This is a genomic window from Hydrogenophaga sp. ZJX-1, from assembly GCF_048590325.1.
Taxonomy (GTDB): Bacteria; Pseudomonadota; Gammaproteobacteria; order Burkholderiales; family Burkholderiaceae_C; genus Hydrogenophaga.
In genome coordinates, this window is the sequence record NZ_JBMBRA010000002.1 from 171,885 (window position 1) to 284,831 (window position 112,947).

97 protein-coding genes and 1 pseudogene (2 of these 98 running past the window's edge) are annotated in these 112,947 nt (G+C 67.7%); 51 read left to right on the top strand and 47 right to left on the bottom strand.

Features of this window, described 5'->3' with window-relative positions; genetic code table 11:
• Positions 1–363: the 5' portion of a DUF2917 domain-containing protein gene (locus ACN5W5_RS05605; RefSeq protein WP_420047576.1), read on the bottom strand. The gene continues 117 nt to the left of window position 1, outside the view; the window shows 363 of its 480 coding nt (coding positions 1–363); the start codon lies at positions 361–363; its stop codon lies off the left edge, out of view.
• 115 nt (positions 364–478) lie between these two features.
• Between ACN5W5_RS05605 and ACN5W5_RS05610 the strand changes: the two genes are divergently transcribed.
• Together ACN5W5_RS05610 and ACN5W5_RS05615 are read left to right on the top strand one after the other, a co-directional pair.
• A complete protein-coding gene (locus ACN5W5_RS05610; RefSeq protein ID WP_420047577.1) occupies positions 479–1,522 on the top strand; it encodes a LysR substrate-binding domain-containing protein in 1,044 nt (347 codons plus the stop codon).
• A gap of 165 nt (positions 1,523–1,687) precedes the next feature.
• On the top strand, positions 1,688–2,605 hold the full coding sequence (locus ACN5W5_RS05615) for a DMT family transporter (protein ID WP_420047578.1): 918 nt from the start codon (positions 1,688–1,690) through the stop codon (positions 2,603–2,605).
• Positions 2,606–2,808: 203 nt separating this feature from the next.
• On the opposite strand, the gene ACN5W5_RS05620 is transcribed toward ACN5W5_RS05615, so the two are convergent.
• Complete coding sequence (locus tag ACN5W5_RS05620; protein WP_420047579.1) at positions 2,809–3,447, bottom strand: 5-formyltetrahydrofolate cyclo-ligase; 639 nt, start codon at positions 3,445–3,447, stop codon at positions 2,809–2,811.
• Between the two features lie 24 nt (positions 3,448–3,471).
• On the opposite strand from ACN5W5_RS05620, the gene ACN5W5_RS05625 reads away from it, so the two are divergent.
• The gene (locus tag ACN5W5_RS05625; RefSeq protein WP_420047580.1) at positions 3,472–5,445 is read left to right on the top strand and encodes a transglycosylase SLT domain-containing protein; all 1,974 of its coding nucleotides are present in this window, start codon (positions 3,472–3,474) and stop codon (positions 5,443–5,445) included.
• Between the two features lie 20 nt (positions 5,446–5,465).
• Positions 5,466–6,410, top strand: a complete 945-nt coding sequence (locus ACN5W5_RS05630) for a complex I NDUFA9 subunit family protein (RefSeq protein WP_420047581.1) — start codon at positions 5,466–5,468, stop codon at positions 6,408–6,410.
• 81 nt (positions 6,411–6,491) lie between these two features.
• Here ACN5W5_RS05630 and ACN5W5_RS05635 read toward each other — a convergent pair whose 3' ends face one another.
• Positions 6,492–7,745: an OmpP1/FadL family transporter gene (locus tag ACN5W5_RS05635; protein WP_420047582.1), complete on the bottom strand. Its 1,254-nt coding sequence runs from the start codon at positions 7,743–7,745 to the stop codon at positions 6,492–6,494.
• A 49-nt stretch (positions 7,746–7,794) separates the two neighbouring features.
• On the bottom strand, positions 7,795–8,373 hold the full coding sequence (locus ACN5W5_RS05640; protein WP_420047583.1) for a DUF302 domain-containing protein: 579 nt from the start codon (positions 8,371–8,373) through the stop codon (positions 7,795–7,797).
• A gap of 218 nt (positions 8,374–8,591) precedes the next feature.
• Between ACN5W5_RS05640 and ACN5W5_RS05645 the strand changes: the two genes are divergently transcribed.
• From ACN5W5_RS05645 to ACN5W5_RS05685, 9 genes are all read left to right on the top strand, one after another.
• Entirely contained in the window at positions 8,592–8,918 is a 327-nt protein-coding gene (locus tag ACN5W5_RS05645; RefSeq protein WP_420047584.1) for a metal-sensitive transcriptional regulator, read from the top strand.
• A 117-nt stretch (positions 8,919–9,035) separates the two neighbouring features.
• The gene (locus ACN5W5_RS05650) at positions 9,036–9,743 is read left to right on the top strand and encodes a glutathione S-transferase family protein (protein WP_420047585.1); all 708 of its coding nucleotides are present in this window, start codon (positions 9,036–9,038) and stop codon (positions 9,741–9,743) included.
• Between the two features lie 23 nt (positions 9,744–9,766).
• Positions 9,767–11,056 (top strand): multifunctional CCA addition/repair protein, encoded by a 1,290-nt coding sequence (locus ACN5W5_RS05655; RefSeq protein WP_420047586.1) that lies wholly within the window; start codon positions 9,767–9,769, stop codon positions 11,054–11,056.
• A gap of 107 nt (positions 11,057–11,163) precedes the next feature.
• Positions 11,164–11,907, top strand: coding sequence for a trehalose-phosphatase (gene otsB / locus ACN5W5_RS05660; protein WP_420047587.1), 744 nt, complete (start codon positions 11,164–11,166; stop codon positions 11,905–11,907).
• Positions 11,901–13,742: a glycoside hydrolase family 15 protein gene (locus tag ACN5W5_RS05665; protein ID WP_420047588.1), complete on the top strand. Its 1,842-nt coding sequence runs from the start codon at positions 11,901–11,903 to the stop codon at positions 13,740–13,742. Before otsB ends, ACN5W5_RS05665 begins: the two co-directional genes overlap by 7 nt.
• On the top strand, positions 13,743–15,125 hold the full coding sequence (gene otsA, locus ACN5W5_RS05670) for an alpha,alpha-trehalose-phosphate synthase (UDP-forming) (protein ID WP_420047589.1): 1,383 nt from the start codon (positions 13,743–13,745) through the stop codon (positions 15,123–15,125).
• Positions 15,126–15,199: 74 nt separating this feature from the next.
• Positions 15,200–16,105 carry a mechanosensitive ion channel family protein gene (locus tag ACN5W5_RS05675; protein ID WP_420047590.1) on the top strand — a complete coding sequence of 302 codons (906 nt, stop codon included), beginning with the start codon at positions 15,200–15,202 and terminating at the stop codon, positions 16,103–16,105.
• A 37-nt stretch (positions 16,106–16,142) separates the two neighbouring features.
• Positions 16,143–16,853: a response regulator transcription factor gene (locus ACN5W5_RS05680; RefSeq protein ID WP_420047591.1), complete on the top strand. Its 711-nt coding sequence runs from the start codon at positions 16,143–16,145 to the stop codon at positions 16,851–16,853.
• Positions 16,850–18,214 carry a sensor histidine kinase gene (locus ACN5W5_RS05685; protein ID WP_420047592.1) on the top strand — a complete coding sequence of 455 codons (1,365 nt, stop codon included), beginning with the start codon at positions 16,850–16,852 and terminating at the stop codon, positions 18,212–18,214. The genes ACN5W5_RS05680 and ACN5W5_RS05685 overlap by 4 nt, the downstream gene beginning before the upstream one ends.
• A gap of 220 nt (positions 18,215–18,434) precedes the next feature.
• On the opposite strand, the gene ACN5W5_RS05690 is transcribed toward ACN5W5_RS05685, so the two are convergent.
• The 8 genes from ACN5W5_RS05690 to ACN5W5_RS05725 form a co-directional block, all read right to left on the bottom strand.
• The gene (locus ACN5W5_RS05690; protein WP_420047593.1) at positions 18,435–19,529 is read right to left on the bottom strand and encodes an ABC transporter ATP-binding protein; all 1,095 of its coding nucleotides are present in this window, start codon (positions 19,527–19,529) and stop codon (positions 18,435–18,437) included.
• A gap of 5 nt (positions 19,530–19,534) precedes the next feature.
• A complete protein-coding gene (locus ACN5W5_RS05695) occupies positions 19,535–20,395 on the bottom strand; it encodes a carbohydrate ABC transporter permease (RefSeq protein WP_420047594.1) in 861 nt (286 codons plus the stop codon).
• Complete coding sequence (locus tag ACN5W5_RS05700) at positions 20,385–21,272, bottom strand: carbohydrate ABC transporter permease (protein WP_420047595.1); 888 nt, start codon at positions 21,270–21,272, stop codon at positions 20,385–20,387. Before ACN5W5_RS05700 ends, ACN5W5_RS05695 begins: the two co-directional genes overlap by 11 nt.
• Before the next feature lie 56 nt (positions 21,273–21,328).
• A complete protein-coding gene (locus ACN5W5_RS05705) occupies positions 21,329–22,642 on the bottom strand; it encodes an ABC transporter substrate-binding protein (RefSeq protein WP_420047596.1) in 1,314 nt (437 codons plus the stop codon).
• 124 nt (positions 22,643–22,766) lie between these two features.
• Entirely contained in the window at positions 22,767–23,750 is a 984-nt protein-coding gene (locus ACN5W5_RS05710) for a glucokinase (protein ID WP_420047597.1), read from the bottom strand.
• A 147-nt stretch (positions 23,751–23,897) separates the two neighbouring features.
• The gene (trxC, locus tag ACN5W5_RS05715) at positions 23,898–24,338 is read right to left on the bottom strand and encodes a thioredoxin TrxC (protein WP_420047598.1); all 441 of its coding nucleotides are present in this window, start codon (positions 24,336–24,338) and stop codon (positions 23,898–23,900) included.
• An 84-nt stretch (positions 24,339–24,422) separates the two neighbouring features.
• Positions 24,423–24,617 (bottom strand): DUF2905 domain-containing protein, encoded by a 195-nt coding sequence (locus tag ACN5W5_RS05720; RefSeq protein ID WP_210823258.1) that lies wholly within the window; start codon positions 24,615–24,617, stop codon positions 24,423–24,425.
• Positions 24,618–24,630: 13 nt separating this feature from the next.
• Entirely contained in the window at positions 24,631–25,800 is a 1,170-nt protein-coding gene (locus ACN5W5_RS05725; RefSeq protein WP_420047599.1) for a class I SAM-dependent methyltransferase, read from the bottom strand.
• Between ACN5W5_RS05725 and ACN5W5_RS05730 the strand changes: the two genes are divergently transcribed.
• Together ACN5W5_RS05730 and ACN5W5_RS05735 are read left to right on the top strand one after the other, a co-directional pair.
• Entirely contained in the window at positions 25,799–26,590 is a 792-nt protein-coding gene (locus ACN5W5_RS05730; RefSeq protein ID WP_420047600.1) for an SDR family oxidoreductase, read from the top strand. The genes ACN5W5_RS05725 and ACN5W5_RS05730 overlap by 2 nt on opposite strands.
• Positions 26,591–26,613: 23 nt before the next feature.
• Positions 26,614–26,997, top strand: coding sequence for a dihydroneopterin aldolase (locus ACN5W5_RS05735; RefSeq protein ID WP_420047601.1), 384 nt, complete (start codon positions 26,614–26,616; stop codon positions 26,995–26,997).
• A gap of 48 nt (positions 26,998–27,045) precedes the next feature.
• On the opposite strand, the gene ACN5W5_RS05740 is transcribed toward ACN5W5_RS05735, so the two are convergent.
• Both ACN5W5_RS05740 and ACN5W5_RS05745 read right to left on the bottom strand, forming a co-directional pair.
• Positions 27,046–30,735 (bottom strand): hypothetical protein, encoded by a 3,690-nt coding sequence (locus ACN5W5_RS05740; RefSeq protein WP_420047602.1) that lies wholly within the window; start codon positions 30,733–30,735, stop codon positions 27,046–27,048.
• Between the two features lie 38 nt (positions 30,736–30,773).
• Positions 30,774–37,436, bottom strand: coding sequence for a beta strand repeat-containing protein (locus ACN5W5_RS05745; RefSeq protein WP_420047603.1), 6,663 nt, complete (start codon positions 37,434–37,436; stop codon positions 30,774–30,776).
• Between the two features lie 639 nt (positions 37,437–38,075).
• Between ACN5W5_RS05745 and ACN5W5_RS05750 the strand changes: the two genes are divergently transcribed.
• Genes ACN5W5_RS05750 through ACN5W5_RS05765 form a run of 4 tightly spaced genes read left to right on the top strand, consistent with a single transcriptional unit; the run spans position 38,076 to position 40,316 of the window.
• Entirely contained in the window at positions 38,076–38,594 is a 519-nt protein-coding gene (locus tag ACN5W5_RS05750; RefSeq protein WP_420048163.1) for a phage tail protein, read from the top strand.
• Positions 38,595–38,640: 46 nt separating this feature from the next.
• Positions 38,641–39,171 (top strand): phage tail protein, encoded by a 531-nt coding sequence (locus tag ACN5W5_RS05755; RefSeq protein ID WP_420047604.1) that lies wholly within the window; start codon positions 38,641–38,643, stop codon positions 39,169–39,171.
• A gap of 31 nt (positions 39,172–39,202) precedes the next feature.
• Entirely contained in the window at positions 39,203–39,742 is a 540-nt protein-coding gene (locus tag ACN5W5_RS05760) for a phage tail protein (RefSeq protein ID WP_420047605.1), read from the top strand.
• Between the two features lies 1 nt (position 39,743).
• The gene (locus ACN5W5_RS05765) at positions 39,744–40,316 is read left to right on the top strand and encodes a GNAT family N-acetyltransferase (RefSeq protein ID WP_420047606.1); all 573 of its coding nucleotides are present in this window, start codon (positions 39,744–39,746) and stop codon (positions 40,314–40,316) included.
• Here ACN5W5_RS05765 and ACN5W5_RS05770 read toward each other — a convergent pair.
• Positions 40,309–40,599, bottom strand: a complete 291-nt coding sequence (locus ACN5W5_RS05770) for a DUF6916 family protein (protein WP_420047607.1) — start codon at positions 40,597–40,599, stop codon at positions 40,309–40,311. The two genes, ACN5W5_RS05765 and ACN5W5_RS05770, sit on opposite strands and share 8 nt — an antisense overlap.
• Before the next feature lie 422 nt (positions 40,600–41,021).
• Here ACN5W5_RS05770 and ttcA point away from each other — a divergent pair, with 422 nt between their 5' ends.
• Both ttcA and ACN5W5_RS05780 read left to right on the top strand, forming a co-directional pair.
• The gene (ttcA, locus tag ACN5W5_RS05775; protein WP_420048164.1) at positions 41,022–41,963 is read left to right on the top strand and encodes a tRNA 2-thiocytidine(32) synthetase TtcA; all 942 of its coding nucleotides are present in this window, start codon (positions 41,022–41,024) and stop codon (positions 41,961–41,963) included.
• A gap of 58 nt (positions 41,964–42,021) precedes the next feature.
• Positions 42,022–42,711 carry a DUF4136 domain-containing protein gene (locus ACN5W5_RS05780; RefSeq protein ID WP_420047608.1) on the top strand — a complete coding sequence of 230 codons (690 nt, stop codon included), beginning with the start codon at positions 42,022–42,024 and terminating at the stop codon, positions 42,709–42,711.
• Positions 42,712–42,821: 110 nt separating this feature from the next.
• On the opposite strand, the gene ACN5W5_RS05785 is transcribed toward ACN5W5_RS05780, so the two are convergent.
• Positions 42,822–45,176, bottom strand: coding sequence for a PAS domain-containing protein (locus ACN5W5_RS05785; RefSeq protein WP_420047609.1), 2,355 nt, complete (start codon positions 45,174–45,176; stop codon positions 42,822–42,824).
• Between the two features lie 110 nt (positions 45,177–45,286).
• Between ACN5W5_RS05785 and ACN5W5_RS05790 the strand changes: the two genes are divergently transcribed.
• The 3 genes from ACN5W5_RS05790 to ACN5W5_RS05800 are packed head-to-tail and all read left to right on the top strand — an operon-like array spanning position 45,287 to position 48,871.
• A complete protein-coding gene (locus tag ACN5W5_RS05790) occupies positions 45,287–45,931 on the top strand; it encodes a histidine phosphatase family protein (protein WP_420047610.1) in 645 nt (214 codons plus the stop codon).
• Positions 45,915–47,072, top strand: coding sequence for a DSD1 family PLP-dependent enzyme (locus tag ACN5W5_RS05795; protein WP_420047611.1), 1,158 nt, complete (start codon positions 45,915–45,917; stop codon positions 47,070–47,072). Before ACN5W5_RS05790 ends, ACN5W5_RS05795 begins: the two co-directional genes overlap by 17 nt.
• Positions 47,073–47,092: 20 nt before the next feature.
• Complete coding sequence (locus tag ACN5W5_RS05800; protein ID WP_420047612.1) at positions 47,093–48,871, top strand: lysoplasmalogenase family protein; 1,779 nt, start codon at positions 47,093–47,095, stop codon at positions 48,869–48,871.
• A gap of 95 nt (positions 48,872–48,966) precedes the next feature.
• Here the strand turns inward: ACN5W5_RS05800 and ACN5W5_RS05805 are convergent, their stop codons facing one another.
• Both ACN5W5_RS05805 and ruvB read right to left on the bottom strand, forming a co-directional pair.
• The gene (locus ACN5W5_RS05805; RefSeq protein WP_420047613.1) at positions 48,967–49,947 is read right to left on the bottom strand and encodes an SPOR domain-containing protein; all 981 of its coding nucleotides are present in this window, start codon (positions 49,945–49,947) and stop codon (positions 48,967–48,969) included.
• A gap of 31 nt (positions 49,948–49,978) precedes the next feature.
• A complete protein-coding gene (gene ruvB / locus ACN5W5_RS05810; RefSeq protein ID WP_420047614.1) occupies positions 49,979–51,037 on the bottom strand; it encodes a Holliday junction branch migration DNA helicase RuvB in 1,059 nt (352 codons plus the stop codon).
• A 141-nt stretch (positions 51,038–51,178) separates the two neighbouring features.
• Between ruvB and ACN5W5_RS05815 the strand changes: the two genes are divergently transcribed.
• Positions 51,179–52,222 (top strand): carbonic anhydrase, encoded by a 1,044-nt coding sequence (locus ACN5W5_RS05815; protein WP_420047615.1) that lies wholly within the window; start codon positions 51,179–51,181, stop codon positions 52,220–52,222.
• A gap of 165 nt (positions 52,223–52,387) precedes the next feature.
• Here the strand turns inward: ACN5W5_RS05815 and ACN5W5_RS05820 are convergent, their stop codons facing one another.
• Positions 52,388–54,019 (bottom strand): ArnT family glycosyltransferase, encoded by a 1,632-nt coding sequence (locus ACN5W5_RS05820; protein WP_420047616.1) that lies wholly within the window; start codon positions 54,017–54,019, stop codon positions 52,388–52,390.
• A gap of 244 nt (positions 54,020–54,263) precedes the next feature.
• Positions 54,264–54,842 (bottom strand): Holliday junction branch migration protein RuvA, encoded by a 579-nt coding sequence (ruvA, locus tag ACN5W5_RS05825; RefSeq protein WP_420047617.1) that lies wholly within the window; start codon positions 54,840–54,842, stop codon positions 54,264–54,266.
• Positions 54,843–54,955: 113 nt separating this feature from the next.
• On the opposite strand from ruvA, the gene ACN5W5_RS05830 reads away from it, so the two are divergent.
• Together ACN5W5_RS05830 and ybeY are read left to right on the top strand one after the other, a co-directional pair.
• Positions 54,956–55,942, top strand: a complete 987-nt coding sequence (locus tag ACN5W5_RS05830) for a PhoH family protein (RefSeq protein ID WP_177137460.1) — start codon at positions 54,956–54,958, stop codon at positions 55,940–55,942.
• A 7-nt stretch (positions 55,943–55,949) separates the two neighbouring features.
• Positions 55,950–56,408: an rRNA maturation RNase YbeY gene (ybeY, locus tag ACN5W5_RS05835; RefSeq protein ID WP_420047618.1), complete on the top strand. Its 459-nt coding sequence runs from the start codon at positions 55,950–55,952 to the stop codon at positions 56,406–56,408.
• Here the strand turns inward: ybeY and ACN5W5_RS05840 are convergent.
• Genes ACN5W5_RS05840 through ACN5W5_RS05850 form a run of 3 tightly spaced genes read right to left on the bottom strand, consistent with a single transcriptional unit; the run spans position 56,396 to position 58,745 of the window.
• Positions 56,396–57,376, bottom strand: a complete 981-nt coding sequence (locus tag ACN5W5_RS05840) for a hypothetical protein (protein ID WP_420047619.1) — start codon at positions 57,374–57,376, stop codon at positions 56,396–56,398. The two genes, ybeY and ACN5W5_RS05840, sit on opposite strands and share 13 nt — an antisense overlap.
• 5 nt (positions 57,377–57,381) lie before the next feature.
• Positions 57,382–57,822 (bottom strand): D-aminoacyl-tRNA deacylase, encoded by a 441-nt coding sequence (dtd, locus tag ACN5W5_RS05845; protein WP_420047620.1) that lies wholly within the window; start codon positions 57,820–57,822, stop codon positions 57,382–57,384.
• On the bottom strand, positions 57,819–58,745 hold the full coding sequence (locus tag ACN5W5_RS05850) for a cation diffusion facilitator family transporter (protein WP_420047621.1): 927 nt from the start codon (positions 58,743–58,745) through the stop codon (positions 57,819–57,821). The genes dtd and ACN5W5_RS05850 overlap by 4 nt, the downstream gene beginning before the upstream one ends.
• Positions 58,746–58,865: 120 nt before the next feature.
• On the opposite strand from ACN5W5_RS05850, the gene glgB reads away from it, so the two are divergent.
• From glgB to ACN5W5_RS05900, 10 genes are all read left to right on the top strand, one after another.
• Positions 58,866–60,785 (top strand): 1,4-alpha-glucan branching protein GlgB, encoded by a 1,920-nt coding sequence (gene glgB / locus ACN5W5_RS05855; RefSeq protein ID WP_420047622.1) that lies wholly within the window; start codon positions 58,866–58,868, stop codon positions 60,783–60,785.
• A complete protein-coding gene (gene glgX / locus ACN5W5_RS05860; protein WP_420047623.1) occupies positions 60,782–62,947 on the top strand; it encodes a glycogen debranching protein GlgX in 2,166 nt (721 codons plus the stop codon). Before glgB ends, glgX begins: the two co-directional genes overlap by 4 nt.
• A gap of 20 nt (positions 62,948–62,967) precedes the next feature.
• A complete protein-coding gene (gene malQ, locus ACN5W5_RS05865) occupies positions 62,968–64,479 on the top strand; it encodes a 4-alpha-glucanotransferase (RefSeq protein WP_420047624.1) in 1,512 nt (503 codons plus the stop codon).
• 184 nt (positions 64,480–64,663) lie between these two features.
• Positions 64,664–65,923, top strand: a complete 1,260-nt coding sequence (gene glgC / locus ACN5W5_RS05870; protein WP_420047625.1) for a glucose-1-phosphate adenylyltransferase — start codon at positions 64,664–64,666, stop codon at positions 65,921–65,923.
• Positions 65,920–67,455, top strand: a complete 1,536-nt coding sequence (glgA, locus tag ACN5W5_RS05875; RefSeq protein ID WP_420047626.1) for a glycogen synthase GlgA — start codon at positions 65,920–65,922, stop codon at positions 67,453–67,455. Before glgC ends, glgA begins: the two co-directional genes overlap by 4 nt.
• Positions 67,456–67,506: 51 nt before the next feature.
• Positions 67,507–69,987 (top strand): glycogen/starch/alpha-glucan phosphorylase, encoded by a 2,481-nt coding sequence (locus ACN5W5_RS05880; RefSeq protein ID WP_420047627.1) that lies wholly within the window; start codon positions 67,507–67,509, stop codon positions 69,985–69,987.
• 82 nt (positions 69,988–70,069) lie between these two features.
• Positions 70,070–71,560: a sensor histidine kinase gene (locus ACN5W5_RS05885; RefSeq protein ID WP_420047628.1), complete on the top strand. Its 1,491-nt coding sequence runs from the start codon at positions 70,070–70,072 to the stop codon at positions 71,558–71,560.
• Entirely contained in the window at positions 71,557–72,186 is a 630-nt protein-coding gene (locus ACN5W5_RS05890; RefSeq protein ID WP_420047629.1) for a response regulator transcription factor, read from the top strand. The genes ACN5W5_RS05885 and ACN5W5_RS05890 overlap by 4 nt, the downstream gene beginning before the upstream one ends.
• A 105-nt stretch (positions 72,187–72,291) precedes the next feature.
• On the top strand, positions 72,292–72,783 hold the full coding sequence (locus ACN5W5_RS05895; RefSeq protein ID WP_420047630.1) for a GlcG/HbpS family heme-binding protein: 492 nt from the start codon (positions 72,292–72,294) through the stop codon (positions 72,781–72,783).
• Entirely contained in the window at positions 72,780–73,460 is a 681-nt protein-coding gene (locus ACN5W5_RS05900; RefSeq protein ID WP_420047631.1) for an ankyrin repeat domain-containing protein, read from the top strand. The genes ACN5W5_RS05895 and ACN5W5_RS05900 overlap by 4 nt, the downstream gene beginning before the upstream one ends.
• A 108-nt stretch (positions 73,461–73,568) precedes the next feature.
• On the opposite strand, the gene tyrS is transcribed toward ACN5W5_RS05900, so the two are convergent.
• On the bottom strand, positions 73,569–74,831 hold the full coding sequence (tyrS, locus tag ACN5W5_RS05905) for a tyrosine--tRNA ligase (protein WP_420047632.1): 1,263 nt from the start codon (positions 74,829–74,831) through the stop codon (positions 73,569–73,571).
• A gap of 198 nt (positions 74,832–75,029) precedes the next feature.
• On the opposite strand from tyrS, the gene ACN5W5_RS05910 reads away from it, so the two are divergent.
• A complete protein-coding gene (locus ACN5W5_RS05910; RefSeq protein WP_420047633.1) occupies positions 75,030–76,403 on the top strand; it encodes a M23 family metallopeptidase in 1,374 nt (457 codons plus the stop codon).
• 111 nt (positions 76,404–76,514) lie between these two features.
• Here the strand turns inward: ACN5W5_RS05910 and htpX are convergent, their stop codons facing one another.
• The 5 genes from htpX to ACN5W5_RS05935 form a co-directional block, all read right to left on the bottom strand.
• Positions 76,515–77,384, bottom strand: coding sequence for a protease HtpX (htpX, locus tag ACN5W5_RS05915; RefSeq protein ID WP_420047634.1), 870 nt, complete (start codon positions 77,382–77,384; stop codon positions 76,515–76,517).
• Positions 77,385–77,466: 82 nt separating this feature from the next.
• A complete protein-coding gene (locus ACN5W5_RS05920) occupies positions 77,467–78,852 on the bottom strand; it encodes a glutamine synthetase family protein (RefSeq protein ID WP_420047635.1) in 1,386 nt (461 codons plus the stop codon).
• A 53-nt stretch (positions 78,853–78,905) separates the two neighbouring features.
• On the bottom strand, positions 78,906–79,682 hold the full coding sequence (locus tag ACN5W5_RS05925) for a DUF3025 domain-containing protein (protein WP_420047636.1): 777 nt from the start codon (positions 79,680–79,682) through the stop codon (positions 78,906–78,908).
• Between the two features lie 6 nt (positions 79,683–79,688).
• On the bottom strand, positions 79,689–80,732 hold the full coding sequence (gene pyrC, locus ACN5W5_RS05930) for a dihydroorotase (protein ID WP_420047637.1): 1,044 nt from the start codon (positions 80,730–80,732) through the stop codon (positions 79,689–79,691).
• Between the two features lie 123 nt (positions 80,733–80,855).
• Positions 80,856–81,782 (bottom strand): LysR substrate-binding domain-containing protein, encoded by a 927-nt coding sequence (locus tag ACN5W5_RS05935; protein WP_420047638.1) that lies wholly within the window; start codon positions 81,780–81,782, stop codon positions 80,856–80,858.
• Positions 81,783–81,890: 108 nt separating this feature from the next.
• On the opposite strand from ACN5W5_RS05935, the gene ACN5W5_RS05940 reads away from it, so the two are divergent.
• The gene (locus ACN5W5_RS05940; RefSeq protein WP_420047639.1) at positions 81,891–83,441 is read left to right on the top strand and encodes an acetyl-CoA hydrolase/transferase family protein; all 1,551 of its coding nucleotides are present in this window, start codon (positions 81,891–81,893) and stop codon (positions 83,439–83,441) included.
• A 141-nt stretch (positions 83,442–83,582) separates the two neighbouring features.
• On the opposite strand, the gene ACN5W5_RS05945 is transcribed toward ACN5W5_RS05940, so the two are convergent.
• On the bottom strand, positions 83,583–85,415 hold the full coding sequence (locus ACN5W5_RS05945; protein WP_420047640.1) for an ABCB family ABC transporter ATP-binding protein/permease: 1,833 nt from the start codon (positions 85,413–85,415) through the stop codon (positions 83,583–83,585).
• A gap of 67 nt (positions 85,416–85,482) precedes the next feature.
• Between ACN5W5_RS05945 and ACN5W5_RS05950 the strand changes: the two genes are divergently transcribed.
• Complete coding sequence (locus ACN5W5_RS05950; RefSeq protein WP_420047641.1) at positions 85,483–85,926, top strand: acyl-CoA thioesterase; 444 nt, start codon at positions 85,483–85,485, stop codon at positions 85,924–85,926.
• 6 nt (positions 85,927–85,932) lie between these two features.
• On the opposite strand, the gene ACN5W5_RS05955 is transcribed toward ACN5W5_RS05950, so the two are convergent.
• The 3 genes from ACN5W5_RS05955 to ACN5W5_RS05965 form a co-directional block, all read right to left on the bottom strand.
• Positions 85,933–86,670 (bottom strand): type 1 glutamine amidotransferase, encoded by a 738-nt coding sequence (locus tag ACN5W5_RS05955; RefSeq protein ID WP_420047642.1) that lies wholly within the window; start codon positions 86,668–86,670, stop codon positions 85,933–85,935.
• 82 nt (positions 86,671–86,752) lie between these two features.
• Positions 86,753–87,553: a crotonase/enoyl-CoA hydratase family protein gene (locus tag ACN5W5_RS05960; protein ID WP_420047643.1), complete on the bottom strand. Its 801-nt coding sequence runs from the start codon at positions 87,551–87,553 to the stop codon at positions 86,753–86,755.
• The gene (locus ACN5W5_RS05965; protein ID WP_420047644.1) at positions 87,550–88,503 is read right to left on the bottom strand and encodes an AtuA-related protein; all 954 of its coding nucleotides are present in this window, start codon (positions 88,501–88,503) and stop codon (positions 87,550–87,552) included. The genes ACN5W5_RS05960 and ACN5W5_RS05965 overlap by 4 nt, the downstream gene beginning before the upstream one ends.
• 244 nt (positions 88,504–88,747) lie before the next feature.
• On the opposite strand from ACN5W5_RS05965, the gene ACN5W5_RS05970 reads away from it, so the two are divergent.
• The 7 genes from ACN5W5_RS05970 (at position 88,748) to ACN5W5_RS06000 (ending at position 95,916) form a co-directional block, all read left to right on the top strand.
• Complete coding sequence (locus tag ACN5W5_RS05970; RefSeq protein ID WP_420047645.1) at positions 88,748–89,623, top strand: branched-chain amino acid ABC transporter permease; 876 nt, start codon at positions 88,748–88,750, stop codon at positions 89,621–89,623.
• Between the two features lie 4 nt (positions 89,624–89,627).
• A complete protein-coding gene (locus ACN5W5_RS05975) occupies positions 89,628–90,704 on the top strand; it encodes a branched-chain amino acid ABC transporter permease (RefSeq protein WP_420047646.1) in 1,077 nt (358 codons plus the stop codon).
• A complete protein-coding gene (locus ACN5W5_RS05980; RefSeq protein WP_420047647.1) occupies positions 90,701–91,531 on the top strand; it encodes an ABC transporter ATP-binding protein in 831 nt (276 codons plus the stop codon). The genes ACN5W5_RS05975 and ACN5W5_RS05980 overlap by 4 nt, the downstream gene beginning before the upstream one ends.
• Positions 91,528–92,316, top strand: coding sequence for an ABC transporter ATP-binding protein (locus tag ACN5W5_RS05985; protein ID WP_420047648.1), 789 nt, complete (start codon positions 91,528–91,530; stop codon positions 92,314–92,316). Before ACN5W5_RS05980 ends, ACN5W5_RS05985 begins: the two co-directional genes overlap by 4 nt.
• 4 nt (positions 92,317–92,320) lie before the next feature.
• Positions 92,321–94,177 (top strand): AMP-dependent synthetase/ligase, encoded by a 1,857-nt coding sequence (locus ACN5W5_RS05990; RefSeq protein WP_420047649.1) that lies wholly within the window; start codon positions 92,321–92,323, stop codon positions 94,175–94,177.
• A gap of 55 nt (positions 94,178–94,232) precedes the next feature.
• Positions 94,233–95,402, top strand: a complete 1,170-nt coding sequence (locus ACN5W5_RS05995) for an ABC transporter substrate-binding protein (protein WP_420047650.1) — start codon at positions 94,233–94,235, stop codon at positions 95,400–95,402.
• Between the two features lie 103 nt (positions 95,403–95,505).
• Complete coding sequence (locus ACN5W5_RS06000; RefSeq protein ID WP_420047651.1) at positions 95,506–95,916, top strand: DUF2784 domain-containing protein; 411 nt, start codon at positions 95,506–95,508, stop codon at positions 95,914–95,916.
• Between the two features lie 359 nt (positions 95,917–96,275).
• Here the strand turns inward: ACN5W5_RS06000 and ACN5W5_RS06005 are convergent, their stop codons facing one another.
• From ACN5W5_RS06005 to ACN5W5_RS06025, 5 genes are all read right to left on the bottom strand, one after another.
• Positions 96,276–97,118, bottom strand: a complete 843-nt coding sequence (locus ACN5W5_RS06005; protein WP_420047652.1) for a c-type cytochrome — start codon at positions 97,116–97,118, stop codon at positions 96,276–96,278.
• 385 nt (positions 97,119–97,503) lie between these two features.
• Complete coding sequence (locus tag ACN5W5_RS06010) at positions 97,504–97,896, bottom strand: signal peptide prediction (protein WP_420047653.1); 393 nt, start codon at positions 97,894–97,896, stop codon at positions 97,504–97,506.
• Between the two features lie 4 nt (positions 97,897–97,900).
• Positions 97,901–98,383: a thioesterase family protein gene (locus tag ACN5W5_RS06015; RefSeq protein WP_420047654.1), complete on the bottom strand. Its 483-nt coding sequence runs from the start codon at positions 98,381–98,383 to the stop codon at positions 97,901–97,903.
• 110 nt (positions 98,384–98,493) lie between these two features.
• Positions 98,494–99,900, bottom strand: coding sequence for a heavy metal sensor histidine kinase (locus ACN5W5_RS06020; protein WP_420047655.1), 1,407 nt, complete (start codon positions 99,898–99,900; stop codon positions 98,494–98,496).
• Positions 99,897–100,583 carry a heavy metal response regulator transcription factor gene (locus ACN5W5_RS06025; RefSeq protein WP_420047656.1) on the bottom strand — a complete coding sequence of 229 codons (687 nt, stop codon included), beginning with the start codon at positions 100,581–100,583 and terminating at the stop codon, positions 99,897–99,899. The genes ACN5W5_RS06020 and ACN5W5_RS06025 overlap by 4 nt, the downstream gene beginning before the upstream one ends.
• Positions 100,584–100,790: 207 nt before the next feature.
• Here ACN5W5_RS06025 and ACN5W5_RS06030 point away from each other — a divergent pair, with 207 nt between their 5' ends.
• Positions 100,791–101,174: a DUF4148 domain-containing protein gene (locus ACN5W5_RS06030; RefSeq protein ID WP_420047657.1), complete on the top strand. Its 384-nt coding sequence runs from the start codon at positions 100,791–100,793 to the stop codon at positions 101,172–101,174.
• 60 nt (positions 101,175–101,234) lie between these two features.
• Here ACN5W5_RS06030 and ACN5W5_RS06035 read toward each other — a convergent pair.
• The 5 genes and pseudogenes from ACN5W5_RS06035 to ACN5W5_RS06055 form a co-directional block, all read right to left on the bottom strand.
• A pseudogene (locus tag ACN5W5_RS06035) lies at positions 101,235–101,372 on the bottom strand (acyl-CoA dehydrogenase family protein); the annotation flags it as partial.
• A gap of 153 nt (positions 101,373–101,525) precedes the next feature.
• On the bottom strand, positions 101,526–102,341 hold the full coding sequence (locus ACN5W5_RS06040) for an enoyl-CoA hydratase/isomerase family protein (RefSeq protein ID WP_420047658.1): 816 nt from the start codon (positions 102,339–102,341) through the stop codon (positions 101,526–101,528).
• Positions 102,342–102,446: 105 nt separating this feature from the next.
• A complete protein-coding gene (locus tag ACN5W5_RS06045; RefSeq protein ID WP_420047659.1) occupies positions 102,447–103,622 on the bottom strand; it encodes an acyl-CoA dehydrogenase family protein in 1,176 nt (391 codons plus the stop codon).
• Positions 103,623–103,644: 22 nt separating this feature from the next.
• Positions 103,645–103,788, bottom strand: a complete 144-nt coding sequence (locus tag ACN5W5_RS06050; RefSeq protein ID WP_420047660.1) for a hypothetical protein — start codon at positions 103,786–103,788, stop codon at positions 103,645–103,647.
• Complete coding sequence (locus tag ACN5W5_RS06055; protein WP_420047661.1) at positions 103,785–104,465, bottom strand: TetR/AcrR family transcriptional regulator; 681 nt, start codon at positions 104,463–104,465, stop codon at positions 103,785–103,787. Before ACN5W5_RS06055 ends, ACN5W5_RS06050 begins: the two co-directional genes overlap by 4 nt.
• 193 nt (positions 104,466–104,658) lie before the next feature.
• On the opposite strand from ACN5W5_RS06055, the gene ACN5W5_RS06060 reads away from it, so the two are divergent.
• A complete protein-coding gene (locus tag ACN5W5_RS06060) occupies positions 104,659–106,026 on the top strand; it encodes a DASS family sodium-coupled anion symporter (protein ID WP_420047662.1) in 1,368 nt (455 codons plus the stop codon).
• A 61-nt stretch (positions 106,027–106,087) separates the two neighbouring features.
• Entirely contained in the window at positions 106,088–107,677 is a 1,590-nt protein-coding gene (locus tag ACN5W5_RS06065; RefSeq protein WP_420047663.1) for a Na/Pi cotransporter family protein, read from the top strand.
• 38 nt (positions 107,678–107,715) lie between these two features.
• Here ACN5W5_RS06065 and ACN5W5_RS06070 read toward each other — a convergent pair whose 3' ends face one another.
• Positions 107,716–109,062: a PQQ-dependent sugar dehydrogenase gene (locus ACN5W5_RS06070; protein WP_420047664.1), complete on the bottom strand. Its 1,347-nt coding sequence runs from the start codon at positions 109,060–109,062 to the stop codon at positions 107,716–107,718.
• A 202-nt stretch (positions 109,063–109,264) separates the two neighbouring features.
• On the opposite strand from ACN5W5_RS06070, the gene ACN5W5_RS06075 reads away from it, so the two are divergent.
• The gene (locus tag ACN5W5_RS06075; protein WP_420047665.1) at positions 109,265–110,092 is read left to right on the top strand and encodes an alpha/beta fold hydrolase; all 828 of its coding nucleotides are present in this window, start codon (positions 109,265–109,267) and stop codon (positions 110,090–110,092) included.
• A gap of 103 nt (positions 110,093–110,195) precedes the next feature.
• Here ACN5W5_RS06075 and ACN5W5_RS06080 read toward each other — a convergent pair whose 3' ends face one another.
• The 3 genes from ACN5W5_RS06080 to ACN5W5_RS06090 form a co-directional block, all read right to left on the bottom strand.
• Positions 110,196–110,612 carry a PRC-barrel domain-containing protein gene (locus ACN5W5_RS06080; protein WP_420047666.1) on the bottom strand — a complete coding sequence of 139 codons (417 nt, stop codon included), beginning with the start codon at positions 110,610–110,612 and terminating at the stop codon, positions 110,196–110,198.
• A 125-nt stretch (positions 110,613–110,737) separates the two neighbouring features.
• Positions 110,738–111,784, bottom strand: coding sequence for an AI-2E family transporter (locus tag ACN5W5_RS06085; protein WP_420047667.1), 1,047 nt, complete (start codon positions 111,782–111,784; stop codon positions 110,738–110,740).
• Positions 111,785–111,889: 105 nt separating this feature from the next.
• Positions 111,890–112,947, bottom strand: the 3' portion of a protein-coding gene (locus ACN5W5_RS06090; protein ID WP_420047668.1) for an Hsp70 family protein. It continues 199 nt past the right edge of the window; 1,058 of the gene's 1,257 nt are visible here — the last part of the coding sequence; its start codon lies off the right edge, out of view; its stop codon occupies positions 111,890–111,892.

Consider the following 112,947-nt stretch of genomic DNA (forward strand, 5'->3'; position numbering starts at 1 on the left):
TGCCGTACCCAGCTCGCGCGTGGGCGACACCACCTCGCGGGCGAAGCGGCTGGGGGCCGCCGACGCCGCGGCGTCGGACCAGTCGAAATGCACCGGCCCGGTGTCGCCGGGGGTCGCAACCGGCTCCATGACCAAACGTGCACCGGCCGGCACGGCCAGCACGTCGCCGGGACCGAGGAAACGGTCGCCCAGCTCGTTCGGGGCGCCCTGGTAGGGGCCACCCAGGGTCACCCAGACCTGACCGCAGAAGATGCGCAACACGGCGGTTTTCTTCGGGCGCAGGCTCATGGCGTGGCCGGGGTGCAACCGCCAGCTGCCGATGGCGGCGCAGCGGGCGGAAAGAGAAGCAGCGGGGTGTGACATACGGTTCTCCAGTGGCATCAACACGGGTGCCATCTTCCCGCCGCGGCGTCCAGCCGTCCAATGAAATGGGGGTAAGCTATTGATTCGATTACCGCATCAATCCAGAGGACCGGTCATGTCGCTTCCCGCCAGCCATCCCCGCACCCGCCCGATCTCGGCCGGCCACCTGCGCGCCTTTGACGCCGTGGCGCGGCACCTGAACTTCCGCGCCGCCGCCGAGGAACTCTCCCTCACGCAGAGCGCCGTCAGCCGGCAGATCCAGGCGCTGGAAGACGAGGTCGGCACCGCGCTCTTCCTGCGCCACACGCGTGCGGTGGAACTCACCAGCGCGGGCTCGCAACTGTTGCGTGCAGCGGGCATGGCGCTGGAGCGCATTGATGCGGCGGTGAGGCAGATCCGCCAGAGCGCCGGACGCAAGAGCGTGGCCATCACCACCTGGGCTTCGTTCGCTTCGATGTGGCTGATCCCGCGGCTCGAGGCCTTCCAGCGCGAGCACCCGGACATCGACATCCGCATCGACGCGTCCGACGTGGCGGTGGACCTCAGCACCGCCGATGTGGACCTGGCGTTGCGCTATGCGGTGCCGCAGGCCATGCCGGCTGGAGCGATCCGCCTGTTTGGCGAGCAGCTCACGCCCGTGGCCAGCCCCTGGCTGCTGAAGGAACACCGCATCAAACGACTGGAGGATCTGGCCCAGGTCACGCTGATCGAAGCCGGGGACGCGCACCGCACGCGCCATCTGGAATGGCTGACCTGGCAGCGCTGGCTGGACACCTTTGCCGGCGCCACAGCGCCCACCGTGGCGGGCAAGGGCAAGCCAAGTGGCCCGCCCCGCGCGGTCAAGAGCAAGCTCACGCCGCAGCGCTGGCTCTACTTCAACTACGCGCACCAGATCGTGCAGGCCGCGCTCACCGGTCAGGGCGTGGCGCTGGCGCGGCTGCCGCTGGTGGCCGAGAGCCTGGCCAGCGGCGACCTGGTGGAGCCGCTGCCGCAGATGCGCATGGACTCACCCCTGGTCTACTGGCTGGTGGTGGCGCCACGCAGCGTGGTGCGCCCGGAGGTGAAGGCCTTCTGCGACTGGCTGCAGGCGCAGGCTGCAGAGACGCGCCAGGCCATCGGCGACGTGCCGGACCCCGATACCGTGGACCATATAGATTGATCCTCCCTGCGCCGCTGCGCGGCTTCCCCCCGGGGGACCACGCCCTTGGACCGGCGGAGCCGGATCTTCGGCGTGTGCTGGTAGCGGCCCCCTCGCCTGCACCGTTTGTGGTGCCATGAGGCCCTCTCTCTTTCAGGCAGACTTCGTGCCTTTTTCTTCATCTTCATGAGCACGCCCTCCCAACACGCCGCCGGCAACCTGCGCAGCATCGTCAACATGCTGCTGGCGGTGATGTTTTTTGCGCTCATGGACGCGGTGCTCAAGACGCTCTCGGGCCACTACCCGCCGCTGCAGATCGCCTGCCTGCGCGGGGCGACCGCGCTGCCGCTGGTGATGGCCTGGATCCAGTGGCGCCGCGGCTGGCACACGCTGCGTCAATTGCGCTGGTCGCTGCACATCCTGCGCGGCTGCCTCGGCATCACCATGCTGGCGCTGTTCACCCGCGGCGTGCGCGAACTGCCGCTGTCGGCCACCTACACGCTGTTCTTCATCGCGCCGATGCTGATCACCGCGCTGTCGGTGCCGGTGCTGAAGGAGCGCGTGCCCAGGGCGCACTGGTGGGCGATCGCCGCCGGCTTCGGCGGCGTGCTGGTCGCCCTGCGGCCCAGCGGTGAAGACCTGCAGGCGGGTTTTGTGACCGTGGGGGGCCTGGCCGTGCTCGCCGCCGCGCTGTGTTACGCCGTGGCGGCGGTGGCGGGCCGGCTGGTGAGCCGCACCGACAGCAGCGAAAGCATGATCCTCACCATGATGGTGTTCATGACCGTGGGCGGTGGCCTGCTCGCAGCGCCGCACTGGGTGCCGGTGTCGATCGAACACGCCGGCCTGCTGCTGGCGCTGGCGGTCACCGGCTTCCTGGGCCAGTTGACCATCAACGAGGCCTTCCGCCACGGCCAGGCTTCGGCCGTGGCACCGTTCGAATACACCGCCCTGGCCTGGGGCGTGGGGCTGGACTGGCTGGTGTGGCAGACGCTGCCGGCCTCGCACACCTGGCTGGGCGCGGCCATCATCGTGGGTAGCGGCCTGTATCTGGTGCGGCGAGAAAAGCGCATCAGCGAAGTGCACGCCAACGCCGAGCACCCGTAGAGCCCATCGATCGTAGGGTCTGAACCAGCACGCCAGAGGGTGCACCCTCAGCCGACGAGGCGCCGGAGCTGCGATACAGGGAAAGGTCCAGCAAGGACAGCGCCGAAGCGAAGTGCCTTACCCAGAACGCGGCGGAACCGGCTTTGCCGGGCCGCATCGCGTGGCCCCCTTGAGGGGGTCGCGCGCAGCGCGGCGGGTGTGTTTCATCTCTCAGGCCACATCACGCCGGTATCGGACAAGATGGCGTCCAGCGGCACGTCGTGGATCTCCGGCATCAGGTCGGGCACGTAGGCGAAGTCGTAACCCAGACCGACGGTGAAGGGTTTGGGCTGCAGGCTGGCGAGCGTGCGGTCGTAGAAACCACCACCGTAGCCGAGCCGGTAACCGCCCGGTCCGTAACCCACACAGGGCACGAAGATCAGCGTGGGGACCACGATCTCGGTGTCTTTCGGCTTCGGAATGCCGTAGGCGTCTTCTTCCATCGGGCAGCCCGGGTACCAGGTGTAGAAGGTGAGCGTCTTGTCCACCTTGTTCACCACCGGCAGGCCGATGCGGCGGTGTTTCTGGGCGCCCTGCGCGTCTTCCTCCAGACCCGCTTCCTGCCAGCGGAACAGCGCGGGCAGCGGATCGAACTCCCCCTTGATCGGCCAGTAGGCGCCGATGATGGCGTCGGGCCGCTCGATCAACCAGACGCGCATGACCCGCTGCAGCAGGTCGTTGCGCCAGGCGCGATCGGCCAGATTCTGCCGTTTGTCGATCAGGCGTTTTCGCCAGGCGGCTTTGCTGCCCTCCACAGGCTGGACAAGGTTTTCTGAGGCACTCGGAAGTTCTTTGTTGTCCATAATCGACGCATGAAACTGGGAAGCATGAAACAGGGTCTTGTGATCATTATGGCCGCGCTGCTGCTGCAGGGTGCGGCCTGGGCACAAGGCAGCGCCGATGCGACCCTGCTGGCCATGCGCGACGCCTTCCGGCGCAACAACACCAGCGAGCTCGACGCGCTGCTGCCGGCGGTCCGTGGCCATGCGCTGGAACCGCTGGCCCGCTACTGGACCATCAAGTCCCGCCTGGAGACCAGCGCCCCGCAAGACATCCGCAACGCCCTGGCGCAGATGGCCGGCACCTACTGGGAAGACCGCCTGCGCAACGACTGGCTGCTGCATCTCGGCAAAACCCGCGACTGGGCGAACTTCGAAGCCGAGCTGCCGCACTACCGCATGAACGACGACCCGCAGGTCCAGTGTTATGCGCTCATGCTCGATGCCGCGGCCCGGCGCCGACCCGCCGATGAGGCGGCGCGCCAGACCGCACAGCGCTGGCATGCCCAGCCCGACGCCGACGACGGCTGTGCCATTGCGGCCCAGGCCTTTCTGAACAGCGGTCACCTCGCACCCGAAGTGGCCTGGCAGCGTGCCCGCCTGGCGCTCGACGCCAACAAGCCGCGCGCGGCGGTCCAGGCGGTCGCCCTGCTCGATCCGGAGTGGGTGCCCATCCTGGAGTCCATCATCCGGGACCCGGCCGCCTACCTCGACGACAAATTCACCGCCATCCGGCCGCGCACCAAGGAACTGGTGACCCTCGCCGCGATCCGGCTGGCGGCCAGCGACCCCGCCGCGGCCGCGGAGGCGATGCACCTCAAACGCTGGGTGGCCCAGCTCAACCAGGAGGAGCGAAGCTGGGCCTGGGGTGTGATCGGCCGGCGAGCGGCCCGAAAGCTGCAGCCCGAAGCGCTGGCGTATTTTGTGAACGGGCAAGACCAGCACATGCACGACGAGCACCTGGCCTGGAAAGCGCGAGCGGGCCTGCGCGCGGGCGCCTGGGGCCATGTGCGCGACGCCATCGCGGCCATGAGCGAGCCCCGGCGCCAGCAACCGGTCTGGGTGTACTGGCGGGCCCGGGCGATCCTGGCGCTGCGCGAGCCCGACGCCATCGCCGCCACGGCGCAGGCCCGTGAACTGCTGGGCAGCATCGCTTCGACGCAAGGCTTTCACGAACAGCTGGCGCTCGAAGCGCTGGGCCGCTCCGTGGTGGTGCCCCCGCCCCCGGCGCCCGTGACCGATCTGGAAATGGCCGCAGCGATGCAAAACCCCGGCCTGCAGCGTGCGCTCACCGCCATGCGGCTGGGCCTGCGCAGCGAAGGCGTGCGCGAGTGGAACTACAGCGTGGGCCTGCACACGCCGGGCGGCATGGGCGAACGCGAGTTGCTGGCCGCGGCCCGCCTCGCCTGCCAGAACGGCGTCTGGGACCGCTGCATCAACACCAGCCTGCGCACCGCCCTGGCCGAAGACCATGCCCAGCGCTTTCCCATGCCGTTCCAGCGCGAGGTGGTGCAGCGGGCCACCAGCATCGGACTGGACCCGGCCTACGTCTACGGCCTGATCCGGCAGGAGAGCCGCTTCGTGACCGACGCGCGTTCCGGTGTCGGTGCCTCGGGTCTGATGCAGGTGATGCCCGCCACGGCGCGCTGGACCGCCCGCAAGATCGGCCTGACCGATTTCCGACCGCACCACATCACCGACCGCGACACCAACATCGCCATCGGAACGGCCTACCTGAAGTTTGCGCTCGATGACTTTGAAGGCTCGCTGCCCCTGGCCGCCGCGGCCTACAACGCCGGGCCCGGCCGCTCGCGCACCTGGCGCGAAGGTCCGGTGCTCGACGGCGACATCTGGACCGAGAACATCCCGTTCGACGAGACGCGCGACTACGTGCAGAAGGTGCTCGCCAACACCACGAACTACGCCGCGATCCTCACCGGTCAACCCCAATCGCTGCGCTCGCGCCTGGGGACCGTCGGTCCGCGCGCGACCGCCGCCCCTGTCAACACCGACCTGCCCTGAACCGACCGAGATCCCATCCTTTGAATAACGCCCTCATCCTTGGAGGCACCGGCTTTGTCGGTCGTCACGTCTGCGAAAAACTGCAGCGCGAGGGCTGGCACATCACGGTGCCCACGCGGCGTGCGATCAACGCCAGCGCCGTCCAGCACCTGCCGGGCCTGACCGTGATCGAAGCGGATGTACACGACGAGGCGGCACTGACACGCCTGCTGCCCGGCCACGACGTGGTGATCAACCTCGTGGCCATCCTGCATGGGAGCGAAGCCGCCTTCGAACGCACCCACGTCGAGCTGCCCGCCAAGCTCGCCCGGGCCTGCGTTGCCCGCGGCGTGCGCCGCGTGGTGCATGTGAGCGCCCTGGGCGTGAGCGCGGAAAGCCCTTCGCGTTACCAGCGCAGCAAAGCCCGCGGCGAAGCCTTGCTGCGCGCCGCCGAGCTCGACCTGAGCGTCCTGCGCCCGAGCGTGATCTTCGGTTCGGGCGACCGCTTCCTCAACCTGTTTGCGCAGTTGCAGGCGGTGTTTCCCGTGATTCCGCTGGCGGGTGCCAAAGCCCGCTTCCAGCCCGTGTGGGTGGAAGACGTGGCCAGCGCCGTGGTCGCCTGCGCAAAAGACAGCGGCCTGCCCCGCAGCAGCGTGGGCCAGATCTACGAGTGCGCCGGGCCCGACGTGCTCACGCTGGCCGATCTGGTCCACCTGGCGGGCCGTTTCGGCAGCCGCCAGCGCCCCATCCTCCCGCTGCCCATGGCGATCGGCCGGCTGCAGGCGCTGATGATGGAACTGGCCCCGGGCGAACCGCTGATGAGCCGCGACAACCTGGACGCCATGTCGGTCGACAACGTGGCCAGCGGCCAGTTCCCCGGCCTGGTGGACTTGGGCATCCGGCCCGCCGCCGTGGCGGCGGTGGCGCCCACCTACCTGGGCGGTCACAACAGCCGCAGCCGGCTGCTGGCCCTGCGCCGCCGCTGAAGCAGCCCGGTTTTCCTGCCAAAAAAAACCGCAGGGGTCTTGCAACCCCTGCGGTCGATCGACGGGCCTCTCAAACTCGGATCAAAACTTGGTGCCCCACTGGATGGCGATGGCGTTCTGGCGCATGCTGACGGTTTCCGTGCCCGCCAGCAGCGAAGGACCGCTGACGCTCACGCGCGGCGCGTGCATGAACGACCAGGTGAGTTCCGAGGTGGGCGAGAGCGCGTAGGTGGCGCCCAGCGTGTAGTGCGACTTCATCACCCCCGGCGCCAGGATGTTGGGCGTGATGTTGGCCGAGGTGACCGGGTTTTCGCTGTGGGTGTAGCCCGCGCGCAGCACCACCTTGGGGTTCATCTGCCATTGCACGCCGAGCTTGAACACGTCGATGTTCTTCCAGCCGAAACCGCCGCCCGGATTACCGCCCAGGGGACCTGCGGTCGCGGCATTGCCGATGGCCGGCACGTCGCCGTAGCCGATGGTCTGGTAATCGGCGGCGAACAGCAGGTCGGGCGTGGCCTGCACGGCAATCCCCAGGCTGGCGTTTTCCGGGATGTCGAATTCGCCGCTGTTGGCAAACAGGCCCGCGTATTCCTTGAAGCGGCTCATGTTGGTCTTGGGTGAATACGAAGCGCCGATGCTCACCCGGTCCGACAGCTTGCCCATGTAACCCAGGCGCACGCCCAGGCCGCTGCTGTTCGAGTAGCCGCTGCCGCTGAGCCTGGCCGGGTCGACCGACATCTGCGAGAAGCCCTGCAGGCCATAGGCCTTGAACATCTGGAACACCAGCAAAGGCGAGACGCCCACGCTGTGGTTGGCGTTGATCTTGTAGGCCACGGTAGGCGCCACGACCAGCTGGATCAGGTCCACGCCGAGCTGGCCGGAACCGCACAAGGCGTTGGCCGGGCCCTGACCGCAGTTGAGCTGGCCACCGGGGTAGGTGGTGTTCATGCCGCCGTTGCCATACACCGTGACGCCGGCCGAGAACTCGTTGGACAGGGTCTTGTTGTAGCCAAACTCGGGAATCAGGAATTCGCGCTTGCTGCTGCGCACCGAGGTGTCGAGCATGCCGCCAGTGCCGGTGCGCGACATCTCGCGATCGGGCATGAACAGGTCAACACCCAACTCCATTCGGTTGCCGGCGAACGCCGCCGCCGCCGGGTTGTTGGCGCCGGCAAAGGTGTCCTGCGCCACAGCGGTGGCGGCGCCACCCATGCCTTTGGCCTTGATGCCATAGCCGTGCGAAAAGTAGCCCTCGGTGGCGTACGCGGCGGGCAACAGCGCGCCACTCAGGGCGACCAGGGCGGCGCTGCGCAAGGCGGTCTTCTTGAACTTCATCGTGGTGTCTCCTCGGGTGGCTTTGATGTTTTTGTGAAGCGGCGGCGCGTCAGAACTCGCCTTTGGAGGCGCGCTGCATCATTTCCCAGATGGTGTCGCGCACGGCCTTGGCTTCTTCCTTCAGTGGCGAGGGCAGCTTGCGGCCCATCTTGACCATCATGTCCATGTTCAGGGTGTAGAGCCAGAGGCTGCCGTCGTCGTGTTCGACCACGCTGACGCGGCAAGGCAGGTAGGCCGACATGTGCGGGCTGAAGTCCACCATCTTGCGGGCGGTGGCCGGGCTGCAGTACGAATACACCGTCAGCAGCTTCTCCTTCTTGCCGGAACGGGCTTCCAGCTCCTTGGACAACGGCAGCACGCCCACATCGCGCATGTTGCGTTCCACGGCCACGATCTTCAGGATTTCCTCGACGTCTTTTGCGCTCACGCCGGCCTTGACCTTCGCTTCCCAGGTCGTGGCCACGGCAATGTCGCCGTCGCCTTCGACCCAGCGGTCCCACATGCGCGAAGCCTCGGAGCCGGCGCCGTCTTCGAGTTTCCCCAGAGTGGAGATGGTGCCGCAGCCGGTGGTTGCGAGCAGGGTGACGCCCATGGCCAAGGCGATGGAAATGCGCTTCCAGATTTGCATGTGAGGATCCTCTTGTGTTGAAGGGTGTAGGACAGGTGCTTGACATTCATCAACACACCACGGAACGAAAGTTAGCTGGCCGGGCCCATTTCGTCATCGGTGACTACCCTAGGGGGTAGGGTAATAATGCAGATAACCAAGGCATCAGGAATGATCGGCGGTCCCGGTGTGTGTTTTTTTGGCAAACTCTCACCAACGCCACACTCCGAGGAAACACCATGGCAACTGCCAAATCGAAGCCCGCAACCAGCAGCACCCCCGCGACCTCGTCCGCCTCGGTCTACCGGTCTGAGCACCAGCGTGACGTGATCAACCGCCTCAAACGCATCGAGGGCCAGGTGCGCGGTCTGATCGACATGGTGGAGAAAGGCCGCCCTTGTGAAGACGTGGCACAGCAGATGTCCGCTGCGCGCAAGGCCATGGACAAAGCCTTCTACCGCATGATGGCCTGCTCGGTCATGGAGGCGGTGTCCGTCTCCGACTCCGAGGACGCCACCATGCGCGAGGTCGAGCGCTCGACCCGCATCCTGGAAAAGTACGCCTGATTTCCACCCGGAATCCACCGATCTCTCCAGGGCCGTCCGAATCAATCGGACGGCCTTTTTTCATCAATGTGCCTCGCGGGCCGGCTTTACCATGGCTGCCCATTGACGGAGAACTTCATGGCACTGCAGCTGTACATCGGCAACAAGAACTACTCGTCCTGGTCCATGCGCCCCTGGGTGCTGATGACGCAGGCGGGCATCCCGTTCGAGGAGATCATGGTCCGGTTCGACTCGTTCGAGTCCGACTCGGCCTTCAAAAAATCCCTGCGCGGCCTCAACCCCGTGGGCAAGGTGCCCGTGCTGGTGGACGAGGGCTTCGCGGTCTGGGACACGCTGGCGATCGCCGAATACCTGGCCGAGCGCTTCCCCGACAAACCACTCTGGCCCGCCAATCCGAAGGAACGTGCCCGCGCGCGCAGCGTCTGCGCCGAGATGCACAGCGGCTTTGGCGCACTGCGCAGCCATTGCCCCATGAACATCGAGGCCTCGCTGCCCGACACCGGCCGCCTGATCTGGCGCGACCAGGCGGCGGTGCGCGCCGACATGGCACGGCTGTGCGGCCTGTGGAGCGAGCTGCTGGCGGCCCAGCCCGAAAAAATGCCCGATGGCAGCGCGCCCCTGCTGTTCGGCCATTTCAGCATCGCCGACGCCTACTTCGCCCCGGTGTGCATGCGCATCAGGACCTATGGCCTGCCCCTGCCCGCCGACCTGCAGGCCTACGTGGAACGTGTGGCCGCCCTGCCCGGTGTGAAGGCCTGGATCGACGGTGCGCTGGCGGAACACGACTTCCTCGATTTCGAAGAACCCTACCGCCTGGGGCGCTGAGCGCTTCCCCCTAAACTCCGCCCATGGACATTTACCTCGTGGGCGGTGCGGTGCGTGACGCCCTGATGGCGCGCGACGCTGACGCAGCCGCTTCGTCGCATGTCGACCGCGACTGGGTGGTCGTCGGCGCCACACCCGAAGCCATGGCCGCGCAGGGTTTCCTGCCCGTCGGGCGTGACTTCCCGGTGTTCCTGCACCCGCAGACGCGCGAGGAATACGCGCTCGCCCGCACCGAGCGCAAAACCGCGCCGGGTTACCACGGCTTTCATTTCCACACCGATCCGGGCGTCACGCTCGAAGACGACCTGGCCCGGCGCGACCTCACCATCAACGCCATGGCCATCGCGGCCGCCGATGCCGAAGACCCCGCCAGCGCCCGGCTGATCGACCCCCATGGCGGCCAGCGCGACCTGCGCGAGCGTGTGCTGCGCCACGTCACCGGGGCCTTCGGCGAAGACCCGGTGCGCATCCTGCGGCTTGCGCGCTTCGCGGCCCGTTTCCCCGACTTTTCGGTGGCCCCCGAAACCCGGGCGCTGATGTGCCAGATGGTGGAGCACGGCGAAGTGGACCACCTGGTGGCCGAGCGCGTCTGGCAGGAACTCTCACGCGGCCTCATGGAGCAGCGGCCGAGTCGCATGTTCGAGGTGCTGCGCGACTGCGGCGCGCTGGTGCGCCTGCTGCCCGAGGTGGACCAGCTCTGGGGCGTGCCGCAGCGCGCCGACCACCACCCCGAGATCGACACCGGCGTGCACCTGATGATGGTGCTCGACATGAGCGCGTCGCTCGGTGCCTCGCTGCCGGTGCGCTTTGCCTGCCTGTGCCACGACCTCGGCAAGGGCACAACGCCCGCCGACGTGCTGCCGCGCCACATCGGCCACGAGGAGCGCAGTGCGCGGCTGCTGCGCGGCGTGTGCGAGCGCTGGCGCGTGCCCGTGGAATGCCGCAAGCTCGCCGACGTGGTCGCGCGCGAACACGGCAACCTCCACCGCAGCGCCGGCCTCGGCGCGGCGGCCATGGTCCGCCTGCTCGAACGCTGCGATGCCTTCCGAAAACCGGTCCGCTTTCTCGACATCGTGCTGGCCTGCGAATGCGATGCGCGGGGCCGGCTCGGCCACGCCGGCGATGCCTACCTGCAACGTGAACGCCTGCTCCCGGCGCTGCAGGCGGCCCGCTCGGTGGTCACGGCGGACATCGCCGCGCAGGCCCAGGCCAGGGGCTTGAAGGGCCCGGACGTGGGCGCCCTGATCCACCGCGCCCGCGTCACCGAAGTCGCGAAAGCCCTCGGCGAAAGCACCCTGAAGAGCGCTTCCTGAAAAGGTCCAGCCGGTGTGTCAAGGCGGCTGGAAGTCCCGCACCCGGCGGGTCGGGCAAATACCCGCCGTGTGACAAGCGGCACCGGGTCTGTTACGGTCAACGGTTGATGAGCACATTACCAAGCCTGCTGGCGGGGCCATGCGCCCTGTTTCTTGATTTCGATGGCACGCTGGCCGAACTGGCACCCCGACCCGACGAGGTGGTGGTTCCGCGCGAACTCGTGACGCTGCTGGAACAGCTGCACACCCAGCTGGACGGTGCGCTGGCGCTGGTCACCGGCCGCGCGCAGGCGGACATCGACCCCTATCTCGCCCCCCTGCTGCTGCCGGCGGCTTTCGAACACGGTGCCGTGCGCCGGTCGCGCCTGGGCACCACGTCCACCGACCAACGCCCCGATCTCGGCCCCGTGCTGGCCGCCGCGCAGGCGCTGGCGGCCCACCATCCCGGTCTGCTCGTGGAACACAAGAAGACCGCCGTCGCCCTGCACTTCCGGCTCGCCCCCGAGCTGGATGCCGAATGCACCGCGGTCATGACGGCCGCCATCCGGCACAACCCCGATCTGCAGCTGCTGCGCGGCAAGGCCGTGGTCGAAGTCAAGTCCGCCCATGTGGGCAAGGGCTTGGCGATTGCCGCCTTCATGGCCGAGCCCCCCTTCAAAGGGCGCCAGCCGCTGTTTGCCGGCGATGACGTGACCGACGAGTCCGGCTTTGACGTGGTTCAGCGACTCGGCGGATCGGGCATCAAGGTGGGCGAGGGCCCGAGTTGCGCCAGCCACCGCATCGCCCACCCGCAGGCGCTGCACCAGTGGCTGCGGGACGCCATCCAACAAGCCCCCGACACCCCATGGTGATGAACCCGCCGGCCACCGCCGAACGCCCCGTCCACACCGGTTTTGCCGCACCTGCGCCCCCGTCCCTGTCACTCGGTGTGGTGGGCAATTGCGCCTTCAGTGCCCTGATCGATCCACACGGGCGCGTGGTCTGGAGCTGCCTGCCCCGGTTTGATGGCGATCCGGTGTTTCATGCGCTGCTCGGCGGCGAAGACGGTGCCGGCGCGTTTGCCATTGAAATCGAACACCTGGACAAAGCCCGGCAGTACTACGACCCCAACACCGCCGTGCTGCACACCGAGCTCTGGGACACCAAGGGACAGGGCCTGCTCATCACCGACTTTGCGCCCCGATTCCCCTCGCGCGGCCGCTTCTTCCGCCCCACCATGCTGGTGCGCCGGGTACGTCCGCTCCAGGGATCGCCCCGGGTCCGCGTGTTGCTCACGCCCCGCTTCGGCTGGGGCGCCGAAACGCCCACCATCACCTCGGGCAGCAACCACATCCGCTTCGTGGGCGAGCAGCAGACCCTGCGGCTGCACACCGATGCTTCGGTGTCCCATGTGCTGAGCCACCAGCCATTCCTGCTCACGCGCGAACTCAACTTCCTGCTGGGCCCCGACGAAACCCTGGAGGGCGGCATTGGCGACACGGCGCGGCATTTCGAACAGGAGACCCTGACCTACTGGCGTGGCTGGAGCCAGCGCCTGGCGCTGCCGCTGGAGTGGCAGGACGCGGTGATCCGCGCGGCCATCACGCTCAAGCTATCGATGTTCGAGGACACCGGCGCCATCGTCGCGGCCATGACCACCAGCATCCCCGAAGCACCGGGCACGCAGCGCAACTGGGACTACCGCTATTGCTGGCTGCGCGACGCCTTCTTCGTCGTGCGTGCGCTCAACAGCCTGGCCGAAGTCGGCACCATGGAGGACTACCTGCGCTGGCTCGCCAACGCCGTGGTCGGCTCCAACGGCGGCCACGTGCAGCCGCTGTTCGGCATCGGTCTGGAGCGCGATCTGCCCGAGCGCACCTGCAAGCACCTGCCGGGCTACCGCGGCATGGGACCGGTGCGCGTGGGCAACCAGGCCCACGAACATTTCCAGCACGACGTCTACGGCAACATCGTGCTCGGCGCGGCCCAGGCGTTTCACGACCGGCGCCTGCTCAACCCGGCGGGGCTGGCGGAGTTCAAGCAGCTCGAAGCCGTGGGCGAAAAGGCCGTGCTCATCTTCGACCAGCCCGATGCCGGCATGTGGGAGTTGCGCACCCGCGCCCGCGTGCACACCTCTTCGACCCTGATGTGCTGGGCCGCCTGCGACCGGCTGGCCAAGATCGGCCTCACCCTGCAACAGGGCGAACGGGCCGCCTACTGGCAACAACACGCCCGCGCCATGCGCGAGCGCATTCTGCGCGAGTCCTGGTCTGAAGAGCGCCAGGCGTTCGCCGCGGCCTTTGGCAGCCACGACCTCGACGCCAGTGTGCTGCTGATGGCCGAGGTGGGTTTCATCGACCCGATGGACCCGCGCTTCATCGCCACCCTGGATGCCCTGGAGAAACACCTGTGCGACGGCCCCTACATGCGCCGCTACGAAGCCGCCGACGACTTCGGCACACCCGAGGTGGCCTTCAACATCTGCACCTTCTGGCGCATCGACGCCCTGGCGCGCGTCGGCCGTGTCGACGAAGCCCGGGCCATCTTCGAAACCATGCTCCGTGCACGCAACCCGCTGGGCATGCTGTCGGAGGACACACATGCCACCACCGGCGAGATGTGGGGCAACTACCCCCAGACCTATTCGATGGTGGGCATCATCAACGCGGCCGTTCGCCTCTCGGCGGCCTGGGACACGGTGATTTAAATGGGCAGACTTGTCGTCGTTTCCAACCGGGTCGCCGACCCGCGCAAGACCGCCTCGGGCGGGCTGGCCGTGGCGCTCGGCCAGGCGCTGCAGGCCTCGGGCGGACTCTGGTTCGGCTGGAGCGGCAAGGTGGTGGAAGGCGGAACACCCGGCGAGGGCGATGTGCACCTGCAGACCGCCGGCCCGGTGCAGCTGGCCACGGTGGACCTGAGCCGCGAAGACCACGACAGCTACTACCTGGGCTACAGCAACGGCGTGCTCTGGCCGGTGTTCCATTACCGGCTCGACCTGGCCGATTTCGACGCCGGCTTCATCGGCGGCTACCGGCGGGTTAACCAGATGTTCGCGCACAAGCTGGCGGCGATGCTGCGGCCCGACGACGTGATCTGGGTGCACGACTACCACCTGATCCCGCTGGCCGCCGAGCTGCGCAACATGGGCTGCCAGCAGCGCATGGGGTTTTTCCTGCACATTCCCCTGCCGCCGCCCCTGATCCTGGCCGCCGTTCCGGAACACGAGTGGCTGATGCGCTCGCTGTTCGCCTACGACCTGGTGGGCTTCCAGTGCGAGGCCGACGTGGCCCATTTTTCCCGCTATGTGGGCACCGAGACCTCGGCCGACATCCTGGGCGAACACGAGTTCCGGGCCTTTGGCAAGACCCTGCAGGTGCAGGCCTTCCCGATCGGCATCGACGTGGACGAGTTCGCGGCGCTGGGTCGGGGCCGGGACGCCATCGACATGTACGAGCAGATGCGCGACGAATACTCGCGCCGCCGCCTGTTGCTGGGCGTGGAGCGCATGGACTACTCCAAGGGCCTGCCGCAGCGCATCAAGGCCTTCCGCCAGTTGCTGCAGAACTACCCGGAAAACCTGGGCAGCGCCACGCTGATCCAGATCGCGGCGCCCAGCCGCGAGTCGGTCGACGCCTACGCCGCGCTGCGCCATGAGCTGGAGAGCCTGTGTGGTTCGGTCAATGGCGACTTCGGCGAACTCGACTGGATGCCCGTGCGCTACATCCACCGCAGCGTGGCGCGCAAGCGCCTGCCCGGCCTGTACCGCGCGGCCTGCGTGGCGCTGGTGACGCCACTGCGCGACGGCATGAACCTGGTGGCCAAGGAGTTCATCGCCGCGCAGGACCCCGAAGACCCTGGCGTGCTGGTGCTGTCGCGCTTCGCCGGGGCGGCAGAGCAGATGCGGGACGCCCTGCTGGTGAACCCCTACGACACCACCCGCACGGCCGAGACCATGCAGCGCGCGCTGCAGATGCCGCTGGAAGAACGCCAGCGGCGCCACCAGGCTTTGCTGCAGCAGGTCCGCGAGCAGGACGTGCACTGGTGGCGCCAGCGTTTCCTGAACGCACTCAACGCCGTTTCGGCATCTTGATCCGATCCAGGGCGGTGCCTGCCAGCCGGCGGGCGCCGCCCTGACTTTTTCCCGCCCCTTCTGGAGGAACGCCCATGAACGGCAACATCCTGGACCTCGCCACCCGCTGGTGGATCGGCCTCGGCAGCGCCGCCACCACGCTGCTGCGCGTGACCCTCATCCTCATCGCCGCCTGGCTGCTGATCGCCGTCCTGCAGCGCGGCATACGGACGCTGCGCGAACGCATCGCCAGCCGCATGGACGACCGCGAGTCCACCAAACGCGCCGAAACCCTGGGCCGCGTTTTCCGCTACCTGGTCGGGGTGGTGGTGAGCCTGATCGCCGGCATGCTGGTGCTTTCCGAAGTGGGGGTGTCGGTCGCGCCCATCCTGGGTGCGGCGGGCGTGGTCGGTCTGGCGGTGGGCTTTGGCGCCCAGAGTCTGGTCAAGGACTTCTTCACCGGCTTCTTCATCCTGCTGGAAAACCAGATCCGGCAAGGCGACGTGGTCAAGCTGGGTGAACACGCCGGCATGGTGGAAGAGGTCACGCTGCGCTACGTGCAACTGCGCGACTACGACGGCAACGTGCACTACGTGCCCAACGGCCACATCAGCACCGTGATCAACATGACGCGCGGCTTCAGCAACGCGGTGATGGACATCGGCGTGGCCTACCGCGAGAACATCGACGAGGTGATGCGGGTCATGGCCGACGTGGCCCGGGCCATGCGCACCGATCCGATCCTCGGCGCCAGCATCACCGCCGATCTGGAGATCGCCGGGGTCGAGTCCTGGGCCGACTCGGCGGTGATCATCCGCTGCCGCTTCCGCTGCCTGCCGCTGGAACAGTGGAACGTGAAGCGCGAATACCTGCGCCGCCTGAAGGCGGCCTTCGATGCCGCCGGCATCGAGATCCCCTACCCGCACCTCACCGTGTACGCGGGCCAGGACCAGAACGGCAAGGCGCCCGCGTTTCAGGTGCGTCCGCTCGAAGCGGTCTGAGCGTCCGCGCGCCAGGCGGGGCGGCTAAACTGACCGGATGGCCCACCTGCTGATTGTTGAAGACGACGAACTGCTGCGCGATGCGCTGGGCGCCCAGCTCGCGCAGGCGGGACACCGCATCACCACCGCGGCCGACGGCGCCGAGGCCCTGGAGCTGCTGGCCCTGCAGGGTTTCGACGGCGTGGTGCTCGACCTCGGTCTGCCGCTGGTGGATGGCCTGACCGTGCTGCGCCGCCTGCGCCAGCGCCTGCCCGCCCTGCCGGTGCTGATCCTCACCGCGCGCGACGGTGTCGAAGACCGCGTCGAGGGCCTGAACGCGGGCGCCGACGACTACCTCACCAAACCCTTCAACCGCGACGAACTGCTGGCCCGCCTGCAGGCCCTGCTGCGCCGCGCCAGCCTGCCCGCGTTCGGCGCCCAACCCGCTCCCGCGCCGTCCGCTCCCGCCGCCGGCAACCTGCGGCTGGACCCGCAGTTGCCGCGCGCCTGGCTGGGCAACGAAGCCATCGACCTGACGCAGCGCGAATGGGTGCTGCTCGACCTGCTGGTGCGCCACAGCGGCCAGGTGGTGAGCCGCGAAGACGTGCTCGCCGCCTGGCAGTCCGAACCGGCCGAGACGGGCGGCGTGGCCTCGAACGCGCTGGAGGTCTATGTGCACCGCCTGCGCCGCAAGCTCAGCGGCTCGACGCTGAACATCCGCAATATCCGCGGGCTGGGCTACCTGCTGGAGTCGGCCGGCGCGCCATGATCGCCCCGTCGCGCCTGTCCCTGCGCCGCCAGTTGCTGCTGTGGCTGCTGCTGCCGCAGCTGGTGCTCTGGGCTGGCGGCGGTTTGCTGGCCTACCGCTTCGCCCTGTCTTACGTCGAGAAGGGCATCGACCAATCACTCACGCAATCGGTGCGGGCGCTGGCGCGCCAGGTCAAACCCGTCGGTTCGGGCCTGCTGATCGACTTTCCCAAGGCCGCGCAAGACGTGCTGGAGCAGGACCCCGACGACCGCATCAGCTACATGGTGTCGTCGCCGCCGGGCCAGTTCCTGCTCGGCAACCAGCGCCTGCCGCCGCCACCCCACCCGCCGCTGGTGGCCGGCGACCCGGTGTTCTACGGCAGCGTGCTCGACGGCCGGCCGCTGCGCATCGTGGCGCTGGACGTGAGCTACGGCGAAGCCAGCGCACCGCAGATCCTGCGCGTGCAGGTCGGCAAGGGACTGGCGGTGCAGCAGCGCATCGCGCGCGAGCTCGTGGCCGACATGCTCGTGCCGCTGCTGGCGCTGGGCGTGTTGCTGAGCCTGCTGGTGTATGGCGGCATCCGGCGCGGCCTGGCCCCGCTGACGCGCCTGACGGCACAACTGGAGAACCGCTCGGTCAACGCGCTCTCGCCCATCGGCATGACGCAGGCACCGAGCGAGGTGCACGCGCTGGTGCTGGCCATCAACGGCTTGCTGGGCGAGGTGGCGCGCAGTGTGCAGCAGGAGAAACGGTTCATCAACGACGCCGCCCACCAGCTGCGCACGCCGCTGGCCGGGCTGATCAGCCAGGTGGAACTGGCGCAGCGCCAGACCAGCGAGGCGGGCGTGGCCGAGCGCCTGTCCAAGGTGCGCACCGGCGCCGAGCGCAGCGCCCACCTGGTGCACCAGCTGCTGACCCTGGCCCGCACCGAAACCCAGGCCCGCCGCGAGCCGCTGGACCTGGCCACGCTGGCGCGCGAAGTGGCGCGCGAATGGACGCCACGCGCGCTCGCCGCCGGCATGGACCTGGGCTACGAGGGCGAAGACCACCTGACCATACAGGGCGATGCCCTGCAACTGCGCGAAGCCCTGAGCAACCTGATCGACAACGCGTTGCGGTACACCCCGCGCGGCACCAGCATCACCCTGCGCGTGAGCCAGGGCAGCGACGGCGCGCACCTCGCGGTGGACGACAACGGACCGGGCCTGAACCCCGACGACATGGCGCACGTGTTCCAGCGCTTCTGGCGCGGCAGCCAGCAACCCGGCGGCTGCGGCCTGGGCCTGGCCATCGTGCAAGAGATCGCCCGCCGCCACGGCGGTGAAGCCACGGTGACGCCATTGCAGCCACAGGGGCTGAGGATTCTGTTGCGGCTGGTGTGAGCGGCTGAGAACGGCACTGGGAGGAGAGGGGGAGTCCGCTCCCGATTTCGCTTCCGCCCCCAATGCCGTGTGGCCGAGCAGCGCAAGGAAGCCCGCAGGGCCCCGGACTTCGGCTCGCCTTTTCTTTGCTTACTTTCTTTTGGCGAAGCAAAAGAAAGTGAGTCGGCCGCCGGGCCGAGACCCGGCTCGCCACAGGAGCAACAAAGCTCCAACAAAGAAATCAGGCCAAGTGATGCCCATCCATCTCCTTCAACCTCACCCCGGAAGCCTGGTCAAACCAGTTGTTGTGCCGCCCGCTCACCGTCATGCCCGCCATGTCACCCACCTGGATTCTGGTGTTCGCCGGCGCCCGCACCGTCATCAGCCCCACGGCGGTCTTCACCACCACGTAGGTGTCGGCACCGGTCGGCTCCACCAGCACCACCTGGCCGCGCCAGGGCGCGTCGTCGCTCAGGTGGATGTGCTCGGGCCGCTGGCCCAGCGTCACCTGCTGCACGTCCGGGCAAGGCAGATCCAGCGAGCCGCCTTCGAACACGAACTTGCCACTGTCCCCCGAGCGCTCCACCTGGCCAGGAATGAAGTTCATGGTGGGCGAGCCGATGAAGCCCGCCACGTAGGTGTTGCTCGGGCGTCGGTAGATTTCGTCGGGCGTGTCGATCTGCTGCAGGATGCCGTCCTTCATCACCGCGATGCGGCTGCCCAGCGTCATGGCCTCGATCTGGTCGTGTGTCACGTACACCGTGGTGATGCCGCTCAAGTGGTGCAGGCGCTTGATCTCGGCGCGCATTTCCACGCGCAGCTTGGCGTCCAGGTTGGACAGCGGCTCGTCGAACAGGAACAGCTGCGGATCGCGCGCCAGGGCCCGGCCCATGGCCACGCGCTGGCGCTGGCCGCCCGAGAGCTGGGCCGGCCGGCGGTCCAGCAGGTGCTGTATCTGCAACATGCCCGCCACCTCGTGGATGCGCTTGTCGCGATCGGCCTTGGGCACCTTGCGCATCTCCAGCGCGAAGCCGATGTTGTCGGCCACGGTCATGGTCGGGTAGAGCGCGTAGCTCTGGAACACCATGGCGATGTCGCGCTGCGCGGGCGCCATGCCGATCACGTTCTTGCCGGCGATGTGCAGCTCGCCTTCGGTCGGCTCTTCGAGCCCGGCAATGATGTTGAGCAGGGTGGACTTGCCGCAGCCCGAGGGGCCGACCAGGATCAGGAACTCGCCCGGCTCGACGTCGATGTCGATGCGCTTGAGCACCTCGACCGCCTTGTCGCCCTTGCCGAAGGCCTTGCGGATGCCCTTGATGTGCAGAGAAGAAGCCATTGTTTTTATCCTTTCACGGCGCCAGCCGTGAGGCCTTTGAGGAAGTACTGACCGGCCAGCACGTAGACCAGCATGGTGGGCAGGCCGGCGATGATGGCCGCGGCCATGTCCACGTTGTAGTTCTTGACGCTGCTGGTGGTGTTGGCCATGTTGTTCAGGCCGACGGTGATGGGTTTGCTGTCGGCGCCGCTGAAGGCCACGCCGAACAGGAAGTCGTTCCAGATGTTGGTGAACTGCCAGATGAGCGTGACCATCATGATGGGCGTGGACATGGGCAGCACGATGCGCCAGAAGATGCGCCAGAAGCCCGCACCGTCGATGCGCGCGGCGTTCACCAGCTCGCGCGGCACGGCGGTGTAGTAGTTGCGGAAGAACAGCGTGGTCCCGGCCATGCCGGCCAGGCAGTGCACCAGCACCAGCCCGCTGATGGAGCTGGACAGGCCCAGATACCCCAGCACCTGGCTCATGGGCAGCAGCACCACCTGGAACGGCATGAACACACCGAACAGCAGGAAGCCGAACAGCACTTCAGAACCGCGGAATTTCCACATGCTCAGCACGTAGCCGTTGACCGCGCCCCAGGCGGTGGAGATCAGCACCGCGGGCACGGCCATGAACACCGAGTTCCAGAAATACGGCTGCAATCCCCGGCAGTCGACACCGGTGCAGGCACTGTTCCAGGCCAGGAGCCAGGCATCCGGGTTCAGGCTCTGCGGCAGGCTCAGCAGGTTGCCGCTGCGGATCTCGGTGGCGTCCTTGAACGAGGTGACGAGCATCACGTACATCGGCGCGAGGAACAACAACGCCGCCACCAGCAGCACGCCGTAGACGATGATCCGGCCGAAAGAGAACGGTTTAGCGGTCATGGGGTTTGCTCCGCAGTTCGCTGTAGAGATACGGAACAACAATCGCAGCCACGGTGGCCAGCATCATGGTCGCGCTGGCCGCCCCCAGGCCGATCTGGCCGCGCGTGAAGCTCATGGTGTACATGAAGGTGGCGGGCACGTCGGTGGCGAAACCGGGGCCACCGGCGGTGAGCGCCATCACCAGGTCGAAGCTCTTGATCGACAGGTGCGAGAGCACCAGGATGGTGGAAAACACCACCGGGCGCAGGATGGGCAGGATGATGCGCCAGTAGATCAGCGGCAGCGCGGCGCCGTCGATCTGCGCGGCCTTGATGATGCTGTCGTCGATGCCACGCAGGCCGGCGAGGAACAGCGCCATCGCAAACCCGGCCGACTGCCAGATGCCCGCGATCACCACGCAGTAGATCGCAAAGTCGGACTGCACCAGCCAGTCGAAACTGAAGCTGGCCCAGCCCAGGTCGCGCATGAGTTTTTCCAGCCCGAGGCTGGGGTTGAGAATCCATTTCCAGGCGGTGCCGGTCACGATGAACGACAAGGCCATGGGGTAGAGGAACACGGTGCGCAACACGCCTTCGGCACGCACTTTCTGGTCCAGAAAGATGGCCAGCACCATGCCCAGCGCCATCGAGCCGCCCACGTACAGCAGGCTGAAGATGCCCAGGTTCTTCAAGGCCACGTACCAGCGGTCCATGTCCCAGAGTTGCCGGTACTGCGCGAGTCCCACGAATTCGTCGTAGTTGGGCAGCATGCGCGAGCCGGTGACGGACAACACGCCGTTCCAGATCATGAAGCCGTAGATGAACGCAAAACCGAACACGAAGGCCGGTGCGATCACCAGCTTGGGCAGCAGGTTTTCAAAAGATTTCATGGGGTGCATTCAAAGACAACCCCATCCACCGGGGATGGGGTTGTGGGCACGCGGCGGGTGAACGCTTATTTGGTCGCAGCGGCTTTGGCGATGTTCTTCACACCGTCGGCCACCGAGATCTTGTCGTCGTTCCAGAACTGGCTGACGGCGTCCTTGATGGCGCCTTCAGCAGCGGGGCTGACGGCCATGCCGTGCGCCACCGAAGGCACCAGACCACCGGCCTTGGCGGTGGCCACGAAGTCCGCGGCCGAGAGCTTGGCGCAATCGTCGAACTTGCTCATGTCGTGGCCCAGACGCACCGGGATGGAACCCTTGTTCTGGTTGAACACTTCCTGGAACTCGGGGCTCAGGATGGCGGAAGCCAGGTCGGCCTGGCCCTTCTGCGCGGCCTCGTCCTTCAGCTTGAACATGATGAAGGAGTCCACATTGAAGGTGTAGGCGTTGGCGGTGCCCGGTGCAGCCGCGCACAGGAAGCCCTCGCCCGGCTTCTGGCCCGCGGCGGTGAACTCGCCCTTGGCCCAGTCGCCCATGAACTGGAAGCCGGCCTTGCCCTGGATCACCATGGCGGTGGTCATGTTCCAGTCGCGGCCCGAGGAGGCGTCGTCCACATAGCCCTTGAGCTTGCGGAAGGTCGTCACGGCCTTGGTCATGGTCGGGCTGGTGAGCGCGGCCGGGTCGAGCTTGACCAGGGCCTTGTCGTAGAACTCGGCACCGCCCACGCCCAGCACCACCGACTCGAACACGGTGAAGTCCTGCCAGTTCTGGCCACCGTGGGCCAGCGCGATGTTGCCGGACTTCTTGATCTTGTCGGCCGCGACGAAGAATTCGTCCCAGGTCTTGGGCATGCCCGCGACGCCAGCCTTCTTCAGCACTTCGGGGTTGGCCCACATCCAGTTGACGCGGTGCACGTTGACCGGTGCGGCCACGTAGTGACCATCGGCCTTCATCACATCGGCCACCACCTTGGGCAGCAGCTCGTCCCACTTCTCGGCGCCGGCCACGTTGTCGATGTTGGCCAGCATGCCTTCCTTGGCCCATTCCTGGATCGCCGGACCCTTGACCTGCGCAGCCGTGGGCGGGTTGCCCGAGACGGCGCGGCTCTTGAGCACGGTCATGGCGTTTTCACCGCCACCACCGGCCACGGCGAAATCCTTCCACTCGTAGCCCTTGGCTTCGAGCATGCCCTTGAGCTCGGCGGCCGACTTGGCCTCGCCGCCCGAGGTCCAGTAGTGCAGCACTTCCACCGCGGTCTTGGCCGGTGCGGGCGCAGCAGCGGGCGCCGGCGTGGCGGCGACTGGGGCAGCCTCTTCTTTTTTGCCGCAGGCGGTGGCGAGCAGGGCAGCGACCAGCGCGGCACCAAAGGTGTAGGTGAACTTCATGGGTTGTCTCCGTTGGATGGCCTGCGGCCCGGTTGTGGTTGGCCCGGCGCGGGCTGCACCGAGGACGTTAATTTTTCATTAATTAATTAACGCCAGCCATCCGTGGAAACCCCTAGGATTGTGCTCAGTGGCTGTCCAGTGCACGCGCCGCACCCAGCAAGGCGGGCGATTGTTTCGAAGTGATCACCCACACGGGGATGTCGGCCAGCAGACCGTGGAACCGGCCCTTGGACTCGAATCGCGTCCGGAACGGTGAACTGCCGAACCAGGCGCCCAGCCGCGGCACGATGCCGCCGCCGATGTAGACCCCGCCGCGCGCGCCGAGCGTGAGCGCCAGGTTGCCGGCCACCGAGCCCAGCATGGCGCAAAAGAGGTTCAGTGCTTCCAGCGCCTGCGGGTTTCCGGCGTTCAGGGCCGCCTCGCTCACGTCGGCCGCACTGGCCGCGCCACCCGCCACCGCGCCGTCGGCCTCGCAGAGCAGGCGGTAGGTGTCCAGGATGCCCTGGCCGCTGCACACGCGCTCGGCCGAACAACGGCCGTAGCGGCGCGCCAGGCCGTCCATCACCAGGCGTTCGCGCGCCGTCACGGCCGGCAGCGTGACATGGCCGCCCTCGCCTTCCAGCGGCACCCAGCCCGCCAGGCCGTTGGGCAGCAGGCCCGACACCCCCAGCCCCGTGCCGGCGCCGACCAGGCCGATGGCGGCACCGGGCATGGCCGCGCCACCGCCGACCTGGCGCAGTTCCTGCGCCGGCAGATCCGGCAGCGCCAGCGCCAGCGCGGTGAAGTCGTTGAGCAGGCGCAGGGTGTTGAAGCCGAACTCAGCCTTCACCGCCGACTGCGAAAACGACCAGTGGTGGTTGGTCATGCGGATCTGGTCGCCGGTGATCGGGTTGGCGATGGCGATCGCCACCGCATCCGGCGTACCGTGGCCGAGGTCGTTCAGGTAGACGCGGATCGCGTCCTGCAGGGTGGCGTATTCGGCGCAGGGCAATACGCGCACGTCGGTGATCGGTTCACCGGGGCCGTATTGCCAGGCGAAGCGGGCGTTGGTGCCGCCCACGTCGGCGAGCAGTCGGGCGCGGAGGAGTCCGCTGGTCGGGTTTGGCATGTGATCGGTTCCACAAAGTCGGCCCGGAACAGTACCCCATGACGGCCCCGGTGCGAAGTGGTCCGGATTATGCCGGACATGTAACTCAGTTACATGAATGTCAGAGCGGGTGGAACGGCTTTGCCGCCACGGCCGTCGCGCCAGCGTTCAGACGCGCTGCGAACGCGCCCAGCGCACGATGTCGGCAGCCCCCATGGCGCCGGGCTGGCGCGCGACCTCGCGGCCGTTCACGAACAGCGCCAGCGTCGGGATGCTGCGGATGTTGAAGCGTGCGGCGAGGGCCTGCGCCTCTTCGGTGTTGACCTTGGCCAGGCGCATGCCCGGCTCCAGCTGCTGCGCGGCCTGCTCGAATGCCGGCGCCATCGCGCGGCAGGGGCCGCACCAGGGGGCCCAGAAATCGACCAGCACCGGCACCTGGGAGCGCGCAATGTGTTTTTCAAACGCCGCTTCGTCCAGCGGCACCGGGTGGCCGGTGAACAGGGGCTGGTGGCATTTGCCGCAGTCGGGCGCCGCCGAGAGGTCGGCGCTGGCGATGCGGTTGGTGGTGTGGCAGTGGGGGCAGACGATGTGCAGGGATTCGGTGGACATGCGAAGGGCTCCAGTCGGTCGGGTTGCCTGACAGATGGATGCGGCCGCGCCCATTTCAAGACACCCCAAGGGGTATGCCGTCGCTCAGATGATCTGGCCGATCAGGCTGGCCACGAAGCTCAGCAGGATGGTGGTGGTGATCGGCAGGAACCACTCGCGGCCAAAAGCCCGGAAATGCAGGTCACCCGGCAGCTTGCCGAAACCCAGCTTCTGCAGCAGCGGCGTGAACCAGCTGATCAGCAGCAGCGCCAGAAAGATGACGATCATCCAGCGGATCATGGCGACGTCCTGTTCATAAACGGTGTGTGCGGTCACCCGCACTGAAACCGAGCGGTTGCCAACCCTCCGCGCTGGCGGCGGGCGCCAGCGCGATCACCTTGAACAGCTCGCCCATCTCGTGTTCGTTCACCAGCTTGCCGAGCATCGCGTTTTCGCGCGGACCGGCGTCTTTCGCCACGTCCAGCAGGCCCGCGTTGATCAGGAAGCGGCCTTGCGAGGTGTAGCCCAGCACGCTCATGCCGGCGTCCTGCGCGGCGAGCGCGATGCCGGTGAAGTTGACGTGCGCGGTGATGTCCTTTTCACCCACGTCGGCCAGCGGGTTGTCGTCGCTCTGGTGCGCGCGGTGGCAGATCAGCGTGCCCATGTGGCGCTGCGGGTGGTAGTACTCGGTCTCCGGGAAGCCGTAATCGATGAAAAACGCCGCGCCGCGCTGCAGCCGGTCGGCCAGCGTGCGGATGAACGCCTCGGCCTGCGGGTGGATCTCGGTCAGGTAATTGTGCGGACCTTCGATGGCCAGCGGCGGACGCAGGTCGGTGGGCCGCTCGGCCCAGGCCAGCGCGCCGTCTTCGGTCAGCACCACACCACGCTCGTGCCAGCGGCCGTCGGCGTTCCCGCCGATGCGCACCAGCAGCTGCACCGGCATCGCGTCGAGCACCTCGTTGCCCAGCACCACGCCTTCAAACTGCTCGGGAAGTTGATCGATCCACCGCACACGGTCCGCATGCTTCGCCAGTGTGGCGCGCTGCCGCTCGCGCAGGCTGCCCGACAGGTCCACGATGGTGTAGCACCTCGGCGGCCGGCCCAGGGCCGCCAGCGCGTCGAGCACCTGCAGCGCCAGCGCACCGGTGCCGGCGCCGAATTCCCACACCTCGTCGGTGCCGGTGGCGGCCAACGCCTGCGCCACCTGGCGCGCCAGCGTGTGGCCGAACAAGGGCGAGAGTTCGGGCGCGGTCACGAAGTCGCTGCCCTGTCCCGCCACGCCTTCGGGCATCTGGCCGAACTTGGGATTCTGGTTGGCGTAATAGCCCAGTCCCGGCTCGTACAGCGCCATGGCCATGAAACGGTCGAACGGCAGCCAGCCGCCCGACGCCTGGATGGCCTCGCGCAGGCGCGCCAGCAGGGCGCTCGTTAAACTTGACGGTTCGCTCACAGATTCGGTTTTCACCCCGCCATTGTCCGCCATGCCCAGCGCCACGCCCTCTTCGCCACCCACCCCTCGCACCGTGCTGATCACGGGCGCGGGCAAGCGCCTGGGTCGCGAGATCGCGCTCACGCTGGCACGCAGTGGCTGGAACGTGGCGGTCCACCACCGCCAGTCGGCGGCCGAAGCGCAGCAGACCGCAGGCGACTGCGACGCGCTCACCGGTCGCACCGGCAGCGCCGCGCCTTTCTACGCCGACCTCGGTGACGAAACCAGCGTGCGCTCGCTGCTGCCCGCCGTGGTGGCGCACTTCGGCCAGGTCGATGCGGTGGTCAACAACGCCTCGCTGTTTGAACACGACAGTGCGCAAAGCTTTGGCTTCGCGGCGATGGACCAGCACCTGCACACCAACACCGGCGCCGCCATCCTGCTTGCTCAAGGGTTGCATGCGCACCTGCAGGACAGCGGGCGCGATGGCGCGGTGGTCAACCTGCTGGACCAGAAGCTCTGGAACCAGAACCCCGATTTTTTCAGCTACACGCTGTCCAAGGCCGCGCTCGAAGCCGCCAACACCATGCTGGCGCTGGCGCTGGCGCCGCGCGTGCGCGTGGTCGGCGTGGCGCCCGGGCTCACGCTCACCAGCCATCTCTTGAGCGACGAGAAGTTCCAGGCGCTGCACCGGCAGTCGCCGCTGGGCCGCTCGTCCACCCCCGAAGACGTGGCCGCGACCGTGGCCTTTGCGCTGGCCAACCGTTCCATCACCGGCACCACGCTGCTGGTCGACGGCGGCCAGCACCTGATGCGCTTCGAACGCGATTTTTCGCTGATGTAAACCGGCCGCCCTGGCCCAGACCCATGACCACACCCTACGCGCCGCAGGCCGGCACCCAGATCCTGGCCCTCACCGGTCTGTGCTTCGACGCCAACCTCGGCATCCTGGACCACGAGAAGACCAGCCCGCAACCGATCCAGGTGGACGCCGAACTCAACCAGGGGACCCAGCCGCTGCTGCCGCACGACGACGACATCAACCACGTGCTCGACTACCGCAAGGTGCGCCAGATCATCATCGACGAGTGCACCGCCGAACACGTGAACCTGCTGGAAAGCCTGATCGGCAAGCTCACGCGCCGGCTCATGCAGCTGCCGGGCGTGATCGGCGTGCGCGTGAAGATCGCCAAGCTCGAAATTTTTGAAGACTGCGAAGTGGCGATCCGCATGGAAAGCGGGCAATGGTGAACAAGTGCCAGGCGCGATCCTGAACCCACCTTCACACCCGCCCACGCCTCAATAGACGCCCACGGCGTTGAGGTACCAGCCCTTGAATCGGTAGTCGGTGTGGCGCAGGTCGTCGCTGAAGCTGGTGAAGTTGTAGCCCATGCCCAGGCGGAAGTAGGGGGTGATCTGCTTGTCCACGCCCACCAGCCAGCCCGAACGCGTGTTCTTGTCCTCCACCGTCTGCAGCCAGCGGTGCTCAACCAGGGCGTCCCAGGACTGGAGCATGTGCATGCGCACCTGGGCGGCGGCGAAGTGCCGGGTGTTCTTGTACCAGGCCCCGGTGTTGCGGCCCTCGCGCAACTCGCCATGGCGATAGGCGTATTTGCCGCCCACCTCCCACAGCGGGTTGATGCGGTAGAGCAGTTCGTTCGCCAGGATGTGCGCGCGCTGGTCCACCTCGTTGTTGGCCACGCCCAAGGTGGGTGACACCTGCGTCAGCGCGCCCAGGTCGTACACATAGGTGTATTTGCCCAGCCAGGCCCAGCGGTTGTTGCCCGTGGGGCGGTAGGCCAATCCGAAGTTGGCTTCGGTGAAGCGCGCTTCGTCCACGCTGGAGAGCTTGTCCTGGGTGAGCGAGGTCCTGAGGCGGACCGCGGTACGCCAGTCTTCGCTGAACTTGTGCTTCAGGCCCACGCTGAGCAGGTACTGGTCGCGCGACTGCGCGCCCCGGTCGCGCCGGACCTCCAAGCGCGGCGTGAAGCTGGTGCGGTTGTCGTTGTAGCTGGCCAGCACGGTGCTGCTGCGGCGCGTGGTTTCGCCACCCGCGGCGTGCTCGATCCGGCTCTGCGCATGGCGAAAGCCCAGTTGCCAGTGCCGCGCGACGTTGTAGTCCAGCCCGAGGTTCTGGCCCCGCCCGTCTTCATCGGCCCGGTGGCTCAACTGCGCTTCCTGGAACAGACTCAGGCCGCCGCCCGCGTTCCAGCGCTGCCCCACCGAGAAGGTGCGACCGGCCCCGTCCTCCAGGAACTCGCTGCCGAAGATGTCACCGGGCTGGTGGGCGTACGCGTAGCGCGAGTACAGGTTGTAGTCGGGCGTGAGGTAGTAGCTGCCTTCGAGCTTTCCGGCCAGCCCCAGCGTGCCGTTGGAAACCTCACCGGTGGCGGAGGAGCGCTCACCGAAACGACGGGTCGCCCCCACGCCGTAGCGGTCGTTCTTCAGCCCTTCGTCGCTTTGCAGCGTGCTCTGCACAAAACCATACGCCTCGGTGCGGCCGCTGAGCTTGCGCTTGTAGCGCAGGCCCGCGTAGGTCGCGGTGCCCACGCCGGCGCCGTTGCTGCCGGCCAGCGCATCGGGATCGATGAACTCGCCGCTGGCCTCGGCGCTGCGAACCTGGCGCAACTCCAGCCCCAGGCTCTGCTTCTCGTCCAGGTACCAGTTGCTCACCAGCTGGACCTGGTCGATCCGGTTCTGCCCCTCGACTTCGCGGCGGCTCAGGCGCGCCCCGACGTCCAGATCGGTGCCCACCTCGACCATCGTCTCGACCCCGGACTCGCGGCTGCGCAGCCCCCCGGTTTCGGCCCGCGCCGTGGAGTAACCGGCTTCGCGGTCCTTGTACCAGGCCCCGGCGTTCACGTTCTCCCGCGTCCAGCCCAGCTCGTTGAGGTTGACCCTGGCCTCGACCCCCACGGCCCGGCCGGAGCGGGACCCGGTCTCCACCTCGGCGGTCCGGTCGGTGTAGGTCAGGCCCCCGTTGTCGGAATAGTGCACGCCGGCCTGGGTCGATTCGCTCTGCGCCACCTCGGCCTTGAGGTAGGTGCCGCGCCCGGCGCGCAAGGTGAGGTCCACGCCATGGAGCTGGTAGTCGTCGCCGGCGCGCTCTTCCGTCACGTAGGTGCCGCCCACGGCCACGTGGTCGCCCGCCCAGACCTGGCCCCGCCCGCCCGCGACCAGGTTTTCCGTGCCCTCGGGCACGTACTCGTAGTCCACCAGCAGGTGGTTTTCGTAGTCACCGTCGGCGCTCAGGCGCACGATGCCGAAGCCGCTGTCGAGCTCGCTGCGCCCCAGTGGCCGGCTCAGGATGATGCGGCCCTGGATGTAGTCGATTTCGTAGTCGGTGCCGTAGGCCAGGCGGCCGCGCTGCACGACCTGGCCGGTGACGGTGTCGCGCACCTCGATGCGCAGTTGTTCGGAGCCGCGCAGGATGTCGGTGTGCTTGAGGTAGTACAGGCTGCCCCCGGTGCCCAGCAGCTCGCTGTAGCCCTTGGCGGTCTGGGACTCGGAGGCAAAGACGCTGAGCTGCGACCTGGGGTCGTCGTACGGCGTGGTCTCGTTGCTGCGCCACTTGAGCGCGCCGCCATAGAGGGTGCGGTTGTACTGGTTGAACTCGCCGCCGCTGATGCCGGTGTTGAAGTTGCCCCACACCGCCTGGTTCTTGTCCCAGTCCAGGCGCAGGTAGAGCTTGCCCTCGCTGTTGGCGTCGCGGTAGCTGGAGGAGTCGTCGCCATACACCGGGTAATACTGATCGGGATCGAGGCGGCGGAAGATGTCCTGCGGCGTGGCCTTGAAGAAGTCGTGGAACAGGTTGTTCAGTTCCTGGTCTTCGGTGTCGGCCTGCGCCGTGAAGAGGTACTTGCCCCGGATCTTGCCCTTGAGGTAGAAGGCCAGGCGCCCTTCCTTGAGCAGATCCTGGTCGAAGCCATCTTCCGCGGCCGCGGGCTCGATGTTGCCCGTGACCTGGGACTTGGAGAGGTAGAAGTCGGCCATGCCGACCATGAAGAAGTACTCGCCACTGATGTTCACGTCGAGCTGTCGCGTGAAGACCGGCTGGCCCGGCAGGCCGCTGACGTCGATCGTCAGCGCATGCGCCCCGACCGGGAGCAGAAACTCGGAGACAAAGCGCTGGTTGACGTCGATGGCCGCGCTCTTGCCGTTGATCCGGATGCTGGCCTGGTCGGGCATGTCCTGGCCGAAGATGCGCACGATCGATCCTGACAGCGGGATGTTCTGCTTCACCAGGCCGTTGACCAGCTGCGCCTCGCGCGCCAGGCGCTGGTCCAGCGTGAAGCCATCGGCCAGCTCGTTGCTCTGGCTGATCAGTTGCTCCTTGCCGCTGCGCCACTCTTCCTCGGTGTACAGGCGCACCGTGCGTGCCTGGGTTTCGTCGGCCTGCCCGCCCCGGCCATAGGCCCGCACCAGGTAGACCAGGGTGTCACCCGGGCGCAGCCGGTGGCCCGCGGGCAACTGACCGTCCCACTGGACCACCCCTTCACCGCTCACCGGCACAGGCAGTCTCACCAGCGGCTTGACCAGATCGGTGTCGCGCCCGCTGTAGATGAGCAGCTCCATGCGTTCGATGAAACTGGCGTAGTTGTTGCTGATGTTGAAACTCAGCCCTTCGACCAGCCGGTCGTCGCGCAGCCCTGCGATGCCCTGGGCCGAGACGTTCATCTGCGGACTGAGGTTGGCCGGGTCTTCGGTCGCCCACACCCGGCCTCCGCCGGGCAGGGACAGGACCTGCCCGGGCCTCACCACCGGCTTGGTCGTCGCGGCCGCGTCCTGCGGCTGCCCCGCCGCGGGCGCTCCGGCCGCCTGCGCCAGGGGCGCACGCTCCACCGCTTGGGCACTCGCGGCCAGCGGCGTCAACGCGAAGAGCGCGCCCAGTGGAACCAGGGCGATGCCACGGAGCCAGCCCGTGCCCGCATTCGCTTGGCGGCGTGCGCGCAGCAGACGTTCGATGTGATTGGTATGGGTGTTCATCATGCGGTCATCCGTACTGGGGGCTGCGGGTTTCGGCGCCATCACTTGGCTGCGGGGGCGGCGGCAGGCGTCTGCCTGCCGAACCCGACGCCAAAGTCGAAGCGCACCATCAGGCCCCCCGTGAGGCGGCGCACCAGGGGATTCGCCGTGGTCACCCGGGCGCCCGGCGGCAGGCTGACCGGATCGACCTTGAGCACGAAGTTGCGTCCGCGGGCGCGTGCCCCGGTATCAATGCCTTCCAGGTGGAAGCGTCCGTAGCTGTCGGTCTGCACCACCAGGCCTTCGGGGCTGGCCAGACGCACACCGGGAATGCCCACTTCGGAGACCCCGTGGTTGGTGATGACGTAGTCGACACGGTGTTTGCCCTCCAGCGGCGTGACCGTGCGCTGCACGCGCAGGTCCTGGTGGTTCAGGCCGGCGGCCACATCGCCCGAGTGTTCGTAACGCACTTCACCGCTGGGCTTCACGACGATTCGGGCCCCTTCTCCACTGGTGATCACGCTGTCGCCGCTGAACACCGGTTCCGTCACCCACTGGCTGATCACCACCCGGGGCAGGGGCACCGTCTCGTCGTCGCCCTCGCGCCCACGGACCGTGCCGATGCGGATGCCGCGCAACAGCGGAACGCTCGCGTCCGGCTCGGGCTGCGCGCCCTGTCCGCGGTCCACCGTGGTGGAGCCGGCCACGTACACCGCCGGATCGATGCCGCCCTGGATGCGCACGTCCTGCGCGTCGGCACTGTCCTGCCAGCCGTCGCCGTCCTGGTCGATGAACACCTTGCCGATGATGGAGGTCTCATCGGCGTCGGCGTCGGCGATCACCACCACCACGGCCTTGGCCGTGTTGCCGACTTTCCCGCCCTCGTTGAACGAATCGGCCGTGCTGCCGGCCTTCCCGACCACGAGGAACGGATCGGCCGTGTTGACGGCATTGCCCCGGCGCGCGTTGGCGCCCACCCGCATCACGTAGCTGATGTACGCCCGGCCGTTGCTCGCCAGGTCGATCTGGCCCAGTGTGATCGGGCCGATCCCGTCGACCGAACCGCGCGTGTCCTCGTCCTGGAAGCGCACGCTGCCCGGCACCAGGCTGAAGCCCGGCGGCGGCGTGTCCACGATCAGCAGGCCGTCCACCTCGCCGTCGTTCTCCGTGAGGTTGTCCACCTGCAAGGTGTAGGACACGAAGTCGCCCACGCGGACCTGCTTCGTCTGCGCGGTCTTGATCACCCGGACCTGCACCTGGCACTGCTTGACCGTCACCACGATCCGGGCGCTGTCGCAGTTGTTCGACACACTGCGCTGGCAGATCCGGTACCCGATGACGTATGTACCCTTTGGCGTATCGCCCGGCACCTTCACGTCACCCGTGGCCGTGTTGAGCTCGGGCACGGGCTTGCCCGGTTTGGCGGGCTTGGCCGCAGAGGTCACCGTGCCCAACACGTCGGCTGCACGGATGGCGCGGCCGTTCAGGGTGTCGTTCCTGTAGGCGTTGCCCACCACCACGTCCGATTTCGGGCACGTGACCTCGCCGAAGTCATCGTCCTTGGCCCGTATTGCGGCGGGAACCACATCCGTCGTCAGCGTGACGCGGCACTGGGCCTCCTGGCTGCCAGAGGCGCACATGTTGTCCGTGACCGTGGCCACGTTCACCACCCGGCGCGCCCGCACGTCGGCCGCGGTGACCGTGTAGGTGCCCAGGAGCACGCAGGTCTGGCCCGGCAGCACGCTGGCACAGACCACATTGCCGGGGTTGATCAACGCATCGCTGATCACCACATCGGTGAGAGGCACAAAGCCCGTGTTGCTCACCGTGATGCGGTAGGTCAGGGTGTCGTTCAGCGACACCCGGCCGTTGCCGTCCTGGTCCGCATTGCTCACCAGTTCTTTCACCAGGGTCTGGCTCGGGTCCGCCGTGACCGACATGGCAAAGCTGCGGCTCGACACCTGGCTGTTGGCGTCGGTGGCGGCCACGGTGAAGTTGAAAGCCCCCACCTGCGTGGCGGTGCCCGACAGCAAACCGGCGGTGCTCAGGGTAAGGCCTGAAGGCAACGCGCCCGAGGTCAGCGCGAAGCTGTAGGGCGCCACACCGCCGGTGGCCGTGATGAGTTGGCTGTAGGCCTCACCGGCCACCGGCTCGGGCAGCGTGGCCGGCGCCATCACGATGGTCGGCGCGGCCACCTCCACCACGTAGTTCTGGGCGACCGCGAACGGCGACCCCGTGCCGGTCAGCACGCTGTCGGTCGCCGTGACCGTGACCGGATAACTCCCCGGCGCGGTCGGCGTACCCGACAACGTGCTGCCGCTGAAGCTCAACCCCGTTGGCAGGGCGCCGGTGAGCGCGTAGGTGTGCGGGCCCGGGCTGCCGCTGGTGTTGAAGCTCTGCGTGTAGGCGCTGCCATAGGGGGCCGTCAGCGTGCCGGCGGCCGGCGTCATGGTCAGCGTCGGTGCGCCGATGACCAGGGTGTAGGCGCGGCTGCCGGCCTGGCTGAAGCTGTCGGTCGCGGTGACCGTGAAGTTGAAGCTGCCGACCTCGGTCGGCGTGCCCGTGAGCGCACCACCGGTGCCCAATGTGAGACCCGCGGGCAGGCTGCCGCTGGACAGGGCGAAGCTGTAGGGCGCAATGCCCCCACTGGCCGTGAGCGTCTGGCTGTAGGCCACACCAGGGGTGGGGTTCGGCAGCGTCGCCGGACTGACCACGACGGTCGGCGCGGCCACCTCGATGGTGTAGTTCTGCGTGATCGAGAACGGCGCACCGGTACCCGTCAGGCCAGCGTCCACCATCGTGACGGCGATGTTGAAGCTGCCCAGCTGCGTCGGCGTGCCCGATATCGTGTGGCCACTGATCGTCAGGCCGGTCGGCAGCGCGCCGACCACCACCTGGTTGTATGGACCCGGGCTACCGGTGGTGACGAAGGTCTGGCTGAAGGGCACGCCATAGGGCGCGTTGAGGGTGCCCGGGGGCGGTGTCATGGTCAGCGTGGGCGCGCCCACCACCAGGGTGTAGGCGCGGCTGCCGGTCTGGCTGTTGGCGTCGGTCGCGGTCACGGTGAAGTTGAAGCTGCCGGCCTCGGTCGGCGTGCCGCTCAGCGCGCCCCCCGTGGTCAAGGTCAGGCCGGTGGGCAGACTGCCGGCACTCACGGAGAAGCCGTAGGTGGCCACGCCACCGCTCGCGCTGAGGGTCTGGCTGTAGGCCGTGCCGGCTGTGGCGCCCGGCAGGGTCGCCGGACTCACCACGATGGCCGCGGCGGCGACGGTCAGCGTGTAGTTCTGCGCGATCGAGAACGGCGCACCGGCGCCGGTGGAGCCGGTGTCGGTGGCCGTGATGGTGAAGTTGGCACTGCCCGGCACCGTGGGTGTCCCCGAGATGGTGTTGCCCGAGAACGTCACCCCGGTCGGCAGGGGGCCCCCTGTCAACGCGTAGCTGTACGGACCGGTGCCGCCGCTGGCCGTGAAGCTCTGGCTGTAGGGCGCGGCATAGGGCGTGTTGAAGGTGGTGGCGGCCGGGGTCAGCGCCAAGCCCGGCGCGGCCACGCTCAGCACAAAGGCCTGGCCCACCGTGTAAGGGCCATTGCCGGTGCTGCTGTCGGTGGCGGAGACGTTGAGCGTGAAGCTGCCGGCCTGGGTCGGGGTGCCGGACACGGTGACACTGTTGGCCGTGGTGCCGGTGATCGACAGACCGGCGGGCAGGTTGGTCACCTGGAAACCGCTCCAGGGCTGCGCCCCACCATTCCAGGTGAAGGTCTGGGTATACGGTGTGCCGACGGTGGCCGCGAAACCACCGCTGGCGGTGATGGTGATGACCGGATCGTTCACCGTAACCGTGACCGTGGCCGGCGCCGAGGTGCCACCGCTGTTGGTCGCCGTGTAGGTGAAGCTGTCGGGGCCGGCGTAGCCGGTGGTCGGCTGGTAGGTGATGCTGGTGCCGCTGGCGATGGCCGTGCCATGGCTCGCGGCGGTGCCGACAGCCACCGAGGTCGCAGCCCCACCGGTGATGTTGAGCGTGACCGGCGTGGCGGCCGCGTTGTACGCCACCGTGAGCGACACGGCGTTGGCCACCGGCGGAATGTCGATCACGGTGATGGCATACGACTGGGTCGCGGTGTACGGGCCGGTGCCGGTGCTGCTGTCGGTCGCGGTGATGCTGAAGTTGAAGGTGCCCGGCGCGCTGGGGGTGCCGGTGATGGCGCCGCTCGCGGCGTTGAGGGTGAGGCCGCCCGGCAGTGCTCCGGCGGTGACCGCGTAGCTGTAGGGCGCCGTGCCGCCCGAGGCCGCCGTGATGCCGTCGGCGTAGGCCGTGCCAACCGTGCCACCCGCCAGGCTGGTCGCCGGCAGGACGATGGTGGGCGGGGTCACGACGAGCGTGTAGGCGCGACTGCCTGCGAACGGACCCGGGAACGGGCTGCTGTCGGTGGCGGTGGCGGTGAAGTTGAACGTGCCGCCGGCCGTCGGCGTGCCGCTGAGCACGCCCCCCGAAGACAGGTTCAGGCCCGCGGGCAAGGCGCCGGCCGTCACCGCGAAGCTGTAGGGCGACACGCCACCACTGGCGGTGAGGGTCTGGCTGTAGACCGCGGTGACCGCGCCGTCGGGCAGCGTGGCCGGGCTGACACTCACTGGCACGTCGTCGTTGGTGATGGTGCCCACGCCCTGGTTGTCGGCGATGGTGGCGTTGGTCGCGCCACTGAGGTTGACGAAGAAGGTTTCGCCGGCCTCGGGCACGGTTTCGCCCGCCACCAGCACCGTGATGGTCTGCGTGGTCTGGCCCGGGGTGAAGGTCAGCGTGCCGCTGGTGCTGGTGTAGTCGGCCGGCGCCGTGGCGGTGCCGTCGGCGGTGGCGTAGTTGACGCTGACGGTCTGACCGCTGGCCGCGCTCAGGGTGACGGTGAAGACGGCATTGGTGGTGCCACTGTTGCCCTCGACCACGGTGACGTCGTTGATGGACAGGCTCGGCTGCGGATCGTCGTTGACGATGGTGCCCAGGCCCTGGGCGTCCGCGACGACCGCGTTGACCACGTTGGTGACGTTGACGAAGAAGGTTTCGCTGGGCTCGTTGAGTGCATCGCCGTTGATCAACACGGTGAAGGTGTACGTGCTGCTGCCCGAAGGGATGGTCTGGCCGGTGAGGCTGTTGGCGACATAGTCCACGCCCGCCGTGGCGGTGCCGTTGGCGGTGGCGATGTCGAAGGTCACGCCGCCCGGACCGGCCGGCTCGCTGAGGCTCACCGTGAAGGTGAAGTTGGTGGTGCCGGCATTGCCTTCGCTGGCGGTCACGTCGTTGATGGTCAGCGTCGGCAGGTCGTCGTTGAGGATGGTGCCGGTGGCGCTGGTCGGCACGCCCACCGTGTAGCCCGTGCCGGCCGCGAGGGTGAGGCTCACCGTCTCGTCGGCCTCGATGGTCGCGTCGGCGGTCGGGTTGACCGTGATGGTGCCGGTGGTGTTGCCGGCCGGGATGACCAGCGGCGAGGTCACGGCCGCGTAGTCGGTGCCGGAGGTGGCGGTGCCGCCCACGGTGTAATTGATCGACAGGGAGGAGGCGGAGGCCTGGTCCAGGGTCACGGTATAGACCAGGTTGCTCGCGCCGTCTTCGGCCACGCTGGCCGGCGACACCGCGATCGAAGCCGTGGGCACGTCATCGTTGAGGAGGGTGCCGGTGGCGCTGGAGGGCGCGCCCACGGTATAGCCGGTTCCGGATGCGACGGTGAGGGTGACGGTTTCATCGGGCTCGACCGTTCCGTCCACCGTGGGATCGATGGTGATGGTCGCCGTGGTCGCGCCGCCAGGGATGCTGACGGTCGCGACGCCGCCGGTGTAGTCCACCCCCGAGGTGGCGGTGCCACTGGTGGTGATGTTGACCAACGTCGCCGAGGCCAGGTTCAGGCTGCGGGTGACGGTGTAGACCAGATTGGTCGCGCCATCCTCGCTCACACTGGCCGGAGACACCGCGATCGACACCGATGGTGGCGGGCTGACGTTGAGCGTGAAGGGTTCGAGTTCGAAATAGCTGCCGGGGCCGGTGCTGGCATCGGTGACACGCAGCGTGACCGGGTAGGCGCCCGTCGCAGCGGCCGTGGTGCCGCTGATCACACCGGCGCTGGAGATCAAGATGCCGCTCGGGAAGGGGCCGGTTTCGAGCAGGTAGGAATGGGGTGCGACGCCACCGATGGCGGTCAGGGTCTGGGAGAACGGCACGCCCTGGATGGCGGTGGCGCTGGTTGGCGTGATGGACAGCGTCGGGTTGTTCACCGTGCCGGAATAGCCCTTGTCCACGAACTGGGCGGTTGGTGTCGTCGAATCGGTCGAGCGGACGGTGAAGGCGTAGCCACCGCGCTGGGTCGGTGTGCCGCTGAGCACCCCGGCGCTGGAGAGGCTGAGGCCTATGGGCAAGGTACCGCTTTGCAGCGTGTAGGTGTAAGGCGCGGTGCCTCCGGTGGAGGTCAGGGTCTGCGAGAAGGCAGTACCGGCGGTCAGGATGGGCAGGGTGCCCGGACTGACGGTGATGGGCGAGGCGGACGGGGTGATAGTGACATTGACCCGGACAACACCGGTGCCTGAGAAACTGGCGTCCGAAAACTCAAAGGCATCACTGGTGGCGGTATCGCCGTTGTGGCTATAGGTGACGAGCCACGGCGTCGAAGTGCTCGGATTCCCGAAACTGAGAATGGCAGAACCATGGCTTGGGGACAGCACGTCCACCGAGCCGACCCCCGCCAAGCCGGGAATCTCCTGGCAGGCACTGACATCGATTGTGACGCTGGCCCCCTGGGACACCGTTGCAGAGAATGCGACACTGCATCCTGGCAACGTCGACGTGTGCGCCGCATGGGCCAGACCCGGCAGGCACAACGCAATGGACAACCAGATCCATCGCGTCATTGACATCCGACAAGTGCGCAAGACACGCACCCACGCAACAACCAGATTCAGAAATCCTGACGGCATTCTTGCACCCCCCTCAAGGTCGATTCGACTTCTTCTATTGACTGGAACGGCACACGGAATGCCCCGTCAGAGTGGTCAGTATAGTTACAGAGAGCTACATAAAAAGTAGCGAATTTACAACGTTAGACCTTTATTTTTCGGTTTTTTTAGATGATTTCCGTGCGGATTTTTACGAAAAAACGCCCACCCCGTCCGTTGACCGTCGCCCCTTGTCAGGCGCCTTCCCCGGCAGGATCCTGGCCGGTCCGCGGCCCCGGCAAGCGCTGAGACCACACGCGGTCCGAGCCGCCGACGCGGTCTTGCATCGACCGGTTGATGCACACAGAATGCACCGAGCCGGAACGGCAGCTGTGCCGGCCAACCATCATTCAAGGAGGGACTGAAGTGAGCGATTTCTTCATTGGCCAGGTCATGATGACCGGCTTCAACTTCGCGCCGAAATTCTGGGCACAGTGCAACGGCCAGTTGCTGCCGATCAACCAGAACCAGGCGCTGTTCTCACTGCTGGGAACGCAGTTCGGCGGCAACGGCACCACCAACTTCGCCCTGCCCGACCTGCGCGGACGCTCACCCGTGGGTTATGCCAGCTCGGTGGACCCCGCCTGGCAGCCGCCCGGGGTGCAGATGGGCCAGGCGGGCGGCGCCGAAAACGTCACGCTGCTGTCGAGCAACCTGCCGGCGCACACCCACACCATGGCGGCGTCGACCGCAGCGGGCGACAACCGCATCCCCACCAACCGCCTGCTGGCCACCAGCACCAATTCCTCGACGGCGGCCAACCTGTACGCGCCCGCGAACGGTGCGCTGGTGGCGATGAACCCCCAGTCGGTGGCCACGGCCGGTGGCAACCAGCCGCACCCGAACCTCCAGCCCTACACCGCGATCAATTTCTGCATCGCGCTCAGCGGCATTTTCCCCTCGCGCAACTGACGGCCCGCCCCCAGGGCACCAGACTGATCATTCGGAGCACCGTTTCATGTCCACACCTTATATCGGCGAGATTCGCATGTTCGGCTTCGGCCGCACCCCCATCGGCTGGCAGGCCTGCAACGGCAGCCTGCTGCCGATCTCCCAGTACGACGCCCTGTTCGCGCTCATCGGCACCACCTATGGCGGCGACGGCCAGAGCACTTTTGCCGTCCCCGACCTGCGTGGCCGCCTGCCCATCCACCAGGGCCAGGGCCCGGGGCTGAGCAACTACGTCATGGGCCAGATGGCCGGTACCGAAAACGTGACGCTGCTGACGACCCAGATGCCCATGCACACGCACACCATGGTCGCGACCACGGGCGCTGCGACCTCACTGACACCGGGCAGCAACCTGCTGCCCGGCTCGGTCAGCGGCGACGTCTTCTACGCCACCGATGTCACCGGTGCCACGGCCGCCCCGATGTCCGCGCAGTCCACCACCATCGGTGGCGGCTCGCAACCGCACGAAAACACCATGCCCACGCTGACGGTGCAGTACTGCATCGCCACCCAAGGCATCTTCCCGCAACAGGCCTGACCGCAGAACAAACCCACAAAGGAATCAGATCATGAGCGAACCCTTTATCGGCGAAATCCAGATGTTCGGCTTCAACTTCAACCCGCGCAACTGGGCGTACTGCAACGGCGCCACGCTGCCGATCCAGCAGAACACCGCGCTGTTTGCCCTCATCGGCACCACCTACGGTGGCAACGGACAAACCACGTTCCAGTTGCCCAATTTCACGGCCCGCGCCGGTTGTGAACAAGGCCAGAGCCCGGGGCTCAGCGGGCGGGTACTGGGCGAAATCTTCGGCGTCAACACCGTCACCCTCACCAGCACCGAAATCCCGGCGCACAACCACGGCATCAACGCGTTCATCCAGCCTGACAGCGCCAAAAAGAGCGGCTCGCCGAGCAACAACAGCGCGCTCTCCATGCTGGGCAGCAACACCGCGAAACCGTTCAACGCCGCGTCCCCCGACACCACCTTGGCCCTGAACATGATCTCGCCGAACCAGGGCGGGGGTTTCCCGCACGAAAACCAGCAACCGTATCTCGGCGTGAATTTCTGCATCGCGCTGCAGGGCGTCTTCCCCTCCTTCCCCTGACGTGGCAACCGCCACCCTGCAAGGTCTGGCGCCATTCCCACCGGAACACGCCGGGCACCTGCCTGAACCCGCGCTCTTCACCGAGCGCGGGTTTTCTTTGCGCGCGCTGCGAGACGCGGACCTGCCCTGGCTATGCGATCTCTATGCCAGCACGCGCAGCGACGAGATGGCCCTGGTGCCGTGGCCAGACCCGGTCAAACGCCAGTTCATCGAACAGCAATTCACGCTGCAGCACCGGCACTATCTGGCGCACTACCCCGAGGCCTGTTTCTGGGCCATCGAGCACCGGCACAGCGGTGCGGTGGGCAACTGCTACCTGCTGCGCACGCCACCCGAGCACCTGATCATCCACATCAGCCTGTTTCCAGACCTGCGCAAGGGCGGTCTGGGTTCGGCGCTGATCCGGCAATGCCAGGCCGATGCGGCCGCTGCGGGGTGCGGTGTGCACCTGCACGTGCTGCAGACCAACACCGGCGCCCGCCAGCTCTACGAACGCCTGGGGTTTGTCGCCGAAGCGGGCGAGGGCTCGCACCTGTTGATGCGCTGGACGCCCCGCGAGACGCCGCTCAGTTGAACACCGCCTGGTACAGGAAGCCGGCCTTCTCGTACGCGATGGGCACCAGAAAGATGCCCACCTCGCCGACCCGCGGGTGGTGCATCGGGTAGATTTTCTGCGGGAACACCACGGCGGCGGTGTTGCGGAACAGCAGGGAGAACGGCTGGCGCACCGGGTGGGGCGCACCGCTCCCCAGGGGCCGGGCTTCGACCAGCACGAACTCCAGGCTCACGTCGTCCAGCCGGGTGGCGAAAGGCTCGTTCACGCAGCCCGAAAAGTGTTCCAGCGTCAGCAGTTCCATGAAGTGAGGCTCCCTGCCCCACACGCAGAGCAGCCTTGCATTATCGCTGCGGAACCCGTGTCATGAGCAACGCAGCGCTCGCAAAGTACGCCCCCGGGCCCCTGCAACACCTGGCCGGTACCCAACCGCTGATACCGCACGACGAGGGCACCGGCCAGGGTGGGACCGTCGGGGCGGTCACGATCGCGAACGACTTCGAAAACGCTCCCGGTGCACGGCTTTCGCGGGAACTCGGGCGGAGCCCGCACGGCCCCGCCCGCAACCGGTACGATTCGCGGTGACACATTCGCCAGGAGCGGGTGCCGGCCGCTCCGGCCTGCCCACACCAGCCCCCCGTTTATTCCGCCAGCCCCAGAGCTGGCCACCACACCATGAACCACACGCTCCTCCCCGACGCCTGGGTCGAACCCCTTGTCGACGACATGCCCCCGGCGACCCCACACGGCGCCGCCAGCAAACAGCACCGCGAGAACCACAAGCTGGAAAAGCGCCTGTGCCGCGAGGTCGGCCGTGCCATCGTGGACTTCAACATGATCGAAGAGGGCGACCGCGTGATGGTCTGCGTCTCGGGGGGCAAGGACAGCTATGGCCTGCTCGACATCCTGCTGAAGCTGCAGGCGCGCGCGCCCATCAACTTTGAAATCATCGCCGTCAACCTGGACCAGAAGCAGCCCGGGTTCCCCGACCACATCCTGCCCGAGTACCTGGCCAAACTCGGCGTGAAGCACCACATCGAGACCCAGGACACGTACTCCATCGTCAAGAAGGTGATCCCCGAAGGCAAGACCATGTGCAGCCTGTGCAGCCGGCTGCGCCGCGGCATCCTGTACCGCGTGGCCAAGGAGCTGGGCGCGACCAAGATCGCGCTCGGCCACCACCGCGACGACATGCTGCAGACGCTGTTGCTCAACATGTTCTTCGGCGGCAAGCTCAAGGGCATGCCGGCCAAGCTGGTGAGCGACAACGGCGAGTTCATGGTGATCCGCCCGCTGGCCTACGTGACCGAGAAGGACCTGATCCGCTGGGCCGAGGTCAAGCAGTTCCCCATCATTCCCTGCACGCTCTGCGGCAGCCAGGAAAACCTGCAGCGCAAGCAGGTGGGCAACATGCTGCGCGACTGGGACAAGCGGTTTCCCGGCCGGCTGGAGAACATGCTCACCGCGCTGCAGAACGTGGTGCCCAGCCATTTGATGGACCGCAAGCTGTTCCCCTTCGAAAGCATCGAAGTCACCGGCGAGGCCAGCGAAGACGGCGACAGGGCGTTTGACGAAGAGCCCTTGCCGGACCCCGTTCCGCCCATGCCCGACGAAGAAACCGGGAACGAAGTGCCGGCCCGCGCGGTCATACCCATCGCCAGGCACTGAAACTGCAGGCTTGGCCCCGCGCGGACGCGGCGCAACCCACAGCACAGGAGACGTGCCCATGCACCTCACCCACCTCCCCGTCCCACAGCGCATTGCGTTGCACTGGCGCGGCCTGCTGGCCGCCCTGAGCGTGCTCGCGCTCGGCGGCTGTGCCAGCGTCTACCGGGTGGACAACGCGGTGGAGAGTTTCCCCCGCTGGAGCGAAGCCACCGTCACCGGCCAGGCGCCGGCTGCGGTGCCCACAGCGCCCCAGAGCTACCGCTTCGACCGCCTGCCCTCCCAGACGCGGGGCCAGGCCGCTGCAGACCAGGACCAGCTGGAGCAACTCGCGCGCGCGGCCCTGGGCCAGGTCGGCTGGCAGCTGGCCGAACCCGGCGCACCAGCCCGCTGGACGGTGCAGGTCGGTGCCGCCACGCTGCGACTGCCGTACGCGCCCTGGGAGTCCCCGTGGGACCGCCGCTGGGGCGGCTTCGGCCTGATGGGGCGGGACTACGTGGTCACCGGCAGCGGCCACGTGATCTGGACACCGATGTTCATGCCCATGGACTGGCCCTACTACCAGCGCAAGGTGTCGCTGCTGATCCGCCAGGCCGGCAGCGGCGAGGTGGTCTACGAAACCCATGCCGCGCACGACGGCCGCTGGAACAGTTCACCCGAACTCTGGCGCGCCATGCTCGACGCGGCCTTGCAGGGCTTTCCCACGCCACCCGCCGGAACCCGGCAGGTGAACGTCGACCTGCCGCGCTGAAGAACGATGTCCCCTTGCGGATTCACCCTGCGGGGTGAATCCGGGGCTCCACCGTTACGCGGGCCGCGGCCCGGCACTTACTTGAATCCCTGGTGGGGTGGTGTTGCGCTCTAGCGCGATTCCAGCAACTGACGGATGGCCGCGCCCAGCGCTTCCATGCTGTCCTGTTTGCCCAGCACGTCGTTCACGCCCGCCGCGGCGGCCTCGACCAGCAGTTCGTCGCTGACATGCCCCGAGACGATGGCGATGCGCTGGTCCGGGCGCAGGCGACGGATGGCCCGCGCCACCTCCACGCCCGACAGGCCGGGCATGTTCTGATCGGTCACCACGAGGTCGAGCGGGTCCTCGTGCGTGCGCAGCCAGTCCAGTGCCGCCTCGCCCGACTCAAAGGTGCTGACACGGAACCCCTGCTTGCGCAACAACCGCCCGACCAGAAACACCATGGCCTCGTAGTCGTCGATGTAGACCACATGGCGCCCGCAGGCGTCGGACACCGGCGCCTCTGGCACCGGCAACCGTTCAGGCGGCGGCGTCCCGGTCTCCCCGGCCAGCGGCAGGTAGATGTCAAAGCGCGTGTCGGCGCCAGGCCGACTGTGCACCGCGATCGCGCCCCGGTGCGCCTTGACGATCCCGTGCACCACCGCCAGGCCCAGCCCCGTGCCGGCCCCCGGCGGCTTGGTGGTGAAAAAGGGTTCGAACAGGCGTCGCCGGGTCTCGGCGCTCATGCCCGGGCCGTTGTCCGTGACGCTCAGACACGCATAGGCTCCCGGCGGCAGATCACCCAGCAGCAGCGCCTGCGCCGCGTCCACCTGTCGGACTTCCAGCGCCACGAAGATGTCGCCGGGGCGTCCTTCGAGCGCCTGCCAGGCGTTGGTGCAGAGGTTGATCAGCACCTGTTGCACCTGCGTGGCATCCGCCAGCACCATGAGCGATGCCTCGGGCAGCCGCGTGTCCATGCGCACGCCGGCGGGCAGCAGTGAGCGCAGCAGGCCCAGCGCTTCCTGCAACAGCGGTGTGAGCGGTTGCATCTGCATGGCCTGCGTCTGGCGCCGGCTGAAGGCGAGGATCTGCTGCACCAGCTGGCGCGCACGGATCGCGGCACGGCTGATTTCGGTCAGGCTTTCCTGCGCCAGGTGGTCCGGCCCCACGTCTTCGCGTGCGAGCGACAAATTGCCCAGGATGGCGGCCAGCAGGTTGTTGAAATCGTGCGCCACTCCGCCGGCCAGCGTGCCGATGGCTTCCATCTTCTGCGATTCGCGCAGCTGCGTTTCCAGCGCACGCTGATGGGCCTCGGCGGCCTTGAGCTCGGAGATGTCGGTGTGCGTGCCCACCATGCGCAGCGGCCGACCCTGGTCGTCGCGGGCGATCACCATGCCGCGCGAGAGCACCCACTTCCAGCTGCCGTCCTTGCAGCGGATCCGGTGTTCGTTGCGGTAGACCGGCATGCGCCCGTCGAAGTGGGCGGCACGGTCGGCCAGCATATGCGGCACGTCTTCCGGGTGGGTGCGTTCATCCAGCTCGTGTGCCCCGCGGAGCAGCTCGTCGTCCGCGTACCCGTACATGGCCTTGATGCGCGGCGACACGTACTCCTCTCCGGTGACGATGTTCCAGTCCCACACGCCATCGCCCGCGCTGTCCAGCGCGAGCTTCCACAGCGCCTCGCTTTCGTACAGTGCGATCTCGGCCTGCTTGCGGTCGGTGATGTCGAGCAGCAGCCCCACCCGCACCTGCCCCCCTTCTTCGTGCGCCACCGTGTCCGAGCGCCGGTACAGCCAGCGAACGATGCCACCGGGCAGGACGATGCGGTACTCGAACCCGATGTCCGGCAGCCCGGCGTGGATGCGGCGGATGTGTTCGGCAAACCGGGCGGCGTCGTCGGGGTGGCGGTAGCGCGAGAGCACGTTTGGATCGCGAAGCACCTCCTCGGGCGTGAGGCCGTAGATCTGCTGCACCCCGGCGCTGACGAAACGGTACGCAGGTTCGCCCTCGTCGGGCACTTGCACCACGAACACCATGCCGGGAATCTGGGTGGTCAGCAGGCGAAGGCGTTCTTCGCTGCGGGCCAGTGCCTCCTGCGCCCGCACCCCTTCGGTGATGTCCTCCACGGTGCCTTCGTAGTAGAGCACCGCGCCCGCCGCATCACGCACGGCGTGGGCGTTTTCATTGATCCACAGGCGCTCCCCGTCAGTGTGGCGCACCACCTCCGAGACCAGGCCGCGCACGTACCCGTCGCGCGCCAGCAGCGCTTGAAAATGTGCACGCTGCCCCGGCCTCACATACCAGTCGCTGTGGGCCCGGTTCACATCGATCAGCATGGTGCTTTCTTCTTCATAGCCGTTGATGCGCACCAGCGCCGGGTTGGCCCGCAGCATCTCGCCCGCCGCCGAACTTCGGTAGGCACCGATGGGCAGGAACTGGAACAGCGAAAAGAAATCCGGTGTCGGTGCCGGCGCGGAGGAGAACATGTCCGTATTCTGGGCGAAACATCCCGCCAGCGCTCGCGCTGCCGGGTGGTCAGATCCCGGGTGAACAGCTAAAGTGCAGGCCAATTCCGCTGCTTTTGACAGGTTCTCCCTTGCAAGTCACCCGCATCCTCGCCGTGCGCCACGGCGAAACCGAATGGAACCGCGACACCCGCATCCAGGGCCACACCGACATCGACCTCAACGAACACGGTCGCTGGCAGGCGGCCCAGCTCGCGCAGGCGCTGGCCGACGAACCCATTGACGCGTTCTACGCCAGCGATCTCAGCCGGGCGCTGGAAACCGCGCAGGCCGTCGCGCGCCGGCACGACAAGCCGGTGCACACGCACGCCGGTCTGCGCGAGCGCTGCTTCGGCCGCTTCGAGGGCCACACCTGGGCCGAGCTCGAAGCGCGCTACCCGGAAGAATCCACCGCCTGGCGCAAGCGCGTGCCCGACTTCGCGCCGCCCGGCGGCGAGTCGCTGCTGCAGCTGCAGGACCGCGTGGTGCGCGCGGTGAACGAGCTGGCCGCGCGCCACCCCGGCGAGCAGATCCTCGTGGCGGTGCACGGCGGCGTGCTCGACATCCTCTACCGCGCCGCCACCCGGCTGGAACTGCAGGCACCGCGCAGCTGGGAACTGACCAACACCGCCATCAACCGGCTGCTCTGGACCCCCGAGGGCCTGGGCCTGGTGGGCTGGGCCGACACCGGGCACCTGAACACCGGCAACGGCGCGCTCGATGAACAGACGGCTTGAGCAGGCCCAGGCCAGCGTGGGCCAGGGCGTGGCGGCCATCGACACGCCAGCGCTGGTGATCGACCTTGATGCCATGGAGCGCAACCTGGCGCGCATGGCGGCCTTCGCGTCCGGGCATGGTCTGCGCCTGCGGCCGCACGCCAAGATGCACAAGAGCGCCGAACTGGCGAAGCGGCAGGTGGCGCACGGCGCCGTCGGCGTGTGCGTGCAGAAGACCGACGAGGCGCTGGCCCTGGCCCATGCCGGCGTGCACGACATCTTCATCAGCAACGAGGTGATCGCGCCAGCCAAGCTGGCGCGGCTGGCGGTGGCGCTGCGCGACCTGCCCACGCGCTTCGCCATCGCGGTGGACAGCGCCCTGGGCCTCACGCGCCTGGCGCAGGCGCTGGATGCAGCGGGTGTGCATGCGCCGAACGCCATCGACGTGTTCATCGAAATCGACGTCGGCCAGGGCCGCTGTGGCGTGACACCGGGCGAGGCCGCGGTGGCGCTGGCGCGGCAGATCGCGCAGCACCCCACCCTGCGTTTCGCCGGTCTGCAGGCCTACCACGGCAGCGCCCAGCACCAGCGCACGCCGGCCGAACGCCGCGTCGCCATCGAGGGCGCCACGCAGGCGGTGGTCCGCACCCGCGATGCACTGGCCGCGGCGGGTTTCAGCGTGCCGCTGGTCACGGGCGCGGGCACCGGCAGCTTCGTGCTGGAGGCCGCCAGCGGCGTCTGGGGCGAGCTGCAGGCCGGGTCCTACCTGTTCATGGACGCCGACTACGCGGGCAACCAGGCCGACCCCGAGGCCCCGGCGTTCGAGCACGCGCTGTACGTCAAGAGCCAGATCATGAGCCGCAGCGAAGACCACGCGGTCTGCGACGCCGGCCACAAGAGCCACGCCATCGACAGCGGCCTGCCGACGGTGGCCTGGCCCAGCGGCCTGGTGTTCGCCAACGGCGGCGACGAACACGGCATCCTGCGCGCCGCCGCGCCCGGCACGGCCCTGCCCGCACTGGGCGAAACCGTGTGGCTGATCCCGGGCCACTGCGACCCCACGGTGAACCTGCACGACTTCGCCTTCGGTGTGGTCGGCGGTCTGGCGGCCGGACGGGTGGAACGCCTGATCAGGGTTGATGCCAGAGCAGCCCTGGGCTGAACCCCACCAGAATGGCGGGCATGTCGCCCAGCCAGATCATCGTCCTCGCCACCCCGGTCTTTCTGGCCCTCATCGCCATCGAATTCGTCGTCGGCCTGCGCCGGGGCCGCAACACCTACCGCTTCGACGACGCCCTGAGCAGCATCTCGCTGGGCATGCTGAGCCAGGCCAGCGTGGTGTTTGTGCCGCTGCTGAAGATCGGCATCTACACGGCGGTGTTCAGCCAGCTCTCGCTGCTGCCCGACACCGGTTTCTGGACCACCGTGCCGGGCTGGCTGCTGGCGCTGCTGTTCTACGACTTCCTCTACTACTGGAACCACCGCCTCGGCCACACGGTGGGCCTCTTCTGGGCCGCGCACGTGGTCCACCACCAGAGCCAGGACTACAACCTCTCCACCGCGCTGCGCCAGCCGAGCAGCTACCCGCTGCTGGGCTGGGTGTTCTACCTGCCGATGGCGCTGGCGGGTGTGCCACCCCTGGTGTTCGCCGTGGTCGCACTGATCGACCTGCTCTACCAGTTCTGGATCCACACCGAACAGATCGGAAGCCTGGGCCGCTTCGACCGCTGGTTCGCCTCGCCGTCCAACCACCGCGTGCACCACGCGGTGAACGACCGCTACGTGGACAAGAACTACGGCGGCATCCTGATGCTCTGGGACCACCTGTTCGGCAGCTTCGAGCCCGAGGACCCGCGCGAGCCCTGCGTCTACGGCACGCGCAGTCCGCTCAACAGCTGGGACCCGCTGTGGGCCAACGCCGAGGTGTACTGGGCGCTGGCGCGCGACAGCTGGCGAGCGGAGAACTGGGCCGACAAGCTGCGCGTGTGGTTCAAGCCGCCGGGCTGGCGGCCGGCCGACGTGGCGGCGGCGTTCCCGAAGCCGCCTTTCGACATCACCACACAGCGAACCTACGCACCACCCGTCGCGCGCACGGTGATGTGGTTCGCCGCGCTGCAGTTCGTGCTGCTGCTGGGCGGCGTGGTGGCCTTTCTCTGGCGCGCCGACACCGCCGCGCTGTCGCACAACCTCGCGTGGTTCACCGCCTTGTTGGCTGGCCTGTGGGCCGTGGGCGCCCTGCTGCAGGGCCGCATCACCCGGGGCGAGGTGCTGCTGATCGAATGCGCCGCGCTGTCGATGGCCAGCGCCACCACCGGCTGGACGGCGGCGCACCTCGTCTTCAAGCCGCTGACCATGGTCGTGGCCCTGGCGGTGGTGTTTGCAGCGAAACGCTCCTGCGCCGACGGCCTGCGCGGCGCGCCCTGGTTGCTCGCGGCCCTCGCCGCCTCGCTCGCGGGCGATGTGTTCCTGATGCTCGACGGCCTGTTCATCCCCGGGTTGGCGGCCTTCCTGCTGGCGCACATCGCCTACATCGCGCTGTTCCGCCAGGGCGTGCCCTGGCTGGCGAACCGGTCGGCCGCATGGGGCGTGGCGGCGGTCGGACTGGGCATGTACGCCGTGCTCTGGTCCGGTGGCCTGCCGCCCGGTCTGCGCGGGCCCGTGGCGGCTTATGTGCTGGCGATCGGCCTGATGGCGGCACAGGCCCTGGGCCGCGCCAGCGTGCAGCGCGACGGCCCGTCCATGGTGGTGGCCGCGGGCGCCGCCTGTTTCATGCTCAGCGACGCGCTGCTGGCGATCAACCGCTTCGTGAGCCCGCTACCGATGTCGGCCTTCTGGGTGCTGGGCAGCTACTACGCGGCGCAGTGCCTGATGGTGATGGGGGTGCTGCGCGGCGCCGCCATCGCTTTGAAGGCCCATCGCTATCCGCGACTCAGGGCACAGGAGCGACACTCCGACGCTTGAAACGGTGCAGCCCAGTGCACCGCCGGGCCGGCTTTGCCGGACGGCCAGCGCCGCCCCCTTGAAGGGGTCGCGCAAAGCGCTGCGGGTGCTTCAATTCAGGGGGCGTAGACCCGGGCCTCCAAGCCCAGCGCCCGCACCTTCTGCGCAGCCGCCTCGGCCTGCTCGCGACGTTCGAACGGCCCCACACGAACGCGGGTGAGAGGCCCGCGTGCCGACTCGACCAGGTCGTCCAGCACCGGCAGGCCCGCTTCGGACAGCCGTGCCTTCGCCCGTTCGGCGTTGGCCACCACGGAAAACAGGCCGACGCTGACCCCGAAACCCTTTACACGGAGGCGAACGCCCGACAGATCGGGATCGGGCAAAACCCGCTCCGCAGCCGGCTCGGTCGCAGGGCTTTCGATCACGGGCACGCGCTTGTCCACCACCGGCGACGCGGCGGTCTGCTCGGGCGCTGGCGCTGGCGCTGGCGTGGGCGTGGGCGTGGGCGTGGCGACCGGGCTGATGGACGGCGGCGGTGTCCGCCGAAGCAACGCTGCGCTGGCTGGCTCACCGGACTCCGCCGTCCCGCGCCACAGCTGCCCGGCCCCCCAGACCAGCAGCACCACCGAGAGTGCCGCCAGCGCTGAGAGCAGATATCCCCTGGGACGCCACACAAACACCGAACGCTCCAGGTGTTCCAGGGCCTCCTTGAAAGTACCGGCCTCCTCCACGGCGACCACCGTGCGCTGGCGCAAGCCACCATGCAGCCAGGCCACACCCCACAGTCCCGGCACGGCGAACCACAGCACACCAACCGCCACAGCCATCCCGAACCGCACGCCCATCGGCACACCGTCCGCACGCGCCCAGAGCCCGCCCAGCGCACCCGCCCCGGCGACCGTCAGGATGGACTGGACCAGCACGGCGTCCCACAGGCGCCAGTACACCAGCCAGGCCAGGTTGCCCAGCGCCGCGCGCGGGCTCCAGACCAGCCCCGAGCGCCCCCGTTCTTCGAATCGCGCCAGGATGGGCAGGTAGACACGGGCGGCAGACGGACCCAGCGCGGCGCGGAACAGCGCTTCGGTGCCGGACGGCATCCCGTTGGCGTGGTCCACACCGGCTGGCACGTCAGCTCGCGTCCGGGAACAGGAGATCGCCCGACTGCGGTGGCGCCACACCCAGGTGCCGGTAGGCCGCCAGCGTGGCGATGCGCCCGCGCGGCGTGCGCTGCAGGAAACCCTGCTGGATCAGGTAGGGCTCGATCACGTCTTCGATGGTGTCGCGCTCCTCGCCGATGCTGGCGGCGATGTTGTCCAGCCCCACCGGCCCGCCGTCAAAGCGGTGGATCACGGCTTCGAGCAGCTTGCGGTCCATCAGGTCAAAGCCTTCCGGGTCCACATCGAGCATGGCCAGCGCGCGGTTGGCGATGTCGGTGGTGATGCGGCCCGTGCCCTTCACCTCGGCGTAGTCGCGCACGCGGCGCAGCAGCCGGTTGGCGATGCGCGGCGTGCCGCGCGAGCGGCGCGCGATCTCGAAGCCGCCCTCGGGGTCCATCGGCGCGTTCAGCAAGCCCGCACTGCGTTTGACGATGCGCCCCAGTTCCTCGGCGGTGTAGAACTCCAGCCGCGCCACGATGCCGAAGCGGTCGCGCAGCGGGTTGGTCAGCATGCCCGCGCGCGTGGTGGCACCGACAAGCGTGAACGGTTGCAGGTCCAGCTTGATGCTGCGCGCGGCGGGGCCTTCGCCGATCATGATGTCGATCTGGTAGTCCTCCAGCGCCGGGTAGAGGATTTCTTCGACGACCGGGCTGAGCCGGTGGATCTCGTCGATGAACAACACGTCGTTGGCTTCGAGGTTGGTCAGCAGCGCCGCCAGATCCTTGGGCTTTTCCAGCACCGGCCCGCTGGTCTGGCGCAGGTTCACGCCGAGCTCCTGCGCGATGATGTGGCTGAGCGTCGTCTTGCCCAGCCCCGGCGGGCCAAACAGCAACACGTGGTCCAGCGCCTCGTTGCGTTTCCTGGCCGCGCCGATGAAGATTTCCAGCTGTTCGCGCACCTTCTGCTGGCCCACGTATTCGTCCAGCAACTTGGGCCGCAGCGCGCGCTCGATCGCCTCTTCCTTCGGCGAAACCGGAGCAGCGGAGACCACGCGCGGCGTGGGAGCGAAATCGTCGGTCTGGATGGTCACGGCGGGGCGGCGATGGGATGGCGGGACAACGGCCACTGACTATACAGGCCAGCCCGTTGACTCAAGTCGGGCCGCGGCGCGGCCGATACAGCAGGGAACGCTCCCAACGCCTGCGGCCCGGTCACCCCGGTCCACCCTGCCATGCCCCACCGTCCCGCACCCGCCACCGCCTTGCGCGCCCTGCTCGCCGCCCTCTGCGCCTGCGGCGCTGCAACCGCGATGGCCACCGATCCGGCCCCGTCGCACCCCCCCGCCAGCACCCCACCGGTGGCACCGGCCCACGCGGCTCCGCCGGCATCCGGCAACCCCCAGGCGGTGATCGACCGGATCAAGGCCGCCATCGAAAGCCGGCAAGGCCCGAACAAGGTGCACCTCATCGTCGGCGATTCCAAGGGTCCTGCACCACAGACCGCCGCGGCAAACAGCGCAACAGCCCATGCAAAGCCCCGCAAGCACAAGGCGCCAGCGCCATCGGCCCATGCGCCCGCCGCGGGCGGACACGAGGCCCACTGGAGCTACGCGGGCCCACAAGGCCCCGAACACTGGGCCGAGATGAAACCCGAATTCGGCGCCTGCGCCACGGGCCAGCGCCAGTCACCGGTGCACATCGACGAAGCCGGCGCCCTGCAAGGCCCCGCCGAACCACTGGTCTTCAACCACCAGCCCAGCGGCGGCAGCGTGGTCCACAACGGCCACACCATCCAGGTCGACCTGGATGGTGGCAACACGCTGACCGTGCGCGGCTCCACCTACCAGCTGCTGCAGTTCCACTTCCACCACCCGGCGGAGGAAAAGGTGAACTACAAGGGTTTTGCCATGGTCGCGCACCTGGTGCACAAGAACGACCAGGGCCAGCTCGCCGTGGTGGCGGTGCTGATCGACCCGGGCGCCGCCAACGATCTGGTGCACAAGGTCTGGACCCACATGCCGCTGGATACCGGCGACCGCGTGCCCCTGCCCCCCGGCCTGATCGACATGAAGGAACTGCTGCCGCAGGACCAGCGTTACTACCAGTTCATGGGTTCACTCACCACACCGCCCTGCACCGAAGGCGTGTTGTGGATGGTGCTCAAACAGCCCATGACCGTGAGCCGCGATCAATTGAAACTGTTTGCCCGGCTGTTCCCGATGAACGCCCGGCCGGTACAGGCGCTCAACGGGCGGGTGGTGCGGGACGCTCAGTAAAGTTATTCCCCCCACGCTCCACCGCTGCGCGGGTCGCTGCCCCCAAGGGGGCTGATCCGCCTTGGGGCGGCCCGGCGGCGGATCTGAACTGGTCCCCCAGCGTCCCTCGCCTTGCCGCCGAGGACCAGGGCGCTGCGGCTGTGCGGGCCTGCTTCACCAGCGGCGTCAGCGCATCAACGCATGCCGCTGCCCACCCTCGGCGCCGAGCAGTGTGGCAGCCTCTTGCGCCGACACCAAAGCAACGGCACCGCCCCGGTAGATCTGCTGGTGCAGCGCTGGAATCGTGTTCAGGACATGCGCGTCGCGGAAATACACGACCACGTACGCATCGGGATGCCCCTTCAGCCAGGCCAGTTGCTGCGCCGGGTTGTCACCCAGCTCGACCAAGGGCGCCTCCAGACGACCCAGGAACTGGTATTGCGCGTGGTAGCCCTGCAGATTCACCACCGTTGCGCCCTGTTGCTGGACCTTGCGAATCGCCTGCGCCATGGGCTTGATGTCGTACAGCGGTTCGATGGCGGGCTGTGCCGAGATCAGCGTGAGGGAAAGCGCAAGGGCGCTCAGGAGCGCGAGCGCAACGGTTGGCTGACATCCGCGCCGCACCGCCTGCCAGGCGACCAGCGCAGCCACACCGATCAGCACCCCCGGCCAGACCAGCGGCAGAGCCGCCAACCCGTCCAACCGTGCCCTGAAAACGCCGGCGCCGGCCAGCGCCAGCAGCACGCCCAGGAGCGCGACCAACAGCACAGGCAGCACCACCCGGCGCGCTGGTCGCGCGACCAGACCCCGCGCGGCCAGCATGGCGAACGCCGGAAACAGCGGAATCAGGTAATGCTGCTGCTTGCCACTGACGAGGGAAAAGGCGATGAGCACCGGCAGCAGCCAGGCCAGGCAAAAACGTGCGCCGCGGTCCAGCCCTTCGCGCTTCAGCCCGGCCAGCGCGCGCCACAGGTCGGGCCAGACGAACCAGGGGAACAGCAGCAGCGGCAACATCGGCAGGTACCACCAGATGGGCTGCTTGTGCGCGAAAGACGCGACCATGCGGTTGGCGGTCTGGCCCCAGAAAATGGCGTTGCGGTAGGCCTCCCCGCCCGACAGGCCCGCCGGAATGGCCCAAGCCAGTGCGATGACCACACCCAACAGCAGCGCCAGCACCACACCACCGAACCAGCGCCGCCGGGGCAGACCGGGGTTCCACCACGGCGCCAACAGCGTGATGGGCAAGAGGTGCAGCAGGATCACCGGCCCCTTGGTCAGCGCCCCCATCCCGATCGCCACCCCCAGCCCGGCAAAGCCCCAGCGCCGGCCATCGGCCGCCGCCAGCACGCCGTGCATGCCCACCAGCACCCAGAACGCCAGCAGCACATCGAACATGGTGGTGGTGGAGAACAGCATCCACCACAAGCTGGTGGTCAGCATCAGTGCAGACAAGCCGGCTGTGGCGGGCTGCTGTGGCCACAGCCGGCGCGCCAGCAGGAACACCAGACCCGATGCCCCGGCCGAGAACAGGGGAGCCACCAGGCGTGGCCACCATTCGTTGACGCCAAACAACGCCCAGCCGACGTGGAACATCCAGAAGAAGAACGGGGGTTTGTGGCTGTAAGGCTCGCCATTCTTGAACGGCACCAGGAAATCGCCGCGCAGCCACATCTCCCACGCCGCACCCACGTAGCGCGTCTCATCAATCGGGGTCAGGGTCCTCGTCAACAGGACCATGGCAGCGAGCACCGCCAGCACCAGCCAGCTCAGCCACAGCAGACGCCGGCCGGACGCCTCAGAATCCCAGAACAGGTTCATGAGGTTCCGTTTCGTTCTCGCCCAACAGCGCCAACGAATCGGTGTTGGCCTGTTCATTTTTGGTGCAAACCACCAAAGACAGTCTGCAGTGGAACGCGCAGTTGGGCATGAATCCAGTCTACTGATTCAAGCTTAAACAACCTTAAGGCGAGGCCGAACAAACCAACGAATTGCGCCGACGGCCCACCGGGCATCGCGGCGGTTTTTTATCCCGCCTGTTGCACCGGAGGTATGAAACCGTCCCTCACTTCGCCAGTGCCTTCAGCGCCAGCTTGATGCCTTCGCTCACCCCCACATCCGCCGGCAGGGCTTTCAGCGCGGCCGCCGCGTCCTTCTCGTTGTAGCCCAGCGCCATCAGCGCCTGCTGGATGTCGCTCTGCGCGTCGCTGTGCGCCAGGCCGGCGCCGGGCAGGTTGAGATCGGCGCCGAGCTTGCCCTTGAGTTCGAGCAGCAGGCGCTCGGCGGTCTTCTTGCCGATGCCCGGCACCTTGACGATGCGCCCCGGTTCCTGGGCAGTCACGGCCTGCGCCAGTTCGGCCACCGAGAGACCCGAGAGCACCGAGAGCGCCGTGCGCGGGCCGATGCCGCTGATCTTGACCAGCTGGCGGAACGCCTCGCGCTCCGCAGCGCTGCCAAAGCCGTAGAGCAGTTGTGCGTCTTCGCGCACCACGAAGTGCGTGAGCAGCGCCACTTTTTCACCCAGCGCGGGCAGGTTGTAGAAGGTGCTCATCGGCACGTCCACCTCGTAACCGACGCCGTGGCAGTCGATCAGGATCTGGGGCGGATTTTTCTCCAGCAGCGTGCCGGTCAATTTGCCTATCATTGGGGTCTCTTTCCACAGATGGTCGTTCGCCGGGCCGCCCCAAGAACGACCGCCCCCCTCGGGGGGCCTGGCGCAGCCAAGTCAGGGGGCTCACATTATTCTGGATTATCGGTTTGATCCTCCGCCACACCTTCTCCCCGCCCGACAACCTGCGCATGGGTCACCTCTGCGGGCCCATGGACAGCCACATCCGCAGCATCGAGGCGGGCCTGCAGGTCAAGGTGGCGCACCGCTTCGAGCAGTTCCGCATCGAAGGCCCCAAGGCCAAGGCCAACCAGGCGCTGGAGACCCTGCAGGCGCTGTACGAGATGGCGAAGAAGCCGATCCCGGCCGAAACCGTGCAGCTGATGCTGAGCGGCGACACGGCGCTGGCCGAGCCGGGCGACGGTGCGCTGGCGATGCAGACGCGGCGCGGCGAGGTGCGCGGACGCACGCCGGCCCAGACGCGCTACCTGGAGAACATGGCCACGCACGACATCACCTTCGGCATCGGCCCGGCCGGCACCGGCAAGACCTACCTGGCCGTGGCCTGCGCCGTGGACGCGCTGGAGCGCAGCGCGGTGCAGCGCATCGTGCTCACCCGCCCGGCGGTGGAAGCGGGCGAAAAGCTCGGCTTCCTGCCCGGCGATCTGGGCCAGAAGGTGGACCCGTACCTGCGCCCGCTGTACGACGCGCTGCACGACCTGATGGGCTTCGACAAGGTGCAGAAGGCGTTCGAACGCCAGCAGATCGAGATCGCGCCGCTGGCCTTCATGCGCGGGCGCACGCTCAACCACGCCTTCGTGATCCTCGATGAGGCGCAGAACACCACGGTCGAGCAGATGAAGATGTTCCTCACCCGCATCGGTTTCGGCAGCAAGGCCGTGGTCACCGGCGACGTGAGCCAGATCGACCTGCCGCGCACCGAGCTCAGCGGCCTGATTGACGCCGAACGCGTGCTCAAGCGCGTGCAAGGCATTGCCATCACGCGCCTGAGCAGCGCCGACGTGGTGCGCCACCCGCTGGTCGCGCGCATCGTGGACGCCTACGACGCGCGCAGCAGCGAAGCCGACGATCGGCTGCCACCTCTGCCCAAGCGCGTGCGCCGCAAAGCCACCTGATCACACCATGGCCCTGCCCTCATTGAGTCTTTCCCTGCAGTTCGGCGCGCTGGCCGATGCCGCCCTCCACCGCGCCGCGCTGCCGCGCCACACCGTCGCCCGCTGCATCCGGCACGCGCTGGAGGCCGACGCCGAGATCACCGTGCGCATCGTGGATGCCGAAGAAGGCCAGGCCCTGAACCGCGACTACCGCGGCAAGGACTACGCCACCAACGTGCTGACCTTCGACTACGCAACCGACCCCCTGGTGATGGCCGATCTGGTGCTCTGCGCGCCGGTGGTGGCGCGCGAGGCGAAAGAGCTGAAGAAACCGCTCGCCGAACACTACGCCCACCTGCTGGTGCACGGCACCCTGCACGCGCAGGGCTGGGACCACGAGACCAGCGAGGCCGACGCCGAAGCGATGGAAGCGCGCGAGACGGCGATCCTGGCCGGGCTGGGGCAGCCCGACCCTTACGCGACCTGAGTGGCGCGCAGCCCCTGGGCCTCGATCTCCACCAGCAACTCGCTGCGGCAGACGTCGGCCTGCAGGTACAGGGTTTCGGCACCGGCCACGCGCCCGGCCATCACGGCCCTCACCGCGCCCAGGTCGGCCGCGTGGCGGATGTAGACCCGGTAGCTCAGGTCGGCGAGCGCAAAAGCCCCCTGGGGGCTGAGGCGCCGCGCCTCGGCCAGCACGGCCTCGATGTTGTCCAGGCTCTCGCGGGTCTGCGCCACCACGTCGCCCAGGTGCACGCTCTGGTGCCCGACGATGCTCGCCGTGCCGGAAATGAACAGCAGTTCCTGTCCCGGCGGATAGACCAGGGCCGCGCGTGAAAAAGTCGGGCTGCGCGGCCCGTACTCGCCGGGATAGAGAAAGGCGCTGACCTGGCGCGGGTTCTCCACCGGCACGGCCGGCGTGGACCCGGCCAGAAAGGCCACCGACAACGGGCCCGAGCGCACCCCCAGGGCACAGGCGGCCGGCACCCGGCCCACCACGCAACGCGACGCGCCCTCGAACGCCTGGGCGCGGCCCTGGTTGAACTGCCGGTAACGCTCCAGGCCCTGTTGGTCCTGGTTGATGTCGGCCATGTAGTTCCAGAGCCGCCACAGGTGCGGCAGGCCCTGCGCGTCGAGCAGGCGAAAGAGGCGCGCATACGCGGCTTCGCTGGCGGCCTGCAGGCCGACGTCGAGGCTTTCGTCGATCTCGATCACGCCAAACAGCTGATCGCCCTGGCGCCGCCAGCGGATGCCCTCGCTCTCGCCCGCCAGGGGCGGACTGTCCACCAGCCAGGCCTCGTGCCACGGTGTGCTGCCCGCGCCCAGCAGGGGCGCGCGCAGCGGCTGCAGGGGCCAGTCCGGCCTTGCTCCGCTCCAGGGCTCCCCCACCAGGCTAGCGCCCAGCACATGGCCGGCAGCGACGGGGTTCGCGGAAGAATGAAAAATCAGGGGCATGCCATTCAGTTCATGTTCAAGGGAATCGTCACCGGGCCATCGTTGACCAGGTGCACCTGCATGTCGGCGCCAAACCGCCCGGTCTGCACCACCGGGTGCTGCGCCCGAGCCGCTTCGACAAAGCGGTCGTACAGCGCCTCGCCCAGGGCTGGCGGCGCGGCGGCGGAGAAACCGGGCCGGTTGCCACTCTTGGTGTCGGCCGCCAGGGTGAACTGGCTCACGATCAGCAGGCCACCACCCACGTCCTGCAGGCTGCGGTTCATCTTGCCCTGATCGTCGGAAAAAATGCGCAGCTTCAGGATCTTGGCCAGCAGTTTGTCACCCACGGCCGGGGTGTCGTCCGGCTCGGCGCACACCAGCACCAGCAGTCCGGCGCCGATCTGGCCCACCGTTTCACCCACGATCACCACGCGGGCTTCGCTCACGCGTTGCAACAGGGCGATCAAATCAAATCCTTGGGGTCGTCGAAGTGGGCTTCCACATCGCTGGGCAACAACTGGATCGACGCGCGCAAGCCGGGCACGGCGCTCATCAGCGCTTGTTCGACGCTGGCGCGAACGGCCGCGGACCGCCCCAGCGACCAGCTCGCGGGCATGTGCATGTGCATGTCCACAAAGCGGCGCTGGCCGGCCTTGCGGGTACTGACATGGTCAAAACGGATGATGGACGCTTCGTCGCGCTGGCTCGCGAAACCATCGAGCGTCTGCTGAATGGTGGCCATGACCTCGGGCTCCACCGCTTCGTCCATCAGCCCCTGCGACGAACGCCACATCAGATGAAAACCCTCCTTCAGGATGTTCAGCGCCACGCCGATGGCGACCACCGGATCGAGCCAGAGCCAGCCGGTGAAGTGCACCAGCGCGATGCCGACCACCACGCCGGCCGAGGTCCAGACGTCGGTGATCAGGTGTTTGGCATCGGCTTCCAGTGCGATGGACCGGTGCTGTTTCGCCGCACGGAACATCACCCAGGCCAGCAGCCCGTTGAGCGCCGAACTGGCCACCGACAGCGCCAGACCCCAGCCCACCTGCTCGATGGGTTGCGGGTCGAGCAATCGGTGCACCGCCGTCCAGACGATGCCCAGCGCCGCCACAATGATCAGGATGCCCTCGAAGCCGGACGAAAAATACTCGGCCTTGTGGTGACCATAAGGGTGGTCTTCGTCGGCCGGGCGGGCGGCGATGGTCACCATCACGAGGCCGAACATGGCGCTGGCCAGGTTGACCAGCGACTCCATCGCGTCCGAGAGCAGCCCCACCGAATCGGTGACCACCCAGGCCAGGGTCTTGAGCGTGATGGTGATGAGCGCCACCACCACGGACGCCATGAGCAGGCGCCGGGGCGTGAGAAATCGGGAGTCCAGAATCATCCGGACATTGTCGCCGAGGCGCACGGGCGTTCCGAGCCGCCCAAGAGCAGGCCCCGATGGCCTCAGGCTGTAACCAGCGGGTTCCCTTTCGGTGCCAGAATGACTCAACAGCGTGCCCCCATGAACCCACCAGCCACCTCCCCCACCCCTCCCGACGCGCCCGCCAGCTTCTGGATCGGCGAGACCGACGCCTGGCTGCTGGCCGAGGGCAAACACCTGCGGCCCTGGCAGAAACTGGGCGCCCACACCACCGAGATGGACGGCGTGGCGGGTGCCGCGTTCGCGGTCTGGGCGCCCCATGCGCGCCATGTGGGCCTGACCGGTGACTTCAACGGCTGGCAGCCCCAGCCGATGCGGTTTCGCCCCGAGTGCGGCGTCTGGGAGCTGTTCGTGCCCGGCGCCGGCGTGGGCGCCTGGTACAAGTTCGATGTGCAGGGCGCCGACGGCCGGCATGTGATGAAGACCGACCCCTACGCGCGTGAAACCGAGCTCCCCCCGGGCAACGCCGCGCGCGTGTGCGAACCGCTGCGGGCCGCACCGGCGCCGGCCGCGACCCACACCCGCCCCGCCGTGCCCATGGCCATCTACGAAGTGCACCCCGGTTCGTGGAAGCGCCCCGAGGGGCCGCACACCCTGCCGACCTGGGACGACCTCGCCACCCACCTCGTGCCCTACGCCGCCGGCCTGGGCTTCACCCACCTGGAACTGCTGCCCGTCAGCGAACACCCGTTCTACGCCTCCTGGGGCTACCAGCCCACCGGCCTGTACTCGCCCACCGCGCGCCACGGCTCGCCCGAGGCGTTCCGCCGCTTTGTTGACACCGCACACGCCGCCGGCCTGAAGATCATCCTGGACTGGGTGCCCGCCCACTTCCCCACCGACGAACACGCGCTGGCCCGCTTCGACGGCACGGCGCTGTACGAACACGCTGACCCGCGAGAAGGTTTCCACCGCGACTGGAACACGCTGATCTACAACTTCGGCCGCTTCGAGGTGCGCAACTTCCTGGTCGGCAACGCGCTGTTCTGGGTCGAGCAGTACGGCATCGACGGCCTGCGCGTGGATGCGGTCGCCTCCATGCTCTACCGCGACTACAGCCGCCCGGCCGGCGAGTGGGTGCCCAACCGCGACGGCGGACGCGAGAACTACGAGGCCATCGCCTTCCTGCGCGAGGTGCACGAGGTGCTGCAGCGCGAAGCCCCCCAGGCCACCACCATCGCCGAAGAATCCACCGCCTTCCCGCGCGTGACCGGCGCCGTGGCCGAAGGCGGCCTGGGCTTCGACCACAAATGGAACATGGGCTGGATGCACGACACCCTGGCCTATTTTTCGATGAACCCGGTGCACCGCCGCTGGCACCACAACAAGCTCACCTTCGCGATGATGTACGCCTGGAGCGAAGACTATTGCCTGCCACTCTCACACGATGAAGTGGTGCACGGCAAGGGTTCGCTGCTCGGCAAGATGGCCGGCGACCGCTGGCAGCAGCTCGCCAACCTGCGCGCGCTCTACGCCTGGATGTACGCGCACCCCGGCAAGAAGCTGCTCTTCATGGGCGCCGAACTGGCCCAGCCCACCGAGTGGGACCACGACAGCGAACTGCCCTGGCACCTGCTGGGCGACCCGGCCCACGCCGGCGTGCAGCGCCTGGTGGGCGACCTCAACCAGGCTTACCGCACACAACCGGCGCTGCACGCGCGCGACACCGACCCGCACAGCTTCCAGTGGCTGGTGGTGGACGATGCCGAACACTCGGTGCTCGCCTTCGCGCGCTATGGCATGCAGCTCGAAGACACCGTGGTGGTGATCGCCAACCTCACGCCCATGGTGCGCCACGGCTACCGCGTGGGCCTGCCCCACGCCGGCCGCTGGCAAGAGCAGCTCAACACCGATTCGACCCACTACGGTGGCAGCAACGTGGGCAACCACGGCAACGTGCTGGCCGAAGACGTGCCCATGCACGGCCAGCACTGGTCGGCGGCGTTCACGCTGCCGCCACTGGCGGTGTTGTGGCTGAAGCCTGAGTCCACGAGAACATGAACCCGACCCAACTCGCCCCGGCATGGGGTGCGCACCTGCACGAGCAAAACGGGCACAGCGGCGTGCGCTTCGCGGTCTGGGCACCGCAGGCCGAAGGCCTTGAGGTGTGCCTGTTTGATACCGCAACCGGCCCGGAGACACAGCGCATCGTGCTGGCCAATGCCGGCAACGGCGTCTGGCAGGCCTTCGTGCCGGGCCTGAGCGCCGGCCAGCTGTATGGCCTGCGTGCGCACGGCCCCTGGGCGCCGGAAGCCGGCCACCGCTTCAACCCGGCGCGGCTGCTGCTCGATCCCTGGGCCCTGGCCCTGGTGGGCCGTACCGAACGGCTGGCGCTGCAGGCCGGCCACACGGTGGCCGACCCGCTGAAACCCGACCAGCCCTGGGCTGAGCACCAGCCCGACCCGCAGGACAATGCCGCGGCCATGCCGAAATGCGTGGTGCTGGATGTCCAGGCCGAACTCGACGCCGGACACGCCATCGCGCCGCGCCCGGTGATCGCCGGCGAGCGGGTGTTCATCTACGAAGCCCACGTGAAGGCGCTGACCCGGCGGCACCCCGAGGTGCCCGAAGCGCAGCGCGGCAGCTACGCCGCACTCGCCCACCCGGCCGTGACCGCCCACCTGCAGCGCCTGGGCATCACCACCGTCTGCCTGCTGCCGGTGCACCAGCACATCAGCGAGCGCCACCTGCTGGCGCGCGGTCTGGTCAACCACTGGGGTTACAACACGCTCAACGCCTTTGCGCCCGAACCCGGCTACGCGGCCGCCACCGGCGGTAACGATCCGGCCAACGCCGATCAGGCCACGGCGTTGCGCGCCGAGTTCCGCCAGATGGTGGACGCGCTGCACCGCGCCGGCATCGAGGTCGTGCTCGACGTGGTGTTCAACCACACCGCCGAGAGCGACCTCGACGGCCCCACGCTCAGCTGGCGCGGCCTCGGCCAGAACGCCTGGTATGCGATGGGCGAACACGGCGTGCCGCACAATTTCAGCGGCTGCGGCAACAGCCTCAGCGTGAGCGAGCCGCGCGTGGCCCAGTGGGTCATGGACAGCCTGCGCTGGTGGGTTCAGGCCTACGGTGTGGACGGGTTCCGCTTCGACCTCGCCGTGTCGCTCGGTCGCGTCGCCGCGCTCGGTCACGCCTTCCACCCGCACGCACCGCTGCTCACTGCCATGCAGCAAGACCCGGTGCTGCGCAGCGTGCGCCTGATCGCCGAGCCCTGGGACATCGGCCCCAACGGCTACCACTGCGGCGGCTTTGCGCCCGGCTGGCTGGAGTGGAACGACCGCTTCCGCGACGGCGTGCGCGCCTTCTGGCTCGGCCACCACGCCTCCCTGGGCGAGTTCGCCAGCCGCATCTGCGCCAGCAGCGACACGTTCAACCACCAGGGCCGACGGCCCGAAGCCAGCGTCAACCTGCTCACCGCGCACGACGGCTTCACCCTGGCCGACCTCACCGCCTACACGCACAAACACAATGCCCTCAACGGGGAAGACAACCGCGACGGCCACAACCACAACCTCAGCGCCAACGCTGGCGTCGAAGGCGCCAGCGACGACCCGCGGGTGCAGCGCCGGCGCGGTCTCTGGCGCCGCGCCCTGCTCGCCACGCTCCTCTGCGCCCAGGGCACACCGCAGCTGCTGGCCGGCGACGAACTCGGCCACAGCCAGCAGGGCAACAACAACAGCTACAGCCAGGACAACCCGCTCACCTGGCTCGATTGGCCGCAGGCCGACCGCGAGCTCACCGACTTCGTGTCGGGCCTCGCCGCGCTGCGCCGACAGCACCCTGGCCTGCGCCATGCGCAATGGTTCAAGGGTCAGCCGCTCACAGTCGGTGGGCCGGCCGATATCACCTGGCTGCACGGCGATGGCGCAACGATGCGCAACGACGCCTGGCACACCAGCCAGCACTGCACCCTCGGCGCGATGATCACCGTGGGCGAAGACGGCCAGCCACCCGCAGAACGCCTGCTGCTGCTCTGGCACGCAGGCCGTGGCCGCACCACCATGGCCCTGCCCCCCGGCGACTGGTCGCTGCGGCTGGACAGCGCCCGCGCCTTCGTGGCCCTCAACAGGGCCGCCGGCGAGCCCGTCAGCGGCCCGCTGCACTGTGCCGAGCCCCGGGTCTGCGTGCTGGTCCAGAGTTTGCAAGGCGGATGACAGCTCCACCGCATCACGCCATGAACCACCACCCCAGCGACCTCCTCGCGCGCCGCAGCTGCGGCGTGCTGCTGCACATCACCAGTCTGCCCGGCCCCCACGGCTCGGGCGACCTGGGCACTGCCGCGCGCCACTTTGTCGACTGGCTGGCCTCGGCCGGTCAGTCGCTCTGGCAGATCCTGCCGCTTTCGCCGGCCGGCCCGGGCAACTCGCCCTACCAGAGCGTTTCGGCCTTCGCCGGCAGTCCGCTGATGGTGGACCTGGACGACCTCGTGCACCTGGGCTGGTTGCCCTGGATGGCGCGCAAGGGCTTTGACCACCACCATTGCGATTTCGAACGCGTCGCGCCCTACCGCATGGCCTGCCTGCGCAAGGCCTGGGACGGCTTCAGCCAGCGCGCCACCGATGTCTGCCGCGAGGCCCTGGCCGCGTTCTGCGCCGAACAGGCCCATTGGCTCGACGACTACGCCCTCTTCATGGTGCTCGACGAACGCCATGGCGGCCCCTGGTCGCTCTGGCCGGAGCCGCTGGCCCGGCGCGAGCCCAGCGCGCTGGACCTGGTGCGTGAGCAGTCGGTGCACGCACTGGGTTTCTGGCGCTTCGTGCAGTGGCGCTTCTGGGTCCAGTGGCAGAACCTGCGCAGCTATGCGCGCGAACGCGGTGTGCAGATGGTGGGCGACGCGCCGATCTTCGTCGCGCACCACAGCGCCGACGTCTGGGCCCACGCCGACCAGTTCCTGCTCGACGAGCAGATGGAGCCCGCCGTGGTGGCCGGCGTGCCACCCGACTATTTCAGCGCCACCGGCCAGCGCTGGGGCAACCCGCTCTACAACTGGGAAGCCATGGCACACCGCGGTTACCGCTGGTGGAAAGAGCGGCTGGCCCACCTGCTTCAGCAGGTCGACGTGGTGCGGCTGGACCACTTCCGCGGCTTCGAGGCGCACTGGGAAATCCCGGCCAGCGAACCCACCGCCGTGGCCGGCCAGTGGCAACCCGGCCCCGGGCTGGCGTTCTTCAGGGCCATCGAGGACGAGCTGGGTCAGCTGCCCATCATTGCCGAAGATCTGGGCCTGATCACGCCCGAAGTGACCGCGCTGCGCGAGGCCTGCGGCTTCCCGGGCATGCGCATCCTGCAGTTCGCCTTTGGCAGCGGCCCGGCCAACCCCTACCTGCCGCACAACCTGGAACGCCACACCGTGGCCTACACCGGCACGCACGACAACGAAACCACCGTGGGCTGGTGGAACAGCGCGATGGCCGGCGAAAAGACCTCAGCCCGCGCCTACCTGGGCCACTGCGTGGACACCGAGCCCAACTGGACCCTGATCAACGCCTTGTCCATGTCGGTCGCCAACACCCTGGTGATACCGTTCCAGGACGTTCTGGGCCTGGGCACCCGGCACCGCATGAACACGCCCGGCCTCGCCACCGGCTGCTGGGAGTGGCGCTTCGACTGGAGCCAGGTGAACCACGAACCCGCCGAGCGGCTGGCCGCCATGACCCGCGCCCACGGCCGCTGGAGGCTGGAATGACCCCCCCTGCGCCGCTGCGCGGCTTCCCCCCAGGGGGACGCACCCTTTGGCCCGGCGAAGCCGGTTCTTCGGGTGCCTTGGGTGGGACACGCTCGCCGGAGAGGCGCTGGCTTGCCCTCACAACGCGCCTGGCGCACTGTATTGACCTGAACTTCCCCGCCTTTCAACACCACAGGAGACACGCATGGAAAAGCCCAACCCCCAGCAACTGGCCAAACGCACCATCGCCCTCGTGCTCGCTGGCGGGCGCGGCTCGCGCCTGCATGCCCTGACCGATCGCCGGGCCAAGCCGGCGGTCTATTTCGGCGGCAAGTTCCGCATCATCGACTTCGCCCTCTCCAACTGCCTGAACTCCGGCGTGCGGCGCATCGGCGTGCTCACGCAGTACAAGTCGCACAGCCTGTTGCGCCACCTGCAGCGCGGCTGGAGCTTCCTGCGCAACGAGTTCAACGAATTCATCGACCTGCTGCCGGCCCAGCAGCGCATGGGCGACGAGAGCTGGTACCTCGGCACGGCCGATGCGGTCTACCAGAACCTGGACATCCTCCGGGCCCACAAGCCGGAATACATCCTGGTGCTCGCGGGCGACCACATCTACAAGATGGACTACGCCGAGCTGATCGCCGACCACGTGGCGCAGGGCCGGAAGTGCACGGTGGGCTGCATCGAGGTGCCGGTGGCCGAAGCGAGCGCCTTTGGCGTGATGGCCATCGACGACCAGCGCCGCATCGTCGAATTCCTCGAAAAACCGGCGCAGCCGCCGTCGATGCCCGGCAAGCCCGGGGTGGCCCTGGCCAGCATGGGCATCTATGTGTTCAACGCGGACCACCTCTTCGAAGCCCTCAAGACCGACGCCGAGACGGCGGGCTCCAGCCGCGACTTCGGCAAGGACCTGATCCCCGCCATGGTGGCCGCCGGGGAGGCGGTGGCGCACCCGTTCGGCATGTCCTGCGTGAAAAGCGCACCCGAGGCACCCGCCTACTGGCGCGACGTCGGCACGGTGGACGCCTACTGGGCCGCCAACCTCGACCTCACCAACATGATCCCCGAGCTCGACATGTACGACCGCGAGTGGCCGATCTGGACCTACCAGGAACAGCTGGCGCCGGCCAAGTTCGTCTTCGACGACGAGGGCCGCCGCGGCATGGCGGTGGACTCGCTGGTCTCGGGCGGTTGCATCATCTCGGGCGCCCACGTGCGGCGCTCGGTGCTGTTCTCCAAGGTCCGCCTGCACTCCTACGCCAGCGTCGAGGAGGCGGTGCTGCTGCCCGAAGTCGACGTGGGCCGCAACTGCCAGCTGCGCAAGGTGGTGATCGACAACGGCTGCGTCATCCCCGACAGCATGCAGATCGGCTTCGATGCCGCGGAGGACGCGCGCCGTTTCTTCCGCACCGACAGCGGCGTGGTGCTCGTCACCAGGGACATGCTCGAAAAACTGGCATGAAGTCACCCAAAGTTCTCTACGTCTGCTCCGAGGTCTACCCGCTGCTCAAGACCGGCGGGCTGGCCGATGTGAGTGCGGGTCTGCCGCCGGCACTGGCGGCCGCGGGTGCCGACGTGCGCCTGTTGCTGCCCGCCTTCCCGTCCATCGTGGCGGGTGTGACGCCGGAAGGCCCGGCGCTGCTGGTGCCCGCGGGCGGCGCGCCCGGCCTGCCCGGGGATCTGGGTCCTCGGCCCGACACCGCGGCCGGCCCCGCGCCCTGGCTGCAGGCCGGGCGCATGGGCGCGAATGGCCAGCCGGTGCTGCTGCTGCACGCGCCCGGCCTGTTCGACCGTGGCGGCAACCCCTACCTCGACGCCAGCGGCCAGCCCTGGCCCGACAGCGCGCAGCAGTTCGCCTGGCTGGGCTGGGCCGCGGCCCTGCTCGGCACCGGTCTGGACCCCACCTGGTGCCCCGACGTGGTGCATGGCCACGACTGGCACACCGGCCTGGCCTTCGCCTACCTGCACCAGCTTCCCCCTTCCGGGCAGCGCCGGCCGGCCACGGTTTTCACCATCCACAACCTGGCCTACCAGGGCGTGTTCGACGCTGCCCTGCGCGGCCCCCTGGGCCTGCCCGACGCGCTGTTCCACCTCGACGGGCTCGAATTCCACGGCCACCTGTCCTTCATGAAGGCCGGGCTGCAGTACAGCGACGCCATCACAACGGTCAGCCCCACCTACGCCCGCGAGATCACCGGTCCCGAACAGGGTTGCGGGCTCGACGGGGTGCTGCGCGCGCGCCAGGCGGTGCTGAGCGGCATCCTCAACGGCGTGGACGACGCGGTCTGGAACCCGGAAGCGGACCCGCTGGTCAAGCCCGGCTTCAGCGCCACGCGCCTGGCTGGCAAAGCCAAAGCCAAGGCCCGGTTGCAAAAGAGCCTCGGCCTGGAGAAACGGCCGGACGCCCTGCTGTTCGCCGTTGTCAGCCGCCTCACCGAACAGAAGGGCCTGCACCTGTTGCCCGCCGTGGTCGACGAACTGGTGCAGCGCGGTGGCCAGCTCGCCGTGCTGGGCGCGGGCGATGCCGCCATCGAAGCCGCACTGCAGGACTGCGTGGCGCGCCACCCGGGCCAGGTCGCCCTGCGCGTGGGCTACGACGAAGCGCTGGCGCACGGCATCATCGCCGGCGCCGACGTGATCCTGCTGCCCTCGCGCTTCGAACCCTGCGGCCTGACCCAGCTCTACGGTCTGCGCTACGGCACGCTGCCGCTGGTGCGCGCCGTGGGCGGCCTGGCCGACACGGTGACCGACTGCAGCCTCGAAAACCTGGACGACGGCAGCGCCAGCGGCTTCGTGTTCCACGAGCTGACCGTGACCGATCTGTCGTCCGCGCTGCGGCGCGCCTTTGCCCTGCAGCGCCGCCCGGCCGACTGGCTGGCCGTGCAGCGCCACGCCATGGCGCTGCGCTTCGACTGGGCCCGCGCCGCCAGCGACTACCTGCGGGTCTACGAAACCGCTCTGGGCCCCACCACCGATGGCACGCGTTCTGCTTGAACCCGAAACGCCGCCCCTCCCGCTCGCTCACGACCTGCCGACACCACCGCCATGCCCAACGCCCTGCTCACACCCCCCAGCGGCATCACCACCGCGCCGTTCGAATACGACCACCTGGACAACACCGTCGACGCGCTGCGCAAGTCGATCGCCAACCGGCTGGTCTACGCGGTCGGCAAAGACCTGCGCTCGGCCACCCGGCGCGACTGGCTGTTTGCCCTGTTCCACGCCGTGCGCGACCGCACCATGGACCGCTGGCGCGAAACCCTGGCCACGGCGCAGGACAGCGACGCCAAGCGCGTGTATTACCTCTCGCTGGAGTTCCTGACCGGCCGTGCGCTGACCAACGCCTTGTTGTCGGTGGGCATCTACGACGCCGCCAAGGAAGCCTGCACCCAGCTCGGTGCCGACTTTGATGCGCTCATCGACCTCGAAACCGACGCCGGCCTGGGCAACGGCGGCCTGGGCCGGCTCGCGGCCTGTTTCCTCGACTCCATGGCCACCGTGGGCCTGCCCGGCATGGGCTACGGCATCCGCTACGACTTCGGCATGTTCGCGCAGCGCATCGTCGACGGCCGCCAGGTCGAAGAGCCCGACTACTGGCTGGTCAACGGCAACCCCTGGGAGTTCATGCGACCCGAGTTCAGCTACCCCGTCCAGTTCGGCGGCCGTCTGGTGCAGGAAGGTGACCACGTGCGCTGGGTCGACACCGACGACGTGATCGCCACCGCCTACGACAGCGGCGTGCCCGGTCACGAGCTCAGCAGCGTGTCGACCCTGCGCCTGTGGACCGCGCGCGCCACCAGCGGCATCAACCTCGACGCCTTCAACAAGGGCGACTACATGCGCGCCGTCGAGGCCAAGAACGAGTCGGAAAACGTCTCGCGCGTGCTCTACCCCGACGACAGCACCGAACACGGCAAGGAACTGCGCCTGCGCCAGGAGTACTTCTTCGTCAGCGCCTCGCTGCAGGACATCGTGCGCCGCTACCTGAAGGATCATGGCAGCTTCGACCAACTGGCCGACAAGGTGGCGATCCACCTGAACGACACCCACCCCGCTCTGGCCGTGCCCGAGCTGATGCGCATCCTGGTGGACGAGCACCGGCTCGACTGGGACAGCGCCTGGGACCTGTGCCAGCGCATCTTCAGCTACACCAACCACACGCTGATGCAGGAGGCGCTGGAGACCTGGCCGGTGGACCTGATGGGCCGCTTGCTGCCGCGCCACGTGCGCATCATCTACGACCTGAACGCGCGTTTCCTGGCCGAAGTGCACGACCGCTTCCCTGGCGACAACGAGCTGCTGCGCCGCGTTTCGCTGATCGACGAACGCGGCCAGCGCCGCGTGCGCATGGCTTCGCTCTCGGTGCTGGCCAGCCACAAGGTCAACGGCGTGTCGGCCCTGCACAGCAACCTGATGGTGGAGACCATCTTCGCCGACTTCGCCAAGATCTGGCCCGAACGCTTCTGCAACAAGACCAACGGCATCACGCCGCGGCGCTGGCTCTCGCAGGCCAACCGGCCGCTGTCGGCCCTGATCGATGCGCGCATCGGCGGCACCTGGCGCAGAAACCTCGATGAGCTCGCGAAGCTGCGCGAGTTCGCCAGCGACCCCGAATTCCAGAGCGCCTTCCGCCTCGCCAAGGCGCAGAACAAGAAGCGCCTGGCCGAACGCATCGCGCAGGAAACCGGCGTGATCGTCAGTCCCGAGAGCCTGTTCGACGTGCAGATCAAGCGCATGCACGAGTACAAGCGCCAGTTGCTCAACGTGCTGCACGTGGTCACGCGATACCAGCAGATCCTCGCCCACCCCAACGCCAACTGGGTGCCGCGCACCGTGATCTTCGGTGGCAAGGCGGCCTCGGCCTACTACATGGCCAAGCTGGTGATCAAGCTGATCAACGACGTGGCACGCACGGTCAACAACGACAAGCGCATCGGCGACAAGCTCAAGGTGGTGTTCATGCCGAACTACCGCGTGTCGCTGGCCGAGGTCATCATCCCCGCGGCCGACCTGTCGGAGCAGATCTCCACCGCCGGCACCGAGGCCTCGGGCACCGGCAACATGAAGTTCGCGCTCAACGGCGCGCTCACCATCGGCACCTGGGACGGCGCCAACATCGAGATCGCCGAGAACGTCGGCCTCGATCACATCTTCATCTTCGGTCTGCGCACCGAGCAGGTGGCGGCCTTGCGCGCCAGCGGCTACAACCCGCGCCGCTACTACGACCACAACTACGACCTGAAGACCGCCATCGACCGCATCGCCGAAGGCGCCTTCAGCCCGGAAGAGCCCGGCCGTTTCCACGACATCACGCGCACGCTGCTTGAATCCGACTACTACCTGCTGCTGGCCGACTACGGCGACTACCTGGCGGCGCAGGGCAAGGTGGACGAACTCTACCGCCGCCCCACCGAGTGGACGCGCCACGCCATCATGAACGTGGCCGGCATGGGCACCTTCTCGTCGGACCGCACGATCCGCGAGTACGCCGACCAGATCTGGAACGTGAAGCCGCTGTTTGAGTAGATCGCCTTGCGGTCCGCGCCCAGGTCGGCACGGATCGGGGCTGCGCCGCTGCGGGGGCGGTGCGCGTGCCAGAATCTGCCGCATGGGTGAATCGTGGCGTGGTAGGCGGTGGTGGTGGCTGGGCGGCACGCTGTTGGCAGCGGCCGGCGCGGTGCTGATCGCGCGCCAGTCCATCGACACGCAACGTGCCCTGTTCGAAACAGACGCCCGCATCGTTCACCGGCTGCTGAGCCAGCAGGCGGTCCAGCACGACGCCATCCTCGACACCCTGGCCCTGCTGCAACCCGGTCCATCGGCGCCGGGCACAACAGCCAACGAGCAGCGCCTGCCCGCACTCTATCCACACATCCTCGCGGTGCAGCGCCGCGACCGTGACCAGGCCTGGCCCGACGGCGCACTGACCGCTGCGGAAACCACCTCGCGGCGCGACCGTCGGGCCGTGATCGCGGCGGCCAGCGATGGGGACCCCGACCGCTACCGGCTGGTATTGGCGGCCGAACCCACCAGCTATGCGTTGACCCTCTCGGTGCGTGGCATGGTGCCCTGGACCGAATGGCCCATGCAACCCGACAACAGCCCGGTGCGGATCTCGCTCGCGCTGGGGGAACAGCGCGTGGACCTGCAGACCGGGGACACCGCCGCGCTCGACGCGGGACAAGGCTGGCGTTTCAGCTTCCACAAGCCACTGGCCGCGGCGAGCCAGCCGTTCGAGGTCGTGGCCGAACGGCAACTGGGCTGGTCGCAACTGCCCTGGGTCCGCATGGCGGGCTGGACCGCCGCGGTGGCCGCCGTGCTCGCCCTGGTGGCCCAGGTGCAGGGCCTGCGCACCGCGCGCCGCCGCGCCGAGGCGTTGCTGCGCCTGGGCCAGGTTGCGCGCCTCAACACCCTGGGCGAACTCGCCGCCGGCATGGCGCACGAACTCAATCAGCCGCTCACCGCAGTGCTGGCCAACACGCAGGCCGCACAGCGCCTGCTGGCCGACGATCCACCCGAACTGGACACCGCGCGCGGCGCGATGGCGCAGGCCGCCGCGCAGGCCCGGCGCGCCGCCGATGTGGTGGGGCGACTGCGCGCAGCGGTGGCGCAGCCCCAACGCCCGGATGCAACGATCACGGACCACGAGGTGGATCTGGCCGATGCACTGCGGCGCGCGCTGCACCTGCTGGAACCCGAATGCCGACGCCGCGGCGTGGTGACCGAGTTGCATGCGCCCGATGCGGTTCGCGTGAACGCCGACCCTGTGGCCGTGGACCAGATCGTGCACAACCTGCTGACGAACGCGCTGCAGGCAATGGACGCTGTGGACCCGGCACAACGCACACTACGCCTGACCGTGCAGCGCCTGGATGACGCGGGCGAACTCCGGGTCGCTGACCAAGGGACAGGCATTGCGCCCGAGTTGCTGCCACGCCTGTTCGAACCCTTCTTCTCCACGCGCGAGGGCGGGCTGGGCCTGGGTCTGTCGCTGTGCGAAACGCTGGCTCAGGGCATGGGCGGCACCCTGTCCGCTGCGAACCGGCCAGGCGGCGGTGCGGTCTTCACGCTGCGCTTGCCCTTGCAGGAGCCCACATGAACACCCTCTCGCCGACGGTCCACCTGATCGACGACGACGCGGCCGTGCGCGAGAGCCTGGCGCTGCTGATCGGCACCGTAGGCCTGCGCGTCATCCCCTGGGCCGACCCGCAGGCTTTTCTGAGCGCCTTCGACCGCGAGGTGATCGGCGCCATCGTGCTGGATGTGCGCATGCCTGGCATCAGTGGTCTGGCGGTGCTCGACACCCTGGTCGCGCAGGGCGTGGACCAGCCGGTGATCATGCTCACCGGCCACGGCACGGTGGACATGTGCCGCCGCGCCTTCAAGGCGGGCGCGGCCGAGTTTCTGGAGAAGCCGGTCAACGACGAGTTGCTGATCGAAGCGCTGCAGAACGCGGTGCGCCAGCATGTGCGTTCGCGCGAGCACCACCAGGCCGACCGCGAAGCGCGCGAACGTTACGCGCAGCTCTCCGAACGCGAACGCGAGGTGCTGGGCCTGATCGTGGCGGGCCTGACCAACAAGGAGATCGGCCGCGCGCTCGATCTCTCGCCTCGCACGGTAGAAACGCACCGCGCCAACCTGTTTGCCAAGCTGCAGGCCGAATCGCTGGCGCAGTTGATCCGCCGCTTCGCCGCGCTGGTGGACGCGGACAACGCCGCTCCGTAGTTTTACGGAGCCTCACGCGTAGGGGCCCGAATGGCGGCAGCGGCGACGAATTTCTACAGTTCTCCCACGGTTGATCGAACCGTTCAACACCCCAAGGAGAACCCCATGAAAGCCGTCGTTTCCGCCTTTGCCATCGCCCTGCCCCTCATCGCCAGCACCGCCAGCGCCCAGGCCGTGCGCACCGAAAAGAACATGTCGCTCGAACTGGCCAGCCAGATCGCCGCCGCCACCGTCGCGTCGTGCAGTGCCAGCGGCTACAACGTGACCGCCGCCGTGGTCGACCGCGCCGGCACCCTGCGCGCCCTGCAGCGCGCCGACAACGCCGGCCCGCACACCGTGGGCGCCGCGCAGGCCAAGGCCTACACCTCGGCCTCGGCCCGCAACGCCACGGCCGCGATGCTGGAGAACGTGCAGAAGAACCCCGGCGCCGCGACGCTGGTGGACATCCCGGGCTTCCTGGTGCTGGGCGGTGGCGTGCCGGTGAAGGTGGGCAACGAAGTCATCGGTGCGGTCGGCGTAGGCGGTGCGCCCGGCGGCCATCTGGACGAGCAATGCGCGAACGCGGGCATCGCCAAAGTGGCCGAGCTGTTGAAATGAAAACGCTGTTACTGGCCTTTTCGCTGGCTCTGGCTGGCGTGGCAGTCCAGGCCCAGGTCGCGCCCAGCGCGGTCGAAGCAGCGGCCTACACGGGTCTGCACATGGCTGCGCACAAAGGGGACGTGGCCAAGATCCAGCGTCTGCTTGCTTCCGGCGCGGCACCGAATGCCACCGACAGCCACGGGCGCACCCCGCTGCACGTGGCCACGTTCGCCCGGCAGCGCGATGCGATCCGGGCGCTGGTGAAGGCCGGTGCCGATCCGAACCAGCTGGAAAACGACCGCTACGACGCCGTGACCATCGCCTCGGTGGCCGACGACGAGGAGACGCTGAAGGTCTTGCTGCAGTTGGGCGCAAGCGCGAAGCAGGTGACCAGCCGCTACGACGGCACGGCCCTGATCGCGGCCGCGCACCTCGGGCACGACGGGGTGGTGCGGCAGCTGATCGCGGCCGGCGCGCCGCTGGACCATGTGAACAACCTGCACTGGACGGCGGTGATCGAGTCCATCGTGCTGGGTGACGGTGGCCCGCGCCATCAGGCCACGCTCAAGGCGCTGGTCGATGCCGGGGCCAATCTGCAGCTGGCGGACCGCAGCGGTCAGACGCCTCTTGCGCTGGCCAAGGCTCGCGGTTATCCCGCGATGGTGTCGATGCTGGAAAAGGCTGGGGCTCGGTAAGCCTCTCGCCCTCCAACATTGCCTCAAGGGAGGAGGACCGGTGCAGCCGGTCCGGGGGACACGAACGGAACAGAGCGCGCTGGCGCCCCGATCCCGCGAGGTGCAGGCTTATGAAAGCGTGACGCGAGCAAACTTCCGCTTGCCCACCTGCACCACATACACACCAGCACCCAGTTTCAGACCCTTGTCGCTGATCACGACCGAATCGATGCGCACACCGCCGCCATCGATCAACCGGTTGCCCTCACCGTTGGACGCCACCAGCCCCGCCGCATTCAGCAGTGCCGCAATGCCCATGGGCGCACCCGACAACGACACCTCGGGAATCTGATCCGGCACCCCGCCCTTGCTGCGGTTGATGAAGTCCTGCTCCGCCATATCGGCCGCCGCTGCGCTGTGGAAGCGCGCCGTGATCTCCTTGGCCAGCATCACCTTCGCGTCCTTGGGGTTGCGACCGCCGGCCACTTCCTGCTTCAGCGCCTCGATTTCCGCGATCGACTTGAACGACAGCAGCGTGTACCAGCGCCACATCAGCGTGTCCGAAATGCTCAACACCTTGGCGAACATGGTGTTGGGCTCTTCGGTGATGCCGATGTAGTTGTTCTTGGACTTCGACATCTTGTCGATGCCGTCCAGACCTTCGAGCAGCGGCATGGTCAGGATGCACTGCGGCTCCTGGCCGTATTCCTGCTGCAGGTGGCGCCCCATCAGCAGGTTGAACTTCTGGTCGGTGCCGCCCAGCTCCAGATCGCTCTTCAGCGCCACCGAGTCGTAACCCTGCATCAGCGGGTACAGGAACTCGTGCACGCTGATCGGCGTGCCGGCCTTGAAGCGGTCGTGGAAATCGTTGCGCTCCATCATGCGCGCCACGGTGTACTTGGCGGCCAGCTGGATCATGCCCATCGAACCCAGCGGCAGACTCCACTCGCTGTTGTAGCGGATCTCGGTCTTCGCCGGGTCCAGCACCAGGCTGGCCTGCTTGTAGTAGGTCTCGGCGTTGGCCTTGATCTGCTCGGGGGTCAGCGGTGGGCGCGTGTTGTTGCGCCCGGACGGGTCGCCGATCAGGCTGGTGAAGTCGCCGATCAGGAAGATCACCTGGTGGCCCAGGTCCTGCAACTGGCGCATCTTGTTGAGCACCACGGTGTGGCCGATGTGGATGTCGGGCGCGGTCGGATCCAGGCCGAGCTTGATGCGCAACGGCACACCGGTGGCTTCGGATCTCGCCAGTTTCTTCACCCAGTCGTCCTGTGGAATCAGTTCTTCGATGCCCCGCAGGGTCACCGCCAGAGCCTCGCGCACGCCGTCTGTCGGCTGGACCGCCTCCGAGGTGGGTTTCTGAACACCTTTTGTTTCGTTAAGGCTGTGATTCATAAGGGTTTTTTCAGATGCAACAGCCCTGGAACTGGCTATACTTTTGGTTTCCGAGCGTGGATTTTAGTGGTCCTGCCCCCCGAGCGTCCCGGCGAGACGCAGCCCGCAGCTCCGCGGGAGGGTCCGTGTCCTGCTTCTGGTCCTCTTTTCTTCTTTGATTGCGTGCCACTCCGGTGGCCCACCCGCTGGAACCGTACCTTGATTTCACACAGCCCGGACTCGCTGCCCCAGCTTGCGCGCTCTTCCTCCAGTCTCCTGGTCCGTGGCCTGACCCGGCATCCCCGCCGCATCATGCTCGGCGTGGGTGCGGTTTTGCTGGGCACCGGCGTGACGGCGTTTGGCATTGCACCACTGGCCCCCGATGCCGCCAAACTGCCTGTGCGGCAAGTGATCGAGGCGCTGGACACAGCCCCTCTGGGTGCCCCGCTGCTCAACGACATTTCCTTGCCCGCCGCATCGCTCACGCTGTTCCGCAGCGATCAGGTGCGTCGCGATGACACCGCCCAGACCCTGCTGCAGCGCCTCGGTGTGGCCGACTCGGCTGCCCTGGCGTTTCTGCGTGACGACGCCACGGCGCGCCAGTTGTTCGCTGGGCGCCCCGGCAAGCTGGTCAGCGTGGAAACCAACGACCGCCACGAACTGCAGCGCCTGAGCGCACGCTGGCTGCCCGACGACGGGCGTCAGTTCCAGCGCCTGGTGATCACCAGCGGCCCGCAGGGCTACAACGTGCAACTTGAAACCGCCGAGCTCACGCCCAGCGTCCGCCTGGCCGGCGGCGTCATCAACAGCTCGCTGTTTGCCGCCACCGACGCCATCGGCCTGCCCGACGGCGTGGCGGTGCAACTGGCCGAGATCTTCGCGTCCGACATCGACTTCCGGCGCAACCTGCGCCAGGGTGATCACTTCAGCGTGGTCTATGAGAGCCTGGAGGCCGACGGCGAAACGCTGCGCGCGGGTCGTGTGCTCAGCGCCGAGTTCATCAACGACGGGCGCAAACACGAAGCCGTCTGGTTCGAGGAACCCGGTCAGAAAGGGGCCTATTACGGCTTCGATGGCCAGAGTTCACGCAAGACCTACCTCGGTTCACCGCTGGAGTTTTCCCGCGTCAGCAGCGGCTACGGCATGCGTTTCCACCCGATCTCGGGCCGCCAGAAAGCCCACCTGGGTGTGGACTACGCAGCCCCCACCGGCACGCCCGTGCGCACCATCGGTGACGGCGTGGTCTCGTTTGCCGGCTGGAAAGGCGGCTACGGCAATGCGATCGAGGTCACCCACCGTGACAACCAGACCACCCTCTTTGCCCACCTGAGCCGCATCGATGTCCGCAAGGGGCAGAAGGTCTCGCAGGGCGACCGCCTGGGCGCAGTGGGCTCCACCGGCGCCTCGACCGGCCCGCACCTGCACTTCGAATTCCGCGACCGGGGCGTGCACCGGGACCCGCTGGAAATTGCCCGTCAGAGCGAAAACATTCCGGTGAGCCCGACGTTCCGCGCCCGCTTTGAAGCGGTGGCGCAGTCGCAGCGGCAACACCTCGCCGCAGCGGCCACAGTCCAGCAGGCCAGCGCCGAATAAGCCACCGTCCGGCAGTCTTCCCCTCAAACAAAAAAGCCCTGCGAGAAATCGCAGGGCTTTTTTTCTGGCCGGGACGCCACCGATCGAATCGGTGGATCCCGAGCGCACGGATCAGAGTTTCTGCAGCGCGTCGATGCGTTCTTCCATCGGCGGGTGGGTCGAGAACAGCTTGCCCAGGCCACCGGTGATGCCCATGGCCTGCATGGTTTTAGGCAACTCGCCGGGGGTCAGGCCGCCCAGGCGGGCCAGCGCGTTGATCATGGGCTGCTTGCGGCCCATCAGGCTGGCGGCGCCGGCGTCGGCGCGGAACTCGCGCTGGCGGCTGAACCAGGCCACGATGATGGCGGCCAGGAAGCCCAGCACGATGTCCATCACGATGGTGGTCACCATGTAGCCGATGCCCGGGCCGGAGTTGTTGTCGCTGCCGCGGCGCAGGAAGCTGTCCACCGCGTAGCCGATCACACGGCTCAGGAACACCACGAAGGTGTTCATCACGCCCTGGATCAGCGTCATGGTCACCATGTCACCGTTGGCCACGTGGGCCACCTCGTGGCCGATCACGGCCTCGACCTCGTCCCGCGTCATGCCCTGCAGCAGGCCGGTGGAGACGGCCACCAGGGCCGAGTTCTTGAAGGCGCCGGTGGCAAAGGCGTTGGGCGCGCCGTCGTAGATGGCGACTTCGGGCATGCCGATGCCGGCCTTCTCGGCAAACTTCTGCACCGTCTGCACGATCCAGGCCTCGTCGGCGTTCTGAGGCTGGTTGATGATGCGCGCGCCGGTGCTCATCTTGGCCATCGTCTTGCTCATCAGCAGGGAGATGATGGCGCCACCAAAACCGATCACGAGCGAGAACCCGGCCAGGGCCGTCATGTTCAGTCCGTTGGCGGTGAGGAAACGGTCCACACCCAGGATGCGGGTGGTGACCAGCAGCACCGCCATGACGGCGAAGTTGGTCAGGACAAACAACAGGATGCGTTTCATGCAATCTCCAGGGAATGGAACAACGGGCAAATCATAGTGGGGGCGGCATACACCGTTTTCAAGCCGGGGCTTGGGTCTGGCCTCAAACCTGCGGCAGCAGGTAACGCCGCTCCCAGGCGCTGATCTCGTTCAGGTAATGATCGTGCTCCAGCGCCTTCACCGCCAGGTAACCGCGCACGAAGCGCTCGCCCAGCAGGCGCGGCGCGTGCTCGCTGGCTGCCATTTGTTCGTGGGCGGTGTCAAAAGTTCGCGGCAGACCACGCGCCTGGGCATGACCATTGCCCTCCACGGGCGCCGTGGGCTGCACCTTGCCTTCCATGCCGGCCAGCCCGGCGGCCAGCGTGGCGGCCATGGCGAGGTAGGGGTTGGCATCGGCACCCGCCAGGCGGTTTTCCACCCGGCGTGCCACGGGAGCACTCACGGGCACGCGCAGGCCGGCCGTGCGGTTGTCGTAGCCCCACTGCACATTGGTCGGCGCCTGGCTGCCGGCCACGTAGCGGCGGTAGCTGTTGACGGTGGGCGCGTAGATGAGCATGAGGTCCGGCGTGTACGCCTGCAGACCGCCGAGGTAGTGGAAGAAGGTCTCGCTGGCCGAGCCGTCGGCGTGGCTGAACACATTGCGGCCCTGGGCGTCCACCACACTCTGGTGCAGGTGCATGGAGCTGCCGGACTGACCGGCGATGGGCATGGCCATGAACACGGCGTTCAGTCCGTGCTGCAGCGCGATCTCGCGCGCCGCGGTCTTGAACAGGAAGGCCTGGTCCGCCACCGCCACCGGGTCGCCGTGCAGCAGGTTGATCTCGTACTGGTTCTCGCCCACTTCGTGCAGCCAGGTGTCGGCGCGGATGCCCAGGCCATCGATGGCCACGTGGAAGGCGTCCCAGAACGGCGCCAGCTCGTTGAGCGCGTTCAGACTGAAGGCCGACTGGCCGACCTCGGGGCGACCGCCCTTGCCGGTGGGGGAGGCCAGCGGCAGGGCCGGGTCGGTCATGGCCGCGGTCAGGTAGAACTCGATCTCGGGCGCGATCACCGGCGCGAGCCCCGCTGCGGCATACCGCGCCACCACGGTCTTCAGCACCGAGCGCGGCGCGAACTCACACAGGCTGCCGTCCATTTCATGCGCATCATGCACCGCCAGGTAACGCGGCGTGCTGGCCCATGGCGAGCGCTTGAGCGTGGCGAGATCGGGCACCAGGCGCACGTCCGGGTCGCTGTCCGGGAAGACCGGGTCGTCGCTGTATTCGCCGGTCACGCACTGCATGGGGATGGCCTGGCAGATGCGCAGCTCGCCGCCGGCGGCGAAGCTGGCGGCGGGCATGAGCTTGCCGCGCGGGTAGCCGGTGACGTCGGCAAACAGGCATTCCACGTCGCGCACGCCGCTGGCCTTGAAATGGGCGGCGAGCTGGGCGCGGTCGGCGTCTTGCGACAGCTTGAGGTGAGACCACGAAGGGGAAACGGGCAAGGTCATGGGTTGTCCAGCAAAACAAACGGTAGCGCCGTCGGCCGACGGCGCCGCGCGCCTCAAACGGGCACGCGCCTGGGGCGAAACACGCCGGCGTCGGTGTAATACGCGGGGTCTTCATTGGCGGGCCACCAACCCGGCACGCCCAGCACGGGCAGGGGCGTGAACGGCTTGGCGCCCAGCCCGGCGGCCGTGAGGCGACCGGCCAGCCAGGTATCCCAAGCCGCCAGATCGCCCCCCAAGGCCAGAGGCACCGGATCGCGGACCACGTGGCCGGTGATGGACTTGTAGGGAGCCACCAGCTTCTCGGTCAGCGCGTGACCAAACAGGACCAGCCGCGCCTGTGCCCACAGGGGCCGCAGCTCCACGAAGAGGCGGGTCCACTCGCGGGCGATCAGCGCGTCCCAGAGTTCGTCTGGGGCCTGCAGCAGCACCGCGTTTTCATCGAACAGCGTGATCGCGTCGCGCACCGGCCCCCGCACCTGGCCCACGCCCGCCTTCGCGATTTCAGTCGCCTGCAGGCGGTTGAGCAGGCGCTTGGTGGCGGGGAAGCGCAACCACACCAGGCCGTTGAAGAAGTCGTGCAGGCCTTCGCGGGTGGGCACGCTGCCGGTGTCGAAGATGAACTGCTCGTAGGCCATGCCGTCGGGCAGATCGGTTTGCGGCACAAAGCGCGGGCCGGCGGTGCCGATGCGCTGCGTCAGCGCCAGCGGCAGCGGAACACCCCGATCACAAGCGCTGCGCACCGCCGCGCCATCCACGGCAAACGGCGCATTCCAGGGCTGCGCCCAGTCGGGCGCCGGCCAGGTCTGCATGGCCTCGCTGAACGCGCACATGGAAGGTCAGTCCACCAGCTTCCAGGGCAGCGCCTCGCCCGAGCGCAAGGGCTTCAGCTCGGCCTCGCCAAAGGCAAAGCTCTCGGGCGGCGTCCAGTTTTCGCGTTTCAGGGTGATGGTGCCGGTGTTGCGCGGCAGGCCATAAAAGGCCGGGCCGTTGAAACTGGCGAAGGCTTCGAGCTTGTCGAGTGCGCCGGCGTTGTCGAAGACCTCGGCGTACATCTCGATCGCGGCGTGCGCGGTGTAGCAGCCGGCGCAGCCGGTGGCGTGTTCCTTCAGGTGGGCGGGATGCGGCGCGCTGTCGGTACCGAGGAAGAACTTGGCATTGCCGCCGATCGCCGCGGCCACCAGGGCCTGGCGGTGGGTTTCGCGCTTCAGGACCGGCAGGCAGTAGTAGTGCGGACGGATGCCGCCGGTGAAGATGGCGTTGCGGTTGTAGAGCAGGTGGTGCGCGGTGAGGGTGGCGCCCAGAAACTCGTCGGACTCGGCCACGTACTGTGCGGCTTCCTGGGTTGTGATGTGTTCCATCACGATCTTGAGTTCGGGGAAGTCGCGGCGCAGGGGCTGCAGCTGCTGCTCGATGAACACGGCTTCGCGGTCGAACAGGTCGATGTCGGGGCTGGTGACTTCACCGTGTACCAGCAGCAGCATGCCGGCCTTCTGCATGGCCTCCAGCGTTTTGTGGGTCTTGCGGATGTCGGTCACGCCGGCGTCGCTGTTGGTGGTGGCGCCGGCCGGGTAGAGCTTGGCGGCGACCACGCCGGCGTCTTTGGCGCGGGCGATCTCGTCGGCCGGCAGGTTGTCGGTCAGGTACAGCGTCATCAGCGGCTCGAAGGCCACGCCTGCAGGCACGGCAGCGCGGATGCGCTCGGCGTAGGCCAGGGCCTGGGCCGCGGTGGTCACCGGCGGCTTGAGGTTGGGCATGATGATCGCGCGGCCGAACTGGGCCGCGGTGTGCGGGACGACGGTGTGCAGGGCGGCGCCGTCGCGCACGTGCAGGTGCCAGTCGTCGGGGCGGGTGATGGTGAGGGTTTGAGCTGGGGCGTTCATGGAGGAATTGTCCCACCCCCGCGCCGCCTTCGGCGTCACCCCCTCACGGTGGCGCCGCCAGCGGCCCGGCAAAGCCGGTTCCGCGGCTGCCCTGGCTGGAGCCCTGGCAACGCGGGACGATCCTCAGGCCTTGGCCGCAGCGGCCAGGTGTTTTTCCAGATCGTTCCAGAACGCATCCACCGAGCTTTTGGCCTTTCGCGTGCCCGGCCGCTCGCGGTAGATGCGGATGTCCAGCGCGGTATCGAGGCCCTGCCCGGCACTCACCAGGCGCTTGCCGCGCAGTTCGCGGCGCACGGCACTGGCCGGCAGGAAGGCAATGCCATGGCCTTCGAGCGCCATGGCCTTGAGGCCTTCGGCCATGTCGGTTTCGTAAATGCGGTCCAGGTGCACCGGCACGGTGCTCTGCTTGAGCATCTGCTCCACGGCGCGCCCCATGTAGGCGCCGGGCGCGTAGGCCAGGTAGGGCAGCGGATGCGCTGCCGTGCCCGGCAGCGTGAACAGCGGTTCGCCCTGATCGTTGGGTTTGACATAGGGCGACAGCGTCTCGCGGCCCAGGGGCAGCATCTCGTAGCGCGCAGCGTCCAGCTGGATGGGCTGCGAGGTGTGGTGGTAGGCGATCAGCAGGTCGCAGCTGCTTTCGACCAGGCGCATCACGGCGTCGTGCACGTTGAGCGCGATCAGCCGGCTCTTGATCGGACCGCAGCTTTCGCGCAGGCTGGAGAGCCAGGCCGGGAAGAAGGTGAAGGCCAGCGTGTGCGGCACCGCGAACTCGATCACGTCTTGCGCTGCGGCCGTGTGGGCCCTGAGCATGGCCCGCGTGGTCTGCAGCGCCTGCAGGGTTTCCAGCGCCTGCTCGTAGAGCGTCTGGCCCGCGGGCGTGAGGCGGGTGGGGTAGGACGACCGGTCCACCAGATCGGTGCCGGCCCAGGCTTCGAGCGACTGGATGCGGCGTGAAAACGCGGGCTGGGTGACGTGACGCAGCTGCGCCGAACGGCTGAAGCTGCGGGTTTCAGCCAGGCTCACAAAATCTTCCAGCCACTTGGTTTCCATGGCCGCGGATTATGCGCGCGGGTGAATTCCGGTGTTGTTTGACGCTTTGTGGTCATGGGCATCCGTTACGATAGCAGGTACCTAGGGTAAACCCTTATCACCCATCCCATGACACAGAACCCGCCCGAGATCCGCCCGTCCCGCATCGCCCACGCTGGCCTGCGCCAGAAAATCATGTCGGCCGAGGCCGCCGCCGCCCTCATCGAAAACGGTGACCACGTGGGCATGAGCGGCTTCACCGGCGCCGGCTACCCGAAAGCGATCCCGCTCGCCCTGGCCCGCCACATCCAGGCCCACCACGACGCCGGCAAGGAATTCCGCATCGGCGTCTGGACCGGCGCCTCGACCGCGCCCGAGCTCGATGGCGCCCTGGCCAAAGTCGGCGGCATGGACATGCGCCTGCCCTACCAGTCCGATCCGACCTGCCGCGCGCGCATCAACGACGGCGAGATGGCCTACATCGACATCCACCTCTCGCACGTGGCGCAGTACGTGTGGTTCGGTTTCCTCGGCAAGCTCAACGTGGCGGTGATCGAGGTCGCGGGCATCCTCGAAGACGGTCGCCTGATCCCGGCCACCTCGGTGGGCAACAACAAGACCTGGCTGGACCAGGCCGACAAGGTGATCCTGGAAGTCAACCACGGCCACAGCCTGGACCTGGAAGGCATGCACGACATCTACTACGGCACGGAGCGCCCGCCGCTCCGCAAGCCGATCCCCATGACGCACGCGGGCGACCGCATCGGCGAGCCTTACCTGCGTTGCGACCCGGCCAAGGTGATCGCCATCGTCGAGACCCAGCTGCCCGACCGCGACACGCGCTTCTCGGCACCCGACGAGCCGTCGAAACGCATCGCCGGCCACCTGATGGACTTCCTGCAGGACGAAGTGAAACAGGGCCGTCTGCCGCCCGAGCTGTTGCCACTGCAATCGGGCGTGGGCAATATCGCCAACGCCGTGATGGAAAGCCTGAACGAAGGCCCATTCAATGACCTGCAGGGCTACACCGAGGTGCTGCAGGACGGCATGCTGGCCATGCTCAAGTCGGGCAAGATGGCCATGGCCTCGTCCACCGCGCTCTCGTTATCGGCGCCGGTGATGGAAGAGTTCCTCGCCAACCTGGACTTCTACCGCGAGCGCATCGTGCTGCGGCCGCAGGAGATCAGCAACCACCCCGAGGTGATCCGCCGCCTGGGCATCATCGCCATGAACGGCATGATCGAGGCCGACCTCTACGGCAACGTGAACTCCACCCACGTGATGGGCACGCGCATCATGAACGGCATCGGCGGCTCGGGCGACTTTGCGCGCAACGCCTACCTCTCGGTGTTCATGACGCCGTCCACCGCCAAGGGCGGCAGCATCAGCTGCATCGTGCCCATGGTCAGCCACGTGGACCACACCGAACACGACGTGCAGATCATCGTGACCGAGCAGGGCCTGGCCGACCTGCGCGGTCTCTCGCCGCGCCAGCGTTCGCGCCGCATCATCGAACGCTGCGCCCACCCGGATTTCAGGCCGGCGCTGCTCGACTACGTGGAACGCAGCGAAACCAACGCCCGCGCGGGCCATGGCGGCATGCACACGCCGCACCTGCTGGACGAGGCGCTGTCGTGGCACAACCGGTATGAGCAGACGGGGAAGATGCTGGCAGTTTGAGGGTTGGCGGGGCCGTTCGCTCCGGTGGCTTGGCTGGCGTTGCCCTCACCCCTGCCCTCTCCCGGAGGGAGAGGGAGTGAAGACACGGCCGCCAGGTCGAGACCGGGAACGCCACGACATCCAAACCACGGCCAGAAAAACTCAGTCCGTCCCAGACTGCTGCAGCGCCCACATCCCGGCGTAGACGCCTCCGGCAGACACCAGCTGAGCGTGCGTCCCCCGCTCAACGATCTCCCCATTGACCAACACCAGGATCTCGTGGGCATCCACCACCGTCGACAACCGGTGCGCAATCACCAGTGAGGTCTTGTTCCGCGCCGCACTCTTCAGTTCCGCCTGGATCGCCCGCTCATTCGCCGAATCCAGCGCCGAAGTCGCCTCGTCAAAGATCACGATCGGCGGGTTCTTCAGCAGCGTGCGCGCAATCGCCACCCGCTGCTTCTCGCCACCCGACAGCTTCAGGCCGCGCTCGCCCACCGTGGTCGCGTAACCCAGCGGCAGCTTCTGGATGAAGCTGTGGATGTGCGCCGCCTGCGCCGCGGCCACCGCGGCCTCGTGACCCGCCTCGGGCCGGCCGTAGAGGATGTTGTATTCGATGGTGTCGTTGAACAGCACCGTGTCCTGCGGCACGATGCCGATGGCCTGGCGCACGCTGGACTGGGTGACCTCCCGGATGTCCTGGCCGTTGATGAGGATGCGGCCACCGCCATGGGGACCGGCCGGCTCGTGGTTGCTCACGTCGTAAAAGCGGTAGAGCAGGCGCGCCAGCGTGCTCTTGCCCGAACCCGAGGGCCCGACCACCGCCACCGTCTTGCCGGCCGGGATGTGAAAGCTGATGCCGTGCAGGATCTCGCGCGCCGGCTCGTAGGAGAAGCGCACGTTCTCGAATTGGACCGAAGGCGGACCGTCGAGCACCAAGTCCTGCGCACCCGGCTGATCGGCGATTTCGCGCTCTTTCTCCAGCAGCACGAACATCTTGTCCAGGTCGGTCAGGCTCTGCTTGATCTCGCGGTAGAGCACACCCAGAAAGCCCAGCGGGATGTAGAGCTGGATCATGAAGGCGTTGACCATCACCAGATCGCCCAGCGTCATGTGGCCCGCGGCCACGCCCTGCGTCGCGCGCCAGAGCATGAGCACCAGCGCGATCGCGATCACCAGCTGCTGCCCGGCGTTCAGCAGCGACAGCGTGGTCTGGCTCTTGATGCGGGCGCGGCGCAGCTTTTCCAGCGCTTCGTCGTAACGGCGCGCCTCGAAAGCCTCGTTGTTGAAGTACTTGACCGTTTCGTAGTTGAGCAGCGAGTCGATGGCGCGCGTCTGGCTGGTGGACTCCAGCTCGTTCATCTCGCGCCGGAACTTGGTGCGCCATTCGGTCACCGTCACGGTGAAGGTCACGTAGAGCACCAGCGCCACCAGCGTGATCCACACATAACCCATGTCGAACTTGGTTCCCAGCAGCGTGAGCACCATGATCACTTCGATCAGTGTCGGGAAGATGCTGTAGAGCGAATACGAAATGAGCGACTGCACACCGCGCGTACCGCGCTCGATGTCGCGCGTCATGCCGCCGGTCTGGCGCTCCAGGTGGAAGCGCAGGCTGAGCGCGTGCAGGTGGCCGAACACCTGCAGCGCGATGCTGCGCGTGGCGCCCTCGGTGGCCTTGGCAAACACCAGTTCACGCAGCTCGGTGAACACGGTCGTGGACAGGCGCAGCAGCCCGTAGGCCACGATCAGGCCCAGCGGCACCACCAGCAGCGCTTCGACGCTGCCGGGCTTGATCGTCATCGCGTCCACCAGCTCCTTGAGCAGCAGCGGCACGCCCACGTTGGCCATCTTGGCCCCTACCATGAACGCCAGCGCAAAGCCCACCCGCCACTTGTATTGCCACAGGTAGGGCAACAGTCGCGAGAGCGTGGCCCAGTCTGAGCGGCGCGGGGCTGCCGCTGCCCCGTTGGCGGGCGTCGCCGGCAGGGGCATGGAAACACGGGATGAGTGGGAGCGCATGCGGGACAATCGGGCAATCGTTGATTCAGAGATTGTGCCCATGTCCAACCAATCAAGCCCCCGCCCGGAAACCGACCTTCCCAAGGACCACCGCGAACTGGTGCTCAAGGTCATCCCCATGCCCGCCGACACCAACGGCAACGGCGACATATTTGGCGGCTGGGTCATGGCCCAGGTCGACCTGGCGGGCGCCGTGCTGCCGGCGCGCTATGTCCGCGGCCGCATGGCGACTGTCGCGGTGAACCAGTTCATCTTCAAGCAGCCGGTGCGAGTGGGCGACATCCTGAGCTTCTTCTCGCACGTCACGCGCGTGGGCAACACGTCGATCACGGTACAGGTCGAGGTGTTCGCCGAACGTTTCTCGGCCCAGGGCCAGTACGTGAAGGTGACCGAAGCCAGTCTGACCTACGTCGCGATCGACAGGGAAGGCAAACCCCGGCCGATTCCGAAGGACGGACTGAGCATCCCGGGTTTGGCGGGCTGATTCCGCTCAGCGAGTCCAGCGCGAACGCCAGGTCTCGTAGATGCGCCGGGCCAGCCTCTCGCTGCCCGCCTGGTGCCGGGCGGTTCCGACCGCAATGGCCTGGGGGTCCTGCACGGTGTCTGGGGACCTCTGCACCAGATCCGGGTAGGCGTCCCCGGGATACACCATCCAGTCGTTGATTTTCTGCGGCGTGATCTCGATGTGAAACTGCATCGCCAGGTGCTGTCGCAGGGCGAAGGCCTGGTGAGCGCAGGCGGATGAACTCGCGATCAGTTCGGCGTTGGGGGGCAACTGCACGAAGCTGTCGTGGTGCCACTGGTAGACCGTGGCCGCAGGCACCTCGCCCAGCCAGGCTCGCGCCGAAGCGCTGCGCCCGATGTGCAGCGGCAGCCAGCCGATTTCGGGCTGCAGCAAGGTTTCCACCCGCCCGCCGAAGGCGCGCGCCATGAGCTGGCCGCCCAGGCAATGACCGATGACGGGAATACCCAGCGCGTCGGCCTCGCGGATCAGGGCTTCGGCCTGGCGCAACGAGGGGCGGTCGTCGTTGGCGCTCCAGGCCCCGCCCAGCACCGCCAGACCTCTGAAGCCCTTCACCGACGCAGGGTAGGCGTCGCCGGCTTCGGTGCACAGCACCTGCCAGCGCAAACCCTGTTCGTCGAGCCACTGGCCCAGGTAGCCCGGGCCGTCTTCGTTCAGGTGTTGCAGCACCAGCACGTCGGCGTTGTGAATCAGAGATGGGTTCATGGCGCCCATGATGGGCTGGAGAGGGTTCGCGTGGGGGACCAATCGGGTGCGGCTGGCGGGAGCCGCCGAAGCGCCGGTACCGTCAGAACTTGCCGTGGCGTCCCTGCCCTTGCGCAAAGCGCGTGGCGCCCTCCAGCGCATCGGGGATGCGCGCCTTGCCGCGTTGCCATTCCTGCTGCAGGGCCTCGCCCAGCGGCAGATCCCACTGGACGTAGGCGCTCTCGCGGTCGGCGCGCATCGTGGCCTGCGGGAAGGCGGCGAGCTGTTGTGCGAGGGTGATGGCCGCTTCGCGCGCCTGGCCGGTGGGCACCACGCGGTTCGCCAGGCCCATCTGCAGCGCTTCAGCGGCTTCCACCTTGCGGCCCGTGAGGATCAGGTCCATCGCGTGGCCCATGCCGATCAGGCGCGGCAGGCGCACGGTGCCGCCGTCGATCAGCGGCACGCCGAAGCGCCGGCAATAGACGCCGAAGTAGGCATCGGCTTCCATCACACGCAGGTCGCACCAGAGCGCGAGTTCCATGCCGCCGGCCACCGCCGCGCCGCTGACCGCGGCGATCACCGGCTTGGTCAGGCGCAGGCGCGACGGGCCCATGGGGCCGAGGGCGCGCGGGTCTTGCGCATCGAAGTCGAGCTGGTCCAGGCCACCGGACGCCCCCGACGCAGCCAGGCGCGCGCCGTGCTGCAGATCCCAGCCGGCACAGAAGTGGCCGTTGGCGCCGTGGAACACCGCGACCTTCGCGGCCGGGTCGTCTTCGAAGGCCAGAAAGGCGGCGTGCAGGGCCTGTGCGGTGGGGCTGTCCACGGCGTTGCGGACCTCGGGGCGGTTCAGGGTGACGATCCAGATCTCGCCCTGTTGTTCGGTGGTGACGGGGGATGGGTTCATTTCATGACCTCCAGCGGGCTGGCGGGAGGGACATCGCCCCGCCAGCCCACGCGCGGCGCGCTCAGCGTTTCGGCCAGTTCTGTTTCCGTCACCGCTATCTCCAGCCGCAGCAACGCGCCCGCCATCGCCTTGCCCAGGTTGTCCAGCCGCAGGTTGCGCGCGCCGCCACCCTGCAGCGCACCGCGCAACACGAACTTCAGCGCCAGAATGTTGGGCAGCGCCCAGGCGTCCACCTCGCCCGGAAGCCAGGGCGCGAAATGCGCGCGAACGCGCTCGGCTGAAACCTCGCGTTCCAGCAGCCGGTAACCCGCCAGGTTCCAGGCGAAGAGACCGAAGTCCACCCAGTCGGCCTTGTCGCCGCTGCGCGCGTGGGCGATGTGGGCCAGGGGAATGCACACGGTGCTCATGGCGTTCCCTCCAGCCGTTCGACCCGCACACCCGGCTCCACCAGCGCGCGCGGAATCAGCGTGGGCCAGATGTCCAGCAGTTCGCTGGTGTTGTGCAGGCCGTTGAAGCCGCAGGTGTAGGCCGGACCGCTCAAGGCCAGCCAGGGGAACAGGCGGCCGAAACCGTCGGCGGCGGCCTTCGACGGGGTGCGCAGCACCAGCCGCGCCCAGGCAGGCGTTGCCGAACACCAGCCGCTCGCGCACCTGCGAAACCGCCTCACCAGTGAACAAATGGGCCAGTTCATCGGCCGTCGCCGAAGCGTCCTGCAGGCGCGGCAACACGTCGTCACCCGTCACCACCGCGATGCGCGCGGGCCAGCTCTTGGCCGTGAACGCGGCCAGCGACGGGTCGCGCCGGCGGTCCTTCTGCAGGATGGCGAGCGTGAGCTCGGCCAGGTGGTCGCTGGCGATGAACTGCACGCCGCCACGCTCGATGCTCGCGACCACCGGTTCCCAGTTGTCGCCGTAAAAGCCAAGGCCGGCGCCGATGCAGATGGACTTCATGAAGGTCGGAAAGTGAACGGGTTCCACAGGATACGTCGCCCCCATCATTCTGCAAAGCAAACGCTCTGTAAAAACAAATGCTGCACCGCAAGGCAAGGCGCCTGCGCGACTTTGGATCGGGTCAACCCCTAGCGCCGGTCACAACCCTGGCAGCTATAAACACCCCACACCGTCGGGTTGACGCGTCTCACGGCCTGCAGCAGCAGCCGGGAGGACAAGGACATCCGACTCACAGGAGAACCGCGTGCAACTGCTGCAACTGCTCATCAGCGGTGTGGCCCAGGGCTGTATCTACGGACTCATTGCCCTTGGTTTCGTGCTGATCTACAAGGCCACCGAAACGGTGAGCTTTGCCCAGGGCGACCTCATGATGGTTGGCGCGTTCGGCGGTCTGGCCGCCATGACGATGCTCGGCTTCCCGTTCTGGCTGTCGGTGCCCGCGGCTGTTGTTGCCATGGGGTTGTTTGGTGTGGTGCTGGAGCGCCTGGTGATCCGCCCCATCCTGGGCCAGCCGGCTTTCTCTATCGTGATGCTGACCATCGGTGTTGGCTACGTGCTGCGCGGCCTGATCACCATGATCCCCAACATCGGCACAGACACCCACACCCTGCCGGTGCCCTACGCCGGCGGGGTGCTGCGGCTGGGCGCGCTGGTGGTGTCGGCCGAGCAGATCGTGGTGATCGGGATCACCGGCGTGTTGTGTGCCGGGCTGTTCGCGATGTTCCGCTATTCGAAGCTGGGCGTGGCCATGCAGGCGTCGTCGCAGAACCAGCTCGCGGCCTACTACATGGGCATCCCGGTCAAGCGGCTCAACGGCCTGGTGTGGGGACTGGCAGCGGGCGTGGCGGCGTTTGCCGGCCTGCTGCTCGCGCCCATCACCTTCGTGCACGCCAACATGGGTTTCATCGGCCTGAAGGCCTTCCCCGCTGCGGTGGTGGGCGGCTTCGGCAGCCTGCCTGGCGCCATCGTCGGCGGCCTGGTGATCGGCATCGTGGAAGCGCTCTCGGGCTTCTACCTGCCCGAAGGTTTCAAGGACATCGCGCCCTACATCGTGGTGCTGCTGATGCTGGTGCTGAAACCGAACGGCCTGTTCGGAGAGACCCTCAGGAAAAAGGTCTGAACAGATGCGCTTCATTTTCAAGACCGACTACGACCAGGACATCAAGCTCGCCAAGCACGGCGGCCATGTGTTCTGGTACGGCCTGCTGGGCCTGTTCCTGCTGGTGGCGCCCTGGGTGATCGAAGAGTACTGGCTGGCGCAACTCACCTTTGTGCTGATCTACGCCGTGGTGGGCCTGGGGCTGATGCTGCTGTCGGGCTTCACCGGCCTGTTTTCGCTCGGTCACGCGGCCTTTCTGGGCGTTGGCGCCTACACCGAGACGGTGATGGTCAACGCCGGTGTGCCGTTCCCGATCGCGATGGCCTGCGCCGGCCTGCTGGCCGCGGCGGTGGGCATGGTGGTGGGCCTGCCGGCGCTGCGCGTCAAGGGCATCTACCTCGGCATGGCCACGCTGGCCTTCGGATTCATCGTCGAAGAAGGCATGGCGCGTTGGGAAAGCGTGACCGGTGGCAACTCGGGCCTGTCGGTGATGCCGCCTTCGATGTTCGGCTGGGAGCTGGAGTCCACCAACGAGTTCTACTTTCTCTGCCTCGTGGTCACGGTGCTCGCCACACTGGCCATCGTCAACCTGATGCGCTCCAGCACCGGCCGGGCGTTCGTCGCCATCCGCGATTCGGAGATTTCGGCGCAGAGCATGGGCATCCACCTGGCGCGCTACAAGACGCTGTCGTTCGCGCTGTCGGCCGCCCTGGCCGGCATCGGCGGCGCGCTCTACGCGCACAAGATCCAGTTCCTCTCGCCCGAGCAGTTCAGCATCATCCAGTCGATCGACCTGCTGCTCATGGTGGTGATCGGCGGGCTGGGCTCGATCCACGGCGCCTTCCTCGGCGCGATCTTCCTGATCGTCATGCCGCAGCTCATCGCGCTGGGCAAGGACTACCTGCCCGACGCCATCGGCCAGGCCGCCGGCCTGCAGGGCACCGTGTATGGCCTGGTGCTGATCGCCTTCGTGCTGTTCGAACCCATGGGCCTGTACGGCCGTTGGCTCAAGGTGCGCGCCTACATCCAGCTGTTCCCGTTCTACCGGCGCGGCATGTTCAAGCGCCAGAAGACTTTCCAGAAATCGGACAGACTGAAATGACCGACGACATCCTCCTGTCTGCCCAAAATCTGAGCGTGCGCTTTGGTGGCGTGCTGGCGGTGAACAACGTGAGCTTCGACGTGAAGCGCGGCGAGGTGTTCACGCTGATCGGCCCCAACGGCGCGGGCAAGACGACGGTGTTCAACCTGATCAGCCGCATCTACACGCCCACCACCGGCACCATCGACTACGCCGGGCCGGACGGCATGCTCAAGCTCACCGAGCAGCCCCCGCACCGCATCGCGCGCCTGGGCATCGCCCGCACCTTCCAGAACATCGAGCTGTTTGAACACGCCACCGTGTTGCAGAACCTGCTGATCGGCCGCCACACCCACCGCCGCACCGGCCTGTGGAGCGAGCTGCTGTTCACCGGCAAGACGCGCGCCGCCGAGATCGAGGCGCGCGCCAAGGTCGAGCAGGTGATCGACTTCCTGGACCTGCAGCACCACCGCGAATCGCTGGTGGCCGGACTGCCGTACGGCGTTCGCAAGGTGGTCGAGCTGGCGCGCGCGCTGTGCACCGAACCCAAGCTGCTGCTGCTCGACGAGCCGTCTTCCGGCCTGAACGTGGAGGAGACCGAAGACATGGCGTTCTGGATCGCCGACATCAAGAACGATCTGGGCATCACGGTGCTGATGGTCGAACACGACATGTCGCTGGTGTCCAAAGTGTCCGACCGCGTGCTCGCCATGAGCATGGGCGAAGAACTCGCCACCGGCACACCGGCCGAGGTGCAGAACCACCCGGGCGTGATCGAGGCCTACCTTGGCACGGTGGACGACGTGTCCAGCCTGCGCCGCGAGAACCAGCCGGGAGCGACGGCATGACCGCGCCGATCACCGACAACGCGGTGCTCAAGCTGCTCAACGTCGAGAGCGCCTACGGCCCGATCAAGGCGATCCGCGGCGTGAGCCTGCAGGTGCGCCGCAGCGAGATCGCCACCGTGCTGGGCAGCAACGGCGCCGGCAAGACCACCATCCTCAAGACCATCAGCGGCATCATCGATCCGCGCAAGGGCAGCATCGAGTTCAAGGGCGAGAACATCACCGCGCAGGACCCGGCCGACATCGTGCAGCAGGGCCTGAGCCATGTGCCCGAGGGGCGCGAGGTGTTCCCGCTGCTCTCGGTGCGCGACAACCTGCTCATGGGTGCCTACACCCGCAAGGACCGCGACGGCGTGGCGCGCGACATGGAGGCGGTGTTCACCTACTTCCCCATCCTGCGCGAACGTGCCGCGCAGGACGCCGGCCTGCTCTCGGGCGGCCAGCAGCAGATGCTGGCGATCAGCCGCGCGCTGATGGCCAACCCCGACCTGATCCTGCTTGACGAACCCAGCCTCGGCCTGAGTCCGAAGCTGACGAAAGAGATCTTCGAGATCGTCGTGCGCATCAACCGCGAGCGCGGCACCACCATCCTGCTGGTGGAGCAGAACGCCAACATGGCACTCAATGCTTCGGACTACGGCTACGTGCTGGAGAACGGCCGCATCGTGATGGAAGACACCTGCGCCCGGCTGCGCGAGAAGGACGACATCAAGGAGTTCTACCTCGGCATGAAGGAAGAAGGCGTGCGCGCCGACCGGCGCTGGAAAAAGAAGAAGAACTGGAGATGACGAGATGAGCTATCTCTGGGACTTGTCTCACATCCACCCGCAGACCGAAATCGTTCTGCCGGGTGACACCATTCCCGCGCTGTTCTGGAACGCGGTGCAGAGGCGCGGCCCCAACGTCTGGATGCGGCAGAAAGAGTTCGGCATCTGGCGCAGCTGGTCCTGGGACCAGACCGCCGAAGCGGTGCGCGAGATCGCCCACGGTCTGATGGCGCTGGGTTTTGCCGCGCGCGAGACCGCGTCCATCCTCTCCAACACCACGGTCGAATGGGTGCTGGCCGATCTGGCGGTGCTGAGCGCCGGCGGCGTGTCCAACGGCATCTACCCCACCGACGCGGCCGATCAGGTGCAGTTCCTCTGCGAAGACTCCGGCACCACCGTGCTGTTCGTGGAAGACGACGAACAGCTCGACAAGGTGCTGGAGGTGCGCCAGCACCTGCCGCGGCTGAAGAAGATCGTGGTCTTTGACATGGAGGGTCTGCACGAGCTGGACGATCCGCAGGTCATCAGCCTGGACGCCCTGCGCGAGCTCGGCCGCACCCACGCGAAGACCCACGCGGGCGAAATGGAGACCCGGGTGGCCGCCTGCCGGCCCGAAGACCTGGCCATCCTGGTCTACACCTCGGGCACCACCGGCAAACCCAAGGGCGCGATGCACAGCCACCAGGGCTTGGTCTACACCGTGCACGGCTACAACACGTTGATCGCGCGCGACGAACACGACGAGTGCATGTGTTTCCTGCCGCTGTGCCACATCGCCGAGCGCATGGGCGGCGAGTATTTCTCGCTCTACACCGGCGCCAAGCTCAACTTCGTGGAGAACCCCGAGACCGTGCCCGAGAACGTGCGCGAGATCGCGCCCACGGTCTTCACCGCGGTACCGCGCGTGTGGGAGAAGTTCTATTCGGGCGTGATGATCACGCTCAAGGAAGCCAGCCGTCTGCAACAGGCCGCCTACGCCTGGGCCATCGGAATCGGCCAGCGCGTGGCCGAGCTGGTGATGACGGGGCAGCCGGTGCCCGGCAGCCTGCGCGTTCAGTTCCGGCTGGCGCGCCTGCTGGTGCTGGACAACGTGCGCAAGCTCATCGGCATCCACCGCGCGCGCTTCCTCGTCACCGGCGCCGCGCCCATCTCGCCCGACCTGGTGCGCTGGTACCTGGCGCTGGGCGTGCCCATGCTGGAGGTCTGGGGCATGACCGAGACCTGCGGCGCCTCCACCGGCATCCCGGCGGACCGCATCAAGCCCGGCTCGATCGGCCCGGCGGCCAGCTACAACGAGGTGCGGCTGGACCCGCAGACCAGCGAGATCCTGGTGCGTGGCCCCAACGTGTTCATGGGCTATCTGAACCTGCCCGAGAAAACCGCCGAGACGATTGACGCCGATGGCTGGCTGCACACGGGCGACGTGGGCGTGGTCGATGAGGAAGGGTTTTTCCGCATCACCGACCGCATGAAAGACATCATCATCACCGCAGGGGGCAAGAACATCACGCCCAGCGAGCTGGAGAACGAACTGAAGTTCTCGCCCTACGTGACCGATGCGGTGGTGATCGGCGACAAACGGGCCTACCTCACCGTGATCATCATGATCGACCAGGAGAACGTGGAAAAGTATGCGCAAGACAACGACGTGCCGTTTTCCAACTACGCCAGCCTCACCCGCGCGCCCGAGGTGCAGGCGCTGATCCAGGCTGAGATCGACCGCGTCAACAAGAAGTTTGCCCGTGTCGAACAGATCAAGAAGTTCTTCCTGCTCGACACCCAGCTCAGCGCCGAAGACGAAGAACTGACCCCGACCATGAAGCTCAAACGCAAGCTGGTGCAGCAGAAATACGCCGAGCAGATCGACGCCATGTACCGCTGACCCCGAGCCACCGACCCCTCACCACAACCACGACCGCCCCAAGGAGACAAGCCCCATGAAAACCCGACTTCCCCTGCTGGGCACCGCCCTGGTGCTGGCCTCCAGCGCCGTGTTCGCCCAGTCACAAGGCGTGAGCAAGGACGAGATCGTCATCGGCTCGATCCAGGACCTCTCCGGCCCCATTGCCGGCTTTGGCAAGCAGGTGCGCCTGGGCATGATGCTGCGTGTGGACGAGGTCAACGAGCAAGGCGGCGTCAACGGGCGCAAGGTCAAGCTGCTGGTGGAAGACTCCGCCTACGACCCGCGCCGCGCCGTGCTGGCCGCGCAGAAGCTGGTGAACCAGGACAAGATCTTCGCCATGGTCGGCCACATCGGCACCGCGCAGAACATGGCAGCCATGCCGGTGCAGTTCCAGAAGAACGTGATCAACTTCTTCCCCGTGACCGCCGCGCGCGAGATGTACGAACCCTTCCACAAGCTCAAGTACAGCTTCGCCGCCCCCTACTTCGACCAGATGAAGATCGCCGTGCCCAAGCTGGCGAAAGACAAGGGCGCCAAGAAGGTCTGCACCATGTACCAGGACGACGAGTTCGGCCTGGAAGTCAAACGCGGCGCCGAAGAAGGCCTGAAGTCCATCGGCATGACGATGGCCGTGGAAACCTCGTACAAACGCGGCGCCACCGACTTCTCCTCGCAGATGCAGAAGCTGGCCTCCGAGCAGTGCGACATGGTCGTGCTCGGCACCATCATCCGCGAGACGATTGGCGGCATCGCCACCGCCAAGCGCCTGGGCTTCAACCCCACCTTCATCGGCTCCAGCGCGGCCTACACCGACCTGATCCACAAGCTCGGCGGCCCCGCCATGAACGGCCTCTACGCCACCATGACGGTGCAGAACCCCTACACCGACGAGGCCTCGCAGCCGATCCGCTTCTGGGCCAACAAGTACAAGACCAAGTTCAACGAAGACCCCACCGTGTTCTCCGTCTATGGCTACAACCTGGTGGACACCTTCCTGAAAGCCGCCGGCAAGGCAGGCCCCAACCTCACCACCGAGAGCTTCATCAAGGCCATGGACACCATGAAGATCCCGCCCGACATTTTCGGCAGCGCCGAGATGACCTTCAGCCCCACCAAGCGCCTGGGCAGCAACGCCACGCGCCTGTCGCAACTGCAGGAGAACCGCTGGAAAGTGGTCTCCGACTACATGCAGATCTCGCAGTAAACCGCTCAACGGATCCCACGCCGCCTGCTTGCCAGGCCATGCGTGACAGCCGCCACGCCCCGTGCGTGAGCGGCTTTTTTTCTGCCACCGCACCACTCCGTCCATGTCCATCAACGCGACCACCGCCGGACTGCTGGCCGATGCCCTGCTCACGCTGCACGTGGGCGTGGTGGTGTTCGTGGTCGGTTTGTTGCCATTGGTGCTCATCGGTGGCGCGCTGGGCTGGCGCTGGGTGCACCACCGCGGCCTGCGTTTCACGCACCTGGGGCTGATCCTGTACATCGCCGCCCAGACCTGGCTCGGCCAGCTCTGCCCGCTGACCCTGTGGGAGCAGGACCTGCGGCGCCTGGCCGGACAAGGCGGCTACCGCGAAGGCTTCATCGAACACTGGCTCTCGCGCCTGCTGTACTGGGAGGCGCCCTGGTGGGTGTTTGAGGCAGCCTATAGCTCATTCGCTGTGCTGGTGGCGGTGGCTTGGTGGTGGGTGCGACCGGAGAGAAGAAGGGCGCGCTGAGGGTGCTCTGGGCGGATGCGTGCTGCCGGCCATGAACGGCCGGTGGGCCAAGGTCAAACCAGTCACTCAATGTATCAAAGTGGTGGAGCGAAAACCCGCAAAGGAGGGGGCTACTTTCTGGGGTTGCTCCAACTACCCCCGCTGCAAGTCGCGTATCTACAAGACCTCTCTGGCATAGCAGGATCTGAATAGATTGGGGCCGACGCCTATTGCTTGAGTACGTCTGGAGTCGGGTCTTGTGTTTTGCCCTTGATCCATCTCCAAGGCAAGAGACAAGACAAGATCGGGCCCCGAAAACACGCAGGGCGAGCAGAAGCAATGGCCTGATATGGGCCGAGCCGGGCACGCCGCTGGTCCGTTCAACGAGCCGGCAAGGTTTGCAAAAAGCTCAGCAAATTCAGCTGCTCCGACCAACTGAGGCTCTCGCGGTACGCCGGCATGGCGCGTCCCTCGATCATGTGAAGCCCCATCCGCGATCTGCCGGAGGCATCCGGGTCGTTGTATCGGGCCTGCATGCGGGCATCGTCCATCACCGCATTGGGGTGCCCGTTGCGAATTTTGTGCAGCATCTCCCAAGGGTTGTCTGCGGCCAGGGTGCCCATGTACTCGGGCTCGGCCGCGTTGCCGGAGAAGTTCATCGCCCGGCCTTTGGCGCCGTGGCATGCGATGCACTGGCGCTCAAAGATGCGCTGCCCAAGTGCCACATTGCCGCGGACCTTTTTGGTCTTCGAGTCGATGGCCGCTCCAGCGTCAACCTGGCCTTTGCTGACGAATTTGCTGATGGCTTTCAGCGCCTCGTCGTTCAACACTTTTCCGTACTGGTGCGTTTCGTCCTTGAGAATGACCAGGATGTCGGCCTCGGCACGGCCTGCGTAGCCTGCGATGCCAGCAATGCCAGTGAAGTGCGAGCCCTTGCTGTAGGCGCCGTCTTTGCCGCGGTAGTCCCATCCATGGCATTCCTTGCAGCGCGCTGTGGTCGCGCCCGCTTGCTTTCCGACTGTCGACGGATAGCTGGGATGGGTCGTGTTGGGTTCGGCAAGGCCGCAGGTGGCCCACCACTTGTCGTAAAGACGCCCGCCCAGGGCCACCACATCAAGAGCGTCGCCTCGACTCCTCGATCCTGCCTCTTCACACGATTGGGCATTCGCGCCAACTGGGGCCGCCAGCGCTGTGAGCGCCACCATCCATGTCAAAACGCGCATCAGACTCTCCTGTTCGTGACAGCTATGAAGCACTCTGGCTTCAACCAAGCGAAAGCACACCCTGCATTCACTTTATCCCTCTAGGCATGCATATTCAAGTTCGCTGTCCACCAGCCTTCTGCTCCGATCCGCAGCGAGGGCGATGCAGCGCTGACGGCGACACCTGCAGCGCTCTAGTGTCGATACTGCGCACTTTCGCTGACGTCGCTCACCTATGGGGCAGTTCAAAAGGTTGATTTCATCAGCAACAACCGATCCCATGATCTCTGATGCCCATCACCCGATGGTCTCTTTGACAAATGAGATTCCTAGGAATGTGCGGGAGACGGCTTTCGGTCGCCGATCTGGAAAGTCGCCGCGTCCGCTTCGGGTCGAAGCCGCCAACTCAACATTTCCCAACCCGCCGCGCCTCCACCTCGAACGGGTTGTCCCAATAGGCGTCCCGCCCCCGCACCCACTGCCAGACCCCGGCCAGCAGATACGCTGGCAGAAACAGCGGCCCCCAGCGCTCGCACTGCCGCACGTGCACCAGCTCGTGCGCACGCAGGCGCTCCAGATCCTGCGCATGGGTGCCCAGGATCACGTGGCCGAGGGTGATGGCGGCGAAAGGCCAGCGGCGCCGGGGCAGCCGGCGCATCGCGGCGATTTCGAGCACGCCGTCCACCCGCCGGAAACGCGCGCCCAGCGGGAGCAGCAGCAACCCGAGCACCAGACCGATGAGCGTGTTGGGCGAGGCCCAGAGCCACAGCGCCCAGCGCGCGAGGCGGCTCCTTTTCATGGCATCACGACACGATGTACGCGCCCGAGCCACAGGACAGCAGCTTGCCGTCCGGGCCGAGGAATTCCATGCGCGTACTCGCGACGCGCGAGCCCAGGCGCATGACTTCGGCGCGCAGTTCGAAGTGCTCGCCGATGCCGGGACGCAGGTAGTCGATGCGCAGGTCGATGGTGCCGAGCTTGGCGAAGCGGTGCAGGCGCTGATCGGGCGACTCGTCCATGTGGCGCGCGCCGATGGCGGCCATGCAGGCGAGGCCGCCCATGGCGTCGAGCCCGGCGCTGATGACGCCGCCGTGGATGCGGTTGTAGCTGTAGTGGCCGACGAGCTCGTGCTTCATGTCGATGCGCGCGGTGACACGCTCGGGCAGCAGGCTGGTGATCTTCAGGCCGAGCACCTGGTTGAAGACGATTTTCTCTTCGAAGATGGCTTTGAGGCCGGCGATGAACTCGGGTTCGAATTCGGCGGGGATAGGGGGTGGGGTTCGCATCGGGCCATTGTGGCCGATGCGGTGTGCGCACGCACCTTTGGCCCGTCGCCGCAGGCCCGCCCCGGTGTCGCGCACACGTCAGCGCGCGAAGCGCGGCGAGGGTGTTCCACCTAAGCCGTCTGCGGTCCGAGGCTGAAGCCGATCTGCGTCACCCGGTCCTGCGAGCGGGCAAAGGTGTCGCCGGCGTGCATGCGGGCGATGGCCGCCACGATCGCGAGGCCCAGACCGTGGTGAATTTCTTCTTTGCAGCAACGCGCTTCATCGCCCCGGAAGAAGCGGTCGAACAGGTGCGGCAGGTGCTGCGGCTCGATCACGGGTCCCCGGTTTTCGACCACGACCTGCACCCCCCGCCCCTCGGTCCCGGTGTCGGGTTCGATGCGCACCTGCACGGTTGAACCGGGTTCGGCAAAGCGCGAGGCGTTGCCCATCAGGTTGGACATGGCCCGCTTGACCAAGGATGCATCGACCGCGACGCGGGCATCGCCCACCACCGACAGGCGCAGCCCCGCTTCGTCCAGCACGCCTTCGTGGAACTCGGCCACCTGGTGCGCGAGTTCGGCCAGGCTCACGGGCTCGCTGCGCCGGGCGACGGCGCCGCGGTCGGCCTGCGAGAGGAAGAGCATGTCGTTGACGATGGCCGAGAGGCGCTGCATTTCTTCGAGATTGGACGCCAGCGTGTCGCGCAGCGAATCGGCGCTGCGCTCACGCGACAGCGCCACTTCGGTCTGGCCGATCAGGGCCGTCAGGGGCGTGCGCAGTTCGTGCGCCACGTCGGCGTTGAAGGCTTCGAGCTGTTCGTAGGCTCCCTGCAGACGGTCCATCAGGGCGTTGAATTGCGCCACCCAGGGGTCGAGCTCCTTGGACGAACGCTCCACCACCAGGCGCTGGTCGAGCCGCCGCGGCGAGATGCCGTCCATCTGCCGGGCCAGCGAGAGCAGCGGGCGCAGCTCGCGGCGCACCAGCCACTGGATCGCGAAGCCGGCCGCGGCGGAGCCGAACAGCGTGGTCATGAGCAGGGTGATGATGGCTTCGCGCTGGATGCGGTGGTCGTGGGTGGTGTCCATCTCCAGCAGCACACGCACCTTGCCACCGACCATGCGTTCGGCCGGCACCTCGAACGCCAGGCTGCGGCTGTGCGCGAACGGGGCCACGTCGTCGCGGAAGAGTTCGGTGCCGTCGCCGCGCCACAGCTGCATCCGGGTGGACGAGCGCACGGGGTCGAACAGGGTCATGCGCTGGAGCAGGCCGGCCTCGCCGCTTTCGCAGGCGATGCCGATCGCCTTGGTCAGCAACCGGCCTTTCTCCTGCAGCGATTCGAGCTGGTCCATGTCCATGCGCATGGTGATGGCGGAATATTTGGCCACGCTGAGCACGCCCAGGGCCACAAACATCAGCAGGGCCATGGCGCGCGAGAGGCGGCGCGCGATGGAGGGTCCGCACGGCAGCGGCAGGCAGCGATCGGCGGTCGGGACCGTGGACGCGATGGCGGGCTGGGCGAGCGAGGTGGCGTGGTTCATTCTGCGCGCTCCTCCAGCACATAGCCCATGCCGCGCACGGTGTGCAGCAGGCGGATCGGGAACGGGTCGTCGAGCTTGGCGCGCAGGCGGCGCACCGCCACCTCCACCACGTTGGTGTCGGAATCGAAGTGCATGTCCCAGACCTGCTCAGCCAGGGTGGTGCGCGACAGGATCTGGCCGCGCCGGCGCATGAGCAGCGCGAGCAGGTTGAACTCCTTGGCGGTCAGATCCAGCCGTTGTGCGCCCCGCGTGCAGCGGCGTGAGACGAGGTCCACCTCCAGGTCGGCCAGGCGCAACACGGTGGCCGACTGCGTGGTCGCGAAAGCGCCGCGCCGCAGCAGCGCGCCCATGCGCGCGAGCAGTTCGGAGAAAGCGAAGGGTTTCACGAGATAGTCGTCCGCCCCGCCCTCCAGGCCCTTGACCCGGTCTTCGATCTTGTCGCGCGCCGTCAGCATGAGCACGGGTGTCTTGCTGTCCTGGGCGCGCAGCGCCGACAGCACGCCGTAGCCGTCCACACCGGGCAGCATCACATCGAGCAGCATGAGGTCGTAGCTGCCGCCGGTGGCCAGGCGGCGACCTTCGATGCCGTCGCGCGCCACGTCCACGACGTAGCCGTTTTCACTGAGGCCCTGGTGCAGGTACTGGACCAGTTTGGGTTCGTCTTCGACGACAAGGACACGCATCGCTGAGCTCATGGGGGGTGGATCGATCAGGGGGAATGTTCCCACACAGCAGGGATTCTCTGGATGACAAATATGTAATCTGGCGGTTCGGAAAACGTGGTTTTGGTTGTCAAGAATTCATCTCCATGGAAGGCACAACGGCTTTCCTGCCGAAGCCAGCCCAACCGGCTTTGACCCACCGTTCCAACCCCCACAAGGAGTTTCACCATGAACCGCAAGCACGTTTCCGCCATCGCCGCCGCCCTGATCGCCCTGTCCACCACCCAGGTGTTCGCCGCCGACGGCCCCAAGACCCGCGACCAGGTGCGCGCCGAACTCGCCGAAGCGATCCGCACCGGCAACATGCCCGCCAACGGCGAATCCGGCCTCCTGCTCAACCAGGTGAACCCGGGGCGCTATGCCCCCCAGGGCATGGAAGCAGGCAAAACCCGCGCCGAAGTCAAGGCCGAGCTGATGGAGGCCCTGCGCACCGGTGACGTGCTGGCCAACAACGAGTCCGGCGAGAAGCTGAAAGACCTGTACCCCGGCCTCTACCCCACCAGCCGTACCGTCAGCGCTCAGGCCGCCGGCCAGCTCAACGCCACGCGCTGATCAGACCGCGGCACCAGTCCGCTGCCTGTCGCCCCGCTCCCGCGAGCGGGGCTTTGTTTTTTAGAGACCCAGCTGGCGCGCGGCCAGCTCTCTCATGAGCTCTTCGGCGCCGCCGATCATCGTGACCTTCACCTCGCGGTAGAGGCGCTCGCTCACGGTGCGGCGCATGAAACCCATCCCGCCGAGGGTCTGCACGGCGGCGCCCAGCAACGGGTCCATACGCAGGCATCTGTCCGCCGGATCGCTGCCACCCAGCGCAAACGCGGCTCCCGCTTCGCGCACATGCAGGGCATCGCGGTCGGCCGCCGAGCACACCGCCGCGGTTGGCGATCAGCAGCCCGCGGATGCGGCTCACACCGCTCGTCTCCCACCCCCGTCGGACCCGACCCAGGGGGCCGGCTGCTTGCGCGCAAAGGCGGCCAGGCCCGCCGCTGCCTCGGGGCCGCGCAGCGCGCTGGCAAACGCCCGCGCCGCTTCTTCTCGCAGATCGGGCGCCGCTCCGCGCAGGCGCAGCAGCAGCTGTTTGGTCGCTGCGGTGGCGCCGGGTGCGGCGCGGCCGAAGGTGAGCAGCGTGTCCTGCAGGACGTCTTCCAGCGCCTCGTCGGCCACGACCCCGTTGACCAGCCCGAGTTCAAAAGCCTGCTGTGCGCCGTAGCTGCGCCCGGACAGCAGGCACTCGCGCGCAGCCCGGTCGCCCAGGCGGTGCCAGACGAAGGGAGCGATCTGCGCCGGCGGCAGGCCCAGGGTGACTTCCGGCGTCGCGAACACCGATCGCTGCGTCGCGATCACATGGTCCGCACAGCAAACCAGTCCGAACCCACCCCCCATGGCCGGTCCGTCGACCGCACAGATCAGCAACTGCGGCAACGCCGTCAAGGCATGCAGGACATCGCCGAAACCGCGATTGGCCGCGATCAGGGGATCGGTCTCACCAGGCTGCAACGGCTGGCCAATGGCTTGCGCAAAGCTGCCCAGACTGCCCCCGGCACAGAACGCACCACCCGCGCCCGTCAGCACCACGGTCCGCAAATCGGTGTCCTGCCGCACGCGCAGACAGGCCTCGAACAGCGCGACCACCATGGCGTCGGACAAGGCGTTGCGGGAAGCCGGGTGGTTCAAAGTCCAGCGCTCCACTGTGCCTTGTCGAATCACTTGAAATTCACTCATCGGTAGGTCCCGTCCTGACGTTGGAGAAGTTTGCATCGACCCAGTGGTCGCCGACGATCCGGCTCCGCCGGTCGACGGGCGATATCCCCCTGGGGGGAAGCCGCGTCAGCGGCGCGGGGGGGATTTCTGTAGTCCCATGGTCTTCGAAAGAATGCCCAGCATCACCTCATCCGCCCCACCACCAATGGACGCCAGCCGCCCGTCGCGGAACATGCGCGAGACCTTGTTTTCCCAGGTGTAGCCCATGCCGCCCCAGAACTGCAGGCAGGTGTCGGGCACCAGGCGGTTCAGGCGCCCGGCCTTCAGCTTGGCCATCGTCGCCCACTCGGTCACGTCGGCGCCCGTCACGTAGTGCTCACACGCCTGGTAGGTCAGCGCCCGCAGGCTCTCCACCTCGGTCTTCATCTCGGCCAGCTTGAACTGCACCCACTGCTGGTCGGCCAGCGTGGCGCCGAAGAGCTGGCGCTCCTGCGCGTAGTCCACCGTCCACTGGATGCAGTTGCTGAGGCTCTGGATGCAGCTGGCCGCGGCCCACAGGCGCTCCTCCTGGAACTGCTGCATCTGGTAGATGAAACCCGCGCCCTCGGTGCCGATGCGGTAGCGCTGCGGCACGCGCACCTCGTCGAAAAACAACAGGCCGGTGTCGCTGCTGTTCATGCCGATCTTCTTGATCTTCTGACCGACCTCGAAGCCTTTGACCAGCTGGCCGTTCTCGCGCAGCGGCACCATGATCAGGCTCTTGTTCTTGTGCGCAGGGCCGTCGCTGGTGTTGACCAGCATGCACATCCAGTCGGCCTGCAGGCTGTTGGTGATCCACATCTTCTGGCCGCTGATGACGTAGTCGTCGCCGTCCTTGCGCGCCGTGGTCTTGATGGCCGACACGTCGCTGCCCGCGCCGGGCTCGCTCACGCCGATGCAGCCCACCATGTCGCCCGCAATCGCTGGCGCGAGGAACTGGGCGCGCAGCTCGTCGCTGCCGAAGCGCGCCAGCGCCGGTGTGGCCATGTCGGTCTGCACACCGATCGCCATCGGGATGCCGCCGCAATGGATGTGGCCCAGTGCTTCGGCCATGGCCAGGCTGTACGAATAGTCCAGCCCCGCGCCGCCAAAGGCCTCAGGCTTGGTCAGGCCCAGCAGACCGAGCTGGCCCAGCCCTTTGAACACCTCGTGCGCCGGGAAGATTTCGGCCGCTTCCCACTCGTCCACGTGCGGGTTGATGTGCTCGTCGATGTAGCGCTTGAGCGTGGCCTGGATTTCGCGGTGCTCGTGGGTGAACTGCATGGGGGTCTCCTGTTGTGTGGGGTCACATGCGCGCCACGCCGAACGGCATCGGCCTGGACTCGGGTGGGGAATGGTCCATGCCGCTGGAAGCGGTGTAGCCCGGCATGGAACCCCAGATACCGTCCAGCAGGTCCGGCGCAAACACGGAACGGTAGTCCGCCTTCATGGCGGGTCCTTCAGAAACAGCAACAGCGCGGTCTGCGTGAGGTCGTCCAGAGAAGCCTGGCGGCCCGGATCGAACCACTGCACCGACCAGTTCAAGGCCCCAAACAGCATCAGCCGCGCCAGCCCCGGCTCACCCTTCAGCTCGCCGCTGGCGTGCAGCGCCTGCAGCACCGGCACCCAGGCCGCTTCGTAGTCGGCCTTCAGGCGGTTGACTTCGCTGCGCTGCGCCTCGGACAGCGAACGCCATTCGTACAACATCACCGGGATGAAATCGCTGTCGGGTCCGAGCAGCACTTCCAGGTGGTTGCGCACCAGCACCCGCAGGCACTCGCGCGCGCTCAGCGTCTGCCCGGCCGCAGCACCCGCCGCGGCCGCGCCGTCCATGGCCGCTGCCTGGCGCCGCAGCGCGCTCTGCATGCCCTCGTGCATCACCCCGACGAGCAGGGCTTCCTTGTTTTCAAAATGGTAGAAGGGCGAACCCGACCGCATGCCGGCGGCGGCGGCGATGTCGCGCGTGCTGGTCGCGGCAAATCCGTACTGGCGAAACAGCTTGCCCGCCGCGCGCATCAAGGCCTGGCGGCGGTTGCCGTCGTCGCGTTCGTCTTCGGATTTCCGGGGTCTTCCGCGGGAACGGCGGGGAAGGTCGATCGCGGAAGGCTGGGCGTTGTCGGTGTCCATGGGGCGCAACCATATCAGCCAGCCTTATTTTTAACAAGCATATGCTCTGTAAAAATACAGCGCCCAGCCATCCTGCCCAACCGTTCCCACCCAGCGTCGGCGCCGGAGGGCTGAGGCTGGTGATAATGAAACGCCCGCGGTCTCGACAACGGGCGCACCCCGAACACCGCGCCAACGCGCCCCGAAACAGACCATGACCGCCTCGGGATCCCTGCCTGCCCTTTCTCCGACGATTCGCGCCATCGCCTGCCTCGCGCTGGCCGGCGGCGTGCACCAGGCCACGCCAGGCCCCGAGGCCTTGCGCGCGGGCCTGGCCCTGTTCACCCTGATCGGCGGCCTGTGGATGACGCAAGCACTGCCCCTGAGCGTGACCGCGTTGCTGGTGCCTTTGCTGGCGGTGGTCGCAGGACTCATGAACCTGCGCGAGGCCCTGGCTTCGTTTGCCCACCCGATCATCTTTCTGTTCCTGGGTGGCTTTGCGCTGGCCGCCGCGCTGCAGCAACAAGGTCTGGACCGCGCGCTGGCGCACGCCGTGTTGCGCCTGGCCGCCGGGCGCCGGGCACTCGCGGTGGGCCTGCTGTTCGGCCTCACCGCCCTCCTGTCCATGTGGATCAGCAACACCGCCACCGCCGCCATGATGCTGCCGATGGCGCTGGGCCTGCTGCACACACAGGACGGCACCGACGACGTGGGTCCCCGCGAACGCGCCTTCGTGCTGCTGGGCGTGGCCTACAGCGCCAGCATCGGCGGCATCGGCTCCCTGGTGGGCAGCCCGCCCAACGCCATCGCCGCCGCGCAGGCGGGCATCGGATTCGTCGAGTGGATGCGCTTCGGTGTGCCCCTGGTGTTGCTGTTGCTGCCGCTGATGGCCGGTGTGCTCTACCTGTTGCTGCGCCCGCGCCTGCGGGGTCGGCTGGTGCTCGACCGCGAAGCTTTTGAATGGACCGCCGGGCGGCGGACCACGCTGCTCATCTTCGCGCTCACCGCGGCGGGCTGGATGACCGCCGAGCCGCTGGGCCGCGCGCTGGGCATCGCCGCCGACATGGACAGCTGGATCGCCGTGGCCGCCATCGTGGCGCTGGTGGCCACGCGGGTGATGGACTGGGAGTCCGTCGAGCGCCAGACGCACTGGGGCGTGCTGCTGCTGTTCGGGGGTGGCCTCGCGCTCAGCCAGGTCATGCAGGCCAGCGGCGCCAGCCGCTTCCTCGCCGACGGGCTGGTGACGGCCATGCACGGCGCGTCCACGCTGTGGCTGTTGCTCGGTGTGGTGAGCTTCGTGGTCTTCCTCACCGAGCTGGTCAGCAACACCGCCAGCGCCGCGCTGATGGTGCCGATCTTCCTGGGCGTGGCGCAGGTGCTCGGTCTGCCCGCGCCGCTGCTCGCGGCCGCCATCGCGGTGTCGGCCTCGTGCGCCTTCATGCTGCCGGTGGCCACACCACCCAACGCCATCGTCTTTGCCACGGACCAGGTCCCGCAGGCCACGATGATGCGCTGCGGCCTGGTGCTCAACCTGGTCTGCATCGCCGTGATCGTGGTCGTGGCATCGGCGGTTTTTTCATGAGCTCAGCACCGGGCCGCCCCAAGCCAGCTCGCACCGCAGTGCGCCGCAGTGAGGTTTCCCCATGACCAGCATCTGGCATTCACTGAGCCTGCTGGCGGGTGGCCTTGGCCTGTTCCTGCTGGGCATGGGCATGATGACCGACGGCCTCAAGCAGGCCGCGGGCCAGGCGCTGCACAACATCCTCGCCAACGCCACCCGCACGCGCTGGCACGCGCTGGGCTCGGGTGCGCTCGTGACGACGATGGTGCAGTCGTCCAGTGCCGTCACGGTGGCCGCCATCGGTTTCATCAACGCCGGCCTGCTCGGGCTCGCACCGGCGCTGTGGGTGCTGTTCGGCGCCAACATCGGCTCCACCATGACCGGCTGGCTGGTGGCGCTGGTGGGGCTCAAGTTCAAGATCGAAGCCTTTGCGCTGCCGCTGGTGGGGGTGGGCATGCTGATGCGCCTGACCGGCGCCAGCCAGCGCCGCGGCGCCATCGGCACCGCCGTGGCCGGCTTTGGCCTGCTGTTCCTCGGCATCGGCCTGCTGCAGGAGTCGTTCAACGGCATCGCGGGGCAGATCACCCTGCCCCAGGGCGACGGCGTGCAGGCCGTGCTGGCGCAAGTGGTGATCGGCCTGCTGATGACGGTGCTGATGCAGTCGTCGGCCGCCTCGATGGCGATTGCCCTGACAGCGGCACAGGGCGGCCTGCTCGATGCCCAGGGGGCCGCGGCCGTGGTGATCGGCGCCAACATCGGCACCACCGTCACCGCGCTGCTGGCCGCCATCGGTGCCACGCCCAACGCGCGCCGCGCCGCCGCCGCACACGTGATCTTCAATGTCGTCACCGCCTGTGTCGCGCTCGCGTTGTTGCCCTGGCTGATCGGCGCGCTGGCCAGCGCCCGCGACGCGCTCGGCCTGTCCGCCGACCCCGCTGCCATGCTGGCGCTGTTTCACACCACCTTCAACGTGCTGGGGGTGGTCCTGATGTGGCCACTGGCCGACGGGCTCACGCGCTGGCTGCTGCAGCGCTTTCGTGCCCGCGAGGAAGACGAAGCCCAGCCGCGTTATCTCGACGACAACGTGCTGGCCGTTCCGGCCCTGGCGCTGGACGCGCTGGAGCGTGAGGTGGCGCGCTTCGGCCAGCTGTGCGTGCGCATCGCCGGCGCGGTGCTCACGGGCGCGGCACCGGTCGCGCTGGTGGGCGACCGCTCCGCCATGGCACAGCTCGATGCGGCCGTGGAGTCGTTTGCCGAACGCCTGAGCCGCCTGGCGCTCTCCAAGGTGGCCAGCGTGCGCCTGGCCGAGTTGCTGCGCATCCACCGCTACTACAAGACCTGCGCCGACCAGGCACAGACCGCCGCGCCCCTGCAGGCACCCGTCGACCCGGCCCTGGCAACCCATCAGCAGACCTTTGTGGCGGCGCTGCAGCAGCTCTTCACGCAGCAGGACGCGGAGTCCGTGGCGAACGGTGACGCGCCCGTCATCGACGTGGTCCCGATGGAGCTGGCCTACCAGAACCTGAAGGCCGCGGTGCTGGTGTCCGCGGCGGCGGGCGCGCTCCCGCTGTCACAGATGGAGACGGCGCTGGGCCAGTACAGCGCGCTGCGCCGCGCGGCCCAGCAGGCGGCCAAGGCGCGTGAACACCTGCACCACCATCACGCTGCCTGACGGCGCGACCGACGGGAGCGCGGGCGCGCCCCGGTGCGTCAGGGCGAGGCGCTGACGCGCCAGACCATGTTGCCCACGTCGTCGGCCACCAGCAGCGCGCCCTGCCCGTCCATCGCCACGCCCACCGGCCGCCCCTGGGCTTCTCCGCTGGCGTTCAGGAAGCCGCTCAACACGTCGCGGGCCGGACCCGACGGCTGGCCACCACTGAAAGGCACGAAGACCACCGTGTAGCCGCTGTGCGGGCGCCGGTTCCACGAGCCGTGCTGGCCGATGAACATACCGTTGGTGAACGGCGCGGGCAGGCGGCTGCCGACGGCGGACGCCAGGCCCAGCGGCGCGACGTGCGCGCCGAGCGCAAAGTCGGGCACGATCGCCTTGGCCACCTGGTCGGGCGCGGGCGGCTTGACGCGGGTGTCCACCCGCTGGCCGTAGTAGCTGTATGGCCAGCCATAGAAGGCGCCGTCGCGCACCGAGGTGAGGTAGTCGGGCACCAGGTCACTGCCGAGCTCGTCGCGCTCGTTGACCACCGCCCACAACGTGCGGCCGCTGGCGTCCCAGGCCAGGCCGACCGGGTTGCGCAGGCCCGAGGCAAAGACGCGGTGCGCGCCGGTCCGCGCATCCACCTCCCAGACCGCGGCCCGGCCTTCTTCGGCCGCCATGCCGTTCTCGCCGATGTTGCTGTTCGACCCGACGCCCACGTACAGGCGCCGGCCGTCCGGGCTGGCGATCAGGCTCTTGGTCCAGTGGTGGTTGATCGGCCCGCCGGGCAGGGCCAGCAGCTGGGTGCCAGCGGCGCCGAGGGTGGTGTCACCCCGGCGGTAGGGGAACGCCAGCACCGCGTCGGCGTTGGCCACGAACAGGCGCTCGCCCACCAGCGCCATGCCAAACGGCGAGTACAAGCCGTCGAGAAACACCGAGCGCACATCGGCCACGCCATCGCCATCGGTGTCGCGCAGCAGGGTGATGCGGTTGGCGCTCGGCACGGCCGCGCCCGCGCGCTTCATCACCAGGCCCATCACCAGCCCCTTGGCCCAGGCCTGGATGCCCGTGGGCGGGTCCGCCTTGGGCGGCGCGTTGCTTTCGGCGACCAGCACGTCGCCATTGGGCAGCACCAGCAGCCAGCGCGGATGGTCCAGGTCGCGGGCAAAGGCCTGCACCCGCAGGCCCCGCGCCGGGATCGGCATGGCGTCGGCGGGCCAGCCCCGCGCCGGTGCGATGTTGACCGTGGGGATCAGCGCCCGGCTGGGCGTCGGCAGTGCGGGGTTGTTGCCCGAGCCCTCGGCGACGGTGAAGCGTGCCGGCTCGGCGCAGGCGCCCAGCGCCAGCAGCGCGGCGGTGCCTGTGGCTGCCAAGGCTGTGCGGGCCGTGGAAGTCGTATAGGTCATGGCGTGTCTCCTGGTTCGTCTTCTCAAGGGCCCGATGGCAGGGATGGCACATGGTGACGCCACCGTGAGCGCAATGTCCCACCCTGGGGGGTGTCCGTCGGTGCGGTAGCGAACCTCGGGCGGCGCGGACTGTTCGCCAGCACACAGACGCTGACCACAGGCCTGACAACACTGCGGTTTTTCCACCGTGAAAGTCCCTGCCATGAACACCGTCGAAACCCCCGACAAAACCCGCCTCTACGTCAAGGACTGGGGCGAAGGCCCGCCGGTCATCCTGATCCACGGCTGGCCGCTGTCGTCCGACAGCTGGGACGACCAGGCCATGGCCATCGCCGAAGCGGGCCACCGCGTGATCGCCTACGACCGGCGCGGCTTTGGCCGCTCCACCCAGCCCTGGAGCGGCTACGACTACGACACCCTGGCCGACGATCTGGCCGCCGTTATCCAGCAGAGCGGCGCACAGGACGCGACCCTGGTCGGCTTCTCCATGGGCGGCGGCGAGGTGGCGCGCTACATGGCGCGGCACAGCGGCCAATCGGTCGCGAAGTGTGCGCTGCTGTCGTCCATCCTGCCCTTCCGCCTGAAGACCGACGACAACCCCGCCGGCACCGAGCAGGCTGCGTTCGACCAGACGGCCGAAGCCCTGAAGACCGACCGGACGCATTTTTTCACCGGCTTCTTCAAGACCTTCTTCGGCGAAGATTCGGAAGAACGCCCCGTCAGCGCCGAGTTGCTGGAATGGGCGCGCGGCATCGCCCTGCAGGCCAGCCTGAAGGCCACCATCGAATGCATGCGCTCGTTCTCGTCGACCGACTTCCGCGGTGATCTGGCGGCCTTCACCGTGCCCACCCTGATCATCCACGGCACGGCCGACAAGACCGTGCCGATCGCCGCCTCCAGCCGGATTGCCGCGCAGGGCATCGCCCAGAGCACCCTGATCGAATACGACAGCGCACCGCACGGCCTGTTCGCCACCGACAAGGAGCGGCTGACCAGCGACCTGCTCGGGTTTCTGGCGCGCAAGGCCTGAAGGGCAACGGGACGGGCCAGGGTTCCGATGAGCCCTTGGCCCGGACGTGCGAAAGGGCTGCAACCTCTCGGCTGCAGCCCTGGTTTCATTCAGCAGATCGCTGTCAGACGCGGCCGTCCGAATACGGCGTCACGCCGTAGTAGTCGTGGATTTCCTTGCTCCAGGTCGCATCGGCCATGTCGGGCCACTGGTCCTTGTCGAATCCGGGTGCACTTTCCAGCCGGTCTTTTTCGACGTCGAGCACAAAGCGCTTGTTGGCAGTGTCCAGCGTCAGGGCGTGCCAGGGCACGGCAAAGAGCTTGTCGCCCATGCCCATGAAGCCGCCATACGACAGCACGGCATAGGCCACCCGGCCGGTGCCCATGTCGAGCATGATTTCCTTGATGTCGCCCAGGTCTTCGTTCTGGCGATTGAAGACGTCGTTGCCATCGAGCGTGTTGACGCCCATCAGTCCGGGGCCGGGGCCACCGTCGGTCCGGCTCTTGTACATGCCGTAAGTGTCTTGCTCTTGGTAGTTCATGGGAGTGTCCTTGGTCTCACCAGCAAGGCCATCGGCGGGAGCAGGATGCACCGCCAGTTGCTGGGCTTTCAGGATAGGCAAGGCGGGACCCAGGGTCTGTGCAGCAGCGCACATGCCACGAATGCTTACGCTTCCAGCACGCCCTCGACGTACAGCATGCGCACCAGCACCATCGCCACCACCATCAGCGGCGAGGCGAGGATCACGCCCGGCAGGCCAAACAGCAGACCAAAGATGACCGCCGCCGTGATGCCCAGCACCGGCGGCAGCTCCACCGCCCAGCGCTGCACCACCGGCATCAGCAGGTTGCCCTCGATCTGCTGGATCACCACACACAGGATCGCCACGTACAGCGCCAGTTCCGGTCCCTGCATGAAGGCCAGCAACACCGCCAGCACGCCCGACGCGATCGGGCCGAAAAACGGAATGAAGGCCAGCGCACCGGCCACCAGGCCCAGCGTCAGCGCCAGCGGCAGACCCAGCAGCGCCAGACCAATCGCCGTGGAGGTGCCGACGAACAGCATCGAGATGCCTTGCCCGAGCAGCCAGCGCGACAGCGCGTACCCGCTGGCGAGCAGCGCGTCGTCCACCCGGCCTCGGTAGGCCGGCGGCACCAGCCGCACCAGGCCTTCGCGGTACATCAGCGGGTCGCTCGCCAGGTACACCCCGACCACCAGCACCAGGCCGATGCCGCCCACGGCGCTCAGCGCCTGGGTCGCCGCCACGGCCACGCTGGCCCAGGGCACATCGTCCGCGTTCGTGCCGCGCCACACCTTCCACAGCGCCTCGCCGATGGTGCGCTCCCGGGCCCAGCTCACGAGCTTGGCGATCGCCGCCGGCAGCTTGCGGGCCAGGTCGTCGAACTGCTCCAGCAGGCGGTCGCCCACCAGCCACGAACCGAGCACGATGCCGGCCACCGCCAGCGCGACCGCGACCCCGACCGCCAGCCGCGGCGGCAGGCGCAGGTAGCGCCCCAGCGGCAGGGCCAGGGCCCGCAAGGCCACCGCCACGATGACCGCCCCGAAGAGCATCAGCAGCAGGTCCGACAGCCGGAACGCCAGCAGCACCAGGGCGCCCAGGAACAGGACCAGGGCCATGGGCCGGATGTAGCCGATGCGTGGCGGTGGGGCAGGCATCAGCGAGGGAGGCGGGAGCTCGTTGCGTGTGTTCATGGCGCGTTTTCGGGGTGGGCAAAGCGGGTCTGACCGCAGTCTGCATCAACCACCCGCCGCCGTCTGTCTGACAGCGCACCGAACACGCGCCGCGTCGAAGTCTGCTCAGCCGCGGCTGTAGGCCAGGCCCGAGGCCACGCCGCCAAAGAGGTCGCCCACCACCAGATCCACACCCGCGAACTCGGCCTGCAGCGCCTGCTGGAACGGGCGCAGGGCGGACGATCCGCCGGTGAGGTAGATCGCGTCCAGGGCGCCATCGGTCAGCCCCGCGCGCTGCACACACTCGCGCGCGCAGGCCACCGTGCGCGCCAGCAGGGCCGCGAGGTGGTCGCGCATGTCGGCCGGCGTGAGCGAAGCGCTCAGCCCGGTTTCGACGAAAGACAGCTCGACCGCCGCTGCCGCGTCGTCCTGCGAACAGCGGATCTTGGCCAGCTCCACCTCGTGGGCGATGCGGTGGCCGTCGCGGTGCTTGAGCACCCGCATGAGCCGCTCGTGCAGCCGCGTGTCGGTGTAGTTGACGCGCAGCGACTGCGCCTGGCTCATCGCCCGGGGCAGGTAGAGCCACTGGATCAGGTGCCAGGTGGAGAGGTCGAAAAAGATACGGCTCGGCACCTCGCGCTGCTGCGGCCCCAGGTGGCGGTGACCCAGCAGCGGCATCACCCGCTCCAGGCTGAGCTTCTGGTCGAAGTCGGTGCCGCCGATATGCACGCCGGTCGTGGCCAGCACGTCGCCACTGCGGTCGGCCCGCGCCATGCGGTCCGGCCCCAGCCGCACGACGGTGAAGTCCGAGGTGCCGCCGCCCAGGTCCACCACCAGCACCGTGGCCTCGCGCTGCAGCCGCCGCTCGTAGTCCAGCGCCGCGGCGATCGGTTCCAGCTGGAACGACACCTCGTCAAAGCCGACCGACATCGCGGCCTCCTGCAGCGAGCGCTGCGCCAGGGCATCGCGCTCAGGGTCGTCGTCGACAAAATGCACCGGCCGGCCCATCACCACGCGCGAGGGCGCCTCGCCCAGTGCCCGGTCGGCGCGGTCGCGCAGCTCGGACAGGAACGTGGCCACGATGTCCTGGAAACTGATCTGCTTGTGGTTGATCTCGGTCTTCTCCTGCAGCAGCGGACTGCCCAGCAGGCTCTTGAGCGAACGCATCAGGCGGCCCTCGGTGC

What these genes read in the sequence shown, in the direction of transcription:
- ACN5W5_RS05610 (WP_420047577.1), top strand. Translation starts at nt 479, where the DNA reads ATGTCGCTTCCCGCCAGCCATCCCCGCACCCGCCCGATCTCGGCCGGC.
- ACN5W5_RS05615 (WP_420047578.1), top strand. Translation starts at nt 1,688, where the DNA reads ATGAGCACGCCCTCCCAACACGCCGCCGGCAACCTGCGCAGCATCGTC.
- ACN5W5_RS05620 (WP_420047579.1), bottom strand. Translation starts at nt 3,447, where the DNA reads ATGGACAACAAAGAACTTCCGAGTGCCTCAGAAAACCTTGTCCAGCCT.
- ACN5W5_RS05625 (WP_420047580.1), top strand. Translation starts at nt 3,472, where the DNA reads ATGAAACAGGGTCTTGTGATCATTATGGCCGCGCTGCTGCTGCAGGGT.
- ACN5W5_RS05635 (WP_420047582.1), bottom strand. Translation starts at nt 7,745, where the DNA reads ATGAAGTTCAAGAAGACCGCCTTGCGCAGCGCCGCCCTGGTCGCCCTG.
- ACN5W5_RS05640 (WP_420047583.1), bottom strand. Translation starts at nt 8,373, where the DNA reads ATGCAAATCTGGAAGCGCATTTCCATCGCCTTGGCCATGGGCGTCACC.
- ACN5W5_RS05645 (WP_420047584.1), top strand. Translation starts at nt 8,592, where the DNA reads ATGGCAACTGCCAAATCGAAGCCCGCAACCAGCAGCACCCCCGCGACC.
- ACN5W5_RS05650 (WP_420047585.1), top strand. Translation starts at nt 9,036, where the DNA reads ATGGCACTGCAGCTGTACATCGGCAACAAGAACTACTCGTCCTGGTCC.
- ACN5W5_RS05655 (WP_420047586.1), top strand. Translation starts at nt 9,767, where the DNA reads ATGGACATTTACCTCGTGGGCGGTGCGGTGCGTGACGCCCTGATGGCG.
- otsB (WP_420047587.1), top strand. Translation starts at nt 11,164, where the DNA reads ATGAGCACATTACCAAGCCTGCTGGCGGGGCCATGCGCCCTGTTTCTT.
- ACN5W5_RS05665 (WP_420047588.1), top strand. Translation starts at nt 11,901, where the DNA reads ATGGTGATGAACCCGCCGGCCACCGCCGAACGCCCCGTCCACACCGGT.
- otsA (WP_420047589.1), top strand. Translation starts at nt 13,743, where the DNA reads ATGGGCAGACTTGTCGTCGTTTCCAACCGGGTCGCCGACCCGCGCAAG.
- ACN5W5_RS05675 (WP_420047590.1), top strand. Translation starts at nt 15,200, where the DNA reads ATGAACGGCAACATCCTGGACCTCGCCACCCGCTGGTGGATCGGCCTC.
- ACN5W5_RS05680 (WP_420047591.1), top strand. Translation starts at nt 16,143, where the DNA reads ATGGCCCACCTGCTGATTGTTGAAGACGACGAACTGCTGCGCGATGCG.
- ACN5W5_RS05685 (WP_420047592.1), top strand. Translation starts at nt 16,850, where the DNA reads ATGATCGCCCCGTCGCGCCTGTCCCTGCGCCGCCAGTTGCTGCTGTGG.
- ACN5W5_RS05690 (WP_420047593.1), bottom strand. Translation starts at nt 19,529, where the DNA reads ATGGCTTCTTCTCTGCACATCAAGGGCATCCGCAAGGCCTTCGGCAAG.
- ACN5W5_RS05695 (WP_420047594.1), bottom strand. Translation starts at nt 20,395, where the DNA reads ATGACCGCTAAACCGTTCTCTTTCGGCCGGATCATCGTCTACGGCGTG.
- ACN5W5_RS05700 (WP_420047595.1), bottom strand. Translation starts at nt 21,272, where the DNA reads ATGCACCCCATGAAATCTTTTGAAAACCTGCTGCCCAAGCTGGTGATC.
- ACN5W5_RS05705 (WP_420047596.1), bottom strand. Translation starts at nt 22,642, where the DNA reads ATGAAGTTCACCTACACCTTTGGTGCCGCGCTGGTCGCTGCCCTGCTC.
- ACN5W5_RS05710 (WP_420047597.1), bottom strand. Translation starts at nt 23,750, where the DNA reads ATGCCAAACCCGACCAGCGGACTCCTCCGCGCCCGACTGCTCGCCGAC.
- trxC (WP_420047598.1), bottom strand. Translation starts at nt 24,338, where the DNA reads ATGTCCACCGAATCCCTGCACATCGTCTGCCCCCACTGCCACACCACC.
- ACN5W5_RS05720 (WP_210823258.1), bottom strand. Translation starts at nt 24,617, where the DNA reads ATGATCCGCTGGATGATCGTCATCTTTCTGGCGCTGCTGCTGATCAGC.
- ACN5W5_RS05730 (WP_420047600.1), top strand. Translation starts at nt 25,799, where the DNA reads ATGCCCAGCGCCACGCCCTCTTCGCCACCCACCCCTCGCACCGTGCTG.
- ACN5W5_RS05725 (WP_420047599.1), bottom strand. Translation starts at nt 25,800, where the DNA reads ATGGCGGACAATGGCGGGGTGAAAACCGAATCTGTGAGCGAACCGTCA.
- ACN5W5_RS05735 (WP_420047601.1), top strand. Translation starts at nt 26,614, where the DNA reads ATGACCACACCCTACGCGCCGCAGGCCGGCACCCAGATCCTGGCCCTC.
- ACN5W5_RS05740 (WP_420047602.1), bottom strand. Translation starts at nt 30,735, where the DNA reads ATGATGAACACCCATACCAATCACATCGAACGTCTGCTGCGCGCACGC.
- ACN5W5_RS05750 (WP_420048163.1), top strand. Translation starts at nt 38,076, where the DNA reads ATGATGACCGGCTTCAACTTCGCGCCGAAATTCTGGGCACAGTGCAAC.
- ACN5W5_RS05755 (WP_420047604.1), top strand. Translation starts at nt 38,641, where the DNA reads ATGTCCACACCTTATATCGGCGAGATTCGCATGTTCGGCTTCGGCCGC.
- ACN5W5_RS05760 (WP_420047605.1), top strand. Translation starts at nt 39,203, where the DNA reads ATGAGCGAACCCTTTATCGGCGAAATCCAGATGTTCGGCTTCAACTTC.
- ACN5W5_RS05770 (WP_420047607.1), bottom strand. Translation starts at nt 40,599, where the DNA reads ATGGAACTGCTGACGCTGGAACACTTTTCGGGCTGCGTGAACGAGCCT.
- ttcA (WP_420048164.1), top strand. Translation starts at nt 41,022, where the DNA reads ATGCCCCCGGCGACCCCACACGGCGCCGCCAGCAAACAGCACCGCGAG.
- ACN5W5_RS05780 (WP_420047608.1), top strand. Translation starts at nt 42,022, where the DNA reads ATGCACCTCACCCACCTCCCCGTCCCACAGCGCATTGCGTTGCACTGG.
- ACN5W5_RS05785 (WP_420047609.1), bottom strand. Translation starts at nt 45,176, where the DNA reads ATGTTCTCCTCCGCGCCGGCACCGACACCGGATTTCTTTTCGCTGTTC.
- ACN5W5_RS05795 (WP_420047611.1), top strand. Translation starts at nt 45,915, where the DNA reads ATGAACAGACGGCTTGAGCAGGCCCAGGCCAGCGTGGGCCAGGGCGTG.
- ACN5W5_RS05800 (WP_420047612.1), top strand. Translation starts at nt 47,093, where the DNA reads ATGTCGCCCAGCCAGATCATCGTCCTCGCCACCCCGGTCTTTCTGGCC.
- ACN5W5_RS05805 (WP_420047613.1), bottom strand. Translation starts at nt 49,947, where the DNA reads ATGCCGTCCGGCACCGAAGCGCTGTTCCGCGCCGCGCTGGGTCCGTCT.
- ACN5W5_RS05815 (WP_420047615.1), top strand. Translation starts at nt 51,179, where the DNA reads ATGCCCCACCGTCCCGCACCCGCCACCGCCTTGCGCGCCCTGCTCGCC.
- ACN5W5_RS05820 (WP_420047616.1), bottom strand. Translation starts at nt 54,019, where the DNA reads ATGAACCTGTTCTGGGATTCTGAGGCGTCCGGCCGGCGTCTGCTGTGG.
- ruvA (WP_420047617.1), bottom strand. Translation starts at nt 54,842, where the DNA reads ATGATAGGCAAATTGACCGGCACGCTGCTGGAGAAAAATCCGCCCCAG.
- ybeY (WP_420047618.1), top strand. Translation starts at nt 55,950, where the DNA reads ATGGCCCTGCCCTCATTGAGTCTTTCCCTGCAGTTCGGCGCGCTGGCC.
- ACN5W5_RS05840 (WP_420047619.1), bottom strand. Translation starts at nt 57,376, where the DNA reads ATGCCCCTGATTTTTCATTCTTCCGCGAACCCCGTCGCTGCCGGCCAT.
- ACN5W5_RS05850 (WP_420047621.1), bottom strand. Translation starts at nt 58,745, where the DNA reads ATGATTCTGGACTCCCGATTTCTCACGCCCCGGCGCCTGCTCATGGCG.
- glgB (WP_420047622.1), top strand. Translation starts at nt 58,866, where the DNA reads ATGAACCCACCAGCCACCTCCCCCACCCCTCCCGACGCGCCCGCCAGC.
- glgX (WP_420047623.1), top strand. Translation starts at nt 60,782, where the DNA reads ATGAACCCGACCCAACTCGCCCCGGCATGGGGTGCGCACCTGCACGAG.
- malQ (WP_420047624.1), top strand. Translation starts at nt 62,968, where the DNA reads ATGAACCACCACCCCAGCGACCTCCTCGCGCGCCGCAGCTGCGGCGTG.
- glgC (WP_420047625.1), top strand. Translation starts at nt 64,664, where the DNA reads ATGGAAAAGCCCAACCCCCAGCAACTGGCCAAACGCACCATCGCCCTC.
- glgA (WP_420047626.1), top strand. Translation starts at nt 65,920, where the DNA reads ATGAAGTCACCCAAAGTTCTCTACGTCTGCTCCGAGGTCTACCCGCTG.
- ACN5W5_RS05880 (WP_420047627.1), top strand. Translation starts at nt 67,507, where the DNA reads ATGCCCAACGCCCTGCTCACACCCCCCAGCGGCATCACCACCGCGCCG.
- ACN5W5_RS05885 (WP_420047628.1), top strand. Translation starts at nt 70,070, where the DNA reads ATGGGTGAATCGTGGCGTGGTAGGCGGTGGTGGTGGCTGGGCGGCACG.
- ACN5W5_RS05890 (WP_420047629.1), top strand. Translation starts at nt 71,557, where the DNA reads ATGAACACCCTCTCGCCGACGGTCCACCTGATCGACGACGACGCGGCC.
- ACN5W5_RS05895 (WP_420047630.1), top strand. Translation starts at nt 72,292, where the DNA reads ATGAAAGCCGTCGTTTCCGCCTTTGCCATCGCCCTGCCCCTCATCGCC.
- ACN5W5_RS05900 (WP_420047631.1), top strand. Translation starts at nt 72,780, where the DNA reads ATGAAAACGCTGTTACTGGCCTTTTCGCTGGCTCTGGCTGGCGTGGCA.
- tyrS (WP_420047632.1), bottom strand. Translation starts at nt 74,831, where the DNA reads ATGAATCACAGCCTTAACGAAACAAAAGGTGTTCAGAAACCCACCTCG.
- htpX (WP_420047634.1), bottom strand. Translation starts at nt 77,384, where the DNA reads ATGAAACGCATCCTGTTGTTTGTCCTGACCAACTTCGCCGTCATGGCG.
- ACN5W5_RS05920 (WP_420047635.1), bottom strand. Translation starts at nt 78,852, where the DNA reads ATGACCTTGCCCGTTTCCCCTTCGTGGTCTCACCTCAAGCTGTCGCAA.
- ACN5W5_RS05925 (WP_420047636.1), bottom strand. Translation starts at nt 79,682, where the DNA reads ATGTGCGCGTTCAGCGAGGCCATGCAGACCTGGCCGGCGCCCGACTGG.
- pyrC (WP_420047637.1), bottom strand. Translation starts at nt 80,732, where the DNA reads ATGAACGCCCCAGCTCAAACCCTCACCATCACCCGCCCCGACGACTGG.
- ACN5W5_RS05935 (WP_420047638.1), bottom strand. Translation starts at nt 81,782, where the DNA reads ATGGAAACCAAGTGGCTGGAAGATTTTGTGAGCCTGGCTGAAACCCGC.
- ACN5W5_RS05940 (WP_420047639.1), top strand. Translation starts at nt 81,891, where the DNA reads ATGACACAGAACCCGCCCGAGATCCGCCCGTCCCGCATCGCCCACGCT.
- ACN5W5_RS05945 (WP_420047640.1), bottom strand. Translation starts at nt 85,415, where the DNA reads ATGCCCCTGCCGGCGACGCCCGCCAACGGGGCAGCGGCAGCCCCGCGC.
- ACN5W5_RS05950 (WP_420047641.1), top strand. Translation starts at nt 85,483, where the DNA reads ATGTCCAACCAATCAAGCCCCCGCCCGGAAACCGACCTTCCCAAGGAC.
- ACN5W5_RS05955 (WP_420047642.1), bottom strand. Translation starts at nt 86,670, where the DNA reads ATGAACCCATCTCTGATTCACAACGCCGACGTGCTGGTGCTGCAACAC.
- ACN5W5_RS05960 (WP_420047643.1), bottom strand. Translation starts at nt 87,553, where the DNA reads ATGAACCCATCCCCCGTCACCACCGAACAACAGGGCGAGATCTGGATC.
- ACN5W5_RS05965 (WP_420047644.1), bottom strand. Translation starts at nt 88,503, where the DNA reads ATGAAGTCCATCTGCATCGGCGCCGGCCTTGGCTTTTACGGCGACAAC.
- ACN5W5_RS05975 (WP_420047646.1), top strand. Translation starts at nt 89,628, where the DNA reads ATGCGCTTCATTTTCAAGACCGACTACGACCAGGACATCAAGCTCGCC.
- ACN5W5_RS05980 (WP_420047647.1), top strand. Translation starts at nt 90,701, where the DNA reads ATGACCGACGACATCCTCCTGTCTGCCCAAAATCTGAGCGTGCGCTTT.
- ACN5W5_RS05985 (WP_420047648.1), top strand. Translation starts at nt 91,528, where the DNA reads ATGACCGCGCCGATCACCGACAACGCGGTGCTCAAGCTGCTCAACGTC.
- ACN5W5_RS05990 (WP_420047649.1), top strand. Translation starts at nt 92,321, where the DNA reads ATGAGCTATCTCTGGGACTTGTCTCACATCCACCCGCAGACCGAAATC.
- ACN5W5_RS05995 (WP_420047650.1), top strand. Translation starts at nt 94,233, where the DNA reads ATGAAAACCCGACTTCCCCTGCTGGGCACCGCCCTGGTGCTGGCCTCC.
- ACN5W5_RS06000 (WP_420047651.1), top strand. Translation starts at nt 95,506, where the DNA reads ATGTCCATCAACGCGACCACCGCCGGACTGCTGGCCGATGCCCTGCTC.
- ACN5W5_RS06005 (WP_420047652.1), bottom strand. Translation starts at nt 97,118, where the DNA reads ATGCGCGTTTTGACATGGATGGTGGCGCTCACAGCGCTGGCGGCCCCA.
- ACN5W5_RS06010 (WP_420047653.1), bottom strand. Translation starts at nt 97,896, where the DNA reads ATGAAAAGGAGCCGCCTCGCGCGCTGGGCGCTGTGGCTCTGGGCCTCG.
- ACN5W5_RS06015 (WP_420047654.1), bottom strand. Translation starts at nt 98,383, where the DNA reads ATGCGAACCCCACCCCCTATCCCCGCCGAATTCGAACCCGAGTTCATC.
- ACN5W5_RS06020 (WP_420047655.1), bottom strand. Translation starts at nt 99,900, where the DNA reads ATGAACCACGCCACCTCGCTCGCCCAGCCCGCCATCGCGTCCACGGTC.
- ACN5W5_RS06025 (WP_420047656.1), bottom strand. Translation starts at nt 100,583, where the DNA reads ATGCGTGTCCTTGTCGTCGAAGACGAACCCAAACTGGTCCAGTACCTG.
- ACN5W5_RS06030 (WP_420047657.1), top strand. Translation starts at nt 100,791, where the DNA reads ATGAACCGCAAGCACGTTTCCGCCATCGCCGCCGCCCTGATCGCCCTG.
- ACN5W5_RS06040 (WP_420047658.1), bottom strand. Translation starts at nt 102,341, where the DNA reads ATGAGTGAATTTCAAGTGATTCGACAAGGCACAGTGGAGCGCTGGACT.
- ACN5W5_RS06045 (WP_420047659.1), bottom strand. Translation starts at nt 103,622, where the DNA reads ATGCAGTTCACCCACGAGCACCGCGAAATCCAGGCCACGCTCAAGCGC.
- ACN5W5_RS06050 (WP_420047660.1), bottom strand. Translation starts at nt 103,788, where the DNA reads ATGAAGGCGGACTACCGTTCCGTGTTTGCGCCGGACCTGCTGGACGGT.
- ACN5W5_RS06055 (WP_420047661.1), bottom strand. Translation starts at nt 104,465, where the DNA reads ATGGACACCGACAACGCCCAGCCTTCCGCGATCGACCTTCCCCGCCGT.
- ACN5W5_RS06060 (WP_420047662.1), top strand. Translation starts at nt 104,659, where the DNA reads ATGACCGCCTCGGGATCCCTGCCTGCCCTTTCTCCGACGATTCGCGCC.
- ACN5W5_RS06065 (WP_420047663.1), top strand. Translation starts at nt 106,088, where the DNA reads ATGACCAGCATCTGGCATTCACTGAGCCTGCTGGCGGGTGGCCTTGGC.
- ACN5W5_RS06070 (WP_420047664.1), bottom strand. Translation starts at nt 109,062, where the DNA reads ATGACCTATACGACTTCCACGGCCCGCACAGCCTTGGCAGCCACAGGC.
- ACN5W5_RS06075 (WP_420047665.1), top strand. Translation starts at nt 109,265, where the DNA reads ATGAACACCGTCGAAACCCCCGACAAAACCCGCCTCTACGTCAAGGAC.
- ACN5W5_RS06080 (WP_420047666.1), bottom strand. Translation starts at nt 110,612, where the DNA reads ATGAACTACCAAGAGCAAGACACTTACGGCATGTACAAGAGCCGGACC.
- ACN5W5_RS06085 (WP_420047667.1), bottom strand. Translation starts at nt 111,784, where the DNA reads ATGAACACACGCAACGAGCTCCCGCCTCCCTCGCTGATGCCTGCCCCA.